Origin of the sequence: Cyclobacterium qasimii M12-11B (genome assembly GCF_000427295.1) — a bacterium.
Classification (GTDB): Bacteria; Bacteroidota; Bacteroidia; order Cytophagales; family Cyclobacteriaceae; genus Cyclobacterium; species Cyclobacterium qasimii.
Genome location: NZ_ATNM01000110.1, coordinates 115343 through 226949, shown reverse-complemented (window position 1 = coordinate 226949; position 111607 = coordinate 115343). Strand labels below are relative to the sequence as shown.

At 39.5% G+C, this 111607-nt stretch carries 98 protein-coding genes, 1 other RNA gene and 3 pseudogenes (1 of these 102 only partly in view); 41 read left to right on the top strand and 61 right to left on the bottom strand.

What is annotated here, in order from left to right:
* From ADICYQ_RS30805 to ADICYQ_RS27730, 8 genes are all read left to right on the top strand, one after another.
* Positions 1 to 567, top strand: a 567-nt coding sequence (locus tag ADICYQ_RS30805) for a type II toxin-antitoxin system HigB family toxin (protein WP_316929304.1), incomplete at its 5' end; no start/stop codon positions are given.
* Positions 568 to 577: 10 nt separating this feature from the next.
* Entirely contained in the window at positions 578 to 943 is a 366-nt protein-coding gene (locus tag ADICYQ_RS13400; RefSeq protein WP_020888997.1) for a helix-turn-helix domain-containing protein, read from the top strand.
* Between the two features lie 1530 nt (positions 944 to 2473).
* Positions 2474 to 3580 carry a YaaC family protein gene (locus ADICYQ_RS26060; protein WP_020888994.1) on the top strand — a complete coding sequence of 369 codons (1107 nt, stop codon included), beginning with the start codon at positions 2474 to 2476 and terminating at the stop codon, positions 3578 to 3580.
* Positions 3581 to 3669: 89 nt separating this feature from the next.
* The gene (locus ADICYQ_RS13390) at positions 3670 to 4371 is read left to right on the top strand and encodes a hypothetical protein (protein ID WP_020888993.1); all 702 of its coding nucleotides are present in this window, start codon (positions 3670 to 3672) and stop codon (positions 4369 to 4371) included.
* Positions 4372 to 4565: 194 nt separating this feature from the next.
* Positions 4566 to 5561 carry a polysaccharide deacetylase family protein gene (locus ADICYQ_RS13385; protein WP_020888992.1) on the top strand — a complete coding sequence of 332 codons (996 nt, stop codon included), beginning with the start codon at positions 4566 to 4568 and terminating at the stop codon, positions 5559 to 5561.
* A gap of 235 nt (positions 5562 to 5796) precedes the next feature.
* Entirely contained in the window at positions 5797 to 8064 is a 2268-nt protein-coding gene (locus tag ADICYQ_RS13380) for a ligand-binding sensor domain-containing protein (protein ID WP_020888991.1), read from the top strand.
* 729 nt (positions 8065 to 8793) lie between these two features.
* Positions 8794 to 9255: a type II toxin-antitoxin system VapC family toxin gene (locus ADICYQ_RS13375; RefSeq protein ID WP_020888989.1), complete on the top strand. Its 462-nt coding sequence runs from the start codon at positions 8794 to 8796 to the stop codon at positions 9253 to 9255.
* Positions 9245 to 9400 carry a hypothetical protein gene (locus ADICYQ_RS27730; RefSeq protein ID WP_020888988.1) on the top strand — a complete coding sequence of 52 codons (156 nt, stop codon included), beginning with the start codon at positions 9245 to 9247 and terminating at the stop codon, positions 9398 to 9400. Before ADICYQ_RS13375 ends, ADICYQ_RS27730 begins: the two co-directional genes overlap by 11 nt.
* 1261 nt (positions 9401 to 10661) lie before the next feature.
* Here ADICYQ_RS27730 and ADICYQ_RS13370 read toward each other — a convergent pair.
* Both ADICYQ_RS13370 and ADICYQ_RS13365 read right to left on the bottom strand, forming a co-directional pair.
* On the bottom strand, positions 10662 to 12185 hold the full coding sequence (locus ADICYQ_RS13370; protein WP_020888986.1) for a sulfatase: 1524 nt from the start codon (positions 12183 to 12185) through the stop codon (positions 10662 to 10664).
* Positions 12186 to 12819: 634 nt separating this feature from the next.
* Positions 12820 to 13125, bottom strand: a complete 306-nt coding sequence (locus ADICYQ_RS13365; protein WP_040416167.1) for a hypothetical protein — start codon at positions 13123 to 13125, stop codon at positions 12820 to 12822.
* Between the two features lie 356 nt (positions 13126 to 13481).
* Here ADICYQ_RS13365 and ADICYQ_RS13360 point away from each other — a divergent pair, with 356 nt between their 5' ends.
* The 6 genes and pseudogenes from ADICYQ_RS13360 to ADICYQ_RS13330 all read left to right on the top strand — a co-directional run.
* Positions 13482 to 13802 carry a type II toxin-antitoxin system RelE/ParE family toxin gene (locus ADICYQ_RS13360; RefSeq protein ID WP_020888983.1) on the top strand — a complete coding sequence of 107 codons (321 nt, stop codon included), beginning with the start codon at positions 13482 to 13484 and terminating at the stop codon, positions 13800 to 13802.
* On the top strand, positions 13799 to 14110 hold the full coding sequence (locus ADICYQ_RS13355; protein ID WP_020888982.1) for a helix-turn-helix domain-containing protein: 312 nt from the start codon (positions 13799 to 13801) through the stop codon (positions 14108 to 14110). The genes ADICYQ_RS13360 and ADICYQ_RS13355 overlap by 4 nt, the downstream gene beginning before the upstream one ends.
* Before the next feature lie 696 nt (positions 14111 to 14806).
* Entirely contained in the window at positions 14807 to 15148 is a 342-nt protein-coding gene (locus ADICYQ_RS13345; RefSeq protein ID WP_040416161.1) for a type II toxin-antitoxin system RelE/ParE family toxin, read from the top strand.
* Positions 15129 to 15434 (top strand): helix-turn-helix domain-containing protein, encoded by a 306-nt coding sequence (locus ADICYQ_RS13340; RefSeq protein ID WP_020888979.1) that lies wholly within the window; start codon positions 15129 to 15131, stop codon positions 15432 to 15434. The genes ADICYQ_RS13345 and ADICYQ_RS13340 overlap by 20 nt, the downstream gene beginning before the upstream one ends.
* A 210-nt stretch (positions 15435 to 15644) precedes the next feature.
* A complete protein-coding gene (locus tag ADICYQ_RS13335; RefSeq protein ID WP_020888978.1) occupies positions 15645 to 15890 on the top strand; it encodes an AbrB/MazE/SpoVT family DNA-binding domain-containing protein in 246 nt (81 codons plus the stop codon).
* Between the two features lie 68 nt (positions 15891 to 15958).
* Positions 15959 to 16189 (top strand): annotated as a pseudogene (locus ADICYQ_RS13330) (type II toxin-antitoxin system PemK/MazF family toxin); the annotation flags it as partial.
* Positions 16190 to 16582: 393 nt separating this feature from the next.
* Here ADICYQ_RS13330 and ADICYQ_RS27415 read toward each other — a convergent pair.
* On the bottom strand, positions 16583 to 16735 hold the full coding sequence (locus tag ADICYQ_RS27415) for a hypothetical protein (protein ID WP_020888976.1): 153 nt from the start codon (positions 16733 to 16735) through the stop codon (positions 16583 to 16585).
* Positions 16736 to 16935: 200 nt separating this feature from the next.
* Here ADICYQ_RS27415 and ADICYQ_RS13325 point away from each other — a divergent pair, with 200 nt between their 5' ends.
* Positions 16936 to 19080 (top strand): right-handed parallel beta-helix repeat-containing protein, encoded by a 2145-nt coding sequence (locus ADICYQ_RS13325; protein WP_020888975.1) that lies wholly within the window; start codon positions 16936 to 16938, stop codon positions 19078 to 19080.
* A 394-nt stretch (positions 19081 to 19474) separates the two neighbouring features.
* Here ADICYQ_RS13325 and ssrA read toward each other — a convergent pair.
* Positions 19475 to 19881, bottom strand: a transfer-messenger RNA (tmRNA) gene (gene ssrA, locus ADICYQ_RS26795).
* A 1133-nt stretch (positions 19882 to 21014) separates the two neighbouring features.
* Between ssrA and ADICYQ_RS13320 the strand changes: the two genes are divergently transcribed.
* The 6 genes from ADICYQ_RS13320 (at position 21015) to ADICYQ_RS13295 (ending at position 29489) form a co-directional block, all read left to right on the top strand.
* Entirely contained in the window at positions 21015 to 22226 is a 1212-nt protein-coding gene (locus ADICYQ_RS13320; protein ID WP_020888972.1) for an SLC13 family permease, read from the top strand.
* 12 nt (positions 22227 to 22238) lie between these two features.
* Positions 22239 to 23123: a serine hydrolase gene (locus ADICYQ_RS13315; RefSeq protein WP_020888971.1), complete on the top strand. Its 885-nt coding sequence runs from the start codon at positions 22239 to 22241 to the stop codon at positions 23121 to 23123.
* Between the two features lie 177 nt (positions 23124 to 23300).
* Positions 23301 to 24851 carry a SulP family inorganic anion transporter gene (locus tag ADICYQ_RS13310; protein WP_020888969.1) on the top strand — a complete coding sequence of 517 codons (1551 nt, stop codon included), beginning with the start codon at positions 23301 to 23303 and terminating at the stop codon, positions 24849 to 24851.
* A 529-nt stretch (positions 24852 to 25380) separates the two neighbouring features.
* Positions 25381 to 25977, top strand: a complete 597-nt coding sequence (locus tag ADICYQ_RS29755; protein WP_020888967.1) for an efflux RND transporter periplasmic adaptor subunit — start codon at positions 25381 to 25383, stop codon at positions 25975 to 25977.
* Between the two features lie 17 nt (positions 25978 to 25994).
* Positions 25995 to 26441, top strand: a complete 447-nt coding sequence (locus ADICYQ_RS29750) for an efflux RND transporter periplasmic adaptor subunit (RefSeq protein WP_020888966.1) — start codon at positions 25995 to 25997, stop codon at positions 26439 to 26441.
* A 3-nt stretch (positions 26442 to 26444) separates the two neighbouring features.
* Complete coding sequence (locus tag ADICYQ_RS13295) at positions 26445 to 29489, top strand: efflux RND transporter permease subunit (RefSeq protein ID WP_040416158.1); 3045 nt, start codon at positions 26445 to 26447, stop codon at positions 29487 to 29489.
* A 121-nt stretch (positions 29490 to 29610) separates the two neighbouring features.
* Here ADICYQ_RS13295 and ADICYQ_RS29745 read toward each other — a convergent pair whose 3' ends face one another.
* The 6 genes from ADICYQ_RS29745 to ADICYQ_RS13270 form a co-directional block, all read right to left on the bottom strand.
* Positions 29611 to 30318, bottom strand: a complete 708-nt coding sequence (locus tag ADICYQ_RS29745; protein ID WP_316929306.1) for a metallophosphoesterase — start codon at positions 30316 to 30318, stop codon at positions 29611 to 29613.
* Entirely contained in the window at positions 30282 to 30854 is a 573-nt protein-coding gene (locus tag ADICYQ_RS29740; protein ID WP_020888963.1) for a hypothetical protein, read from the bottom strand. Before ADICYQ_RS29740 ends, ADICYQ_RS29745 begins: the two co-directional genes overlap by 37 nt.
* Before the next feature lie 163 nt (positions 30855 to 31017).
* Positions 31018 to 31875, bottom strand: coding sequence for a transglutaminase family protein (locus ADICYQ_RS13285; protein ID WP_040416155.1), 858 nt, complete (start codon positions 31873 to 31875; stop codon positions 31018 to 31020).
* Between the two features lie 47 nt (positions 31876 to 31922).
* On the bottom strand, positions 31923 to 32663 hold the full coding sequence (locus ADICYQ_RS13280) for a proteasome-type protease (protein WP_020888961.1): 741 nt from the start codon (positions 32661 to 32663) through the stop codon (positions 31923 to 31925).
* Positions 32660 to 33640: an alpha-E domain-containing protein gene (locus ADICYQ_RS13275; RefSeq protein ID WP_020888960.1), complete on the bottom strand. Its 981-nt coding sequence runs from the start codon at positions 33638 to 33640 to the stop codon at positions 32660 to 32662. Before ADICYQ_RS13275 ends, ADICYQ_RS13280 begins: the two co-directional genes overlap by 4 nt.
* Positions 33641 to 33654: 14 nt before the next feature.
* On the bottom strand, positions 33655 to 35082 hold the full coding sequence (locus ADICYQ_RS13270) for a circularly permuted type 2 ATP-grasp protein (RefSeq protein ID WP_020888959.1): 1428 nt from the start codon (positions 35080 to 35082) through the stop codon (positions 33655 to 33657).
* Between the two features lie 452 nt (positions 35083 to 35534).
* Between ADICYQ_RS13270 and ADICYQ_RS13265 the strand changes: the two genes are divergently transcribed.
* On the top strand, positions 35535 to 36746 hold the full coding sequence (locus ADICYQ_RS13265) for a DUF4221 family protein (RefSeq protein WP_040416152.1): 1212 nt from the start codon (positions 35535 to 35537) through the stop codon (positions 36744 to 36746).
* 321 nt (positions 36747 to 37067) lie between these two features.
* Here the strand turns inward: ADICYQ_RS13265 and ADICYQ_RS13260 are convergent, their stop codons facing one another.
* A complete protein-coding gene (locus ADICYQ_RS13260; protein ID WP_020888957.1) occupies positions 37068 to 39128 on the bottom strand; it encodes a S9 family peptidase in 2061 nt (686 codons plus the stop codon).
* A 125-nt stretch (positions 39129 to 39253) separates the two neighbouring features.
* On the opposite strand from ADICYQ_RS13260, the gene mscL reads away from it, so the two are divergent.
* On the top strand, positions 39254 to 39673 hold the full coding sequence (gene mscL, locus ADICYQ_RS13255) for a large-conductance mechanosensitive channel protein MscL (protein WP_020888956.1): 420 nt from the start codon (positions 39254 to 39256) through the stop codon (positions 39671 to 39673).
* Positions 39674 to 39717: 44 nt separating this feature from the next.
* Here mscL and ADICYQ_RS13250 read toward each other — a convergent pair whose 3' ends face one another.
* From ADICYQ_RS13250 to ADICYQ_RS13240, 4 genes are all read right to left on the bottom strand, one after another.
* Entirely contained in the window at positions 39718 to 41820 is a 2103-nt protein-coding gene (locus tag ADICYQ_RS13250) for a ComEA family DNA-binding protein (protein WP_040416149.1), read from the bottom strand.
* On the bottom strand, positions 41817 to 42116 hold the full coding sequence (locus ADICYQ_RS29735) for a PorV/PorQ family protein (protein ID WP_020888954.1): 300 nt from the start codon (positions 42114 to 42116) through the stop codon (positions 41817 to 41819). Before ADICYQ_RS29735 ends, ADICYQ_RS13250 begins: the two co-directional genes overlap by 4 nt.
* A 26-nt stretch (positions 42117 to 42142) precedes the next feature.
* A complete protein-coding gene (locus ADICYQ_RS29730; RefSeq protein WP_020888953.1) occupies positions 42143 to 42643 on the bottom strand; it encodes a hypothetical protein in 501 nt (166 codons plus the stop codon).
* Positions 42644 to 42720: 77 nt separating this feature from the next.
* Positions 42721 to 43980 (bottom strand): BamA/TamA family outer membrane protein, encoded by a 1260-nt coding sequence (locus ADICYQ_RS13240; RefSeq protein ID WP_235114637.1) that lies wholly within the window; start codon positions 43978 to 43980, stop codon positions 42721 to 42723.
* Between the two features lie 286 nt (positions 43981 to 44266).
* Here ADICYQ_RS13240 and yidD point away from each other — a divergent pair, with 286 nt between their 5' ends.
* Complete coding sequence (gene yidD / locus ADICYQ_RS26790) at positions 44267 to 44476, top strand: membrane protein insertion efficiency factor YidD (protein WP_200861897.1); 210 nt, start codon at positions 44267 to 44269, stop codon at positions 44474 to 44476.
* On the opposite strand, the gene ADICYQ_RS13230 is transcribed toward yidD, so the two are convergent.
* Genes ADICYQ_RS13230 through ADICYQ_RS13210 form a run of 5 tightly spaced genes read right to left on the bottom strand, consistent with a single transcriptional unit; the run spans position 44396 to position 49766 of the window.
* On the bottom strand, positions 44396 to 45583 hold the full coding sequence (locus ADICYQ_RS13230) for a prolipoprotein diacylglyceryl transferase (protein ID WP_020888950.1): 1188 nt from the start codon (positions 45581 to 45583) through the stop codon (positions 44396 to 44398). The genes yidD and ADICYQ_RS13230 overlap by 81 nt on opposite strands.
* Positions 45584 to 45615: 32 nt before the next feature.
* Positions 45616 to 47472, bottom strand: a complete 1857-nt coding sequence (gene nadE, locus ADICYQ_RS13225; protein ID WP_020888949.1) for an NAD(+) synthase — start codon at positions 47470 to 47472, stop codon at positions 45616 to 45618.
* Positions 47473 to 47510: 38 nt separating this feature from the next.
* Entirely contained in the window at positions 47511 to 48254 is a 744-nt protein-coding gene (gene rnc, locus ADICYQ_RS13220) for a ribonuclease III (protein ID WP_040416146.1), read from the bottom strand.
* A 2-nt stretch (positions 48255 to 48256) separates the two neighbouring features.
* Positions 48257 to 49510, bottom strand: coding sequence for a beta-ketoacyl-ACP synthase II (gene fabF / locus ADICYQ_RS13215; RefSeq protein ID WP_020888947.1), 1254 nt, complete (start codon positions 49508 to 49510; stop codon positions 48257 to 48259).
* Positions 49511 to 49529: 19 nt separating this feature from the next.
* On the bottom strand, positions 49530 to 49766 hold the full coding sequence (locus ADICYQ_RS13210; RefSeq protein ID WP_010855324.1) for an acyl carrier protein: 237 nt from the start codon (positions 49764 to 49766) through the stop codon (positions 49530 to 49532).
* Positions 49767 to 49914: 148 nt separating this feature from the next.
* On the opposite strand from ADICYQ_RS13210, the gene ADICYQ_RS13205 reads away from it, so the two are divergent.
* Together ADICYQ_RS13205 and pyk are read left to right on the top strand one after the other, a co-directional pair.
* Positions 49915 to 50343 (top strand): IPExxxVDY family protein, encoded by a 429-nt coding sequence (locus tag ADICYQ_RS13205; RefSeq protein WP_020888946.1) that lies wholly within the window; start codon positions 49915 to 49917, stop codon positions 50341 to 50343.
* An 11-nt stretch (positions 50344 to 50354) separates the two neighbouring features.
* Complete coding sequence (gene pyk, locus ADICYQ_RS13200) at positions 50355 to 51785, top strand: pyruvate kinase (protein WP_020888945.1); 1431 nt, start codon at positions 50355 to 50357, stop codon at positions 51783 to 51785.
* 192 nt (positions 51786 to 51977) lie between these two features.
* Here the strand turns inward: pyk and ADICYQ_RS28615 are convergent, their stop codons facing one another.
* From ADICYQ_RS28615 to ADICYQ_RS13175, 6 genes and pseudogenes are all read right to left on the bottom strand, one after another.
* Positions 51978 to 52340 carry an NFACT RNA binding domain-containing protein gene (locus ADICYQ_RS28615; protein ID WP_020888944.1) on the bottom strand — a complete coding sequence of 121 codons (363 nt, stop codon included), beginning with the start codon at positions 52338 to 52340 and terminating at the stop codon, positions 51978 to 51980.
* A 157-nt stretch (positions 52341 to 52497) separates the two neighbouring features.
* Positions 52498 to 53541 (bottom strand): NFACT family protein, encoded by a 1044-nt coding sequence (locus ADICYQ_RS13195; protein WP_020888943.1) that lies wholly within the window; start codon positions 53539 to 53541, stop codon positions 52498 to 52500.
* 1 nt (position 53542) lies between these two features.
* On the bottom strand, positions 53543 to 54304 hold the full coding sequence (locus ADICYQ_RS13190) for an MBL fold metallo-hydrolase (RefSeq protein ID WP_040416139.1): 762 nt from the start codon (positions 54302 to 54304) through the stop codon (positions 53543 to 53545).
* Positions 54301 to 54578, bottom strand: a pseudogene (locus ADICYQ_RS28610) (hypothetical protein). Before ADICYQ_RS28610 ends, ADICYQ_RS13190 begins: the two are co-directional and overlap by 4 nt.
* A 1-nt stretch (position 54579) precedes the next feature.
* Positions 54580 to 54960: a response regulator gene (locus ADICYQ_RS13180; protein WP_020888939.1), complete on the bottom strand. Its 381-nt coding sequence runs from the start codon at positions 54958 to 54960 to the stop codon at positions 54580 to 54582.
* Positions 54953 to 55693 carry a response regulator gene (locus ADICYQ_RS13175; RefSeq protein WP_020888938.1) on the bottom strand — a complete coding sequence of 247 codons (741 nt, stop codon included), beginning with the start codon at positions 55691 to 55693 and terminating at the stop codon, positions 54953 to 54955. The genes ADICYQ_RS13180 and ADICYQ_RS13175 overlap by 8 nt, the downstream gene beginning before the upstream one ends.
* Positions 55694 to 55756: 63 nt before the next feature.
* Between ADICYQ_RS13175 and miaA the strand changes: the two genes are divergently transcribed.
* The gene (gene miaA, locus ADICYQ_RS13170) at positions 55757 to 56668 is read left to right on the top strand and encodes a tRNA (adenosine(37)-N6)-dimethylallyltransferase MiaA (protein ID WP_020888937.1); all 912 of its coding nucleotides are present in this window, start codon (positions 55757 to 55759) and stop codon (positions 56666 to 56668) included.
* On the opposite strand, the gene ADICYQ_RS13165 is transcribed toward miaA, so the two are convergent.
* The 5 genes from ADICYQ_RS13165 to ADICYQ_RS13145 form a co-directional block, all read right to left on the bottom strand.
* Positions 56656 to 57027 carry a hypothetical protein gene (locus ADICYQ_RS13165; RefSeq protein ID WP_020888936.1) on the bottom strand — a complete coding sequence of 124 codons (372 nt, stop codon included), beginning with the start codon at positions 57025 to 57027 and terminating at the stop codon, positions 56656 to 56658. The two genes, miaA and ADICYQ_RS13165, sit on opposite strands and share 13 nt — an antisense overlap.
* A gap of 3 nt (positions 57028 to 57030) precedes the next feature.
* Positions 57031 to 58005: a 6-phosphofructokinase gene (gene pfkA / locus ADICYQ_RS13160; RefSeq protein ID WP_020888935.1), complete on the bottom strand. Its 975-nt coding sequence runs from the start codon at positions 58003 to 58005 to the stop codon at positions 57031 to 57033.
* 160 nt (positions 58006 to 58165) lie between these two features.
* Positions 58166 to 59974, bottom strand: a complete 1809-nt coding sequence (gene typA, locus ADICYQ_RS13155) for a translational GTPase TypA (protein WP_020888934.1) — start codon at positions 59972 to 59974, stop codon at positions 58166 to 58168.
* A 117-nt stretch (positions 59975 to 60091) separates the two neighbouring features.
* Positions 60092 to 60538, bottom strand: coding sequence for a hypothetical protein (locus ADICYQ_RS13150; protein ID WP_040416136.1), 447 nt, complete (start codon positions 60536 to 60538; stop codon positions 60092 to 60094).
* Between the two features lie 223 nt (positions 60539 to 60761).
* On the bottom strand, positions 60762 to 62927 hold the full coding sequence (locus ADICYQ_RS13145) for a glycoside hydrolase family 31 protein (protein WP_040416205.1): 2166 nt from the start codon (positions 62925 to 62927) through the stop codon (positions 60762 to 60764).
* A 195-nt stretch (positions 62928 to 63122) separates the two neighbouring features.
* Between ADICYQ_RS13145 and ADICYQ_RS13140 the strand changes: the two genes are divergently transcribed.
* The gene (locus ADICYQ_RS13140; RefSeq protein WP_161625601.1) at positions 63123 to 64277 is read left to right on the top strand and encodes a DUF3748 domain-containing protein; all 1155 of its coding nucleotides are present in this window, start codon (positions 63123 to 63125) and stop codon (positions 64275 to 64277) included.
* A 179-nt stretch (positions 64278 to 64456) separates the two neighbouring features.
* Here the strand turns inward: ADICYQ_RS13140 and ADICYQ_RS13135 are convergent, their stop codons facing one another.
* The 4 genes from ADICYQ_RS13135 to ADICYQ_RS13120 form a co-directional block, all read right to left on the bottom strand.
* Positions 64457 to 64909 carry a hypothetical protein gene (locus ADICYQ_RS13135; RefSeq protein WP_020888928.1) on the bottom strand — a complete coding sequence of 151 codons (453 nt, stop codon included), beginning with the start codon at positions 64907 to 64909 and terminating at the stop codon, positions 64457 to 64459.
* 1 nt (position 64910) lies between these two features.
* Positions 64911 to 66146, bottom strand: a complete 1236-nt coding sequence (locus tag ADICYQ_RS13130) for a sulfite oxidase (RefSeq protein ID WP_040416133.1) — start codon at positions 66144 to 66146, stop codon at positions 64911 to 64913.
* A 338-nt stretch (positions 66147 to 66484) separates the two neighbouring features.
* A complete protein-coding gene (locus ADICYQ_RS13125; protein WP_020888924.1) occupies positions 66485 to 67183 on the bottom strand; it encodes an ABC transporter ATP-binding protein in 699 nt (232 codons plus the stop codon).
* On the bottom strand, positions 67180 to 68667 hold the full coding sequence (locus ADICYQ_RS13120) for a DUF5687 family protein (RefSeq protein WP_020888923.1): 1488 nt from the start codon (positions 68665 to 68667) through the stop codon (positions 67180 to 67182). Before ADICYQ_RS13120 ends, ADICYQ_RS13125 begins: the two co-directional genes overlap by 4 nt.
* 125 nt (positions 68668 to 68792) lie before the next feature.
* On the opposite strand from ADICYQ_RS13120, the gene ADICYQ_RS13115 reads away from it, so the two are divergent.
* From ADICYQ_RS13115 to ADICYQ_RS13105, 3 genes are all read left to right on the top strand, one after another.
* Positions 68793 to 69653 (top strand): GNAT family N-acetyltransferase, encoded by an 861-nt coding sequence (locus tag ADICYQ_RS13115; RefSeq protein WP_020888922.1) that lies wholly within the window; start codon positions 68793 to 68795, stop codon positions 69651 to 69653.
* Positions 69654 to 69793: 140 nt separating this feature from the next.
* Positions 69794 to 70945 (top strand): DNA polymerase III subunit gamma/tau, encoded by a 1152-nt coding sequence (locus ADICYQ_RS13110; protein ID WP_040416130.1) that lies wholly within the window; start codon positions 69794 to 69796, stop codon positions 70943 to 70945.
* Positions 70917 to 71519 carry a DUF8493 domain-containing protein gene (locus ADICYQ_RS13105; protein WP_152520487.1) on the top strand — a complete coding sequence of 201 codons (603 nt, stop codon included), beginning with the start codon at positions 70917 to 70919 and terminating at the stop codon, positions 71517 to 71519. Before ADICYQ_RS13110 ends, ADICYQ_RS13105 begins: the two co-directional genes overlap by 29 nt.
* 67 nt (positions 71520 to 71586) lie before the next feature.
* Here ADICYQ_RS13105 and ADICYQ_RS13100 read toward each other — a convergent pair whose 3' ends face one another.
* From ADICYQ_RS13100 to ADICYQ_RS13085, 6 genes are read right to left on the bottom strand one after another with little or no spacing between them, the layout of a single operon-like run.
* Positions 71587 to 72579 carry a DUF3078 domain-containing protein gene (locus ADICYQ_RS13100; protein ID WP_020888918.1) on the bottom strand — a complete coding sequence of 331 codons (993 nt, stop codon included), beginning with the start codon at positions 72577 to 72579 and terminating at the stop codon, positions 71587 to 71589.
* 44 nt (positions 72580 to 72623) lie between these two features.
* Positions 72624 to 73037 (bottom strand): LysM peptidoglycan-binding domain-containing protein, encoded by a 414-nt coding sequence (locus tag ADICYQ_RS28605; protein ID WP_020888917.1) that lies wholly within the window; start codon positions 73035 to 73037, stop codon positions 72624 to 72626.
* Positions 73037 to 74224 carry a lytic transglycosylase domain-containing protein gene (locus ADICYQ_RS13095; protein ID WP_020888916.1) on the bottom strand — a complete coding sequence of 396 codons (1188 nt, stop codon included), beginning with the start codon at positions 74222 to 74224 and terminating at the stop codon, positions 73037 to 73039. The genes ADICYQ_RS28605 and ADICYQ_RS13095 overlap by 1 nt, the downstream gene beginning before the upstream one ends.
* An 11-nt stretch (positions 74225 to 74235) precedes the next feature.
* Positions 74236 to 74331, bottom strand: coding sequence for a hypothetical protein (locus ADICYQ_RS29725; RefSeq protein ID WP_316929305.1), 96 nt, complete (start codon positions 74329 to 74331; stop codon positions 74236 to 74238).
* 17 nt (positions 74332 to 74348) lie between these two features.
* Complete coding sequence (locus tag ADICYQ_RS13090; protein WP_316929303.1) at positions 74349 to 74873, bottom strand: O-methyltransferase; 525 nt, start codon at positions 74871 to 74873, stop codon at positions 74349 to 74351.
* 2 nt (positions 74874 to 74875) lie between these two features.
* Positions 74876 to 76105 carry a M16 family metallopeptidase gene (locus ADICYQ_RS13085; RefSeq protein ID WP_020888914.1) on the bottom strand — a complete coding sequence of 410 codons (1230 nt, stop codon included), beginning with the start codon at positions 76103 to 76105 and terminating at the stop codon, positions 74876 to 74878.
* A gap of 484 nt (positions 76106 to 76589) precedes the next feature.
* Here ADICYQ_RS13085 and ADICYQ_RS13080 point away from each other — a divergent pair, with 484 nt between their 5' ends.
* Complete coding sequence (locus tag ADICYQ_RS13080; RefSeq protein ID WP_020888912.1) at positions 76590 to 76799, top strand: hypothetical protein; 210 nt, start codon at positions 76590 to 76592, stop codon at positions 76797 to 76799.
* A gap of 131 nt (positions 76800 to 76930) precedes the next feature.
* Here ADICYQ_RS13080 and ADICYQ_RS13075 read toward each other — a convergent pair whose 3' ends face one another.
* From ADICYQ_RS13075 to ADICYQ_RS13035, 9 genes are all read right to left on the bottom strand, one after another.
* Complete coding sequence (locus ADICYQ_RS13075) at positions 76931 to 78007, bottom strand: hypothetical protein (protein WP_040416127.1); 1077 nt, start codon at positions 78005 to 78007, stop codon at positions 76931 to 76933.
* 10 nt (positions 78008 to 78017) lie between these two features.
* Complete coding sequence (locus ADICYQ_RS13070; RefSeq protein ID WP_020888909.1) at positions 78018 to 79076, bottom strand: cytochrome-c peroxidase; 1059 nt, start codon at positions 79074 to 79076, stop codon at positions 78018 to 78020.
* A 23-nt stretch (positions 79077 to 79099) separates the two neighbouring features.
* Complete coding sequence (locus ADICYQ_RS13065) at positions 79100 to 79846, bottom strand: MbnP family protein (RefSeq protein WP_235114632.1); 747 nt, start codon at positions 79844 to 79846, stop codon at positions 79100 to 79102.
* Between the two features lie 3 nt (positions 79847 to 79849).
* Entirely contained in the window at positions 79850 to 80977 is a 1128-nt protein-coding gene (locus ADICYQ_RS13060; protein WP_040416124.1) for a cytochrome-c peroxidase, read from the bottom strand.
* A gap of 194 nt (positions 80978 to 81171) precedes the next feature.
* Positions 81172 to 81552: a hypothetical protein gene (locus tag ADICYQ_RS13055; protein ID WP_040416122.1), complete on the bottom strand. Its 381-nt coding sequence runs from the start codon at positions 81550 to 81552 to the stop codon at positions 81172 to 81174.
* 507 nt (positions 81553 to 82059) lie between these two features.
* Entirely contained in the window at positions 82060 to 82773 is a 714-nt protein-coding gene (locus ADICYQ_RS13050; RefSeq protein ID WP_020888903.1) for an RluA family pseudouridine synthase, read from the bottom strand.
* 67 nt (positions 82774 to 82840) lie between these two features.
* Complete coding sequence (locus ADICYQ_RS13045) at positions 82841 to 83914, bottom strand: sensor histidine kinase (RefSeq protein ID WP_020888902.1); 1074 nt, start codon at positions 83912 to 83914, stop codon at positions 82841 to 82843.
* Complete coding sequence (locus ADICYQ_RS13040) at positions 83911 to 84597, bottom strand: response regulator transcription factor (RefSeq protein WP_020888901.1); 687 nt, start codon at positions 84595 to 84597, stop codon at positions 83911 to 83913. The genes ADICYQ_RS13045 and ADICYQ_RS13040 overlap by 4 nt, the downstream gene beginning before the upstream one ends.
* Positions 84598 to 84755: 158 nt before the next feature.
* Positions 84756 to 85550: a DUF3108 domain-containing protein gene (locus ADICYQ_RS13035; RefSeq protein WP_020888900.1), complete on the bottom strand. Its 795-nt coding sequence runs from the start codon at positions 85548 to 85550 to the stop codon at positions 84756 to 84758.
* A 181-nt stretch (positions 85551 to 85731) separates the two neighbouring features.
* On the opposite strand from ADICYQ_RS13035, the gene recA reads away from it, so the two are divergent.
* On the top strand, positions 85732 to 86781 hold the full coding sequence (gene recA, locus ADICYQ_RS13030) for a recombinase RecA (protein ID WP_020888899.1): 1050 nt from the start codon (positions 85732 to 85734) through the stop codon (positions 86779 to 86781).
* Between the two features lie 34 nt (positions 86782 to 86815).
* Here the strand turns inward: recA and ADICYQ_RS13025 are convergent, their stop codons facing one another.
* The gene (locus tag ADICYQ_RS13025) at positions 86816 to 88060 is read right to left on the bottom strand and encodes an ABC transporter permease (RefSeq protein ID WP_020888898.1); all 1245 of its coding nucleotides are present in this window, start codon (positions 88058 to 88060) and stop codon (positions 86816 to 86818) included.
* A gap of 114 nt (positions 88061 to 88174) precedes the next feature.
* On the opposite strand from ADICYQ_RS13025, the gene queA reads away from it, so the two are divergent.
* On the top strand, positions 88175 to 89224 hold the full coding sequence (gene queA / locus ADICYQ_RS13020) for a tRNA preQ1(34) S-adenosylmethionine ribosyltransferase-isomerase QueA (protein WP_020888897.1): 1050 nt from the start codon (positions 88175 to 88177) through the stop codon (positions 89222 to 89224).
* An 82-nt stretch (positions 89225 to 89306) separates the two neighbouring features.
* Here queA and ADICYQ_RS13015 read toward each other — a convergent pair.
* Positions 89307 to 91321, bottom strand: a pseudogene (locus ADICYQ_RS13015) (monovalent cation:proton antiporter family protein).
* A gap of 123 nt (positions 91322 to 91444) precedes the next feature.
* Positions 91445 to 91924 (bottom strand): Mpo1 family 2-hydroxy fatty acid dioxygenase, encoded by a 480-nt coding sequence (locus ADICYQ_RS13010; RefSeq protein ID WP_020888894.1) that lies wholly within the window; start codon positions 91922 to 91924, stop codon positions 91445 to 91447.
* Between the two features lie 286 nt (positions 91925 to 92210).
* On the opposite strand from ADICYQ_RS13010, the gene nhaC reads away from it, so the two are divergent.
* Both nhaC and ADICYQ_RS13000 read left to right on the top strand, forming a co-directional pair.
* A complete protein-coding gene (gene nhaC, locus ADICYQ_RS13005) occupies positions 92211 to 93701 on the top strand; it encodes a Na+/H+ antiporter NhaC (RefSeq protein WP_040416116.1) in 1491 nt (496 codons plus the stop codon).
* Positions 93698 to 94300 carry a 3'-5' exonuclease gene (locus ADICYQ_RS13000; protein WP_020888891.1) on the top strand — a complete coding sequence of 201 codons (603 nt, stop codon included), beginning with the start codon at positions 93698 to 93700 and terminating at the stop codon, positions 94298 to 94300. Before nhaC ends, ADICYQ_RS13000 begins: the two co-directional genes overlap by 4 nt.
* On the opposite strand, the gene ADICYQ_RS12995 is transcribed toward ADICYQ_RS13000, so the two are convergent.
* Positions 94293 to 94889 carry an IMPACT family protein gene (locus ADICYQ_RS12995; RefSeq protein ID WP_020888890.1) on the bottom strand — a complete coding sequence of 199 codons (597 nt, stop codon included), beginning with the start codon at positions 94887 to 94889 and terminating at the stop codon, positions 94293 to 94295. The genes ADICYQ_RS13000 and ADICYQ_RS12995 overlap by 8 nt on opposite strands.
* A 64-nt stretch (positions 94890 to 94953) precedes the next feature.
* On the opposite strand from ADICYQ_RS12995, the gene ADICYQ_RS12990 reads away from it, so the two are divergent.
* Positions 94954 to 95949 carry a glycosyltransferase family 2 protein gene (locus ADICYQ_RS12990; RefSeq protein WP_020888889.1) on the top strand — a complete coding sequence of 332 codons (996 nt, stop codon included), beginning with the start codon at positions 94954 to 94956 and terminating at the stop codon, positions 95947 to 95949.
* A 9-nt stretch (positions 95950 to 95958) separates the two neighbouring features.
* Here ADICYQ_RS12990 and ADICYQ_RS12985 read toward each other — a convergent pair whose 3' ends face one another.
* From ADICYQ_RS12985 to ADICYQ_RS12965, 5 genes are read right to left on the bottom strand one after another with little or no spacing between them, the layout of a single operon-like run.
* On the bottom strand, positions 95959 to 97236 hold the full coding sequence (locus ADICYQ_RS12985) for a M16 family metallopeptidase (RefSeq protein WP_020888888.1): 1278 nt from the start codon (positions 97234 to 97236) through the stop codon (positions 95959 to 95961).
* Positions 97233 to 98405: a type IX secretion system outer membrane channel protein PorV gene (gene porV / locus ADICYQ_RS12980; RefSeq protein WP_040416113.1), complete on the bottom strand. Its 1173-nt coding sequence runs from the start codon at positions 98403 to 98405 to the stop codon at positions 97233 to 97235. The genes ADICYQ_RS12985 and porV overlap by 4 nt, the downstream gene beginning before the upstream one ends.
* 37 nt (positions 98406 to 98442) lie before the next feature.
* The gene (gene porU / locus ADICYQ_RS12975) at positions 98443 to 101703 is read right to left on the bottom strand and encodes a type IX secretion system sortase PorU (RefSeq protein WP_040416109.1); all 3261 of its coding nucleotides are present in this window, start codon (positions 101701 to 101703) and stop codon (positions 98443 to 98445) included.
* Positions 101687 to 102391, bottom strand: coding sequence for a CDP-diacylglycerol--serine O-phosphatidyltransferase (gene pssA, locus ADICYQ_RS12970; RefSeq protein WP_040416106.1), 705 nt, complete (start codon positions 102389 to 102391; stop codon positions 101687 to 101689). Before pssA ends, porU begins: the two co-directional genes overlap by 17 nt.
* Positions 102388 to 103041, bottom strand: a complete 654-nt coding sequence (locus ADICYQ_RS12965) for an MBL fold metallo-hydrolase (protein ID WP_020888884.1) — start codon at positions 103039 to 103041, stop codon at positions 102388 to 102390. The genes pssA and ADICYQ_RS12965 overlap by 4 nt, the downstream gene beginning before the upstream one ends.
* A gap of 11 nt (positions 103042 to 103052) precedes the next feature.
* Between ADICYQ_RS12965 and ADICYQ_RS12960 the strand changes: the two genes are divergently transcribed.
* Genes ADICYQ_RS12960 through ADICYQ_RS29715 form a run of 4 tightly spaced genes read left to right on the top strand, consistent with a single transcriptional unit; the run spans position 103053 to position 108513 of the window.
* A complete protein-coding gene (locus ADICYQ_RS12960; protein ID WP_235114630.1) occupies positions 103053 to 104153 on the top strand; it encodes an NAD(P)/FAD-dependent oxidoreductase in 1101 nt (366 codons plus the stop codon).
* Positions 104154 to 104183: 30 nt separating this feature from the next.
* Positions 104184 to 107618, top strand: a complete 3435-nt coding sequence (locus tag ADICYQ_RS12955) for a PD40 domain-containing protein (RefSeq protein ID WP_040416103.1) — start codon at positions 104184 to 104186, stop codon at positions 107616 to 107618.
* A 17-nt stretch (positions 107619 to 107635) separates the two neighbouring features.
* The gene (locus tag ADICYQ_RS29720; RefSeq protein ID WP_316929302.1) at positions 107636 to 108046 is read left to right on the top strand and encodes a YicC/YloC family endoribonuclease; all 411 of its coding nucleotides are present in this window, start codon (positions 107636 to 107638) and stop codon (positions 108044 to 108046) included.
* Positions 108047 to 108099: 53 nt separating this feature from the next.
* Entirely contained in the window at positions 108100 to 108513 is a 414-nt protein-coding gene (locus ADICYQ_RS29715) for a DUF1732 domain-containing protein (RefSeq protein WP_020888880.1), read from the top strand.
* Between the two features lie 114 nt (positions 108514 to 108627).
* Here the strand turns inward: ADICYQ_RS29715 and ADICYQ_RS12945 are convergent, their stop codons facing one another.
* The gene (locus ADICYQ_RS12945) at positions 108628 to 109860 is read right to left on the bottom strand and encodes an aldehyde dehydrogenase family protein (protein WP_235114643.1); all 1233 of its coding nucleotides are present in this window, start codon (positions 109858 to 109860) and stop codon (positions 108628 to 108630) included.
* 192 nt (positions 109861 to 110052) lie between these two features.
* Positions 110053 to 111607 carry the 3' portion of a DUF5686 and carboxypeptidase-like regulatory domain-containing protein gene (locus ADICYQ_RS12940; RefSeq protein ID WP_020888878.1) on the bottom strand. The gene runs 929 nt beyond the window's last position, so 1555 of the gene's 2484 nt are visible here — the last part of the coding sequence; the start codon falls outside the window, past its right edge — the gene reads right to left on this strand; its stop codon occupies positions 110053 to 110055.

Sequence of the window (111607 nt, the reverse complement as noted above, 5' to 3'; positions counted from 1 at the left end):
TCCACGCCTTACCAAAAACGCACATTAAGTCCAAATACCTACCCCAAGCTCCAACGGAGCGTAATATATCAGCCAAGGGTGTCAGCCCTTGGTAGGGAAGATTATACACATCTTGATTTTGGCGGTATTGTTGCTCTTTTTTGCAACAATACTGACAAAATCTTCTCGATTATATTTATATACTGCCAACTGCCAACCCTACTAAAAAAAGCAGTTAAAAAGTTCCCGAATTGGGAATTTCATATTATTTTTGTCATAGAATGCTATAATATGAAGAGAATATTTGCAAAAAGTACGTTGAGAATATATTGGGAAAAGCATGCTGCCTCAGAACAATATTTAAAGACTTGGTATGATACTGCAATGAATGCTAACTGGAAATCGCCCAATGATGTAAAACAGACTTATGCAAATGCCAGTATTTTAAAAAATGGCCGAATAGACTTCAATATTAAAGGTAATTCTTACAGGCTTATTGTGAAATTCAATTTTGAAAAGCAATGGGCATTTATTCGTTTTATAGGTACTCATTCTGAATACGATAATATTGATGCTGACACGATTTAAAAAAAATGACATGGATATTAAACCAATAAAAACAGAAGTTGATTACCACATGGCGTTAAATCGACTTGAGGAGATTTTTGATGCCCAGGTTGGGACTCCTGAAAGTGATGAAGCAGATATATTAGGCCTAATGATAGATGAATATGAAAATAAATATTATCCGATTGAAGCACCAGACCCAATTGAAGCGATTAAAATTAGAATGGAAGAAATGCAACTCAAGCAGGTTGATCTGGTAAATGAATTCGGGGGAAAAAACCGAGTTTCAGAAATTCTTAATAAACGGAGGAAACTGACGGTTGAAATGATTCGCAAGCTGGAAACACGCTTGAATCTTTCTGCAAGCCTATTAATTAAAGACTACCAAATCAGGTAATAGCACTGAAAAGAGTTGGCCTTGGTAATAATGGGCAATATTCAATTAGTTGCTATCTTACCGAGATTTAGGTGCCTTTAAAGTAACCCTTTTACGGTCACAGATATCTTGCATGAACTGTTAGCCTAAGTGTCCCGCTATTTAATTCTCAAAGACGGATATTCAACTTTTTAAAAAAAGACAAAACCCCACTAGGGCTGATATTTTTGAATCCGATGGCCTCAGCTACTGGTTGAGTGAATAAAACGTCAATTGATTTTAGGGGTATTGTTGCTTTTTTTCACAACAATGCTGACAAAATCAGGACGTACCCATTCTCTATTTAAGGTAATAAATAACCTTTACGAAATCCGAAACCCCGATAGGGGTGAAATGATTATAGCCGGTGGCTTCAGCCACAGGATTAGTGAAATATACACCCATTGATTTTGGCGGTATTGTTGCTTTTTTTTCGCAACAATGCTGACAAAATCTTCTCGGTTGATTTATCGCGAGAGGGCTTTATCTATTTATTTATAGCCAAAACACTAAAGTCTCCCATATTTGCCTAAATCCCCATCAACCAATCCCAACTCACTAAAAAAACCATCCGAAAATAAAAACCACAAGGTTTCATTAAGACCCACTATAGATAAGAAATTAGGCCCGACTTAATATCCCCAAACAGATACTCCCAAACACCACAGGGGCACTTCAAAACTCCCCCTGTGGCCTTATTTACACCAAATTACTGACAGGGAACTGTTTCGGGGCACCGAAAACTTACAAGCTTGAATACTTTTTATGGATCCTTGAAGGTTAAACATTTTATTTTCCACCTCGACATGATCATTTTGACTATAAACAGACATGGATAAATGGCTGATACGGGACAATGAATGAAAATACTGATTCAAAATGGGTAACGACTTGGGTTTTTATGTCAATTGGTACATTTTCCGCAATTTTTGAGTAAAAAAAATAGGGTGCAGTCTGAAAGATTTCAACCGCACCCTTCAATAACTATTGGGTGATTTAAGCAACTTTTAAAATTTCACCTCCTGTTTCTTAAGAAGAGACTGATCTTTAAGTGATTTCTTCACGTAATAGAAGGTCTATTGTATATTCCAGGTTTCTTTTCCTTTAGGTCTTCTTCCGGCTTGTTCAGTTCATTGTGCTCATGACATATAAGTTTTTAAATTATACATAAATGAATACAATGAAAATACTTTTTAATGTTTTAAAATACAAATTTTATTATATAAAATATACTTAAGGATTAATTATGGAACTGTAGAGTTCGTTTTTGGTTTACGAAAGTGTTTGCAGTTGAAATAGATAGTATATGAAATCTTTCTATACTTTAAGGCTGTTTACTACCTAATATAAGGTAGTAAATTTGGTAAATATTGATAATTGCAAAATAAAAGGCTAATATTTTATCTTGTATTCTTTTAAAGTTGGAAATACTTAATTAGTTTTGTAGGTGAGATACGAATGAAGTGTGGGTTACATTTTATCAGTATGTTCTAATCAATTAAAAATAATACGATGAGGTTAGAAGATTTAGGAGAACAAGTCTTAAGGGAATATAAATCTGTAAAATACTTCCCATTTGAAAATGAAGCAGGGGCACCTTTCATTTTAACTTCTGAACCTTTAAGTTATTTAGAGGCGTGGATTGACAACAAATTGACTGCAATACAAAGAGACTCTGGTAGAAGTAGAGATAATTTAAAAAAAGCCCAATATTTCACACAATTATCAAAAGACTTTTATAGCTCATCAAAACTTGCTAAAATGCCTTCTAAAGGCACATTGTTATATTACTCTTTTATAAACCTCATAAAGGTATTTTTAATTTTGAGAGGGTATGATTTAGAAACTAGGATGGAACATCATGGTTTGTCTCTTCCTTCTGATTCAAAGCTGCAATTGAAATTAGCAAACCCTAACGGAGGAGGAATTTCTATTTTTCATGAATTTTCCAAAGTAATAGGTCGAGAAGTGAAAAATGAAGATGGAATTAATATAGATTTCATTGATTTATTAAGAAACTTACCTGAAGTTCATGAAATTGGTTATGCATTAAACTTATTCCCAAAAAGTAAAAGAAAATTTTTACCAGTTGAGATTAAAATACGAACAAATAGGGCGCGAAAAAAACTTTTTTATACAATCAGTTTTGAAAAGAAATTCTGCAAACAAATGAACGTAGAAAAATTTAAAAAAGGTGTGTTTAAGGAAAAGATAACTTCAATTGAAATTGAAAATGATCCATATAGAAACTATTTTAAATCTATATTACATGTTGGATATACAAGGAACTCCGAGAAAAGTTGGAAAATGTGCTATCCCAAGTTAATTAATGACTTGAATGAATTAAATATAGTTCCTATGCTAACGCGGAGTGGTTACAGGTTTTATATAGATTTGGAATCAAATAGACTGCATAGATTGTCTTCTGTGCTTGCATTTGCTTATTATTTAGGTACAGTGGCTAGATATAGGCCTACTCTAAACGAAACTGTACTTAAAGGGAAGTACCAATCGATTATCAATGAAGCTATAACATCCGTTCCAAGTCAGTTTTTCTATTTAATTGTAAGTCATATAACGAAACAAATTTGTGCTATTCCAATGGCGAAAATAGAATAGAAAGAGGCTAGCAAAATCTATAACCAATTGTAGTCATCAGGTGGCGATTGCCTATATTAAATTGTTGTCGTATTTTAGGAAAAAGCAATATGAAGAAAAAAATACCTTTTGTCGTTTTAGAGACCTTAGAGAAATATGTTAATCTTGAAGGGGATCAATTTAATATTTTGCCTTCTAAAAATTTTCTGTTAAAAATCATTGATAATGACTTAGAATCAGATTTTTATTTTAATGTAGAAGAATTTAAAATTGAAAAAGAACTAAAATTATTAATTGACCTAAAACCGCGTAACAAATCAACAACAAATAATAGTAGGACTTGGATTGAAATTAATAAATTAGACTCTGTTTTCTATTCTTGGGTTAATTTACTGAAAGATTATGGAGAAATAAATTCTTTTTATGATGACCCAATTTTAAAATCTTTTGAAGATGATTATTATTCAGAGTTTGAGATAATAGAAGAGGATGCAGATATTAAACCTCTTAAACCAACGCAGATAGTTCTACTTGATAAGTATTTGGAGGATGTGGAGAACTCTATTGAAAATTTTGCGACAGATAATAACATAGTTGAAATACAGGAGATTAAAAAGGATGTCATTAATTTGAGGGAAAATTTAACTTCTAAGCCTAAAGCATGGATTATTAGAAGTCTATCAAAGATTTGGGCAAAATTGACAAAACAAGGAACCAAATTCCTAAAAGAATTTGTATCTGAAACTAGAAAGCAAGCAATAAAACAAGGAGTTAAATTCATGGTAGAACAAGGAACTGACTTGTTAAATTAGAAAATAGCGTCATTTACTATGCGGACTAGTAGTTTAAGTGGGTTGAGTTATAATGCAGGATAGATTTCATGGGAATGCTAATGGCTGATCTACTAAAAAGTTTTTATAATTACGCCTATCTCCAATAATCCCCCAAATTCCAGCTCCCCCAACTAGTCATAAACACCTCTTTTTGAGTAGTAAAAGAAAAAGTCATGCAAATCAAGATATTTTATAGCCTTTTTCTGGCATCGCTATTAATCATAAGTTCCTGTGGGCAAAAAAGTACTTCTGCTGAAGTACAAGAAACCGAAACCAAAACCCCAGCCAATTGGGCCGAAAGACTGGGTTATCCTGAAGGGAAGAAAGTAATTATGCTGCATGCCGATGACATTGGCATGAGCCCTGAAGCCAATACTGCTGCCATAGAAATGCTGATGGCCGGTGATATACAGTCTGCCGCGGCCATGCCCCCTTGCCCTAATTTTGAAGAAATCATTGCCTGGGCCATTGAGCATCCGGAAATAGACCTTGGCTTGCACCTGGCCTTAACCAGTGAATGGAAAACCTGGCGTTGGCCTTCTGTGGCGCCCGCAGCCGAAGTACCTGGACTTATTGACGAGGAAGGGATGTTATGGCGCTCTGTAGAAGAAGTGGTTGCCCATGCCTCTGCGGAGGAAGTGGCCACTGAAGTAAGGGCGCAGATTGAAAAATCACTTGCCTTGGGTTACCGTCCCGACCATATAGATACCCATATGGGAACCTTGTATGGAGATCCTAAATATGCCATTGTTTACCTAAAAATGGCCATGGAATATGGCATTCCAGCCAATGCCATAGACCTTTCAAATCCTGAAGTGGTGGAGATTTTTAGACAAGGAGGTTATCCCATTACCGATGAGGTGGTTGATTTTATGGCTACCTACACCTTGCCTAAACTGGACTTTTTTACCAGTGCTCCCAAGGCAGATACCTATGAAGAAAAAAAGGAAGCCTTTAAAAATTTGATCAGGTCATTGAAACCGGGATTAACAGAAATTATTTTCCACCCTTCCGCAGATACCGAACAGTTGAAAACCATCACCGGCTCCTGGCAACAAAGGATTTGGGAAGCGGAAATGTTTGCTGATCCGGACTTGAAGCAGTTCTTCGAAGAAGAAGGCATCATCTTCACCGACTGGAAAAAAATCATGGAGCGCTTTAATTCCTGATCCCGACCATAGCAAGAGGTTTTGCTAGCTCCTAAAGGAACGCAGATAAATCACATATAAAGCCCCAAATTAGCTGACTTTGCAGTAATCCCATCCTGCAATGGCTATACTATGAACTGATTTTGGTTTTAAATGAAGAAATCCTTCTACCGAAATTGGATCAATACAATAACAAACCAGGATTAGGTAATAGACTACCTATTGCATAGTCCGGGTTAAATTAAATTACCTGGAAATGAAGCCTGCGATAGAAATTTATATCTCTGCACTGGCAATAGCCTTTATGGCCATTGCATGTAGTAAAACCACCGAATCCGTGGATCTCAGCAAGGAGCAGTTGAGCAGCCATACGGACATCCCTTTTTTACAAGAGTACCATGAGGGTTTTGTTGTCCGTGAAGCAATAGTCGCAGCCAATGATGTGAGGGCCATTCATGTGGCTGCCAACCAGAATGTTTGGATCGCTACGGGACGTGGGGCGTATAGAAAGCAAGCGACAGGAACAGAATGGGAACAAATGCTTCCGGAAGACAATATTGGGCCAGTTTATGACCTTGACTCGGAAGCCTCAGGGCGGGTCTGGCTGGCTTCATGGGATGGCGTTTATGCCTGGGAAAACAATTCCCTGGAAAAAGTACCGGGTCTAAAACCTCCTATAGCCAAGGTCCTCAGCAGTCCCGAGGGTGTTTATGCTTTTGGGCCATACGGCATTTGGCTTTACAAAGGCAATCAGTGGGTGGCCAGGGACATTACCAAAGCCAGAAGTATACGTGCCGCTCTTACTGATAAGGATGGCGGTGTATGGCTTGGGACGGATATTGGGCTTTACCAAAGTGCCCAAAAGGAAACAATCCTGTATCAGGAAAACGAAGACCTGATCAGCGTTTATGTAAAAGGGCTAGATTTTGATGAGGAGGGGAACCTTTGGGTTGGTGGACTTGGAGGAGTAACCATCAGAAAAGGTGACAAGGTAATCGGTAAAAAAGAACCAGCCAATGGCATTACCAATGTAAATGTAAATGTGGTGAAGAAAGCCCCTGATGGTAAAATGTGGGTAGGAACTGATTATGGGATTACCAGGTTTCAGCCGGGAAAAGATGACTATTCCGTCCGCTTAAGCAAGCGTTGGCTAAGGGCAGATGAGGTTAGAGACATTGATTTTGATGCACATGGAAATGCCTGGGTAGCGACTTCAGATGGTGTGAGCCTTATTGGAAGAAAGGAAATGACCTTGGCCGAAAAGGCAGATTATTTCTATGATCAGTTGATTACAAGACATGTTCGGGAACCCGGAATTGTCGCAAGGTTTAAGCTGGAAGTGCCTGGTGATACCAGTACCATAGTGCCTGATGATGATGACAATGACGGAGAATATACCGCCATGTACCTGGCCATGGAATCCTTTCGCTTTGCAGTTACCGGCAGTGAGGAAGCCAAAGAAAGGGCCAAGAAGGCCTTTGACTTTTTGCACCTTTTGCGTGAAGTTACCGGTAAGGATGGCTTTTTTGCCCGGACGGTGGTTCCGATAGACTGGGACAGGCCCATGCACGACATGAACAGGACCTATACCGACAGGGAATTGGCAGAAGCAATCGTCAACAATCCAAGGAATAAAGCTGTAGAAGTTCGCTGGCATCCTTCTGAAGACGGCAAATGGTTGTGGAAGGGAGATACCAGCAGCGATGAATTTGCCGGTCATTTTTATGGCTATTACTGGTATTATTTTCTGGTGGCCGATGAAGCCGAAAAACAGCGAGTGGCAGCACATGTGGAGCAAATCATGGATCATCTGTTGCGGAATGATTTTTACCTGGTGGGAGTGGACGGGAAACCCACAAAATGGGGTGTCTGGTCACCCCAAAGTTTGAACGATGACCCGGAATGGTCACCGGAGAAACCCTTGAATTCACTGGAGATACTGTCATTTCTCAAGTTTGCCCATGCCATTACCGGCAAAGCAAGTTACCAGGAAGCTTATATGAAGTTGATCACAGAACATGGTTACCTGGAAAACGCCAAAAAGCTTTACACCACCAACCCGGCATGGGAGACCTATTTTGACATTTACATGGCCCTTTACATTTACCCCGCACTTATCAACCTTGAAGAAGATCCTGACTTGAAGGCCGAGTACCGCAAACATTTGGACCAATGGTTTGCTAAATTCAGAGAGACGCAAAGTCCCATGCTTAATTTTACCTACAACCTATTGACTGAGGGAAGCGATGAACTGGAGGCTTCCATATTCTTCCTACAAGATGCCCCGCTGAGTTTGGTAGATTGGTACATTGACAATGGTAAGAGAGAAGACCTGCATTTGGTGAGGTCCCCCATTCTGGAAGAGGTACAAGTAAATGAATTGAGACCACCCAGTGAATACCGCACCATGCGCTGGGACAATAACCCCTATTTGGCGGTTTCCGGCAATCCCTCAGAGGAAAAAGAACCAGTTTATTGGCTTTTACCCTACTGGATGGGAAGGTATCAGAGACTAATCAAGTAGCCGATTTTGGCTGTATTGTTGCTTTTTATTCGCAACAATGCTGACAAAATCACAACGTCTATTTCTTATCAAAAACGCACATTAAGTTCTTAGACATCACCAAGCCCTAAAGGGGCGCAATATCTCAGCCAAGGGTGACAGCCCTTGGTATAAAATGATCAACCCATCTTGATTTTGGCGGTATTGTTGCCATTTTTTCTGCAACAATGCTGACAAAATCACAACGTTATAGCCCTTTTCTACGCATCAACTTTTATGACAAACCAAAAACCCCGGTAGGGGTGACATGATTATAGCCGGTGGCCTCAGCCACCGGATTATTGAATAAAACGTTTATCGATTTTGGCGGTATTGTTGCCATTTTTCTGCAACAATGCTGACAAAATCTCAACGTCTATTTCTTATCAAAAACGCACATTAAGTTCTTAGACATCACCAAGCCCTAAAGGGGCGCAATATCTCAGCCAAGGGTGACAGCCCTTGGTATAAAATGATCAACCCATCTTGATTTTGGCGGTATTGTTGCTTTTTTTTCGCAACAATGCTGACAAAATCTTATCGGCTAGAATCCACCAAATACTTTTAAGTTCAATAATATAACAATAAGTTTAGGAGGTTTGTGAAAAAATGTAAAAGCATTTTCTGTGTGATACTTTAAAGAAAATATCTAAAATCAAATTGTTTTAACAGGATTTAATTTTGCGTAAGTTTAAGCATCAAATTACATCTATGAAGCAGAGGTTTTATTTGGATACATCGGTTTTTGGAGGAGCGTTCGATAAAGAGTTCGACGAAATCACTTTACAACTCTTTGAGCGAATAAAACTTGGAAAGGTTACTTGTGTCTATTCGGAACTAGTCGAAGCGGAACTTGTTGATTCACCCAGCAAGGTAAAAAATTTCTTTAGGGAATTGCCTAAGCCAAGTCTTGAAAAAGTAGAAATAAATGATGAAATTCTGTCGCTTGCAACCAAGTACGTAGAGGAAAAAGTAGTGGGTGAAACAAGTTTAGATGATTGCATACATATTGCGATCGCAACGTACCATCGAGCAGACATTCTAGTTAGTTGGAATTTTAAGCATATAGTGAACGTTTATAGAATCAGAGGGTACAATTCAATAAATCTGCGAATGAATTATCCATCATTGGAAATACGTTCTCCCAAAGAAATTATCGATTATGAAAGCTAAGGAAGAAAATCAAAAAACAGAGTTTGATACCGTTCAGACTTTTCGTAAAATTAAGGAAAAGATTTCCAAGGATTTGAAAGGAAAAAGTTTTGCGGAGATCAAGGAATACTTGAAAAACCGGAGCTCAAAACTACATACAGAATAAGTCTGACACATACACATCGGTTATCGCTAGGTAGAAAGTTCCTAACTGACCAATTGGAACTGCTACTATTCGGGTGAACGATCCAATGAACGCTTTAACTTTGTTCGATCAAAAGATCATTTTTTTTAAAAATAGGGAGCCTGCTAACCTAAAAACTAAAATTCCCGCCAAACCAATTTCCTCTTGATTTAAAAAAAGCTTGCGAATGCTTGTCTATGGTGCTTCGGGATCAGATTATGTGAATTATGCACCCACCAGTTAATTGTTTTTATCCCTTTATTTAAGGCGTTATCTAGATAATTTTCAAAAACGATGTTTAATGATGAATTTTACGATATCACGTGACCTATAGGTGTGATGTCAAAGCAAAGGATATCATCTCGTGCAAGAGTAATTTAACGTCACAAACACACCTTTCCTATTCGTTTTTGTAAATGAACATTAAGTCTATGACAACCGAAAACCCAGGCAGGGGTGAAATGATTATAGCCAGTGGCGTCAGCCACTGGAATAGATATAAAATGCCAATCGATTTTGGCTGTATTGTTGCTTTTTATTCGCAACAATGCTGACAAAATCACAACGTCTATATTTTACCAAAAAACGCACATAAAATTCTAAGACAACCACAAGCCCTAAAGGGGCGCAATAAATCAGCCAAGGGTGTCAGCCCTTGGAATAAAATGATCCATCCATCTTCCTCATGATCGTTATTTTCTCTTGGTAATGAATTGGTCTTAACACCTAAATTTTACGGAGATGGGGTGATTTTTCTGTATATCCACTGTTCATTTTTGGCTTGACCCAAAAACGAACCAAAAAGGTCAAGGCTGTCAAATCTTATTTCAAATGATGGACAAGGTGTATGGGAAATATTTCATTTACATTACCATCATTTGATTTTTGGAGCTGGACTCCAGGCTAAAAATGAGTGGATCTCCTTGTTGGAGCTAACTCATTTTCTTAACGCCTTCCATCCTGCACCAAAAACCATAATCTTTGAAGGCCGGAAAATGTCTAAAATAACATGCTGTCGTAGATTTCAAGTCTACCAAACCAGCAATTCACTGACTGAACCCTGAAACCATAAATGACCAATTCTTAATCAAAGACGCGCACCAAGTCTTAGGATTACACAAAGCCCTGACGGGGCGCAATATCTCAGCCAAGGGTGACAGCCCTTGGTATAAAATGATCAACCCATCTTGATTTTGGCGGTATTGTTGCCATTTTTTTCTGCAACAATGCTGACAAAATCTCCTTAATGCAGACTAGATACCTGATCAGGATAGGGTACGAATTGTCCGGTAGCGTTTATTGTTGGCATTTGTGCTTTGGTCTCTTTCAATAACTTTGTCATCAATTCAGCCATTTCTTTGGTTTTAATCTTATTGGTCTTGCTTAGCTCGGTGGATTCACCGATATCATCCTTTAAATTGAACAATTCAAATTTTTGATCCACATGGTAGTAGATCAGCTTCCAGTTTCCCTTTCTGACGACACTATAGGGTGGGGTGTAATAGGTATTAGGGAAGTGCCAAAGTAGTGGTCTGTCCACAGAATTAGAACTCACCCCTTTTAAAAGAGGAACAAAGCTTTGGCCATCTATACTTTTATTTGCCAACTTGTTAAGTCCTGCCATTTCTAAAAAGGTTGGAAAGATATCCTCGATGATAATACAATCATCTGTAGTTGTTCCCGGATTGGTCACATCTGGCCACTTGACCAATAGGGGTACCCTGATACCTCCTTCATATGGACTTAATTTATGCCCTCTCAAGGGTAGGTTTTGAGGTACTTGCATTGGGGGGCCGTTGTCAGACATAAAAACAACAATCGTATTGTCATTCACACCGAGTTTTTCCAGGTGATTCAAAATGTCTCCCAAGGATTTGTCAATGCCCTCAATCATTGATGCGTAGGTGGCTTCCAGTTCGTTTAGCCCCTGATCTATGTATTTTTGGTAATAGCGTTCATCCTTTTCCCTAGGGGGGTGATTGGCATAATGTGATAGGTACAGGTAAAAAGGTTTGTTGTCCTTCACTGCCTTTGAAACTGCTTTTAGCCCTTCTCTAGTCAGTGCTTCAGTTAGGTAAATGGCTTCGCCATGATAAGCTTCCAGGCCGGGTAAATCCAATAAAGGGTTGCCCGCACCTTTCCAAGCCGCGCTGAAATTATTGGTGCCTAAATAGCTTCCAGGGCCACCTGCCGCATTTCCACCAATGTTAAGGTCAAAACCCAAGTTTAATGGATTCTCTCCTGGAGTACCTATGGCCCCAAAATGTGCTTTCCCCACATGAATGGTCCTATAATCATTTTGACTCAATAGCAGCGGCAAGTTTTCTGAATGAAAGAAAGTATGAGGAATATTAGGGACAGGGCTCAGGCCGTTTAGGTTCCAATCGGGGGACTTTACCACCTCGTGATCATTATCAGGTGATACATCTTTTTTCAAGGTCCAGTTGGTAACCGTATGTCTGGCAGCATTTATTCCCGTCATTAAACTTATCCTGGAAGGAGTACAGACTGCACTGGCATAAGCTTGTGTGAATTTCATTCCCTCTCGGGCCAATCTCTCCATATTGGGAGTTTGATACCTTTGGTTGAGTGCAGTAATTTCTTTATAAAATGGCACCGAAGTATCTTGCCATCCCATGTCACCTACAAAGAAGAAGACGATATTAGGTTGTTTTTTCTTTTTAGGAATTTCCGATCCATGTACTGCGCCGAAAGACACTACAAATAGAAATCCTAGTAGGATGATTTTTACAGGTAGTTTTATCATTATTCTATATCTATTTGGTTGGCATAATAAGTATACCAAGGTTTTGGCCTTTTCTTATAGGTCTTGAAAGGTGTTGATTTTAGTATGGATACCCATCCCACGCTTATTTACCATCTGAGCCTTTTGAACTGGGCTCGGTTTCGATACTGGATAAAATTAAGATTTCACTGAATTCAAGGGATCCGTCGTACCAATATAGAAAAGTTAACTATCCCAATATAATGTTTTTAAATACATTTTAATATTGAACATTTTCTATTACAAGAATGGAAACAATAAAGGATTCATTTTCCATCTTGCAGGCCAGGCCCAATACCTTTACGATCCCTTTTTTTGATACACAAAAGGCCTTTCCATTTTGTCGGGCTTGAAAGCTTCACCCTGCAGGGTAGGGATGGCTATAGTCATAATCTCAAAATCTTCCGTTTTTTCTCGGTGGATACCATTCGTAGCGCTTAACAAACCTATAAAAATATGGGGCTTTCAGCTACTGCCACATCGGTTCTTTGGTTAGGACGAAGAATACCCATCCTCCAGTTAGGCTGTAATTGCAAATTTACCCCTAGTCGAAGTTCAACTTCCCAAAATTGAAGTAAAGGAAAATTTCACGATATCCGAAGAAGCCTGAAAGGCTTCAACAATAATAACCGGGTGGTGTCAACCCACGGAAACCTGAATAAAACGTCAATCGATTTTGGCGGTATTGTTGCCATTTTTTTTCTGCAACAATGCTGACAAAATCCCAACGTCCATGTCTTACCAAAGATGCGCATAAAATGCTGATCTTACCAAGCCCCAACGGGGCGTAATATCTCAGCCAGGGTGTCAGCCCTTGGTAAGGAAGATTTACATATTTTGATTTTGGCGGCATTGTTGCTTTTTTTTTTGCAACAATGCTGACAAAATCACAACGGTACATTCCTTTTCCGAAACCACACATTAACCTTTACGCCAACCAGAAACCCCGACAGGGGTGAAATGATTGTAGCCAGTGGCGTCAGCCACTGGATTGGTTAAATAAACGTCAATTGATTTTGGCGGTATTGTTGCTTTTTTCTGCAACAATGCTGACAAAATCTTCTCTATAAATGGCAAAGAAAAAGGGTCTCCTCATCGAGAAGCCAAATATGTTGCAGAAAGTTGAACTAGGGGAGATGCCATGACTAGTTCTAGGGTTAATATTCATTATTTCAAGATGTTGGAGAATTAAAGTTTCCTTTCATTGAAACTTTTTCTATCTTTGGTAGGTATTAATTAATGCTGATTTGATGGACAAAAAGTTTGATATCAAATTAATTGGAAGAGGCATTCGGATTTATCAAAAGCCAAAATGATAAAGTTCAGGACAAGATATTTTACAATATCCGAAAGGCACAGCTTCTTAATGATCCGAAACTTTTCAAAAAACTAAATCAAAACATTTGGGAATTACGCACCAAATATGCAGGACTCCAATATCGGATTCTTGCCTTTTGGGAAAAAGAAAATAATGAAATGACACTGGTTTGCGGCACACATGGATTCGTAAAGAAGACAGATAAAGTAAGCCCTAAAGAAATTGAAAAAGCTGAAAAAATCAGAATTGATTATTTTAACCGGAAAAAGAAAGAAAAATGAAAACATATAGTTTAGACGAAGCACAGGATTTAATAATTGGCAAGGTGGGGACAGCTCGCAGAGACCAATTTGAATTTGAGCTTAAACTAGATCTTATTGGTGAAATGATCAAGACTGCCCGAAAGGAACGCCACCTAACTCAGGAACAACTTGGGGCATTAATTGGAGTAAAAAAATCACAAATTTCAAAACTTGAGAACAATGCCAAAAATGTAACCATTGAAACCATTCTAAAAGTATTTGAGGCGCTAAAGGCAAAGGTCAACTTTAAGGTCGAACTTATGAACAACGAACCAAATATCGTTTGACTGTAGGAAACAGGCACTAAAAAACATAGGCAAACCAAATCTTCTGAAAGGTAACCCAAAAAGAGGTTTTGCAATGCATCTAGCAACTGGGGCGCATATTCATTTCGATTCGACGTTATGACCAATTTACACACATGAAAAATAAACGAATTGTAGCAATAACCTTTTCTCTTCTTTTAACCCTAAGCTCATACGCCCAACAAATCACACCAGATGAATTCCGATAAAAGATTGAATTTTGCAACACCAATCTGTCAGATGGCTATTGATATAAAGGCGTAATTACAAATTACACCTAGTCGAAGTTCAACTTCCCAAAATTGATGTAAAGGAAAATTTCACGATATCCGAAGAAGCCTGAAAGGCTTCAATAATAATAACCGTGCGGTGTCAACCCACGGAAACCTGAATAAAATCCCAACGTCCATTCCTTACCAAAATCATACACCAAGTCCTATGATTACACCAAGCCCCAACGGGGTGCAATATATCAGCCAAGGGTGTCAGCCCTTGGTAAGGAAGATTATACACATTTTCATTTTGGCGGTATTGTTGCCTTTTTTTCTGCAACAATGCTGACAAAATCTTCTCTTGGGATTCAAATTTTTATTTCTTTTTGGAGAACTGTAATTATGGGTTTTTTGGGGACATGAGAATAATGTTGCACTAAAGGGCTACTTTCTTTATATTTGAGGCGTGAGTAAGAAGCGTCAAATAGTCTTTTACAAAAGCCACTTTCAAGATTTTTTCATTAAGCAAAATCAGAAAGTAAAGGATAAGATTATTTGGACATTAGGATTGATTGAAGAGCTGGATAGAATACCAGAAACGTATTTAAAATTTATCAAAAATACGAATGGGCTTTACGAAATAAGAGTCCAAAAAGGGAACGATATTTTCAGAATATTTTGTTTTTTCGATGAAGGTAAACTTGTTGTCTTGATGAATGGATTTCAAAAAAAGACTCAAAAAACGCCAAAGAACGAGATAATTAGGGCACTTAGCATAAAGACAGATTATGAAAGCAATAAAAAATGATTTAATGACACTTGAAACGTTTAAGGATGTGCATTATGGTAAAACCGGGACTGAAAAAAGGGATGCTTTTGAAGAGGGGTACAAGTCTTTCAAAATTGGAGCAATGCTTCATCAAGCAAGGATTGATAGGGGAATGACACAGCAAGAATTAGCCGATAAAGTCGGTACTACCAAATCCTATATCTCTAAGATTGAGAATAATTTAAAGGAAGTAAAAATATCCACACTCAAGAGAATTATTGAAAATGGATTGGGTGGAAAGTTGGAGTTATCGGTAAAACTTTAAACCATTCTATACAAAATATTATGCTGGTAGTAATTGGAAAGGGAGTATTGCTGCTTTGATAAAAATAAGAATCGATAACATGGTAATTGTATGATAGTCAATATTGTTTATGAATTAAATAGACAAAATTTCTTTCCCAAGGCTTTTAATTAGAATTTGGAAAAGCAACCCCAATGTGATTACTTTATAATTACATAAACTGCTAGAATTATGGAAATATCAGTGGTTAAAATAGGGAATTTTAAGGGGATTAGACTTAGTAAAACGCTTATAGCACGGTATAACATTAAAGGCACAATTGACTTGATTCTTGAGAAAGAACAAATTGTTCTAAGGCAAAAAGCTACTCCTAGAAAAGGCTGGGAAAAGGCATTTAAAGAAATGAATGAAAATGGAGACGACAGCCTTCTGATTAGTGATGGCTTTGAAGACGACAACCTTGACGAATGGGAATAGAACAATATCAGATCATCTTGGTGAATCTGGATCCTACCATTGGGAGTGAAATATAAAAGACCAGACCTTGTGTTATTGTCCCTCCCAACGAAATGAATAAATACCTCAGGACCCTTGTTATTGCGCCTATGACAACGAGTTCCAAAAACTATCCGACCAGAATTGAGGTAAAACATGACAACAAAATTGGTTGGATTGTTCTTGACCAAATTAGAACAATTGATAAAGGACGATTTGTAAAACCTTTGGGCCGGTTATCAAAACCAGAAATAAAAGAATTGAAAGCCATTATCAAATAGACTTTCGTAGACTAATAGCAAATCAAACCTAACAAAGTTAAAAATGGATAGAACTTCATTTAAGCTTAAAAGTATTTACTTCGTCGCAGTTGGATGCCATATCTGACCTTTGCTATATGCGAATTTCCCGTTGACTAATAGGGTATTGCCAATGCTAACATAAGTAAGATTTTCTTAGATGATTTGTTTTAGGCCATTGCAAATGGCCTTTTAAAATGATTTTTCTAAAGTTTATAGCCATTGATATAAAGGTGTAATTGCAAATTTACCCCTAGTCGAAGTTCAACTTCCCAAAATTGAAGTAAAGGAAAATTTCACGATATCCGAAGAAGCCTGAAAGGCTTCAACAATAATAACCGTGTGGTGTCAACCCACGGAAACCTGAATAAAACGTCAATCGATTTTGGCGGCATTGTTGCCATTTTTCCGCAACAATGCTGACAAAATCACAACGGCATTGTCCTTTGCAGAAACCACACACCATACTTTATGCCAACAGAAAACCCCGGCAGGGGTGATATTTTTATAGCCAGTGGCGTCAGCCACTGGATTGGTGAAATAAACGTCAATCGATTTTGGCGGTATTGTTGCTTTTTTTCTGCAACAATGCTGACAAAATCTCCACCGAAGTTAGCCTAGTAGACACGACTCCTCACCCATATGCCTCCTGAATTCCAATGAAAATCCCCCCTAGATGGAAATATTTGCCCTTTAATTGTAAATTGGCTTACCAAAGAAAAAGGACAATGAATCATATAAAAATTAGTAGTGCTATTGGATTATTATTGGTTTTTCTCATGCATTTTACGCCCATGGCCTTTGCATCAGCAAACCAGGTCAATAAAAACGAGCTCACTATCTATGTGGCTCCAAATGGAGATGATAAGAACGAAGGAAAGATTGACCAACCATTGGCCAGCCTTATAGGCGCTCGTGACATGATCAGGAAGCACAAAAAGAATACTGGGCATTCTGGTCCGATTACCGTGTTAATCCGTGGAGGTGCATACCAGATGTTAGCACCTCTGGAGTTGAATCCAGAGGATGGCGGTTCTCAAGAAGCTCCCGTGGTGTATAAAGCCTATCAGGATGAAAAACCAGTGTTCAGTGGTGGCAAAAAACTATCTGGATTTAAGGTGAATGAACTGGGCATTTGGGAACTGGAACTCCATGAAAGCCAGTATTACAAATGGCGATTTGACCAGTTGTACGTCAATGGAAAAAGGGCAACTTTGGCCCGTACACCCAATGAAGGTTTTATGCACATAGCTGCAGTGAAGCAAAATGATTGGATAAAAGGTACAGGAAGGGCGGTAGAAAAAGCCCAGCATGTGTTTTCTTTTGACGAAGAGAACTTTTCCCATTTAAAAGGTGTCGCCGACGAGGATTTGGATAATATTCGCCTCAGGGCCTACCACAAGTGGAATTTCACCATGCGGTATCTTGATAAATTGGACAAGGACAGTGCACAGGTATATACTTCCGGTGGAGGAATGCCACCCTGGAACCCAATTAAAGAAGGAGGGCGGATTGTATTCGAAAATTTTGCAGCAGCATTGGATGAGGCAGGAGAGTGGTATTTAAATTCGAAAGGAACCCTGTATTATATCCCTCTTCCCGGTGAGCAACCCGAAGATGCGGAAGTAATTGCTCCGGTGTTGGATAACCTTGTGTTGGTCAAAGGGGATGCTGCCAATGGTGAATCGGTTGAACATGTTCGTTTTGAAGGCCTATCTTTTATGCATTGCCATTATGCGGTTCCTCCTTCGGGGTCTGAACCCAGCCAGGCGGCTGCAATGATCAATGCGGCGGTGATGATCGAAGGGGCCAACCATGTTGACTTTGTGAATTGTGAAATTTCTAAAACCGGTCAGCATGCTCTTTGGTATGGCAAAGGCTGTCATTACAGTACGGTCGAGCGCAGTTATTTACATGATCTTGGAGGAGGGGGGATTTACCTTGGAGAGACCAAGGCGCATGAGGGTGCGAATCATACCTCTCACATCAAACTGCACAATAATATCATACAGACCGGAGGTTTGGAGTATCCTACAGCTGTGGGAGTCTGGGTAGGCCATAGTTCTGACAATGAAATCAGCAATAATGATATCGGTAATTTTTATTATACAGGAATTTCTGTTGGATGGGTTTGGGGATATGCCGAAAGCAATGCCAAAAGGAATAAAATAGTTAATAATCATATCCATCACATAGGTTGGACCCTGCTTAGCGATATGGCAGCGGTTTATACCCTGGGTAAATCAGAAGGAACAGTGATCAGTAACAATATTGTCCATCATGTGCATGCCTACTCTTATGGTGGCTGGGGCTTGTATACAGATGAAGGCTCCACCGGTATAGTGATGGAAAATAACCTGGTTTACAGTACCAAAACCGGCGGTTTTCACCAGCATTACGGTGCAAACAATACCATTCGAAATAATATCTTCGCCTATGCCAAAATGTACCAAGCCCAGTGTACAAGGGTAGAAGAGCACAGGTCATTTGATTTCATGAACAATATTATCGTCTTCGATGAAGGTGCGGTGTTACAAGGTGCCTGGGAAAAGATTGACATTGCCATGGATAACAATATGTATTGGAATACGGGAGGAGAGGAGTACGATTTTAACGGAAAAAGCTTTTCAGAATGGCAAAAGTTTGGGCAGGATCAACACAGTAGGATCATGAACCCCCGATTTAAAGATCCTGAAAATTTCAACTTTGAATTCAGTAGCAAAAAAGCCATTAGGCGGATTGGTTTTGAACCATTTGACCTTGATGCAAGTGGAGTTTATGGTAATGAGACATGGATAGAAAAAGCCAAGCTGCCTTCAAGGATATTGGCCGCATTTGATGAACAGGTAAAGTTGAATATGGGTAAGGAATAGGAAAACATTTGATCCCATCAGGAAAGGTGACGTTTATTTGGTCAAGCAGCATCCTCCATTAGATAGCCACAGAAAAAGCAGATAATGAAGATTGACGAGTTCTGTTACTGACTTTAGATTGAATCAGCCCGTTTCAATTCCATCAATTCAGCAATAAAATTTCTTTTGCCGCAACTCCCCTTGAAGGGGGCAAGGGATTTATACGGGAAAGTAATTCTATTTCAACTTGATATTTTATAGTTGTTTGCATCAGAAATCCCTCCCGACTTTGGTCGGGACAAGCTCTCAGTCCCTCTTTTTTGAAGGGGGATTTTGTTAATTCTAATATTGATGAATCGCATTACTAATAAAAAACAAAAGCCCTGACTACTTTTTAAAGTAATCAGGGCTTCTTTTGTGGAGCTGGCGGGAGTCGAACCCGCGTCCAGATAGGGAAACACCGTACCGTCTACATGCTTAGTCAACTATTGAATTGTCGACCGAAAGCCGCTGGTTGACACACCTACTTTCAGCTTATCTGCTTAATTTCGCACCTGATTAGCAGCATCACAAGCACTAGTCCTTCCTTATCGACACCCCAGTATCAACCCCGAAAAGACACAGGGTTGCGGGATGTGGCCGGGGAGCATCTATCGAAACTCAACCCTTTAAGCATTATCTAGTCCCCTAAGGGTAAGATTACGCAGCCATGGCGTAATTAGATTCGCCAATTATGGTTTGTATGAATCGTTCAAGGCAGTACATACTCCAGCCTGCATGCGAGCCCAATCTTCACTCCTACTGTCAAAACCGGTCAGCCCCATTTGAGATGAGTTGACAAAGCTAACACAAATTTGGTTCCAAAACCTAAATATTTTTTAGCAGTTAATAAACCTTGTGGAAGGGAAACCTGGACAATCCTTTCATGGATTTGCCTTATAACCAGCCATCGTGGTATGATCGTTTTATAAAAAAAATACTTAAGCATGACTCCGACTACTTTAGAGGGGCGAGGTAAGGAAGACGTGATATTCTCTTGGCTGGGGATTCCCGCGGCTTTCTTCACTCAATGCCCTCCCTAAGCCTCGGAATGATGATTTTGTGGTGGCACTGAGTCGAAATTAAATTTATAAGGGTAAGGTTTGACTGATTTTAATAATGATAATGAATGCCTTTGGCAAATTGTGCTACACATATTAAAATAAAAAAAGGCCATGGAGTCGTAACCATGGCCTCTGAACTATATAAGCTAAAAAAATCACCTTTCCGAAATACTGTCTGAAAACGGTTTAAAGCATGTTAATACTTTTATCTCAGCTGTTTTGCTATTTATAAAAGCATATACGAACAGTTATCTTTTTTTGGATCGCTAGCGCAGTAAATTATTTTGCTTTCAGTGTTAAATCTCTGTTTAATTGTTTGGTAGTTAATAGGTTGTAGCTACAAAATAAATAATTTTTTTTACCTGAAAGTAACAGTTCTTGCCTGCTTTTAATCAATAAAGGTGCCAAGGAATGCTTTTATTAACCCTACAGCCTGTTTTTTGTTTCAATTTATTTTTTAAATCAGAAACTACCGCCAGCCGAAGTAGCTAAGAAAGACCAGTCTATTTTGATTGGATGAGACGGTATACTTTTCAAAAAAGGGTTAAATTGCCTCAAGGTTGGAAAAGGTCAAAGCTTGCTCCTTCCTATGTCATTTATGATGTGTATTGCTAACCTTATTTTTTATCCTTAAAGCCAACAGTGCATGTTCGACGCCGATTCCAGAAGCGGAGCCAGGATTCTCTACAGGAAACTCAAGTTAAATTGGGTTTTCAGTACCTCTACCTTTATTGGTAATTTCCTGATCGCATTATTAGTGACCTATTTTTTCAGTAAAATAGGCTACGATCCCCCTGTCAATTTCGTTTTTTTATCAGTATACTGGCAATAGGACTCTGGATATCCGAGGCTTTGCCTCCTTTTGCAGTGGGAATTTTCATCATTGCTACCTTATTGCTGGGGTTTAGTACTGATTTCTTTTTTGACAAAACCATGCCGGCCGAGCTCTATATAAGTACCTGGACCAGCAATGTGATATGGCTACTATTGGGAGGCTTTTTTCTGGCAAAAGCCATGAGTTTGGTAGAATTGGATCAGCAACTGTTTCAGTTTACCGTCAAAAAGTTTGGCCAAAAGCCAGAGGGCTTATTGCTGGGATTGATGATGACTACGGCCATTGCGAGCATGATCATGTCCAATACTGCTACCACCGCCATGATGATTTCCTCTATAATCCCCTTGGTAAGATTAATTGGTAAAAACGCACCTTATGGCAAGGCTTTGCTGACGGCTATTCCTGCTTCGGCATCGGTAGGAGGGATAGGTACTATAATCGGGAGCACACCCAATGCGATTGCTGTAGGGGCATTACAGGAAAAGGGCATTAGCATAACCTTTGTGGATTGGATGGTCGTAGGTTTTCCTACCGGATTGCTATTGGTATGGCTGTTTTGGAAATTTCTCTGCAAAACCCAGGATTTCTCTGACGTTAAACTTGATCTTTCCCTTTTACCCAAAGCCACAGGGAATGTAAGTCGATTTGAAAAAAATGCAGTAATTGTCACTTTGTTTATTACCGTGTTGATGTGGCTGACCGAGCCCTTACACGGAATTCCTGTCGCAGCCACTTCCGCAATTCCCATAGTATTACTTACTATGACCCAGGTGATTCATTCGGAGCATGTACGTAGTCTCCCTTGGGATACCCTCATGTTGGTGGCTGGTGGGCTTGCCCTGGGCATTGCCTTGGTGGAGGTGGGTTTGGCGGAAATCGTCATGCAAAAAATCAATGCACTGCCTTTGCCCAAAGTTTTTATAGCCATTATCTTTTGCCTGGTAGCGGTTCTGTTATCCAATGTCATGAGCAATACGGCTGCAGCCTCCATACTGGTTCCGCTGAGTCTTGCCCTACCAGGGATTTATGGCATTGCAGGGCCGGTGATGGTTGCCTTTAGCTGCTCTTGCTCTTTGTTACTTCCCGTTTCTACTCCCGCAAATGCCATTGCCTTTGCAACAGGGATGGTGGAGCAAAAAGATTTCAGGACTGGGGGGCTTTTCTATATTGTTCTTGGTCCAATAGTGGCTTTCTTGGCCGTTATGGCCTGGGTGCTGGTATTATATTAGACAAAATATGCTATGAATTTGTACTTGTTGTTGCCTTTATTTTTGTTGCTTTCCTGTGCCGGTTCAAAGGAAAAACAGGATTTGAACCAATTGGAGAATGGAATTCGAGACCTGATGCAGGGGGTAGAAGGAGATTTTGGCCTTGCCTTTAGGTTATTGGATGATTCTGGTAAGGAATTATTCATAAATGAAAAAGAGGTGTTTCATGCTGCCAGTACCATGAAAACACCTGTCATGATCGAACTTTTTAAACAATCGGCTGCAGGGAAATTTTCCTTGCAAGATTCCATATTGATACGAAATGAGTTTAAGAGCATTCTGGATGGTAGTGCTTACAGCATGGACCTTGGTGTTGACAGTCAGGAAGCCTTGTACAGTCGAATCGGTGAAAAAGGCAGCAGGTACGAATTGATGTACCAGATGATTATTAAAAGTAGTAACCTCGCAACTAATATCCTGATCGAAGAGGTAGGGGCAGAAAATGTAACACAAACCATGCGGGATTTGGGGGCGCTAGACATTCAGGTGCTTCGGGGAGTGGAGGATCTTAAAGCTTTTGAAGCAGGTTTAAGCAATACCACCACTGCCCTGGACATGATGCTTATCATGGAGGCCATTGCCAAAGGTAAGGTGGTTGGTTCCGGCAATATGATGGAAATTCTCTCCGATCAACATTTCAATGGATTGATCCCAAAATATTTACCCAAAACGGCAAAAATAGCACACAAAACCGGATCCATTACGGGGGTACAGCATGATGCTGCTATTGTGGATTTGGTCAATGGTAAACGCTATGTATTGGTCATTCTGAGTAAAAATCTTAAGGATGAAGAAGTAGGTAAAGAAAGCATTGCGAAAATCAGTCAATTGATTTATACCTATGTTGTAGAACAGTAGCATGGACTGCTATTTGGCTTGCCTTCAGTTTATTCCCTTCCTAAAAAACCAAATTATATTTTAATTAAACATTATTTTAATATCTTTGCACCTTATTTATTTGCCAGAAATGGGATAAATGACAATTTTTTAAATTTATCAATGCTTTAATTAAAAATTCACCTATAATTCAAATCCATGACACAGGCCTTTTACAACTTATTCAAACCAAAAGAAGCCAATCTAAAAGATGAAGTTCTTTCAGGTTTAACTGTTGCCTTGGCTTTGGTTCCCGAAGCGGTAGCCTTCTCTCTTATCGCAGGAGTTAGCCCTTTGATAGGATTATATACAGCTTTTATCATTGGATTAATCACTTCTATTTTAGGAGGTAGACCTGGGATGATTTCAGGAGCTACTGGAGCCATAGCGGTAGTAGTGGTAGCATTGGTGATCGATCATGGGGTTGAGTACCTTTTTGCTGCAGTAGTATTAATGGGATTGATTCAAATATTGGTAGGCGTACTGAAACTTGGGAAACTTATTCGATTGGTTCCCCATCCAGTTATGTTTGGGTTTGTCAATGGTTTGGCGATTATTATTTTTACCGCCCAGTTTTCACAATTTAAAACAGTAAATGCCCAGGGCATTGCCGAATGGATGACGGGTTATCCGCTATACCTAATGCTAGGACTAGTGTTGGTAACCATGATTATCATCAAATTTTTGCCCTTGTTGACCAAAGTAGTTCCTTCAGCTTTAGTGGCGATTCTTACCGTTACTTTAATAGTGATTTTCGGAAATTTAGATACGCGAACAGTAGGCGACATGGCCTCTATATCTGGTGGTCTTCCTGAATTTCACATCCCAATGGTATCTTTAACAATGGAGACCTTTTGGATCATTTTACCTTATGCGGCCATTATGGCTGGTGTAGGTTTGATAGAAAGTTTGCTAACACTAACCCTTGTAGACGAGATTACTGAAACACGAGGAAGTGGCAACAAAGAATGTATTGCTCAGGGAGTAGCGAATGTCACTACAGGATTCTTCGGAGGAATGGGTGGATGTGCCATGATCGGCCAGTCACTAATCAACGTGAATGCAGGAGGTAGAAACCGGCTTTCTGGAATAGTAGCTGCCTTGGGTCTACTTACCTTTATTTTGTTCTTCTCCTCTTATATAGAAATGGTGCCAATGGCAGCCTTGGTAGGGTTGATGTTTATGGTAGCGATAGGAACTTTTGAATGGGCTTCCTTTAAGGTTTTTAGAAAAGTGCCTAAATCAGATGTATTGGTAATGATTCTGGTAACCTTGGTCACCGTATTTTTACACAATCTTGCCTTGGCAGTATTGATCGGAGTAATTATAGCCGCATTGGTTTTTGCCTGGAAAAATTCTAAAATGATTCGTGCTAGAAAACGTGTTGATGAAGAAGGGATTAAACATTATGATATTTTTGGCCCCTTGTTTTTTGGTTCAGTAACAGCTTTCGGTGAGAAATTTGATCCATTAAATGATCCTGATGAAATTATTATTGATTTTGAGGAAAGTAGAATTGTGGATCATTCCGGCCTAGAGGCTGTTCATAAAGTGACTGAGCGTTACAGCAAATTGGGAAAAACGGTTTATATCAGACACCTTGATACATCCAGTAGGGCATTGCTACACAAGGCCAGCCCTATAATCCATGTGAATTATAAAGAAGATGATCCTGAATTTATGCATGCTGATGAAAAAGTATTAAAATAAGGTTTCAGATTGAAAGATTACAAATCCGGGTTGAATTATTCAACCCGGATTTTTTTTGTTTATATCCCAAAGCTCAATAATACTGAAATGATCCCTCGGGTTAGGTTTCTATGTCTTAGAATTCGGGCTAAAAAAGCTTGCAAATTTGTGGGAGTAAATTCTATTTTGGGCGATTTCTTGCCTTTTTCACGAAGTCGGTAGGGCTTCAATAAAAGCAGCAGTGGGTTTAACTTACAGAAATCAGATAAATTACCAAATTCAGACAAGTTACCTTCATTGCCTTCCATTTTTCCATGTCTTTAAATCCTTGTTTAAGTGCCCTTTGTTCTTGCCGACTTACTGCAATTGTACTTGTGCCTATAAGGTCTAAAAAATTTCTAATGCCTGATTCTTAGAGGATATGTTTAGGATTTTATTGCTTTTTTAACAAAATTAAGAGTCAATATTTGCATGAGATTTAAATTTTTAGTTAATTATATTCTTTCCATTCTTTCTTCAAAATAATATTAACCCTTAGCTAAACATAGACATGAACAAAACACTCTTATTTTGTTCCTTAATTTTCTTTTTCGCCTGTAGTGAAGAAACCCAAGAGATAGAGGAAATCCCTATGGAGACTTTTCGCGATGAAGTTAAAGCTACCCCTGTGAAGGTCGGTGTTTCTCAAAAAAAGTCCTTTGATTACCTGATCAATGCTTCGGGGAAAATAGAAGCAGAAAATGAAGTCATGTCCATTGTAGAACGTAGCGGTTATCTTATTGATCTCAAAGTTGAAGAAGGGCAGCAAGTGAAAGAGGGGCAGATTATCGCATTGCTTGACAGGACAGACAGCCAGCTGGAATGGGACAAAGCTCAAGTGGGCCTTCGAACTGCAAGTGCAGAGTATCGGAGCCTAAAAATAGTTTCCACGGTAGAAACCACCTTTTCGGAAGACCTGGACAGAAATGCCAGGGATGAATTCTGGAAGGCTTCTAGTGGGTTATTAGCAGCAGAAATTGCTGTAAGAGAGGCTGAAAATAACCTTAATAAAACTGAAGTTAAAGCACCCATCACAGGTGCAATAGCAGACTTGAAACTTAAAAAGGAAGTCTTGTCAATGCAGGTGATGAGATCTGTTTGGTATTAAGCACTGGTTTATTAGAAATGAAAGTAAAAGTTTTGGAGTCGGATATTGGCTATGTGAAAAAAGGGCATAAAGCAGAAATTTATCCCGTAACAGGAGCAAGTGAAAGTATTTCCGGAACGGTAATAAGCATTAACCCTAAGGTGGATGAAAACGGACTGGTTCAGGTTACTCTGAAGCTCAGCAAAGGTGGAAGCCTATTGCCGGGAATGAATGCCAGAGCTGTAATCAGGGCGCCACAAAACAATAACCTCGTTGTCCCAAAAGAAGCGGTGGTTTATCGATCTGGTCGGCCTGTAGTCTTTACGATAGATAATAATGAAGCCATATGGAATTATATAGAGGTAGGGAAGGACAATGGAAGAGAAATTGAAGTATTGGATGGGCTTGAAGCTGATCAAACAGTTATTGTGAGCAATAACGTGCAGCTAGGACATCAGGCGTCAGTGGAGATAACAACAGAATAAGCTATGGTTAGATTTTTACTCTCAAGACCGATAGCTGTTGGAATGACCTTTCTGGCCTTCCTTATTTTTAGTGTGATTTTGTTTCGAACATTGCCAATTTCATTGCTGCCTCCTATAGATGTGCCTCAGATTGTCATTAAAGTAAACTATCCCAACTCTTCCCCTGAGTCCATAGAACAGAATGTGCTGGAACCTATCAGGGAAGGCATGGTTACTTTAAATGGCCTGCAAGATTTAGAAAGCAAGGCAGGTTCTGAAGTCGGGGATGTTCGGTTGACCTTTGATTTCCAGACAAGGATGGAGCTGGCTTATATTGAAGTCAATGAAAAAATTGACAGGCTTACCAACAGCCTTCCGAATGACATGCCCCGGCCACAAGTGGTTCGAATCAATTCCAATGATATCCCAATTGTTCGGTTACAAATAATTCCAAAAGAAGGTGTTGATTTCGCTGAAGTTTCGATGCTCACAGAGAATGTGATCAAAAAGAGGTTGGAACAACTGGAAGGCGTGGCGCTGGTAGACATCAATGGCCGGCAGGAAAAGGTGATTACCGTCACGCCAAACAAACCTGTGATGACTGGTTTAGGCCTTAAAGAAGCAGACTTAATCAGTGCCATCAAGGACGGAAACAGTGAACTGCCAGGCATAAGTGTGGAGGATGGACAATTCAGGTATTATTTACGTTTGGCTTCCAGACTTGAAACGGCTGAAGACGTTGGCAACCTCCCCATCAGGGGGCCATCAGGAAATACCGTAACCCTATCAAAAGTAGCTGATGTTAACCATTCCCTTGCCAAACCAACAGGTTTTCATTTGTTTCAAGGCAAAGAAGGACTTGTAGTGACGGTGCACAAACAAACTTCAGCTAAAATGAATGAAACCATGCCGCTGATTCATGAGGCAGTGGAATTGTTTAAAGCCGATTACGAGCAGGTAGATTTTGAATTGACCCAAGACCAGTCCTCTTTGTTAAATGCTGGGATCAATAACCTGCAAACCAGTTTGCTCTTCGGAGGTTTGTTTGCATTCGCTATTCTGTTCGTTTTCATGGGCAATTACCGAACACCAATCATTATAGGGATAAGCCTACCGGCCTCTCTTGTGATCAGCTTCATGGTATTTTATTTTTTCGACATCTCCATAAATGTGATCTCTTTGAGTGGTCTGGCCCTGGGGCTGGGGATGCTAATTGACAATGCCATTATCGTTTTGGACAATATCAATCGAAAGCGTGAGGAAGGATTGCCGCTGTTTGAGGCTTGTGTAAGTGGTGTAAATGAAGTTCAGTCCGCCCTTATCAGTTCTGTGCTTACGACATTGGCTGTGTTTGTTCCATTGGTCTTTTTAAGTGGTGTGGCAGGAGCCTTGTTTTATGATCAGGCAGTATCTGTGGCTGCCATACTTTGTGTCTCTTTATTGGTAGCTTTTATTTTACTTCCCTTATTGTATTTCTTGTTGTTCAAAAATAAAACGAAAAGTACGATCAAAGAAGACAGTCGTCTTTTCAAGGGAATGCTAAGAGGGTATAAAATAATTTACCAGAAGTTGTTTTCTCGTCCCGGCTTGTCTTTGCTGGTTTTGTTTCTGATGATTCCATTGCTGTTGGCCACTGTCAAATTCTTGAAAGTAGAAGGTTTGCCACCAATAGAGAAGTTTGACGTTTTGATTTCTTTGGATTGGAACGAATCTATCGACGCAAGCCAAAATAGAGACCGGATTCAAAATCTACTTGGCCAATTGGAGGGTAAGTTTACTGTGGCTGAGAGTGATTTAGGGTTAAGGCAATTCATTTTGTATGAAGGTGAAAATGCCATTCAACAAGCCGACCTTTACCTGATGTTTGCCAATAATAATGACAAAGAAAATGTCAGCAATCAACTTCGGGATTTTTTCCGCCAAAATTTCCCAAAAGCCAGCTTAGAAATAAAAGATGCTCCCAATGCCTTCGACCAACTGTTCAATTCAAACAAACCTTATTTTGAGGTGCGCTTAAAGCAGTTAGAATCTCAAAAGCCGATTAGCCCGAGCCAAATGAATTTATGGATGGAAGAATTCCCATTAGCAGGCGTGTCCAAGGGGCCAGGTCTGCAAGAAGGATCCTCTGTGATTTTCAAAACCGATCTTGAGAAGTTGGCTTTATATGGTCTGGGAGTAGACGATTTGATCACCACAATAGAACAACTATTTGGCAATTACCTGATTACTGATATTCGTCAATTCGGCGAAATTATACCCATTCAGTTAAGGAATGATCAATTGGATTTTCAGACGCTATTGAAGCGCAATTATATCTATGGAGAAGAAGGGGTTGCCTACGCTTTGGATGAATTCATTGCGTTTTCTTATGATTCCCATTATAAATTTGTAACCTCAGACAGGGCGGGCATTTATCAATCCCTAAACCTCGATGTGTCCGAGCCGGAAAGTCATGAGGCAGACATTCTGTCTTGGGGTGTCGAAAGAAACCTCGCGGTTGGTTTTGCAGGTCAGTATTTTCAGGACCAGGAAACCATCAAGCAGTTGATGGGGATTTTGATGATCTCCATTCTGTTGCTTTATTTTATTCTGGCGGCTCAGTTTGAGAGTTTTCTACAACCGCTTATTGTTGTATTCACACTTCCTCTAGGAGTGGGAGGGGCCTTTTTGGTGCTATGGCTTTCAGGTACTTCCTTAAATGTAATGTCGGCTATAGGCTTGGTAGTGATGTTGGGGATCATGGTCAATGATGCTATCCTAAAGATCGACACCATAAACCGGCTAAAAGTGACTTACCAGACGAAAGAGGGATTACTTGCAAGAGAAGCCCTGGTCAAAGCATTGTATCATGCTGGTGAAATAAGGCTGAAGCCAATTGTGATGACATCAGTCACCACCATTCTGGCATTGAGCCCTGTAGTATTTGGTGCTGGTTTGGGAGCAGATTTGCAAAGGCCGCTGGTTTTTTCTGTTATAGGAGGACTGACGATAGGTACTTTTACTGCTTTGTATTTTGTACCACTCGCCTATTGGTTTCTATCAGGTCAGCGAGGGTCAGTTAAATTTTAATCCGTTTTCGAAGATATTAAGTTTCGCTAGTTAGCTAACACAAAATCATGTCTCATGCATTTATCTAATCCATGGGTTAGAACCCAATGCTATTGATTATAGCATTGTTTTGGTTTGTGGTTTATCCCTTTTTCAATTCTATTACAGTAATCTCAGGCCAGATTCCCACTCTACCGGCAAAGGCATGGAAACCAAAACCTCGGTTCACGTATAGGTATTTCCCTGCCTGCTCAGCTATCCCTGCCCAGTTGGTATAGCGATATTGCGCAGGGCTCCAACGTACAAAAGGCGTTTCTATGCCTATTTGCATACCATGGGTATGCCCACTAAGTGTCAGGTGTATGTCTTTGGGGTGATTTTTTACTTGCTCGTCCCAATGGGTAGGGTCATGTGAGAGTAAAACTTTAAAGGCATCGTCAGGAACGTTTCGAAGGGATTTTTCAAGATCCCCCTTAGACTGAAAGCCCAAGCCCCAGTTTTCTACTCCCAATAAACTTATTTTTTGTCCATCTTTCTCTATTACCCTGTTCTCGTCAAGTAAAAGGTCAAAGCCCATTATTTTGTGTTTTTCTTTCAACGATTGAAGATTTTTCACTTTAGCTTCTGGACTAGGCCAGGAAGTATAATCTCCATAATCATGGTTTCCCAAGATAGAAAATTGCCCAAAGGGTGCTTTTATTTTCGAGAAAATATCAATCATTGGATCAATTTCATCTGCTTTGTGATTGACCAGGTCGCCAGTAAATACAAAAAGATCAGACTGCTGGGCAGCTGCCATGTCAGCCCCTTTTTTTACCGCATCATAATCGGTGAAACTACCAGCATGAATGTCTGAGATCTGCGTGATGGTAAATCCGTCAAAGGCCTCTGGAAGGTCTTTAAAATAAAGTGTTTTTTGATGGTTCTGAAATCATATTTACCCTTAATGATTCCATAGATAAATCCTGTCATAGGAATAGCCGCCACTGCAAAAGCTATTTGGCTTATAAACTTTCTTCTGGAAGCCATCAGCGATCCATCTTCATTTGTAGCTCCTGTCGCATAGCCATATACAGAGCCAATCCCCCTGACAATGTCTTCTCCAAAAAGAAAAACAATGACGGTTAGCTGGGTGACAAGAATGACCAAAAACAAGTTAAGGGATTGCTGGGAAGCAGTTGATATCTTGCCTTCCTGCATAATGGTGTAAAAGGTGAAACCTAACCAAATAGCCACTGCCCCAGCTATGGTCCAATATATTATTTTACCCTGCGTCAAATAGTCTGCGGGTAAAATTGCTTTAATTCCTTGAAAAACGTACCAATCTAAAAAAATAATAATTGATAGTAATGTGATGATAAATAAGGTGCCTCCCACTTTTCTCATGATAGTTTATGTTATCCTATTTAACTGGAAATCACGTGAGAAGGTTAATAAAATTTCGTTTCTATCGTTTCATTTTAAGAAAACAGGGTGTTTCTTTTAAATCCGTAGCAGGCTTTGTCTTTCTTTATCCTTTAGTAATGAGGTGGTTAGTCTGTTCCTTGTTTTAAAGTTGTTGAATGCTAACGGATGTGTGTAGGGTAGAAGGTTTGAGATTTTCTCCACCAAAAGAACCATGGACAGGGAGGGTATTTTCTGGAAGAAAGCTGGCAGCAAGAGGGATATAATGTTCATCTGCCATTAGCCCAAGACTTGGATCCAATCCTACCCATCCTGCACCAGGCAGGTAGGTTTCTACCCATGCATGAAGTTCATGGCCTTCCTCCAATTCCGGATTGAAAGCATAGCCACTGACAAACCTTGCAGCCAAGCCTACATGTCTTAACATTTCTATTAACATAAAGGATAGGTCCCTGCAGGAGCCTTTCCCCGCAGCAAAGGTTCTGGCTGCTGACCAAAGATTTTCTTCTTCTCGAATGATATGGTGCCAGTCTGCATGAATGGCAGCATTCAATTGTGTCAAGAATTGGATAGGGTCGTTGGTCTTCAGCTTTTCAAGCGCATAGCTCTTTAATAAATTGTTATTGCTATGAAGGAGGTAAGCATTTAAGATTGGTAAATTTTTTTGCTGGTAAGCAAAAGGAGTGTCATTTTCAGGGTTGAAGTTTTGCAAAAACCACTGATCCATTAGAAAGAGGAAGGGGTTAAAGTGACTGGTGTTTACCTGAAAATCTACTTGGATCACCATGTTTTCCGTCTCGCCTGTAAACCAGGCTTGAAAATAGGGGTTTCCTTCAATGCTGTACCTTTCATTCATGCCCTCTGGTTTGGGATTTATATCCAGCGAATAGGCACTGATTTCCAGGTGATTTCTTTGAAGTGGTTTAAGGTAAAAGTGATGAGGGTTCAACCTCACCAGCTTTTGATATTCATAAGTAGTGGTATGTTGTATTTTCAGACGCATAATTGCTGTTGATTTAATTTAGAAAAGACAACATAATTCAAATTCACTCATTCACTTTTCACAAACTCTTTTCGAGAGAATGCCTTTTCCAGGACTTCTGCCGGAAGGTTATGGATGGCTTCTTTTAGTGATTCGTTCCAAATCTCAGATAAATGATTTAATTCATGCTGTTCAAATCGGTTTTCAACTATATTGTAACTGTCGTTTTCTAAAACCACGGTGTCTATTGGATAGTCAACATCATTTGAGCTGATTCTAGTCGCATCGAAAGCCAGAAAGGCACTTTTTAGTGCGAGTAAAAGCGGTTCATCATACTTGAGAGATCTCCTTAAAACAGGGTTACCAAATCCAGTGTTGCCAATAATGACGAATGGTGTTCCTTGTCTGATTTCTATCCAATTTCCTTGGGGATAAAGTAAATAGAGCTTTGGTTCCTTGTCCTCTTCAAGTTGTCCACCGATGATGGAAAACAAATTGAAGGAAAACCCAGAACTTTCCAGTGAAGCCATGTCCTCTTCAGCCACACGTTTCACCTGATCTGCAAAACCATTGACGGCTTTATAAAGCTTGTCATAAGAAGAATCATTTTTTTCAATTAATTCTCCAAAATAGGTAATCGCCTTGTCTCTTACAGAGCGAAGACCAGAGGTCATAATAAAGAAAGAGTGTTTTCTTCTATTTACGGTATATACTTTCTTCGAAGTGGTAGTGTCATTTCCTGAAGTGATTCGGGTATCTGATAAACCTACAATTCCGTCCTTTGTCTTTATTCCAATACAAAATGTCATTCTTGTCCCATCGTTTGGGAGGCAAAGTTATCTTTTATTTGGAAATAATTGTCGTTTATTTTATTTGATATATTATTAATTTTGATTTGTAAGTGTTCGATGTATTCATGTAAACCACTGGAAATAATATCATTAACATCATCGAATTCCAGCTTAGAACGCAATTCTCCCATTGCTTTTTCAGCACTATTAGTATACCCATCACCATTGGCTCCCGAGATCTTATAGAGGCATTGTTCTGCTTCTTTCAAGCAAAAGAAAACAGACCTGGGGAAGTATTTATTCAGCAATAAAAATTCCACAACTCCTGAAGGAGAGATATTGCCATAGAGCCTTCTGTAAGTATTGAAAGCGGTTACAGATTTTAGCAAAGCCATCCAATGAAGAAAATCTAAAGGGGAACCCACTTCATCTGCGGAAGGGAGTAAGATATGGTATTTTACATCCAGGATACGTGAGGTTTTGTCCGCTCTCTCCAGGTACTGACCCAACTGCCTAAAATACCAGCCTTCTGTGCGCGCCACCGTGTTGTCTGCCAATCCGTAGAGAAGCAGGATTTGGGATTTTACCTCCTCAAAAAAATCTCTGGGATCTTCCTTTTTCCAGACTTTTTCATTCGAGGCTTTATTCACAAAATGATAGGTTTCATTTAATTTTTCCCAGGTTTCCTTGGTGAGGTTCTCTCTAATCATTCTAGCATTCTCTCTGGCTTTGGAGATTGAAGAAATAATGGAATTTGGGTTAGATTGATCAAAGGCCAGGAAGTAAATGACTTCCTGCATATTATAACTTAGGTTTCGGGATTTATAAAGCTCATGATCTCCTGTGGCCATAATTAAAGGCTCCCATTGTTCTTTTAAGTCAGGGGGTAAGTCCAACATTAGGTTGAAATTAACATTGATAAATCGGGCATAATTTTCAGTCCGCTCCATGTATCTCCCCAGCCAGTAAATTGAATTTGCAACTCTACTTAACATATCGTTTGTTTAATTTAATACAATACCCAGGTGTCTTTGCTTCCACCACCTTGAGAACTATTGACTACAAGAGAACCTTTTTTTAACGCTACCCGAGTAAGGGCACCGGGAATTACTTCTACTTCACTTCCGTACAAGATATAAGGCCTTAAATCTACATGCCTCCCCTCTATGGTCTTATTGTCTACAATGGACGGTACCGTGGAAAGTGAAAGTGTAGGTTGGGCTATATAATTATTAGGATTTGACTTGACCAATTGTCTGAATTTCTCATGTTCTTCAGCATCAGCTTTAGGCCCTATCATCATGCCATAACCTCCGGCGGCATTGGTTTCTTTTACCACCAGGTCAGCAATGTTTTCTAATACATGGTTTCTATCTTTTTCCTCTCTACAAAGAAATGTAGGTACATTATGGAGTATTGGATCCTGATCAAGGTAGTATTTTATTATTTTGGGCACATAGGCATATACCGCCTTGTCATCTGCCACACCTGTTCCAGGAGCATTGGCAAGAGCAATGTTGCCAGCCTTATAAGCTTCAAAAAGACCAGGAACACCTAACATTGAGTCTGGATTGAAAGCTTGTGGGTCGAGAAAAGTATCATCTATCCTTCTGTAAAGCACATCTATTTGCTCCAAACCCTTGGTGGTCTGCATGTAAACTTTTTTGTCTTTAACCATTAAATCCAGGCCGGAAACCAATTCCACCCCCATCTGCTGGGCCAGGTAAGAATGTTCAAAATAGGCGGAATTATAAACACCCGGTGTCAATACACCTATTTTGGGTTTTGGTTTGTCAGACAAAAACTGCAACATCTCTAGCAGTTTTGCAGGATAATCTGACACGGGCCTTACACCTAGTTTATTGAATAAATCTGGGTAGGCACGCTTAATGATTTCCCGGCTCTCCAACATATAGGAGACACCTGAAGGACAGCGCAAATTGTCTTCTAAAATATAAAACTCTCCGTTATTGTCCCTGACCAGGTCTGTGCCTGTAATGTGACACCAGATGCCTTTTGGTGGAGTCAAGCCCATACATGGTTTCAGAAAATCTTTGCTCCCCAAAATTAAATCTGAAGGAACTACTTTGTCTTTCAGAATCTTTTGGTCATTGTAGATGTCTTGTAGAAAGAGATTTAATGCTGTAATCCTTTGCTTGAGACCTTCGTTTATCTTATGCCAGTCGTTTCCTGGAATAATTCGGGGAATGATGTCCAAATGCAGAATTTTTTCTGAACCCTCTTTGTCATGATAGACATTGAAGGTCATTCCCATGGCCATCTGGGCCTTGTCTGCTGAGTATTGTAATTGGTTAAGCTTTTTGGCCGAAGTGTTTTCAATAAACGCTCCGAAACTAGAGTAGTGATCACGTAATGTCTGATGTTCATCATACATTTCATCATAAAAGGAATGTTGGTGTTCGTGGTTTACCTTCATTTTGCCTAATTAAAACAGTTGGATTAATGACTTATGAATTATAGAAGTTATAAAAATTAGGCATAATATTTTAATTATGCAAATAATTGAAGGTGGGCATTGATGTTTTAGAAAATTGTTCTGTGGTTTTGTGTTTCTACCGGATAAACATTCTGTTTTCTGATCGGTCATAAGCCTGAGTCCTGTTTCAGGATAACCTTGTTCCTTCTCGGTAAGCGGCTCTATTACCAAATAGAAAATCTACTTAATTTATAAATTAAATATTTAGGTATAATTGTGAATTCAAGTGATATGTACTAAATTATCAGTTATATAAATTAGTCAATGCAAATTATAAGGACTGCGTTTTATGATTTCTTTGTATTTAAAATTAGCGCATCTAAGAAAGTAATCTGAATAGATAATTAGTCACAATATAAAAGGCGAAACTTGAAAGTAGCACCATCAAATTCATGAAAAGCACCAAAATGAGCAGCAGACAAAATACATTGGGTGAAAATATCCTTTACAGAATCTCCGGATTCATCCTGTTTTTAGCAATGGTTTCTGCTTGTAATAAGACTGAAAACCTGGGCAAAGCAGATGCGTCTGTGGTATCAAAAGAATTAGTTAAATCTTCAAAATCTTTAATAATACCTATTGATTCATTAACGGTAAATAGAAGTACACAACTGGTCCATTACCAAGATTCTAAGGATTGGTTGTTTAACCTTAATAGGAGTTCCAACGAGATACAGATGTATGATTTGAAAGACAAATCCCTTCATAAAAGATTAAAATTCCCAGTTGAAGGGAACAAGGGCGTTGGTCGGATTTTTTCATTTCATATTCACAATCTGGACAGTATATTTCTCTTTCAGCAGTTTAGTACTGATATATATTTAACCGACACAAGTCAGTCGATCAAGAATAAAATTACAGTTCAGGTACCAGAAATGCATACCCCTCCATTTGTACACTCCACTTACTTTTCATCTCCAGTAGTGGTTATAGCTGACGCGTTAGTGGTGAAAACACGTCCTGCTGATGATTATAAAGAAATAACAAATGAGGTGCTGTCTAAAAGACATCTGACTTATAGCATCAACCTAAACAATGGTGAGACGAAACTCTTGAATCATAAATACCCCAATGACTATTTGGAAGATGGGTATAAACTTTTTGATTTCAGTTTTGCAAAAGGCATAGACAGATGGGTTTATTCTTTTCATTCTGACCATAAGTTGTACTCTTCAGATTCCATGCAGGTCGGGTTAACAGCAGCACTTTCAAAAAGTAAATACATCAATGGCTTCCAAAACTTTGACGTGTTTGGTTCGCGAGAGCAACATTACAAATACTATGCAAGTGCGGCGAATTATAAAAGTATTCTTTACGATAAATTCAAAAACGTCTATTATAGGTTTTGTTATCCGGAAATTGAGGTGACGAGTGAGGAGGAAATAATGAAGTATAGATTTATGCCTAAACTTTTCTCCATATTAATTTTGGACAGTGAGTTGAATGTTATTGGAGAAACCTTATTTAGTAAGGATAAATTTTTATCAGACAATGCTTTTATAACCGAAGAGGGAATATACCTATCCAAAAACCATCCGGATAATCCTGAACTCAAAGAAGACTACCTGTCTTTTGCCTTATTCGAGCTAATGGACATTGATTAAACTGCAATTTGGGGATTTGCAGGATTGAAAAATAAGTAGGCTGTTGATTTCGACAACAGGCCACTTAAACACAAAATTTGTAAGAAAACTATTTCGCGATGAAATTCAGTCATTCCATCTAACTCTTTTAGCCAAAACGGTAATCCTCATTAAGTAATGGGATTTCAAGCCTTTCGAATTCCCCAGCCCCAATGGGGCGAAATAACATAGCCAAGGGTGTCAGCCCTTGGTAAATATATTAAGAGCAGATCCAGATTTTGGCGGCATTGTTGCTTTTTTCTGCAACAATGCTGACAAAATCTCAAGCTATACTTTTAGCGTTTAATTCTCTGCCAGTAATAAAATAAAGGCATATTCCATTGCCAATTCTTTTAAAGCACTAAATCGACCAGAAGCCCCGCCATGTCCCGCTTCCATATTGGTATGCAATAGTAAAAGGTTTTGGTTGGAGCGCAAAGCCCTTAATTTTGCTACCCATTTGGTAGGCTCCCAGTATTGCACCTGACTGTCGTGTAAGCCGGAAGTTACCAGGAGGTGAGGGTAGTCCTGCGCTTTCACATTGTCATATGGAGAGTAGGATAGCATATAGTCATAATAGGGCTTTTCCTTAGGGTTGCCCCATTCGTTAAACTCACCGGTAGTTAAAGGAATACTTTCGTCCAACATAGTTGTCACCACATCCACAAAAGGAACGGCTGCGACTACACCATGAAATAGATCTGGTCGCTGGTTGATCACAGCACCTACCAAGAGTCCGCCAGCACTTCCTCCAATTGCAAAAAGCTTTTTTGGATGGGAATATTTTTCCTGAATTAAATATTCACCGCAGGCTATGAAATCTTCAAAAGTATTCTTCTTCTTTAACATTTTGCCATCTTCATACCAGTGTCGGCCCATTTCCTGACCTCCTCTAATATGCGCAATGGCAAATACAAATCCTCGGTCAAGTAAGCTTAATCTACTGGAGCTAAAATAGGGATCGGAGCTTAGCCCATAAGAACCATAGCCATTTAGCAATACAGGATTTTGACCATCATGATGGAACAAGTCCTTTTTATATACCAGAGAAATGGGTATTTCTGTTCCGTCCTTAGAGGTAGCCCATACCCGTTCAGATTGGTAGTCTTCTGGTGTGTGACCACCTACTACTTCTTGTCGCTTCATTAGCGTTTTATCCCTGGATTCCATGTTGTAATCGTATACCGTGGCAGGGGTTGTCAATGAATTATAACCATACCTGAGCACATCGGTATAGAATTCAGGGTTATTGCCGATCCAAACAGTATATGCCGGATCCTCCATTCGAATGGTGTGTTTTTTATCACCATCCCAGGACCTGATTTCAAGTCGCTGCAGCCCATTGAAGCGATTGGCAATGACTAAGTGATGCTTGAAAACTTCAAATTCTTCTAAAAAAACATTTTCCCTGGCAGGGATGATGTCTTCCCAATTTTCTTTTTCAGGTTTGTCAATAGGTGTTTTTACCAATTTAAAATTGGTGGCCTTGTCTGCATTGGTGAGAATTATAAAATGTTGCTCATAATGGTCGACTTCGTATTCCAAATCATCCTGTCTTTCTTGGATCACTTTCCAGTTTTCCTCGGGCTGATCTACTGGGAGGAAACGGTATTCTGAGGAAATTGTACTGTGACTGGCAATGAATAAAAATTTTCTAGACTTCGATTTTTTTAATCCAACAGTAAAGGTTTCATCGGTTTCCTCATAGATCAATTCATCTGATTCTTGAGGCTGGCCTAAGACATGTCGGAAAATTTTATTTGGCCTTAGGGTCATTGAGTCCTGCTGGGTATAAAAAACGGTCGCATTGTCCGCCGCCCATGCCAGGTTCCCTGTGACGGATTTCAATTGATCCTCCAATACCTCTCCGCTTATTAAATCCTTAAAATGGATTGTGTATATACGTCTCCCAACATTGTCAAACGAATAAGCAAGCAGTTGATTGTTTTCTGCTACTGCCAGCGCATTTACATTCATGTATTCATGCCCCTCTGCCAGGGTATTAATATTCAAAAGCGTTTTTTCATCAGCATCGAGATTCCCTTCTTTTCTGCAATAAATGGGGTATTCTTTTCCCTTTTCAAAACGATTATAATAGAAGTAACCATTTTTAAAATAAGGGACACTGGCATCATCTTCTTTAATACGTCCTTTCATTTCCTCGAAGAGGACTTTCTGTAAGGGCTCGGTTTTCTTTAGGCAGTGACTTTTATATTCATTTTCCTTTTCCAAATATTTCACCACATCAGGATTTTCTCTTTCATTCATCCAGAAATAATCGTCGTTTCTGGTTGAATCTTGATTTTGGAGTGTTTTAGTTATAATTTTTGCTATTGGTTGAGCTATATTTTTTGTCTTGGTCATCCCTATTCAGTATATGTAAAGTTTGGAATATAATTATTTTGTAATAGTCATAGAATTTTTCTTATATTGACAGGCTTATCAAGTTTATTTATAAAATCAATTAAAAACCATTAACCAACAAAAGTATGGGTTTGATTAAAGAATTCAAGGATTTCGCCGTAAAAGGTAATGTAGTCGATTTAGCTGTAGCGGTCATCATTGGCGCAGCATTTGGGAAGGTCGTTTCTTCTCTTGTAAAAGACATTATCATGCCTCCTATTGGCCTATTGGTCGGAGGAGTTGATTTTACAGATTTAGTAGTTGTTCTCAAGGACGCCTATATTGACCCCGCTGGAGAAGAAATAGCGGCTGTTACCATTAACTATGGTACTTTTATTCAATTTACTGTTGATTTTGCCATCGTTGCCTTTGCCGTCTTTATGATCGTTAAAGTGATCAATAACTTAAAAAAGAAGGAAGAAGCAGCGCCAACACCACCACCACCTACTGTTAATAAAACAGAAGTATTATTGGAACAAATCAGGGACTTGCTTAAAACCAAGTAAATCTGATTAAGAACAATTGGCCGGTAAGGAGCTAGTAAAGATCCTTACCGGTTAAATTGATACCTTAACTGAAACGTTGTTTCTACCAATTCGTTGCCTTGAATTTCCTGCAAGCCTGAACCAATACTTTCTCTGTTGGTATAAGTCGTTTTCGCCCACCTGCCCCAAAATGTAAGCCTTCGATTGAGTTTGTACTGGGCTAAAAAATAGAGGCGTATTCCCTGATCATAGAAATTCGGTATAGAAAAGGCCCAAAGCACATTTTTTTCATACAAGTACTGCCTGTTTTCATAATCGTCCGTGTCAAAGAGGGAAACCCTTCCTGATAGTTTCCAGGCACCTACCTCCCCTGATAAATCCTGAGAGATCGCATAACCTTTAGATTTATGCCCACTGATGCGGTAAAAACTTTGCTGTACACGCGTTTTAGCCTGCCACCAGCGACTGGGTTGATAAGTTAGGTTCCATACTATGTTTTGCCTTTTTCCCTGCGCTAGCAGGTATTGGCTGCTGGTTTGATCTTCTGAAACTACGTTTCTACTTTTTACCTCTTCCCGAAACTGGAAAAACAGCATCAATTGTTTGTTTGGCTGAAATTTTATCCTGCTGAGCCATTCGTGTCCCGTTGAAGGTGCATACATTCTAAAACGCATCCAGGGAAATTTGAAATAGTCATAATAAGCTGACCAGCTAATTTTTCTGCTGGGTTTGAAGTGAATACCCAGGTACAAGCCCTCTTCATTAATCGGTCGAGTGCCTTCTGAAAAGGCATTCCCATACTGAGAATGAAAGTTACGATCATATTTTCTCCAAATCATGGAGAAATCAACTTTGCTATTCAAGCTACTCATAATCCCTGCCACGTGCCCCATACCGCCACTTTTGGATATTGCAGACTCTCCAAATAAATAGTGGTTTCGATAATTATAGGTGAAATATAGACTGTTGGTGACATTGTTCTTCCCTTGGAATTCGAATTGATTGTATATTCTTTCCAATGGAATAAGCGGTTGACTGTATTGCGTGTAAAGGAGGTTTGAACCTAGTCGGAAAGATTTATTAGGATGGCGGTAATTAAGGTTCAATCCTATATTTTGTTCAATAGCCTGCGCTTTTTTCTGTATTTCGCTTATTGTCCGGTGGAGGCCTGATAAAACCAGTGAGGATAAATAGGAGGATTCATTGGCAAGGCTGTCTTGAATGTATTGTAAATTGGCATCTCTTGAAGTTCGGGAAAGCATGACAGTCCATTCTATATTCCCTGATGAGTAAGTCCCTGCCAGCCCTCTGAAAAACCCTGCTTCCATTACGGAAGTATAAGGTCTTAAGCCAGTCGAACTCCTTTTTACGGTGGTGATGGTCTCAGCACCCTTCCCTACAGAAAATCCCGATCCGAAAACCAAGCCTTGGCCGAATTGCAATTGGTAATCTCCCAGAGAAAGCGCTTTTAGTTTGCCCTTGTTATAGAGGGTGTAATGAAACGAAAGATAATTGAATCCATAGCGTTTACTTTTGGGATCCCAAGTGAATTTTTCTCCTGAATCTTTATCCAAAGTCAAGCCAAGGCTGAAATCCGCCGGTTGTTGTAATCGGAACCTCATGTATAAGTCATTGGGGTCTCCAACATACCGGTTACTCAGGTCGCCATTGCTTAACGTGTCAGGGGCAGTGAAGCCTTTCCTTGTTTGCCATATCCTTCTTTGGCGAAAGAGTAAATAAGCATTTTCAGCTTTAAGGATACGTTTCAGCCCCGGGTTGCTTTGATTAGGATGTGTCGAATTGATTACCACAAATGGCAAAATATTTTGAATGGTTTCTAAAGTCCATTCAGGGATTGCCTGTAGCTCGTAAATGGAAGAAAACTTACCAAATTGATTCCTGTATTTAATAAAAGACTGGATTTGTAGGGGGCTGAGTAAGTACAAGGATTGAAGCTCAGTGCTGGTAGCAACCTGCAAGTCCAATGGCTGAAAATAGCGCTGGAGAAGACTTTCATACAGGTCTTCATAAGGGATGTCTTCTTCCTGCATGGCAAACCGCTCTTCTACGAAGGCTTCTATATCAAGTTCCTTTTGTGAAGCCTGTTGTGCAAAAAGAGCAAAAGGCAGCATGTATAGGACAAGGCCGATGACAGATCGGCGATTCAAGGTGCTTTAAGGTTATAATTTAAAGAAAAATGATGCGTAAAGCCCAACAGGTAATTGCGACTCATGGCATAATCTACCTGGAATCTTCTGGGTCTAAAACCTATCCCAAAATACAAATTATTGGGTTGGCTGGTGATACCTGTTCGTGCCCAGAATTTCTCTTCAAAGCTATAAGCGATACCAGCTTTGAATTGGGGGGGAGAAAACAATTCTTTCTCCGTTTCTATATTCACCATTAGGTTTTTAGCGGGGCGGTAGGATATACCAGCTTTAACAATCGTGGGTAGATAATCCAAACTCGCTTTGCTTATGGCTGCTCGGGTTATATTGAATACATGCGCACCAAAAACAAACCGGGAATAAGTTCGGCTGTTCCACCAAGCTCAAGCACTGGTCTGGCGCTTCTTCCATAGCCTTCAATATTGGTCTGGAAATAATTGATTTTTATACCCAAACTTGCCAAGCCAAGTTGCTTGGCCAGGCCCAATCCGATCTGTTGTTGGTTAAATAGCTCTCCTCCGTAATTGGAAATGCCAATTCCTATTGTTCCTATTTTTTCGGTAGGCAATGTTATGCCTGCTGCAAGAGTGGTCAGTTCATTTAGTCCAAGTCTGTGATCGTATCCCGCTATGGCATGGGCTTCAGATGGTGCTTTGCCTAGGGCACCTATATTGTTGAAAATAGCCCAAGGGTCGCTTAAGGTTACACTTGCATTCCCAATTCCTATGCTTTGAGCCCCTTTTGGGAAATGATCCATGCTGTTTTGAGCCCAGCCTATCCTGGAAAAAAGCAAAAATATACCAAGTAGCACCCATTTCTCCATAATCAAAAAATAAGGGAAAAAAGAAAGTATTACTTGAATATACTATAAAAAAACGTAATGATGAAACAGAAAACGAATTATAATGGAGCTTTCACATTGATAAAGAAGCCTCGGGTTCCCATATTATTAACCGAATACTCAAACCTGAAAACGGCGTCGTACATTCCAATAAGGTCCAGGCCCATGCCATAACCGCTCAGGTATTTGTTGGTGAGTGCTGCATTCTGGGGCAATCGATTGGCATCTCTTACGTACCCATGGTCAAAATTGGCACTGAGGTATAGCTTAAGGGGGAATACAGAAAATTCATCTATAGGCATAAAATCAGAAATGTCGTAAGCCACGTCAAACAACTCATAGCGCAAACTGTTTTTATGGACGATCAATTGCTGGCCTTCGATAACATTGAGCTCATAGCCCCTAATGAAATCCGGTTTATAGCCAATACCGCGGACAAGGGTGTAGGGTTGGTTGTCACTAAAGAATGCAGAACCGGAAATCCCGGTAGCAAAGTGAGATTTATCTCCCAGCCTTTTGTACGTGCTGGCCATGATACTAAATTCCAGCTCATTTATATCATCCTTCCCAAACAGCCCGTATTTGGTTAAGCTAGCATCCAATAATGTTCCTTGGGTAGCATAGGCCACATTATCACGATTGTCATGTCGGTAGCGATAGGAAGCCAAGAAATACTGTAGTTTTTTACCATCATGGGTGAAGTAATCGGGGTTTTCAATGATTACATCCTCATGGATTTGGGTATTGTGATAGCCTGCAGTAAAATAATGAAAGTTATAAAAGCTCCCTCTAAAACTATAAGTTAGCGAGGCATTGAGAGTTTTTCGCAATATGTCTTCATCTGGATTCCTGAAGAAATATTGCTTGTTGCCTATAGACCTTACGGGTATGTTTTTATTGGTGTAAAAATTAAATTTTGCAGCCAACCCATGGAGCTGGTTTTTATCGAAATAAGGGATGGTATAATTCAGGAGGATGGCTTGAGTAAAACCTATCTGGCCAATTACCCTGAGTTTTTCGTTTCTTCCTCCAATATTATTGTGGTCTAATTTTACGCCATAATTTACCCTGGAAAAATCTCTGTTTTGATTGGAATACCATTCAGAGAAGTTCCTGTCAGCAAGATTAAAGATTATGCTTGGTAGTATGTACCATCTTTCCTTAAGAGAAACCAAAAGTTCAACCTGCTCATCACCTACAAAAAGAGGTGTTACTGTTGCGGTTGTGAAAAGTTGAAGATTATATATTTTTTTTTGGTCGGCGGCGACTAGCGCCACAAATTCCTCCCAATTATAGGTCATGTTTTCCTCAATATCCATTTCCCGCAAGATGATATTTTACGGGTTTTTTCGTTTCCAACAATGAAAATATTATTTACCGTAACCTGTTTAGGAGTAGTAACTTTTTCCGAATTGATGTTCAAAGAGTCACTGTTTTGGGCAAACAGAATTTTACCACCACCTGTTTCCAGAATGAATATAAGGAGGAGAAGCCAGTAAAATAGCGGTTTTAGGTTCAATTGAATCTTAATTTTGATTTTAGAAACAGAACTTTATTTTTAAAAATAGACTTGTTTAGTGTAAATACGAAAAAGTGAAGAGAATAGTGAAAAATATTGCAGTATTTCCCATTTTGATTTATCAATATGCTATTTCTCCTTTGATTCCCAGGTCTTGCAGGTATTACCCTACCTGCAGTCAATATGCCAAAGAGGCCATTATGAAACATGGCGTTTTAAAAGGTGGATGGATGGGAATCAAGAGAATAGGGAGATGTCACCCTTGGGGAGGACAGGGCCATGACCCTGTCCCTTGATTTAGTTCTGGATGGTTTTTTTCTTTTATTCGTTAAAGAATAAACAACAAAACCCAGGCCGATAACGACCAATGGAATACTTAGCGTTTGTCCCATGTTAAGGGTGAGGTTGTCTTCAAAGTCCACTTGGTTTTCTTTGAAAAACTCCCAAAAGAACCGCATTCCGAAAACGGATATGAGAAATAATCCCAGGTATAAGCCTTCGGGTATTCTAGACTTGTATTTGGTCCACCCAATAAATAGCAAGATGAAAATCAATAAATAAGTGAGGGACTCATAAATTTGAGTGGGGTATTTGGCTTGACCAAATGTTTTCACCACTGCCAGATAATGATCCCCTTGATCTTTTATCTCCAAATTCAAAGGTGTTTCGGGGTCTTCTGCCATGTATTTTTTTGAGCTATTGAACCGAGTCAATGCATACTTGACATCTCTCTCAAGCACAGCTCTTAGATTTGCTTCATCAAAACCTCCTTTATCAATTTCAATGTCAAAGTTAACGGGAACACGTCCTGTTCCAGAAAGCTCACTTTGTCGGTCTGCTGGCTTATAGGCTTTGATAGAAGATATTGGGAGTTTCATTGTGTGCAGAATTTCTTCTGTATCTCGAGCAAAGACAAATCCACTGTCCGTACCAGTGGGCATACCACCTATTTCTGAATTCATCAGGTTGCCGAAACGAATCAAAGCTCCAGTCAAGGCTATTACGATAACAACCCTGTCTACAACCCATAAATAAGATTGACCGGGGGTTCTTCTGACATATAGCCATATAGCAATAGGGATAACGATGGCTGCACCATGACTTGCCAGGCCACCTTCCCAGACCTTCAAGATGTCTATGGGATTGCTCAGGTAGCGCTCCGGCTCATAAAATAAAACGTGGCCAAGTCTGGCGCCAATGATGGTAGCCAATACCATGTAAATTGTCAATTTATCCACCAGGTTTTCATCATGCCCTTCTTTTTTAAAGAAATGGATCATGAACTGTTGGGAGATAATAAAGCCTAATGCAAAAAGCAGGCTGTACCAGCGTAACCTGTCAAATCCTGAAAAAATCGAAGGATTTGGACTCCATACGACGTAATACAAAATACTATTGATCATGGGTTATTATGTTTTTGATGTTTGTCGTTGATTTATTCTTCAAGGGTTTCCATTAGTGCCAGCTCCTCCCGGTACCCTCCGGAAAGTACAGGGAAACGATACCAGGTCTTAGGGTCTACATTAAATTCATCCAAATGAAAGGAAACCGCTAGACGTTCTCTTTTCCATTGATTGATTGACCAAAGCCTAAAGAATTTGGCAATGTAAGCTTTTAAAAGAGATGGTTCAAGAGAAATTTCTTCTTTCAAAATCAGGTATACATCCATTGGAGACCTCCTGTCTCTTATGGCTAATTTTTCAATGGCAGAGATGATAGGGTAGGGCATAAGGTCTTCTTCATCAGTCTGACTCTGCTCCTGAGGCCTTAATTCTGCGGTGGGTTGGAGGGCATTGACTTCCTTTAAACCATCATAGCCCTTTTCCTTTTCAGCCCATTGTAACCACTGTAAAATAAAGTCTTTGCTCACTGCCGCTATAGGTGATATACTGCCGCTGGTGTCACCATCCATTGTGGCATAGCCTAAATCACCTTCACTTCGATTAGAGGTGCTCAGAAGTAGGTAGTTTTTAATATTGGCTATCATCCATATGATGGGTGAACGTGCCCTTGCCTGGATGTTTTGAAGGGCGATGTCATCTTGTTCCCATGTTAGTTCCCTGCCCAAAGCTTTTTCAATTTTCCTGGTGTAAGAGTTCACTTCCTCATCGATGGTCCAATGGTGAAAGGTTGCACCCAAACTCTTCGCTAGGTTGCGGGCACTATTTAGAGTAGCATCGGAGGAGTTTTTTGTTCCTTGGTAGGCTGTGGTAAAAAGTTTTCCTGTGATCTCCTGAATACTGCTTTCTGGGTCAATGTCAGAAGTACGATTGATTTTTTTCAAGAACATGGCTTTTCCAAGATCCTTCACTCCCCTTTTTACCATGTCGGCCACAAGTATGGCTATGGAGGATGAATCTGCTCCACCGCTAAGTGAAAGGACAAAACCCCTGCTTCTGCTTTTTCTAAGGTAGTCAAACAGCGCTAAAGTGGAGGCTGCCATGAATTCCTCATTTTTGGTATGTAAACTGTGTTCTAGTTTTAATGGCTTTGGCTCTTGAGCAGGGTAGGTTACTGTTGCCAATTGATAAGATTGATAAGAGAGCAACTTGTTTTTTACCAAACACTGACCTTGTTCGGAATAAAGTATTTCCCCATCAAATATCATTCGCCCACTTTCATTGCCAAGCAAATTAACATAAAGGTAAGCCACTCCCAGGTCCCTTGAGCTTTCTGTAACTAATATTTCTCTTTGCTCACTTTTGCCCATGGCAAAGTGGCTGGCACTAGGGTTGAAAATAATGTCAACACCACGTTCTTTGAGGCGGTATCCGGGCCTGTTACTGCTTCTCCATGCGTCTTCACAGATTTCAAAGCCATATTTGTGGCCGTTTTTTTCAAAAATGAGATCCCCAAAAGGGTATTGGGAATCAAAGCATTCTAAGGAGATTTCTTCTCCAGCTTTCCAGGGAGTAAACCACCTGGCTTCATAATGAACACCGTCTATTGCTAAAAATTGCTTGGGTACAAAGCCCAGGATCTCTTGGTTTTCCAAGACAGCCATGCAATTGTAGACATGGCTGTTTATCCTGATTGGGAGGCCTACAAATACAGTAATACCTTCTGTATGTGGAAGGATTTTTTTAATTTTTTCGAGTGCTTTCTTTGGGTACCAATAGCTTAAAAATAAATCCTCACTTCCGTAACCAGTAATACATAGTTCCGGAAAACACAAAAGGTCAACTTTTTTTTCTTTTGCCAGGGAAATTGCCTGAAAGATGTTTTCCAGGTTTCCTTCCCAATCCAGTGGAGTTTGATTGAGTGTGGCGCCAGCCAGAAGTAATGGAGACATGATATTTTATTTTGAGACCGAAATGAGAATGCTTGGATTTAGGGGATTATTTGGAGTTTTTCGCAGGCTATTCTAGCGGCTTCTTGTTCAGCTTTTTTCTTTGTTGCACCTTTTCCTTCAGAGAAAGGCTCACTATTGATGTTCAATTCTACTTTAAACTCTTTAAACCGTTGGCTTCCTTCCACAGATTTAAGGTTAAAGTCAATTTCTTTGTTTTCTTTTTGTGCCCACTCAATGATTTTACTTTTAAAATTGGTGGTAGTAGCAATGATATTGTCCAAATCAAAAAATGGATTGATCAGTCTACTGTTTATGAATTTTCTACAAAAGTAATATCCTCTATCGAGGTATATGGCACCGATGAGGGCTTCAAGGGTGTCGCCGTAAAGAGATTTGAAGCTGTAAGGGACTTTACTGCCCATCTCGGATTCTACGATTTTAGGCAATCCTATCTTTTGTCCCACTTGGTTCAAAGCTTCCCTATTTACAATTCTAGATCTTGTTTCGGTCAAGAAACCTTCATCACGATAGGGGAATTTTTGAAAAAGGTATTCGGCCACAATTGTGCCCAATACCGCATCACCCAGGTATTCCAGGCGTTCATTACTGATTTTTACACCGGCTTTTATTTCCTTCGATGCAGAAACGTGTCTGAACGCAAGTCTATAGAGAGATAAATTTAAAGGCTTGCTACCCACTATGTTTTTAATAGCGAAAGCAAGCCTTTTATCTTTCTTATTGTAAGTTAGCTCCTGAATTCTGAGCAACCGAAGTAATTTCAAATTTATTCTGCTATTTTTCTGAAGATGATGGAGCAGTTATGCCCTCCAAATCCAAAAGTGTTACTCAATACTACATTGACTTCTTTTTTCTGGGCCTTATTAAAGGTGAGGTTCAATTTTTCATCCACCTCTTCATCATCAGTAAAGTGATTGATGGTAGGAGGAATAAGACTGTTTCTCATAGCCAAAATCGACGCTATGGCTTCTACAGCACCGGCAGCTCCCAGAAGGTGACCTGTCATGGATTTTGTACTACTGATATTAATTTTATACGCGTGATCGCCAAAGATTTTTTTAATTGCTTTCACTTCACTTAGATCTCCAAGAGGAGTAGAAGTACCATGCACATTTATATAATCAATAGCTTCAGGTTCTAAACCGGCGTCTTCCAGAGCGAATTTCATCACGTTGGCAGCTCCTCGTCCTTCCGGGTGAGGTGCAGTAATGTGGTAAGCATCACCTGTCATTCCACCGCCGATCAATTCAGCATAAATTTTGGCTCCACGTGCTTTCGCATGTTCGTACTCTTCCAAAATTAATGCACCGGCTCCTTCCCCAAGAACGAAACCATCCCTGTCCTTATCAAAAGGCCTGGAGGCAGTTTTTGGGTCATCATTTCTTTGAGACAGTGCCTTCAAAGCATTAAACCCTCCTACACCTGCTTCAGTTACTGCAGCTTCCGATCCTCCAGAAATGAAGACGTTGGCTTTTCCCAGTCGGATGTAATTGAATGCATCCAGTAGGGCGTTAGTAGCTGAGGCACAAGCAGAAACGGTAGCAAAATTTGGCCCCTGAAATCCATATTTAATGGAAATAAACCCTGCAGCGATATCAGCTATCATTTTAGGGATGAAAAAGGGGTTAAATCTTGGTGTACCATCTCCGCCGGCAAAATCAGTGACTTCATCTTGGAAAGTTTTTAATCCACCAATACCAGATCCCCAGATTACTCCGGCTCTAGTAAGGTCAATTTTTTCAAGGTCAAGTCCGGAGTCCTCCATGGCTTCCGCTACGGCTACCATTGCATATTGTGCATAAGGATCAATTTTTCTGGACTCTTTCCTGTCCATAAATTGAAGGACATCCAAGTTTTTGACTTCGCAGGCAAATTGGGTTTTGAATTTTGAGGCATCAAAACGGGTAATAGGCGCAGCGCCGCTTACACCATTCGTTAAACCGTCCCAGAATTCTGGAACGGTATTACCGATTGGTGTAAGAGCACCTAAACCTGTTACTACAACTCTTCTTAAATTCATAAATGATTTTAAGTAGTGGTTATTTTACGTTAGCTTCCAAATAACTAACAGCCTGACCAACCGTACCGATCTGTTCAGCCTGGTCATCCGGAATAGAAATGTTGAATTCTTTTTCGAATTCCATGATAAGTTCTACAGTATCTAAAGAATCAGCCCCAAGGTCATTGGTAAAGCTCGCTTCGGGAGTAACTTCAGATTCTTCGACGCCTAACTTATCAACGATAATGGCTTTTACTTTTTGTGCAATTTCAGACATTTTGTGATCAGTTTAGTTTAAACACTCCGCAAAGAAAATTATTATATACCTTAATGTCAAAAAAAATGACAAACTAAATTAAGAACTTTCACTGAAAGGTTGAAGTTGGAATAAAATTTTTACCTTTGAGCTTTTAAATTCTTCCTGAATGAAGAAAAGCAAACTTCTTTTTGAAACCACCTTTGATTTTGATCTTTTAGGCCTTGTAGCCCCTTTAAAGGACTATAAATTGGCTTGGCTGATCAATGGTGCTTTGGGAATTAATCTAAAAAAAGCAGAAGATTACCATATGGAATTCTTAAATCAGCCCGATTTAATTATTTCTCAATTTATTATTAAAAAAGAGCATGGATTCATCCAGTTGTTGAAAAATAAGTCCTATCCGGTAGGTGGCCACTCAAGATACTTGATACCTGAACTCCAAAGTATGGATTACTTTTTACTCTGCCAGGACTTTACAGATGAAGTGGATTTAAATACGTATATTGACGGCCTTTCTATAGTAAAGGGTATTCATAGCATAGTGAAAATTGATACTATAAAGTTAAAATCAAAAGAAAACCTGTTAACATATTAAATAAATAGAAAATGAGAGTACCTATTTTTAATAAAACCAAAATTTTAGCCACTATTGGACCTGCCAGTAATAATAAGGAAACCATTACAGAGCTTGTGATGGCAGGGGCTGATATTTTCAGGTTGAACTTTTCCCATGGCGATCATAGTATTCACGCAGCGGTTATCAAAACCATTCGTGAAATGAACGATAGCATGAATATTAGTTCTGGTATTTTGCAAGATCTTCAAGGTCCAAAAATTAGAGTGGGGGAGATTGAAAATAATGAGGTGCTAATTAAACCAGGAGATCCTATAACCATAACTAATGATCCTGTGGTAGGGACGGCTAGATTGGTAAGTACCGTTTATCAAAACTTGCCAAACGATGTTGAAAAGGGAGACAGAATCCTGATTGATGATGGGAATTTAGAGTTAGTCGTACTTAGTACGGATGGTAAAAATGTGGATTGTACAGTAGTACATGGCGGAATGTTGAAATCCAGAAAAGGAATCAACCTACCGAATACCAAAATTAGTGCACCATCACTTACAGAGAAAGACCTTATTGACCTTGAGTTTGGCTTGGAAAATGAAGTCGATTGGATCGCCTTGTCTTTTGTACGTACTGCAGAAGATATTCTTGACCTCAGAGAAAGAATTAAAAAAGCTGGGAAATCCTGTAAAATTGTAGCCAAAATTGAAAAACCTGAAGCGCTTGAAAACATTGATGAAATCATAAATGCAACAGATGCAATAATGGTAGCTCGAGGTGACCTGGGAGTTGAAGTTCCTATGGAGATCGTTCCTTTGTGGCAGAAGAGAATGGTGGAAAAATGTAAGATCGCTTGTAAGCCTGTAATCATAGCTACCCAAATGATGGAAAGCATGATTGTAAACCCTAGGCCGACCAGAGCAGAAACCAATGATGTGGCAACAGCTGTATTGGACGGTGCAGATGCAGTAATGCTTTCTGCAGAAACTGCTTCAGGTAAATTCCCTATTGCCGCTGTTAAAGCAATGAGCAGTATCATTGATCACATTGAAGTCAATGCGGATATCTACCATAACCTTTATAAGATACCTGAAGATACAGATAGCTATTTGAGCAATAATTTATTGCTTATGGCAAGTAGGTTGTCTAGAAATGTAAAAGCTAAGGCAATCGTGGGGATTACGGCTTCTGGTTTTACGGCGCTTCGAATTTCCTCACACCGCCCTTCTGCAGATATTTTTATCTTTACTCGAAATAAAAAGTTACTTACCCAACTTAGTTTGGTTTGGGGTGTAAGGGCTTATTACTACGATAGCCAGGTTTCAACAGATGGTACCTTCCAGGATATTCAAGAAAGATTAAAAACCGAAAAACATGTTGCTGCAGGTGACATCGTCATTAATACTGCAAGTATGCCACTCAAAGCGAAGGGCAGAACCAATATGTTGAAAATTCACGTTGTGGATTAATAGACGTCTTCAAAAAATTGGAATGTATTTTCATTTCAATTGAAGAAATGAAATTTAAAAAATGGCTGCCTGATTTGTTGGGCAGCCATTTCTTGTTTTAATCCCCCAGGAAAGGGGAGTCAATTTTAAGTTGTTACTTGTTCTTATTTAAGGCCATTAAGAGCTTTAGCGTATTTCCGGTAGGGTAATGGGTTAAATGTCCTCCGGGCCTTCTGGCTTCACTAAAATCACCTTCTCCCGGTCTACTTTGACGGCTCCTGGAAGAGAGCCCTTGACTTTACGTACATACTTGCAAGGAGTATACATGACTGCTGCAAGCGAGGCGGTTTTGTTTTTTGAATAGTGTGCTGCCAGTGCTGCCGCTCGTTCCAAAACCAACTTGGTGGGTACCATCCCTGATTGGGTTTTGATGATCACGTGAGACCCTGCCACATCTTTAGCATGAAGCCAGATGTCTTCCTTCCAGGTATACCTTCTTAGCAATTCATCATTGGCTTTCGCTGATTTACCTACCCAAATTTCAAACCCTTCTGTTTCAAATCGTTTATAGGGCAACTGTATCTGCGGTTGAACTTTTGAAAATCTATCTCCTGTTTTAATTAAGGACTTAATCGATCTGAAGTCCTCAGAATCATGTAAGAATTCTTCTTCTGCAGCTATTTCTTCAAGGTCTTTTTCCTTTTGTGCCAGGTTTTTACGCAGTTGCTCAAATTCAATTTTTTTGTTTTACTTTTTTGTATAGCTGTTCGGCAAATTTTTGTGGACTCACTCCTCTTTTTAAGGCTATTTCTCTTGTTTCATTGGCATAAAAATCGAAAAGGCTCACCTTCTCTGTTCCCACCGGGATCTGGTGAAGATTTGCCATGATTATATCAGCCGTTTGACTAGGAGGGGGTTCATTTTCCATCCCTTCCAGTTTCTGGCTCGTTTTACTTATATAATTTACTGTTTTCTTACGTTTCTCCGTAAGGGTGCGGAGCAATTGATTTTTAACGTTTTCAAAGTTCTTTTTGACTACGGCTTTTTGAAAGTAGATATTGCAAGCTTCTAGCGGATCTGCAGTGCTTGCAATAGGAGATACGCAAGGTAAGAGGGTGAGGTAATAATTGTCGTTTTCGTTGAAAACAGTGAACAATGGACTTTCGAGCATGTCCATCACCTCACACATCAGTGAAAACCTTGTTTCCATATCTGCCTCCAGGTAACCCGCCTCTTTGAGCCAAGCCCTTGGGCGCTTACCTAATGTGGGTAAAAATTGAGAAGCATTTCCCTCCAGTTCCAAAAACCTATCCTTCGTTAATTCCAGGGATTTTTCAAGTTCGGGTATTGTCAAAGCCATGTCTTCTTTAAGCTCCTTTCTAAAGATGGTAAAAGGTGTTGTTCCCAGGTCTTTGAAATACAATAGGTTTGACCTGCTCCCATGCATTTTGAATAATAATGCCTGGGTGTCGTCTAAAGTAAGGTGAAATGCCCTTTCAAAATTTAATAATTTGATGTCAGTAATTCTTTTACCGATTATTTCAGGGAACAGATCAACATTGTTTTTTTTGCTCCTTTTAAAATCCTTGGGAAAACTTATACTTGTATTCGAAGGCAGTAACAAAGCCCTGATAAAAAAAGGGCTTCCATCAAGTTTGCTTATCTCAATGATGAGCTCTTCTTTGTTTTGAGAAAAACAGGCGGAAATTGTGCCTCCTGAAATTTCATCTTTTAAGGCAGGGCATAAAAATTTAAAGAAGTGGTAATTAAGATGCATGTTAAAGGTGCAATTTCAGGCCATCATAGGATATGGCTACGTTTGGAGGTAATGTTGCCGTTACTTCCTGATGTGTCCCCATCTGATGGCTAATATGCGTTAGGTATGCCTTTTCAGGTGCGATTAGTTTGATGAAATCTAAAGCTTCTGAAAGGGTGAAATGGGAAATATGTGGTTTTATTTGTAAAGCATTTACAACCAGAATCTTACTTCCTTTAATTTTTTCAATTTCTTCTGGTGAAATGTAATTAGCATCAGTGATATAAGTAAAGTCTCCAATTCTGTATCCGAAAACTGGCAGTTTGTGGTGCATCACTTGTATCGGAGTGATTCGAATGCCTTGAATTTCAAATGGTGAATTGGAAATTTCATTGAGAATTACCCTTGGCACTCCTGGGTATTTGGTTTCGGCAAAGATATAAGAGAACTCACCTTTTATTTGTTCCAGGACTTGATTTGTTCCATACAATGGAATGTCCATTTGCTGCTTAAAATTAAACGGGCGAATATCGTCAAGTCCTGCAGTATGGTCTTTATGCTCGTGGGTGTAAATAACCGCATCTAGCCGTGATACAGCCTCTGTAAGCATCTGTGTTCGGAAATCCGGGCCAGTGTCTATCACAAGGCTTAGCCCATCTATTTCAAGGTGTATAGAAGACCTGAGCCGTTTGTTTCGAAAATCCAAAGAGGAGCAGACCTTACAATTACAACCAATTACCGGGACACCCTGAGAGGTGCCAGTTCCTAAAAATGTGATGTTCAAAGCTTCAATTCTGTTTGTTTAAGTTCATTAAGGAAATCCTGCTGCTTTTGATTTTCAAAGGATTGTGGGTTGAAATCAAGCGTTTTAAGGAGGTCCAGCAAAGCATTGATTTTGCCTTCCAGCGTAAAGTATTTATTTACAATAACAATCTTAGTTCTTTTAAAATACAATATCCAGATTTAAAATTACCCTTCTCATATCGCAAATGATACTCTGATGAAGCAAAGATATTCTCTAGTTTATCCAAAAAGTTTTTGGTGTATTTTACTGCCATTTTATTTGTAAATATGTTTTTTTACGGTGGACAACAACAAATCATAATCTAGCGGTTTCTGAATGTAATCATCTAAGCCCGCCTTTTTGAAATCATCTAAGGTGAAATTTTTATAATTTCCTGTAATGGCAATAATAGGGATCTTCGATTTTACTGGGTCAGAAAGATTCCTTACGGCTTTGGTGCATACTATGCCATCCATTACCGGCATATTAATGTCCATAAGAATTAAATCAAAATCCTCTTTTTCGAGTAGGTCTAAAACCTGCTTGCCATTTTTAACGGCAGTCATTGAAAAATTCTCGAAGGAAAGTACATTTCTTGTTAAATTGATAATAACTGAACTGTCTTCAGCTACCAATACTTTTTTTGCATCACTCATATTTTATAAAAATTTTATCGTTTTCAACCAACTGTTTGAATTTACTTAGGCTGGACTTCAATTGTTCAATATCATCATTTAATTCTTCGGTAGTCGAATTTTTGATTTTTTTCTCAAACAAAGCAGTTACCTTATACATCATGTTAACACCAAGTGTACCTGAATTGCCTTTCAATATGTGAAGTTTTTCTCCAATTTCTTCAAATTTATTGAATTCTGCCAATATTTTTATTTCTTCCGTGAGGTTTTCAGCCTCTTCTAAAAAATCTTTATAAACGGATTTGATATTATCCAAACTATGGTATTTCAGTAATTGTTGGATTACAGATTCATTTATATCAACATCAATCTCTTTTTCCTTTTCTGGAATGTTTATTCTTGTTTTATTTTGATTTAAGTGGAAATGGATAGCCTCTAACAGGTCTTTAGGTTTTACTGGCTTGGCAATAAAATCATCAAATCCTGTCGATAAAAAATATTCACGGTCTCCCTGATTCGAATAAGCAGAAATAGCTATGACAGGTATATCTGTTATTTCTTCCTCCTTGATTATTTTAAGACAACTTATTCCATCTAATTTAGGCATCTGTATGTCCATCAATATGATGTCATATTCGTTGCTTTTTAATAATTCTATCGCTTCTAGTCCATCAGACGCAGATTCAAAAAAATAATTGTGTCCGATTACATTTTCAAATACCTTCCGATTTAGGGCATTGTCGTCTACTATCAAGACTTTTTGTTTTTCATGGGCGAATTTGCTTAAATTCGAAGCTTTAAAATAGCTAATTGAATCTTGACTCCATTAAATAAAATAATCCTGGTGATTGCAGGTCCAACAGCTGTTGGAAAAACTGATTTGTGCATAAATTTAGCCAAAAAATTTAATACCGTCATAATTTCTTCCGATAGTAGACAATTTTTTCAAGAAATTAATATAGGTACCGCAAAACCTTCTGAAAAAGAATTGGCAATGGTGCCCCATTATTTCATTGGTAATAAATCTATTCACGATCCGTATGATGTTAAAAGGTACGAATCTGAAGCGCTGGGCTGCATTAATTCCTTGTTTAAGGAAAAAGACTTGTTGATTTTAACCGGTGGGTCTGGTATGTACACTGATGCTATAGTTGAAGGGCTGGATCAAATGCCGAAAATAGCGTCAGGAATCCGCGAAGAGTTAAATGCCGTCTATGCGAAGGAAGGGATCACCCACCTCCAGGAAATGTTAATTAAATTAGATCCTGATTATTTCGCAGTTGTGGATAAACAAAACCCTCAACGCTTGATTCGGGCTTTGGAGGTTTGCTTAGGGACTGGTCTTCCTTTTAGCAGCTATAGGGTTAAAAAGAAGGTTGTAAGACCTTTCAAGACTGTCAAAATTGCGCTGAACAGGGATAGAGAAGAACTGTATGAAAGGATAGACAGGAGAATGGATAATATGATCCAAGAGGGGCTTTTTGAAGAAGCAAGCGAGATGTATCCCTATAGAGACCTGAATGCACTTAACACAGTAGGGTATAAGGAGATTTTCGCCTATTTAGATGGCGCTTATGACAAAGAAGAAGCCATAAGATTGCTGAAAAGAAATTCTCGAAGATATGCTAAAAGGCAGGTGACCTGGCTAAATAAAGATAAAACATATCATTGGTTTCATCCAGATGAAATCAATGATATGCTCGATCTAATAAATGCTCAAATAGAATGATCCCTCATAACCGTCGCCACAAAACTGTAAGGTTTTGTTTCGATTAGTTTGTTGTAGTTGTAGCGAAGCATTTTAACTTCGCCCAATTTTTGCCGGAGGGCATTAGTTTCGTTTTGAGCCTCAACTGTTTTTTCTTCCTTATTCAAGGATTGCAATAACCTTTCTACTTCCTTGATATTGTTTCCCTTCGAAAAGGGTAAAGCTGCATTACTTGATTTGGATAGGCGACTAATTGAAGCGGTAAGGTCTTTTAATTCGCTCTCAAAGAGGTGTTTTTTTTGTTTGAAATTTTGATGGACCACCATCATGAATAGAAAAACAAAACCTCCAAGGGTTAAGAAAATTGGAATAAAGCCCATGTTTTAAATACTTAAGATTTCCTGAAGCTTAAGATAGTCTTTGTTCAGGGGTTTGCTTTTGTTGATACAATCATCGAATGGAGTGTACACTACCTGGTCGTTTATAATCCCAGCCATGCAGTTGTATTGACCATTTAGCAAGCCTTCTACGGCAGCCAACCCACTTCTGCTACCCAACAACCTGTCTTTGGCTGTAGGGCTTCCCCCGCGCTGAATGTGCCCCAAAGTAGTTACTTTGAATTTTTTTTCATCACCAATGAATTCAGTCTTTACTTTCTCCATTATGGTATTCGCTCCACCTTCTTCATCACCTTCTGCTACTACTACGATACTGGAAGTTTTTGTTTTCCTCAAATTCTTCAGGTAATCAGAAACCTCACTAATGGTTGTGGTGGTTTCAGGGACCATCACCATTTCAGCACCTCCGCCTATAGCGCATTCTATAGCGATGTAGCCACTGTCTCTTCCCATTACTTCTACAAAAAACACACGGTCGTGCGCTGCTGCAGTATCCCTTATCTTGTCTATAGCTTCTAATGCAGTGTTAACTGCTGTGTCAAAGCCAATCGTGTAATCTGTTCCGTAAATGTCATTGTCTATGGTGCCAGGGCAGCCTACTACAGGGATGCCATATTCCTCATAGAAAACCTTAGCCCCTGTAAAGGTACCATCTCCGCCAATGGCTACTAGGCCTTCTATTCCATGCTTGGTTAGTTGCTCATAAGCCTTTTGACGCCCCTCTTTGGTGCGGAACTCATTGCTTCTGGCAGATTTTAAGATCGTGCCACCTCTTTGAAGAATATTGCTTACAGAATGGGATTGCATTTTCTTAATGTTGCCATTAATAATGCCATCATATCCGTATTTGATGCCATAAACTTCCAGGTTATAATAAATCCCTGTTCTTACTACTGCTCTAATACAAGCATTCATTCCGGGAGAATCCCCACCAGAGGTATATACTGCAATTTTTTTCATAACTGTTTTTCATTAATGAGCAATCCTCAGTATTCCGGTAAAATGGGCTACCTGTCAAATTCCGAGTAGATCTGAAATGTAAAATTAACCAATTAACAGTAGACACTTAATATTTGGGCAAAAAAAAAGGATGGAAATTTAATTCCATCCTTTAAGTTAATTAAGCGTTCTGCGATTTGGCAGCTCTGTTTCTTTCGTTTTCTTCCAAATGAACTTTTCTCATCCGTATACTTTTTGGAGTAATTTCGAGATACTCATCCTTTTGGATATATTCCATAGATTCTTCTAGTGAGAATTTTTTGGCTGGAGCAATTTTTGCGTTGTTATCCGATCCTGATGCACGCATATTGGTAAGTTGTTTACCTTTTTGTACGTTTACCACGATATCGTTGTCTCTTGAGTGCTCGCCAATAACCATACCAGTGTAAAGGTCATCTCCTGGATCTACAAAAAAGTTTCCTCTATCTTGTAATTTATCAATGGCATAAGCCGTGCACTGACCTGAGTCCATTGAGATCAATGAACCGTTGATTCTTCCTGGGATAGGGCCTTTAAATGGCTCGTATGCAGAAAAACGGTGATTCATGATCGCTTCACCTTGTGTAGCAGTCAATACATTGTTTCTCAATCCAATTAATCCTCTGGAAGGAATGCTAAACTCAAGGTGTTGTAAATCTCCTTTAGGTTCCATTACCAAAAGCTCTCCTTTTCTCTGAGTCGCTAGTTCGATTACTTTTCCTGCAGATGTTTCAGGTACATCTACTACTAAGGTCTCAATAGGCTCATTCTTAACACCGTCTATTGTTTTAAAGATAACCTGAGGCTGCCCTACTTGTAATTCGTAACCTTCTCTTCGCATTGTTTCGATAAGTACTGACAAATGGAGAATACCTCTACCATATACCAAGAATTTATCTTCACTATCCGTAGGATCTACTCTTAGTGCAAGGTTTTTCTCTGTTTCCTTCATCAACCTTTCTCTCAAATGGCGAGAAGTAACAAATTTGCCTTCTCTACCAAAGAAAGGTGAGTTGTTGATGGTGAAAAGCATATTCATAGTAGGCTCATCAATTGAGATCCTTTCTAATGCTTCTGGGTTTTCAAGATCTGCAACAGTATCTCCAATGTCAAAACCTTCTATACCAGTGATGGCACAAATGTCTCCAGCTTGAACTTCGGTTACTTTATTTTTACCTAATCCTTCGAAAACGTGAAGTTCTTTGACTTTAACTCTCTTTATAACGCCGTCTTCTTTGCAAAGTGCGTATTGTTGTCCTTCTTTGATACTTCCTCTTTTTATCCTTCCAATGGCTATACGGCCAACGAAATTTGAATAATCTAAAGAAGTGATTTGCATTTGAGTAGTACCTTCTTCAATCTTAGGTTCTGGTATGTATTTAACTACCGCATCTAAAAGAGGGAAAATGGTGTCATTAGGATTTTTCCAATCTTCACCCATCCAGTTGTTTTTGGCTGAACCGTACAAGGTGTGAAATTCCAACTGCTCTTCAGTTGCATCCAGGTTGAACATTAGATCAAAAACTGCTTCATGAACTTCATCAGGACGACAGTTCTCTTTATCCACTTTGTTGATCACTACTATAGGTGTAAGACCAAGCTCAAGTGCTTTGCCCAATACAAATCGTGTTTGGGGCATAGGTCCTTCAAAAGCGTCAACCAAAAGAATAACACCATCTGCCATTTTCAAAACCCTTTCAACTTCTCCGCCGAAATCAGCGTGACCAGGGGTGTCTATTATGTTAATTTTGGTATCTTTATACCTAATAGAAACATTTTTTGAAAGAATGGTAATACCTCTTTCCCTCTCTAGATCATTACTGTCCAGTATTAGGTCATCAAATTGCTGATTTTCCCTAAAAAGTTTTGAGGCGTGTATTATCTTATCTACCAAGGTTGTTTTTCCGTGGTCAACGTGTGCAATAATTGCAATATTTCGAATACTCTGCATGTGTAATATTATTAAGACGCAAAAGTAAGAATTAAATTTCGGAAAAGTATTTAAATCTCTTATTGATAATTATAAAATAATATATTTTATCAAATAAGATAGCCTTTGTTCCAAATGTTATTTTACTTTAAAGGGTTTACTTTTTAACACTACGTTAGATCCTGGGTACGTTATATCCATGCTATTTTCTGCCGTAATCAAAATCATGGTAGGCTTGTACATGGTCTCCGCTTCAAAGGATGCTTTGCCTTTATTACTGAAAACACCTCGGTTGTTTGAGATCTCTCCAAGTTTAGTTATTCCCTGACCTGAAGCCTCTATCCATACCATATAGTGCTTTTTTGGAGGAGACAGTCGTTCTGGCAGTGCCAAATTATTAATGTTAATTTTTACTTCATAAGCACCCTCTTTGTTTTTGTTGATGCTAGCGGTAGGTTCTGCTGCCGGTACAATATTGGAAACAGGGAAAGTAACTTTAGTAGAACAAGCTGAAAAAGCTAAGGCCACTGCAAACACAGTGAAATAGGCAAAACAGCTTTTTTTAGTAAGTAGGTATTTTTTCATCGTTTTTTTGTTTTCGGGTTGTGTATTATTTTAAATAATTTCTGCTTTTAACTTAAAACACCTTAAAATGTTCCTCTTTTTGTTGAGAATAAATGTTTTATTCTCAAAAGAGATCGTTGCAAAATTAATTGATTTTACGCTATGTTTTTGGTGAAAGTTTGGATAGAGTTCTGATTTTACGAGCTAAATTTAAACCCTTAAGGGGAGGTCTAAATTCTTTCGTTTACTTTAATGGATTTTGGCCCTCTTTCTCAGACATGAATACCCAAGTCACTTTCCCAACATTGTTTGGCTTTTGAGCACCAACAGTTGAAATGGTGCCTTTCCATTTTCCATTGGATTCTTTTATTACATTTATATCTCTCCAAGAATAGTGCCCATTTTCATAATCATATGATATTCCATCATCGTCATACAAAGGGAATTGGCCTGGTGATTCCCCATAATGAAGTATTTTCAAATCGTAAAGTTGGTTTTTACCAGGTGCATGGAGCATGGGTTCCATTAATGGGACAATCCCACCGTCTTTGACAAAGACTGGTATTTGGTCTAAGCGAGCGTTTATTGTAATGACTTCACCATCTCCGACATATTTTCCCGTGTAAAAATCATACCATTTTCCTTTTGGTAATACCACTTTTCTTACCTCTTCCCCTGCAAAGATTGGGGCAACCAATAAAGATGGACCAGCCATGTATTGGTCATTTATTTCTTTTTTTATGGCCTCATTGTAGGGGTTTTCTTCCAAGGTTGAAGTGGCATTGGTTTGCTTCTCAGTTTTTATAGAAAATCCCTTTTCAAGTTGCATGGCCCTAAAAGGCGGAATTCCCTTAAAATGATAAAGAGCAAAACTGCTGTACCAATAAGGCATCATTTTCATCCTCAATAGCGCCATTTCCTTAATTTCTTCGGCTACCTCAGGGTAGGACCAAGGCTTTGTGCCGCTGGCCCAGGCATTGATCATTGCCATAGGAGAAAAAACAACGGTCTGGAATCTTCTCAGCCATTCTTCCGCAGTTTTTGATGCCCTGGCTTCAGGTGTCCATAAAAGACCCGAAAACCCACTGTTAATTAATGCCGTTATGAAGTCTTTATGGTCATAGTAATCATTGTAAATGACATAAGGAAAAGAAACACCCCCACCGTTAGAAGCCCTAACAAGTCCATAAGTCCTTCGGTTTTGTTCCCGGAAAAGTTCACTTGATTGCTTTTGTACCAGCAAGCCATAAGTTTGACGAAGTTGTTCAGCAGCGAGTCCAGATGGGAATTGAGCCACATCGGGCCACAGCCAACGATCGTATCCATCGACTTCATCAATCTTATATCCTCCAACGCCGGGGAGAACATGGTCTTTTCTGAATGTTTCCCAATAAATTTTTTGTGCTTCGGGAATGCTTAGGTCTGGGACTGCTCCAGCCCATACAGTATGGCTTCCATAATAGGGCTTGAGTTTTTCATAGAAGCTCGCTTCCGGAGAAACATATGGATTGATCCAAAGATTTAAACTGATGTGTTTTTCTTTAAGTTTTTGAATTAGCTTTTCTGGATCTGGAAAACGACTTTCATCCCAGGCAAAAGTATTGGGGTAGGATTTGCTCTGCCAACCCGGTTCCAGTCCTATGAAATCCAATGGGTAACCCTTTTCTTCAAATTCATTTACTTCTGCCAATACCTGGTCCTGATCAAAAAGACGATGTACCCTTTGCGTAAAACCTAGGCCCCACCTGGGTGGAATAGGCCCTCCTCCATTAAATAAATTAAACCGCTGAACGGCTTCCAGCATGGAAGGGCCAGCAAAAACGTAAACCTCAACTCCTTTGGCTGGCACTAGAATCTCAACTGCATCGGAATAAGGGGAAGCAGTCCAGTCTGGGTTGGTATTTCTGTCCATGGCTTCTGCAGGATTTTCACTGTCTAACCTGGATCCAGAACCTGCATAAACGTCCAAATACCTTGAAGAATTAATGAAAACGCCGTAACCATTACTTGTTACATAGAATGGGACCGGTGCATGTGTCCTTCCATTGTCCTGTCCTCCATAATGATCTACATGAAGACGCATGATCCTGCCCCTTTGATGAATGGTTTTAAAGTTTAACCCAAATCCAAAAACTTGTTCCTCCCTCTCAAGTGGAAATTGTAGATACGTTTTACCGTCCAATAATTTGGCCTTGATCTCTGTTTTTTCAACAGGGAAAGGGGCTTGTCCCAAGCGAGAAATGGCAGGTAAATTAGGTTTGGCAGCTGCGGCAGTGAGTAGGTTGTATTCCTCTGCTTCTCCTACGGTTCCTTTCCAAACCCCTGGAGCTATATTTTCCCAAATCATTTGCTGGGCGTCAATTTGGTGAGCAGTGCAGATAAGAAAACAAAATAAGAACAGATATTTCATGGCTTTAAAATTATTACCTTTCAATTAGAAGTATTAATAAAGTATGTAAGATTAAAAAGAATCTTGGACGGTACCTTGTGTAAAACATTGGTACTATTTAATCATTCCAGCGTATATTTGAAATATAAATTTGAACACTTGATGCAAATGACCCACAATAAACTAAAAAATTGGCTTTTACCAGTATTATTAATCATGAGTACTTCAACTCTTTTCTCACAGGGATTATGGCAGATTAGGCAAGTGACCAATCAAGCCCAGAACCATGCAATGGACAATAATCAAAATTTCTCTCCTGATGATGCATGGATAGTTTATGATACAAGACCTGACGAAGGAGGGATTGGAGAAAATGCCGTCATAGAAAAAGTAAACGTTGCAACTGGCAAAACCAAGGTAATCTACAAGACCAAGAATGCCGATAAATTCGGCCCTGGAGTAGGAGCCGTAAGTTATCATCCAACAGAAAATGAAGTCGTTTTTATTCATGGCCTGCCACCAACCAGTCAGGAGAACCCATATGCCATGCACAGGAGGCTGGGTAAAATCGTTAATGAATCTACCAAAAAATCCTATTGGATGGATAGCAGGGATGTCTCGGCGCCGTTTACTGCCGGAGCTTTGCGTGGTGGTACCCATAGACATCAATGGAGCGGAGATGGAGATTGGCTAGGCTATACTTATAATGATGCCCTAATGTTTGACCTGGAAGAAAAGACAGGAAATACTTATAATTTAAGGACTGTAGGGGTTTCTGCCAGGAATATTAAAAGTCCTAAAGTTTCAGCTTCAACAGGTGAAAATTTTCAAGGAGAATGGTATTCTGTACTTGTGGTGAAAGTGGTGCCTAACCCACAGCCTGGAAGTGAGGAAATCAGCAAAGCCTATAGTGATTGGTGGGTAGGACAAAATGGCTATCAAAAACCAAATGGGAGTTGGCAAAGAGCAAGGGCATTTTTGGGAGACCTTGTGACCAGCAAAGGAGAGAAACTTACGGAAGTATTTGTGGTAGATGTGCCAGAGGATATCACTGTTGAGGGCACTGAAGGGCCTTTAGCGGGGACTTCAACGACCATGCCCATGCCTCCAGCAGGAGCTACCGTCAGAAGACTTACTTTTACCGAAGGGGATAAGTATCCAGGGGTCACTACTGAATTTAGACATTGGGTAACGTCTTCCATGGATGGGGCCTTTTTAAGTTATTTAGCTAAGGATAAAAACGGAATCGATCAGGTATTTATCATTCCCGTCAATGGAGGTGCACCTAAACAGGTTTCATTTCATTCTACACCAGTGCAGAGTACTGTTAGGTGGCATCCTAAAAACCAGAGAGTTTGCCTATGTCTGTAATGACCAGATATTTGTCAATACTATAGATGAGAAAATGAATCCTGGAAAAGCCAATGCAATAAGCCCGGAATTTGGAAAGCGAACTTACGCAATAAATTATTCCAACGATGGCAAAAAAATAGCTTTCAACCAAGAGGTTGAAAGCCATGTGCAAATTTTTGTCGCTGAAAGACCCTGAGTTAGTTTTTCAGTTCATACCATTCGATGTTCATCAACGGCGCCCTACGGCCCGAATTACTTTGGCTGGCGTTTGCTGGAGCGTAGTTTTTCGATAGATAATCAAGAATCAGGTCTTCCTGAGTGCCGAGCTCCCAAAGATTTTGGGAGCTTTGCATCCATCTTATCATTTTTTCCCAGCCAGCGCGATCTGCATGATTCTGCGTTACCAGTTTGGCAGAGTGACAGGCGGTGCAATTCGCAATGATAAGGTTTAGCCCTTCATCTGCGATTAAACCTGTAGGCGTATGAATACCATTTTCTATTTCAGAGTCTAAAGGATTTGCCTCAATAGGTGCATCAGCATTTATAAATTCCCCATCAGCTAAGGGTGTTTCTTTTGTTGACCAAAGGTAACCACCGACTGCTATAAGGACGATTAGTGTGGTGATTATGATGATTTTTAATTTTCCCATACTAGGCTACTTTTATGGCGATTCTATGACAAGCATTGTTGAGGTATCCTTTTGGATTCCATCCAGGAGTAACCATTGGCTGACTAACGCCTTTGTTGTCCGTGGCTTTGGCCCACACTTCGTAATATCCTTTTTCAGGAAAATTTATATTGGCTTTAAAATGTTGCCAAGCATAGCGATTGGCAGCTTTCTGAAGGTTACATGAATGCCATGTCGATCCAAAATCAATGGAATATTCTACTTTACTTATGCTCTCGGCACCTGTCCAGGCATGCCCTCTTATCTCAAGGGCTTGGTTTGATTTAATCATTGCACCCGACTTAGGATAGGAAACCAACGATTTCACAGGCATGCTTTCAATGATTTTCATGTCCTCATTCTTTACCTCAGCACCAGGCTCAACGGTGAACTTGGGAACTGAATAGGAAGGAGCTGCCATTTTTTCACCATCGTGGACTTTGTCGCGAATGGATAAACTTTTCAGCCACTTTCCTGAAACTGATGCAGGAAAGCCAGAAGCGATCAAACGCAAAGGATGCCCGTGGGCAATAGGAATGTCTTCCCCGTTCATTGCAAAGGCCACTATAGTGTACTCGTCCATGGCTTTTGCAATGGGAATCCCTCTTGATATGGGTTCTTTGTTAGGGTCTCGGCTGATGTGTTTGTCTGCACCATGGTAGCCGACGTAAACTGCATTGTCTTTTATACCAGCATCTTTCAACAAATCCTTTAAGCGTATGCCTGTCCACTTGGCACAAGATACAGCGCCCAACGACCATTGGTTGCCTTTTGCAGGGGGGTAATATTCTTTTCTCCCATTTCCACCACATTCCAATACAAGTTGGTATGTATGAACAGGGAATTTTGTTTTTAAGTCTTTTAATGTGTACGTTTTTTCTTCACCAATGGCCTCTCCTTTGATGGTCAATGTCCAATTTTCAACATCTATATCATCTGGAATCAATCCATTGTTCCTAATGAACATTTTATCCGAAGGTGTAACTGCATCATCCAATAAATGGGCATTGGATTCTACATTCCAAGGCTTGTTATTTAGCACAATCATTTCCTTATGCTTGCCGAAAAGTGTAAAGGGATCACTGTCCTGTTCCAGTGCTACAGGAATGTAATTTTCAGGAAGAGCAAAGACTACATTAGTGCCTAATAAGGCTGCCATTGAGCTTAATGCTGTTTTTTTTATAAAGTTTCTCCTATTTGGATTTTCTGTTAATGCCATAGGTATTCTGGTTTCAAATGAAATTGTAAATTAAGCCAATTTAACCAGAAAAAAACAAAGGAAATCCTATATTATCGCCTATCTACATGAGAGGTCTTTTCTGTCCGTAGAGGCGGAATGGTAGTTTGGAATGGTTTATTAAAACCACCTTTAAAGGCTTGAGGCAGGATTGCTGGGTCATGTTTTTGCACCTGGGTAATTCCGATTAAGCTTAATAAAAATCGGGTTTGCTCTCTGCTGAAAGCCGTAAAGTAATAGAAGTGAAATTATGGCAACAATCTCTATATCAACAGAGTAATTTAATTTTTTTTATAGATTGGACTGTTTGATCACTTTATTTAAATGACATTAAAGTAATTGTTTAACTCTTCGGTCATGTGGCTTTTATCATCCAGGTCTTTAATAATTACACCTTTCTCAAGTAGAACGATCCTTTCGCATATTTCTGCCACATGGTTGAGGTCATGGCTTGAAATTAAAAAGGTGACCTGGTTTTCTTCTTTTTCTTTTAGAATTAATTTTTTCAACCTGATTTGTGAGCTGGGGTCAAGGTTTTCAAAAGGCTCATCAAGCAATACCGCCTCAGGCTTTCCGAGTAGCGCTGCTGCGATCCCAACTTTTTTGATGTTTCCTTTAGAGAGGTCTCTGATGTATTTTTTGGATTCTAATATTTCACCATTAAAAAAATCGTGGAATTTTTCCAGATGCAATTGAAGGTCCTCTTCAGACAAGCGATAAATCTTTCTCAGGGCAGTGAAATACTCTTCGGGGCTAAGGTAGGAAAGTAGCATGTTTTCATCCAGGTAGGCCCCCACTTTTGTTTTCCATTGTTCACCCTTGCTTACTTCTTCCTCATCTACGGTTACAGCGCCCTCTGTAGCCCTGACAAGGTCCAGCATGACACGAAAAAGGGTGGTTTTGCCTGCTCCATTGTTGCCTACCAAGCCGAGGCATTGACTCTTGGGGATGGTAAGGGCTGGAATATCCAATACAGTTGTGGTACCGTATATTTTTTTTAAAGCGTCTATTTTAATCATAACTCTTGACGAAATGCTGCTGAAATTTCATATTTTCTATCTACTACAGCATCAGCCATTTTAGTAGAGATCATTGGGAAAATGAGTAAACCAAACCCGCCTATAATGCTTAATGCAAGTAATCCGGAATAATCTCCAAACCAATAAGCAATAGGAAGAAAAACCGCATAAGGTACAGCTACCAGCGGGATGATCATCAGGAACTGAGAGAGTCCCATGCCTTCATAATTAAATACAGAGCCCTTGTGTAAGTTCATCGGCTTAGGTTTCCATAGTGCCATGTATATTACAAGGTGTATGGTTACCCCCATGTTAAACAAAAATGTAGCAAGGTGGATAAGCAATATATTCCACCCAAAATACACATAGGGTACAGACAGAATGAAGCATAAAAAGGAAATACCGATAAACAAAAGGTATTTTCCCTTCACCAATGCCCTTAAGCCATTTTTTTGATGCACATAGAAGTCAAAGGTAGGAGAGTTCCAACTAAGGAATAGTTGTCCGTATTGAAGCATAAATATGCCTGTGATAAAGGTGCCAACAAATATGAATAGATAGCTGAATCCGCTTTCTTTCACATAAGCAGGATTGTTATAAAATATCAGTCCGTATAGGAGAAATAGTAAACATAAGGTAAGATAGGTACGGCTTTTTTTATGTCTGATGATTAATTTCCATTCCAAATTTGCCAACTCCCCGGCAAGCCCAAATTTGGATAAAAATCCTAAATCATGGTTGGCAAATTGCAAATGGTCCCCTTCAGACAGTTCCTCCAAATAGGCATTTTGCCTGTAGAAAGCGAAACATAGGAAATAACTTAAAATAAAAACCGCTGCCAAAAGGAAAACAGGAACAGGGTTTTCGAGGGCAAAAGTGAAAACAGGCTCGAAAAAACCTCCTAGATCATACAGACCAAAATAGCTGGAGCCTATACTTATCAATAAGGCACTAAAAACGACCAAAGTACCAATAAGGCTGTCCTCAAATCGCTGTTTAAACCAAAGGACAAACCAATGCATGGACCAGCTGGTGAGCAATACTGCACCCAGCCAGGCAAAAGCTGGCGCTGCGCCATAAGTTGCATTTAGTTCTATAAAAGCAAAAGGCCCAAATATTAACAAAGCGATGATGTTCAGTGGGGAAAGGAAGCTACAGACCAAAAGGAAATGAATGATCCCTGATTTGGCTATGGGTAAATGCAGGTAATTTTCTAAATTGATTACAGGAAGCTGCTGGATGAAATACCGATATATCAACTCTAGAAAGAAGAAATACAGTAGGTTACTATTGATGAAATAAATAGCATCAGGTTTTTCTAAAACTTCCGTTATCAGCTTATTGAGGAACAGACCAAAAAGGAGTAAGTAGCCCAGTAATAAAACACCTATGAATAGTATAAATATGCCAATGGTTAGGCTTCTGGCAAAAGAAGTGCTTCGTAACCTTTTTAATAATTCTAATCTTATCAGGGTTTTCACCATATAAATAGCTGGGTTATTGTTGGGTTGTGAGGGTTTGAATTTCTAAAATATGAAAAAATTCCCCAAATGCAGTTAATTATTCCAGTTTACTGGTTTATATTTCATTTTAAGATGTCTTTACAAATATGGATTCGGAATTATTTATAAGAGAAATGCAGGCAGAAGACCTGGATGCAGCCATGAAGCTGAAATCTGAGGAAGGGTGGAACCAAACAAGAGCAGATTGGGAGTTGTTTTTAGTAAATAACCCTGGTTTATGCCTTGTCGTGGTGGCTGAAGAAAAAGTGGTAGGAACGGTTTGTGCCTTTTCCTATAAAGGGAAATTGGCCTGGATTGGAATGATGCTGGTGGACAGGAGGTACAGGAGAAAAGGCATAAGTAAAAAGCTTATGAGTGAAGTCATCCAGCGAATAGGTGAAAATCAAACCATAAAACTAGATGCAACGCCTGCAGGTCAAAAGGTATATGAACAAATAGGTTTTGTCAAAGAGTACTCCCTTTTTAGATGGGTTCGGCCTAAGGGAGTATCCCAATCGTTGGAATCCCCTGCCTATGAAGTGGTAAAAGTTTCTGAGGAGGATTTTGCCGAGATTCTGTCCTATGACAAAAAAGTTTTCGGGGAAGAAAGGGGAGAGGTTTTACTGCATTTATTTAAAAACTTTCCTCAGGGAGCTTTTTTAGTTAAACGTGAGAAGGAATTAATAGGCTTTGTTTTGTGTAGACCGGGGAGCAAATTCTTGCAACTTGGACCATTGATTGCATCAAATGATGCCATAGTCCAAGCGCTTATTTCTAAAGTTTTAGAGGGTTTTCATGAAAGAGATCTTGTTTTAGATCTGGGAGAGCATCATTCGAAGTTAAATCCATGGCTTGAAAAATGCGGCTTTGCCAAGCAGCGTGAGTTGATTAGAATGTTTATTCCTCCCCAATCTACAAAAAGTGATATTGATAGTTATTACTTGATAACTGGACCGGAGTTAGGCTAAGTCCGGAAAGTGGCATTGGCTATTCTTTCAACTTTCAAATAATATTTAAATTAGCATGTTCCCAGCCTGTTAGCGAAAGTGGGTGGCTAAAAAGGAAGGTCAGAACGTTTTAAGTTCGATTAATTTTATAAATTGCAGTGATGGAAAATTTTGTTGTTTCTGCCAGAAAATACAGACCCTCGGACTTTAAGAGTGTGGTGGGGCAAAGCCATATTACCACTACTCTAAAGAATGCGATCAAAAATGATCACTTGGCGCAGGCTTTTTTGTTTTGTGGACCAAGAGGTGTTGGGAAGACAACTTGTGCCAGAATCCTTGCCAAGACCATAAACTGTGAAAACAGACAGGACAATGGGGAAGCGTGTAATGAATGCAGTTCATGCGCGGCTTTCAATTCCAATAGTTCCTTTAATGTTCACGAATTGGATGCGGCATCTAATAACTCCGTGGATGATATGCGGAGCCTTGTAGACCAGGTAAGGTATGTGCCGCAAAAAGGCAAGTACAAAGTCTATATTATTGATGAGGTTCACATGCTTACCACCCAGGCTTTCAATGCTTTTTTGAAAACATTGGAAGAGCCTCCCAAACATGCTATTTTTATTCTCGCCACTACAGAGAAGCATAAAATTATACCTACGATCCTTTCCCGTTGTCAGATTTTTGATTTTAACAGGATTCAGATTCAGGATATCAGCCAGCATTTAGAATATATTTCTAAAGAAGAGGGCGTAGATTATGAAACTGAGGCCTTAAGATTGATCGCTACCAAAGCGGATGGGGCGCTTAGAGATGCACTTTCCATATATGATTTGATCGTTACTTTCTCGGCAGGTAAAAAAGTTACTTACCAGGAAACGATCAATAACCTACATGTTCTGGATTATGATTACTATTTTAAAGTAACGGATTCATTGCTTAAGGAGAGCATTTCAAAAGCATTGTTGATTTTTGACGAGATTCTTAAAAAGGGTTTTGATGGACATAATTTTCTTGTAGGCCTTAGTGAACACCTTAGGGATTTAATGGTTTGCAAGGATGCTGATACGGTGGTATTACTTCAGGTTTCTGACACTGCCAAAGCAAGGTATGTAGAGCAGGCTGCAGAGAGTCCTTTTTCATTCTTATTGTCTGCTTTGAATATTTGCAATCAGGCAGACCTGTCATATAAAACCAGCAAAAACCAAAGATTACATGTGGAGTTGGTTTTAATGAAATTAGCGAAGTTGCCTCATGCCATTTCACTTGCTGCTGTGGCTAGCGATGATGCAAAAAAAAAGCTTAACAAATGAACCGGAAATAAAGGCAGAAAGTACAGGCTTTTCAAATTCAGCCAGCCAAGCTAGTCCCATTCCTCAGGTCAAAAAAAAGAGCTTTACCATTCCCTCCAATCTTGAAGCTGTTGAAAAACAAATTAAAGATAGGCCCTTAGAAATTCAAGCTAAAAAAGAAATTGTAAAAGAGGAAGTCGCTGAGTTGGAGGAGAATCTCCCAAGACAACCACTCAATTCGGATACAGTCAAAACTGCTTTTGAAGAAGTATTGGTTGAGTTCAAACAGGACCATAAAAACATGGAAATGGCCTTGCTCAGTCAACCCTTTGAGCTAAGGGGACAAGAGGTTGTCTTTATGCTTAGTTCGGGCTTACATGAAGACTTATTCCCTAAACTAAAACCAGAGCTTACAGGGATATTAAGAAGGAAGTTAAGGCATCCAGATGTGGAGGTAACATTTGAAATTACCAAAGAGGCAAAAAACCCTTTGAAAAACCTCTATACTTCCAGAGAGAAATTAACGTATCTGATGGAGAAGTCTCCCGCGCTTAAAGAATTGAAAAAACGCTTTGGCTTAGACGCTGATTTTTAAAGCTGAAAAAAGTTGTGTTTCAACCCTTTAAGCTAAAATCCTTACACCGCAATTTTTGAAAAAGCATTTAAAAGTCTAAGGCAATCCCGAAATTTAGCAGGTTTTGGAGCTGAATGGCTCGTGTGGCTGGTCCCTCATCTTGCGAGATATAGACACTTTCATCGTAGATCATAATGGTAGCAATTCTTGTGGTGATGTATTTATTCACCTTTAAGCTAATCACTGAATTGAAGTTGACGACTGTATTCCCCAATTTTTCATAATTGGTAAAGAGATTCAGGTCCATTTTCCAACTAATGTTTTCCATAACTTTAAAGTCGGCAGAAGAACTTAAGGAGATACCCGCCTCAGGCTTCACTTTTTCACCAGGGATTACACCAAATGCTCCTGCCGTGCTCAGAGAGTCATCCAGGACGACAGTAAACCTGCCAGTGAATGGGGAAAGTATGGTGGAGAATTTGTTGCCATTTTTAGCGGTAACCTGATAATTCAAACCTGTTGAGGACTGTACGTATCCTGGGCTTAGAAAGTCTGAAAGCCGACTCCTACTGTCTCTTTCAGCGCCAGATTCCCTATAATAGCGATATCCTTCCATTAATTGAGTCCGTGCATCAATTTGGGTTGAGAGGTATATTTTTTTACTTAGTTGACGCCCATATTTACTGATGAAAATAAAGTTGTCATTTGATTTCCGTGTCGGGAAAGCCCTTCCTGTTTGCCTGTTTATCCCGTAATTGAGGGTAAGATTGGTGTCCCAGATAATATTGTCTTTTGCATAATTGGCGAACAACACTAATCCGGTATTTAAAGCAAAAGAACTTGCTCCACCAGCAGCCCAGTTACTAAGACTAACTTGTTGCAAGCTGAAATTGAAATTGCCACCATTTTTCCAATAAATAGGTTCTACCTCTGTGGTGAAAATCAAAGAATCTCCAAGCATTACCAGTGTATCACCTCCGATGATTACCGTATCTGCCTTAGACAATGCGTCCTGAGCCTGTACAAAGCTGATTTTTGTAGCAAATAGTAAAAATAAAATTATAACAATCCTTGTGTGCATGGCGAATAAACGGTGGAATACAAATATACAGTCAATTATTTTATTTATTTTCGAATTTCCAGTTTTTGTCCAACAGAGAGGATATTATCTTCACTTATGTTGTTCCAATTTCTTAGTTCCGATACTGTAACACCATAATTTCTGGAAATGGAATAGAGTGTGTCACCCGGTTTTACCTGGTGTTCCCTATAGCTAGTCTTTGTTTCTGTAGGTATTTGGGTTTTAGGAGTATTTGCTGGTTTTTTATCAGGTACAGGTACCGCAACAGGTGTGGGACTTTCCACAGGAGCAGTCCTTTGAGGTTGCTTTTGCTGGGTTGCCGTTCGTGCTGGTGCTATTACAGGTGAAGGCGTTAAGTTAACCCTTGCAATTGCCTCATTCTTCTTGTAATATTTTCTTAAGCGCAATACCATGCCTGGAAGAAGTTGTTCGTCCTTGTAAACCCTGTTTTTTGCCATCAAGGAGTGTTTACGGATTCCATACAATTGAGAGATTCCCCAAAGGGTTTCCCCTGGTTGAACAATGTGTTCAGGTGTTTTTGCTTTGCTTTTTTGTTTTTGATATAATAATAGCCTCCTGGCTGTATGGGATCAGAAGCTTTTAAATCATTTACCCTTCTTAATTTACCCTCACTTATTCCCGCTTGAATGGCAAGTTGACTTTGGTTGTTAGAAATCGCTACAACTCCCTTAATTCCGTTAATTTTAATTTGATTGGGTTTTTTCGCATTCTCTGTGATTTTTGGGAACCCCAAGGCATTTGATTTTACAGGAAGCAGGCCGTTATCGTTTGTTGAGGGTGGATTACTGGCAAGTAAAGGCCTCTCCGGAACTATCCCCTTTAAAATATAGGTGACGGTATAGGTCCTGTCGTTTGGAATGCTGCCTTTTAAGCTCCATTTGTTGTACTCTTGTAAATGATTTTCGCTCACTCCAAGTGATTTGGCTACAGATTTAAGGGTGGAAGGACCCTGAATTGGGTATTCATGCAAGTAACTGCCATTGCTTACCATTTTCCCTAATTGACCTTGATAGGCGATTTTGTGTGCCAGAAATTTTTTGAGGTACCAATAAGTGTTCCTATCAATGTCCATACTTCGGTGTCCCTTGTATTTGTCTTTATAATAACCTCTAGCACCACCCAAACCCATTTGGTAGGAAACGAGGGTCGTCGCCCAGTTGTCCATGTACCTTTGGTGTTTCTTTAAGTATGTTGCAGCCCCTCGTGTGGAAGAAACAATGCTTTTGCGTTCATCTACTTCATTGTCTACCCTTAAGAAAACTTCTTCTGCAGTGCCTTTTTTAAATTGCCAAAAACCGACAGCATTGGATGTTGATACGGCATCGGAAATCAAACTACTTTCCTGAATGGCTAAAAATTTGAAATCATCAGGCACACCTTCCTCCCTGAGCACTCTTTCTATAATAGGCATGTAAAGATTTACCCGATCTAGCTTTGCTTGAAAATGGGAGGCACTTCTGTACTGTGCATCTACATCTGCTTGAATGTCCTTTCTCGCTGCATCGTTTAGTTTTAATGTTAGTCCTGCAAAGTCAATGACTTGTGGCACTTGTGGTGCCTGGCCAAAAACAGGCAGGTAAAAGTTTAGAAAAAATAATATGCTTACAATTACTGTTCTTTTCATTCTTATTCCGGTTAAAGCTTTCTGACAAGCATGATGCCATCTCTTATCGGTAAAATTACATTCTCTACACGTGGATCAGCATTGACTTGCTCGTTAAAAGCTAAAATAGTTGCGGTGTCCTTGTCTACTTTTTACGGTTTTTGGACAGGACTTTTCCTGACCACAAAATATTATCGGCCAATATTAAGCCTCCCGGCTTTATCTTATCAACGATAAGATTGTAATAATTGACATAGTTGCGTTTGTCAGCATCAATAAAAATAAAATCAAATGGCCATGACAAGGTCGGGATAATCTCAAGAGCATCTCCTATCCTATAATCGATTTTGTCTTCTAAGCCCGATTGATTGAAAAAACCTTGCACCATTTCTTCCAATTCTTCATTGATATCAATCGTTGTCAATTTCCCTGTAGCGGGCAATCCACGGGCAAGAAATATGGAAGCATAGCCAGTATACGTTCCGATTTCCAGAATATTTTGAGCCCCGCTCATTTTTACCAGGATTTCCAATATTTTGCCCTGCAAGTGTCCAGATAACATTCTTGGTTTTAGCACCTTCAGATTGGTTTGCCTACGGATCAATTGAAGCAGCTCGTCTTCACTGCCGCTATTTTGTGCACAATAGTTTAATAGGTCTTGGTCAATCATAATTATTTTGGCAGATAGGTTAAAAAACTAAATTTATCTACATCATATACTTCATTGGCCAGTTCCATAAGCTCTTCGGCTGTTGCTGAGCGAATGCTTGAAAAAATATCTTCAAGCCGTTCAATTTTCCCTTTGTCAAGAAGTGTTTTGCCATAAACCAACATCAGCCCGGCATAGTTTTCCTCAGCCATGGCCATTTGTCCAATGGCTTGTTCCTTGCCCATGTGCAGTTGCATGCTACCAAGTTTCTTGGTGCAAATGCGTTGAATTTCTTTTAAGACGATTTTACGGGCTTTTTCGGCAGCCTTTTCTTCTGTCCCATAATAGATGCCAATGAAACCTGTATCAGTAAATGCCTGGTAAACCGATTCAATACTGTAAACCAATCCGTGTTTTTCCCGCAAAGCCATGTTCAGCCTGGAATTCATGCTGGGACCTCCCAATATATTGTTTAACAAATGAAGTTTAAACCTTCTTGGGTCATCTATCGAAAATGCAGGTTTGCCCAAGGCGCAATTGGCCTGTGTGATTTCTTTATGGAAAGCACTGGATTGTGGTTTATAAGTCAAGGAAGGTGTCCTCCTTAGCGAACTTCTGCTTGCAGGAATATTACTTAATAAGGGGGCCAACCTGTTGAGCGCTTTCTTAAAACTGATATTGCCCACTACGGAGACCACGATTCGAGAGGTATCCATGTGTTGGGCAATGAAATTAATGAAATCTTCTTGCGTAAAACTTTTGACAGAATCTTCAGTGCCGAGGATATTGTAACCAAGGGAATGGTTGGGAAATAGCAAACTGTCAAATTCATCCTGAAGGGCATCGTCGGGTGAATCTCGGTACATGGCCATTTCCTCCAGTATTACCTGTCGTTCTTTTTCTATTTGTTTGGGAGGGAAGGTACTGTTGAAGGTGATGTCGCAAAGTAAATCAGCAGCTTTGTTCCAGTGCTGTTGAAGTACAGTAGCGTAGAAACATATTTTTTCTTTGGTAGTATAGGCATTTAACTCACCACCGACAGAGTCAAGTCTGTTAAGGATGTGAAATGCCTTTCTTTTTTGGGTGCCCTTAAAAGCCATGTGTTCCCAGAAATGCGCCAATCCCACCTGCTCTTCAGTTTCATCCCTGCTGCCGATATCAAGAATAAATCCACAATGGACCAGTCGGGTACTGGTTACTTCCTGGTGTACAACTCTGATTCCGTTTTCAAACGCCTTGATTTGATATGTCATGCCTCTTTTTCCAAAGTACAAAAATAGCATCAATTATCGGGAAAGAAACCAGGTAGTGAAAAAATTGGGGGACTAAAACAGATTTTAACATGAATTAATCAATAGGATTAGTAATAGGTAATTCAACACCTAATGGAATGATTGTTATGTCATTCGAGAAGGATCATCCTTAAAACAAAAGTCTTCGCTGCAAGAGAAATTGTAGCGGTTTTAAGCAGAAATGACAGGTGGATGGAGCTAGCAGAAAAATAAATCAATTTTTTTTCAAAAAGTTTTTCTGAGGTGAAATGCAATTAAAGTAAAACGATTTGCAATTAAGGTTTTTCGTAATGATAAAAAGTGTAAAACATTGATCTTCAAAGGTCTTAAGTGCTATTTGGAGATTTGTTATTACGAAATAAATGCCTCAGATTTGTCATGTAGTCAAGTGTAAATAACTGCACTGATCATTTTTAATAGCTCTAATAAAGTAAATTTTAAGATTATGAAAAGTCAAAAAAAATTAATGATGGCCCATCTTTTTGCCCTGGTATCTCTGGTGGTTCTCTTGGCTGTCGCGAATCTTTTTAAATTGAATATTTCTCTTAGCGGAGGGGTAACTTTTCTACATGTTTTATTGGTTGTAGTGCCCCAGTTAGGTTTCGGGTATTTGTTTTGGAACAATGTAAAGACAACAAAGAAAGTGTTGAGTTGATTTTTTGATAAAAGATTCCAGCCGAGTGGTTTATACGCTGGAATCTTTTAATTTTTTTATAACATTTTTTGAAGCTTAAAAAGTACCTGATTTTTTTATTTATTTTTTAATTTTTTTACTTCAAATCCTTACTACAATTTAAAGGATTTAATTATACCGAAACTTATCCTGTTCTGGTGCTGAATTTGGTTTCCATTGAGTGTTTGGGACAATGGCGTTTGCCATACAAAACTCAATGTCCAGTCCTTGTAGTTTAGGTCAGTTCCTGCTTGAGCGAAAACAACATCACCGCCAGTTAGGTCTTGTGTCTCACCTTGCCAGGTATCGTTGGCAGAGTGTTCGAAATACCCGCCAAGGTTAGGTACTAAAATCCAATCGCTGTCTAATGTAAATTGATGGAAGCCTATGGCAGAACCATTAAAACTATTGCCAAACTGATAGCTTTGACTTCCTTCAGTAGCGGTTTTATAACTAAAAGAAAGGTTTGCTCCTGTTTTTGTATAAAACAGCTGGTAATTCATTCTTCCTATTAAACTCCAGGAGCCTGTGCCGGGCTGAATAATTGGGTCGAAAAGCTGCTCGCTGTCAGAAATTCTTCTTGACTGACCAGTAGGAGCGGAGATGGCTAAACCTGGACGAAAGGTATGTCTCGCTTTAGTGTTATAGATATAATGAATGTAATCGGCCGCCAAAGTAAGGTCTCCCCACCCCTTTACACTAATGGTGGTGTCTTGAACTGGGTTGGGAAGATCCAGCAATTTTTCATAATACACCATATTGGACTCATAAGGCAGGAGAAAAGTAAAGTTCCAATTGCTTTTCAACATGAAGTTTCCTCTTAGCTCCACCGTTTCGTAGGTTTCCCAATCCATCCTTGTTTTGTTGACATACAAACCAGTGCCTTCCGGCTCGTGCATGATCACCTGATCAGGAGTAGTAGCGGTTAACATCCGTGCATTGGAAGTATAGCTGTTTGCAACACTGTTCTCAAAAACAGCATTTGAAAAACCAGCTGTGGTGACTTGTGTGGATGTATTTCCATATTGGTTATACTCGCTAAAACCACGGTGTCTGTAAAACAGACCAAAATAGCTCCTGTTTTGTAACAGGCTGTATTCAAAAAAGTTACAGCTATCACATGCTTTGGCCTCTTTAGGTAAAAAGGATAATGTCAACAGGGTGATAGCTAAAATAGTAAGTCTTTTCATAGTCGTGAACCTATTTTTGGTAGGCTGGATTTGTAATAAAATTATTATCGTTCAGGCTGTTAAGGAAAGCCAGTAGTTGTGTTCTTTCAGCGGCACTTAATACAATGCCATTTTCAAGTTGTGGGGCCAAAGTTTCATTGGTCTTTATGCCACTTTCATAATGATCCAATACCTCATCAAGACTAGAAAACCTACCGTCATGCATGTAGGGAGCCGTAAAGGAAAGGTTTCTCAATGAAGCTGTTTTATAAGTGCCCATGTCCTCGTCTTTGAAGGTGATCCTGTACCTGCCTTGGTACAGCCCTTCCAATTCAGGTGGGTCAGGATAGCTGCTGTCTAGTCCATTGTTATGGTAACTTAAATCAGTAAACAGGCCTTCTTTGTGGCAGCTACTGCAATTTTCCTTGTATACTTCGTAGCCTTTCAATTCTTCTGAACTGAGTGCGGTTTCCTCCCTTATCCATTGGTCATATTTACTACCATCGGATATTAAAGTCCGCATAAATTGAGCTAAGGATCTGGCGATGGCTGCACTCGTAATGCTATCTGAGGGAAAGGCTTCCTTGAATAACAGGGGATAAGTGTCATGCGTATTGATGTACTGAAGGGCCTCAGTAAGGTCCGCTGCCATTTCGTCGGGATGTGTCAAGGGACCGAAAACCATTGATTCCAGGTCATTGGCTCCACCTTCCCAAAAGAGCCCATCATGCCAAGCCAGGTTAAATAAGGCAGGAGAATTTCTATGCAAAGCCAAGCCCGATACGCCAATGTTGGTCAATGCGAGCCCATCGCTGAAAGCTTTTTCAGGCAAGTGACAACCTGCACATGAAATTTTTCCGTTAGCAGATAATTCTGGGTCAAAAAACAATATTTTGCCCAATTCCACCCCTTCTTTACTAAGATAATTTCTTTCCGGTTGGGGAAAGTCCTCCTGCTGAAGACTGGAAGAATACACCGGAACATAATATTCCGGTGTAATTTTTCCTATCTCTTCATTTACAGGCAAGCAGGCGTTTAAAAAGCCTGCTGCTAGCAAAATAAATGACAAACTGATTTTGTAGCAATCCATTAATATGAAGGGATGACAATGGTTTATTTGATAGAGAAAAGACTTTTCTGGTAATTGTTGGCTACAGTAATGGCCAATGGTCCTCCCATGATACTTGTACTTTCAAGTTCATGAACGATAATATCACTATCGCCAGTAAATAGACTGCTTATTTCTGCTTCCAGGTCAAGCGCTACCATGGCCTTATTTCCCAAAGACATGCCAACTGAGGATAGGTCAAATGAGAATTTTTTGAAATTGATTTCCGATTCAGGATCGTTATTGCCAATGTGCATGACCAAACCTCGTCTTTCAGAATTCTCGTATTCCCATTCCCCTTCTAAAACCAAAAACTTGTAACCAGTTTTCCAGCTCCAAACCATGTCGTTGCTAGGATCTAAGTCACCTACCTGATCTGTAGAAAGATTTCTCGCCTGGTCAATGCCTACGTAATAAGACAATTTGTCGTAGGTAGCTGTTGGCACTTCTATTGTAATTTCTTTTTTTCCTGCTTCATCAATTAGATAATAACCATCTGCTACAGTGTAAGTATCACCATTTTGGCTGTTTTCAAAGGTGAGATTGGAAATGTAGTATTTGAATTTACTAGGTGTAAAGCTTTCTCCTGAGGGTAGGGTGTAGGCTTTTCCATTCAATTCCAATGCTTCTCCATCAAGAACATGAGAGAATTCAAGGTTAACTTGGATTTCAGCAGGCATTTCTTCCATGTCATCTTTACAAGAAGTAAAGCCTAAAACGACTAATAGTATAATAGCTAAATTTTTCATCATATTTTAATTAAAAGGATCCGAAAATGAGGGATCTGTTATGAATGTTTCGTCTGTTAATGTGTGTAAAAAGGCAACTATGGCCTCCTTTTCCTGATTGTTAAGGTGTAGTTTTACAGGCTGCCCTGGTTCTACGATTTCATTGCTTGCTTCCAGGATAAGAATGTCCAGTGTAGCATTGCTTTCCACATGCTCATTGTAATGGTCTAGCACTTCTTCCAAAGTGCTAAATCTGCCATCATGCATGTATGGCGCTGTCAGTGCAATGTTTCTAAGCGTTGGGACTTTGAATTTCCCCTTGTCTTCCGATTTTCCCGTAACTGCTTCTAAGCCCGAATCTAAATTTTTATCTGAATCAAGTCCATTGTTATGAAAGCCCAACAAATCGTTTCTGTCCCCCGAGGTTAAAAAACCCAAGTGGCAGTCACCACAGTTGCCACCACGCAATTCTATTGAGGCCTCTGGGTGCGTAAAGAAAAGCTCCATTCCCAATTGTTCAATATCGGTAAGGACGATTTCTTCTTTGATCCATTGGTCAAACCTGGAGTTTCCGGAGACAAGCGTCCGCATAAACTGGGCAATTGCTTTACTGACCAGATCTGCACTTATTTGATCTGTTCCAAAAGCTACTTTAAAGCGTGCTGGATAATCCGAATCATTTTGCAATCGCACGACCGCTTCCTCAATGGGTAAGTTCATTTCAGTAGGATCCGAAATAGGCTGAAGGGCCTGATCTTCCAGGGATTCAGCTCGTCCGTCCCAAAAGAACCTGGATGTCCAATGTAAATTGGACAATGACATGGCGTTTTTCACTCCAATGGTGCCGTTTACACCAAGACTGAATTGCTCACCATCGGTGAAGGCCTTGGCCTGTTGATGACAAGTAGCGCATGAGATAGAGCCATCCAGTGACAGTTGTTTTTCATAGAAGAGCATGCGACCCAATTCAACCCCTTTCTCAGTGAGTGGATTGTCGCTTGGGGAAGCAATATTGTTAGGGAAATAATCAGGATGTTGTAATTCAATTTCGGTGTTTTGTGGAAGAGGTTCTTCAACCAATTCTTCCTTACAAGCCCAAATTGACGTACAAACCATGATTATCCCAATAGAATACGTGATTGGGTATCGTGACATAACCTATACCGGCGAATGTAAAATAAAAGAAGATGTGAAAGGTTGCCCAAAAGAAATCCTGATTGCAATTTCAGTTCAGAAGGCTACAAGGTCGCTAAGTTGCAAACCTAAAGTACCTTTCAAGTCTTTAAACCCAAATGTACCTTAGATGTTCTATCCGTAGTTCGGGTTAAATGGACCTCTGTTAAAGAATGTTAGGCCATTGCCTTGGGTGGGTGAAAAATATCCACGAATTGCGAAACCCTGTAACCTTCCTTATAGGTAGCTCCATGGTTTAGGATGGTGGATGAAAAGTTTGTCAATGAAATAGAGGCTTCTTGTATAATGAAAATACCAAAGTCTCTGTTAAGTTCAATGCCTCCTGCTTGGTTTTCTTTTTGATCCTGGGCTTTTTTTAATTTATTTGCCAGGAAACATTGCCCATCGCAATGCAGCATTGGTTTGTCCTTATTCACACAAAAATTCTCGATAATATAGGCGCGGTTAATGGTGAAATCCATCTGGATGACAGAAAAGACCAAGCCGTTGAGCAAGATCATCAAGGAGAGCGATATGTGAATTATAGCCTTCGCCATTTGAATACAAAAGTAGGTATTTATTTGTTTAAATGCACCTTGTTTGCAAAACTATGATTATTGCTTTGCTTATGATTTTGATCATAATATCAGCGCTTAAATTTACCTAATTGTATTAAAGTAACAGTATTCCTTGTGAGAGGGTTCAGTGAGGTGAAGAGGATAAGCGTTTTATCAGGCCATTCTAAGTGTTAAGGTAAAAATTTGGTCCCTGTTCAACCCTTCCATGGTTGTAGTGTTTCAGTTAGGTTTCCAACCCAGGTTGCCACCCACGGCTATTATTATTCAGGCCCTCCAGGCCTGTCTGATACTACAACAGATGACTGAAAGACGGCTTACTGAAACTTACTAATCTATCAATACCGGGTATCCTCAGGCGACTGTGGTTGCTTAGGTTGCTGTCGTTGCTAATGTGGCTCCAGTTGCTCCGGTGGCTGCGGTGGCTGAGCCTGTCGAAGCCAGCCTGTCGAAGTCGCCGAAGCCACCGGTAGCCGAAGCCCGGCATTACTATTTACTGGTTTTTTCCAGTTGCTTGATCATTACCGCGAAATCCTTAGGATAAGGTGCTTCTGCACTTATTTTTTCTCCGGAAAGATCTGTAAAGGAAATGGCAAAAGCATGTAGCGCTACCCGCTGCATGATGGGACGCTCTTCTGTGTCTTTTTTCAGGTTAAACTTGCGTTTAAGACTGGACAGGAACAGTGGCTTGCCACCATAAAGCTCGTCACCACAAATGGGAGCACCCAGGTAAGCCAGGTGAATTCGGATTTGATGAAGTCTACCGGTAATAGGTTTACAAGCGATAAGGGTATGTGAAAAATAAGTTCTGACGGTTTTAAAAATGGTTTGCGCAGATTTTCCATTGACCACGATGCGTGCGATTCCATTATTGCTGGCCGTAAGGTTTCTGTCTACCATTAGGCCATCAAAGTCATGGATGCCCTCAGCCACAGCGTGGTATACTTTTTCCACCTTTCTGTCCTCAAACTGCATCGCTATATTTCGATAAGCTTCAGGATTTTTGGCAAAAACCAGGCAACCAGACGTTTCCTTGTCCAGCCGGTGACATACTTGAATATCCGAGAATTCCTGCTTGGCAAGGGCAAGCATGTTTTGCGCCTCATGCCTGTCTTCCAGTGTAGAAAAGTAAGGAGGCTTGTTGACTATAAGGTAATCATCGGTTTCTTTAACTACCAATGATTTAAAATCGATCTTTTTCATACCGTTGTGTTTCGATACAAAGTTCCGAAATTAGCCAATAAAAAAAGCCTTATTGAAAACACTTGGTTTATTTTTTTGATTTGGCTCCCTGCACCTCTAATACTTTAGATGCATGAGGTAGCTCAAAACTAAAAACAGAGCCTTTCCCTGGGGTAGAACTTACCGCTATTTTGGACTGATGCCCTTCTAAAATATGCTTGACTATGGCCAGGCCAAGACCGGTACCTCCATTTTCCCTGGACCTGCTTTTTTCTACCCTATAAAAACGCTCAAAAATTCGCTTCAGGTCTTCTGGTTGTATTCCGATTCCCTGGTCTTTTACTTTTACCGTCAGGTGATTTTTATGCGCATTTAATTGGATGGTAACAGAACCGGCCTCTTTGTTGTATTTAATGGCATTGGAAACGAGGTTTTGTAAAACCCTGAATATTTTATCCTTGTCTGCGTACGATTGGTAGCTTGCTTCTTTTTCGTATCGGAAGGTCATGCTGATGCCCTTCTTCTGGGCCTTGCCTTCCAATTGCTCCATGACCTCAAGGATGGATTCTTTAAGATCAAAATTGATCGGATGAAACCTGATGAACCCACTTTCTATCTGGTTAAGAGTGATCAAATCCTGCACTAAATCCTCCAGGTTATTAAGACTCTTGGCCGCTCGATTTAAGAATTTGTCCCTTACTGCATGGTCTTCTACTGCACCATCCATTAAGGTGTGAATATAACCCTGAGCAGCGAAAATGGGGGTTTTCAACTCATGGGATATGTCCGCTATGAACTCTCTACGGAAGGTTTCGTTCTTCTGTAGGGTTTCAATTTCCCTGTTTTTAGCGGCGGCATAGTCATGAATATTTGCCTGAATGCTCTTTAAGGGTGGGAGAGAGGCTTTTATTTTATTGGAGGCATTAAAAGTGGTGTCCTTTTTTTGGATTTTCTCCAGTACACTATAAATATTTCCAATTTCCCTGAAAATCAGGTATTCAAGACTGAGGTGGATCAAAAGATAGGAAATGGAAAAGGTCAAGGTACCCGCAGCCAAAAGTATTATGGAATTGGAGGCCTCTAAGAGAGATAAAAAGGCTACCAATAGTAAGGCTATAGAAATGGCAAGCCCAAATGCAATACCTTTGGAGGTGTTAATCATGAATTGAATTTATAGCCCACTCCTTTTACGGTGAAGATATAATCGTCACCTATTTTTTCCCTTATTTTACGAATGTGTACGTCCACAGTTCTTGCCAAAACAAACACATCGGTTCCCCAGATATTTTTCAACAATTCATCCCGACTAAATACCGTATTGGGATTTTTTGCCAGAAAGTGAATCAATTCAAATTCTTTTTTGGGAAGCACGATCAATTCCCCATCCTTTAGCAAGGTGAAACTTGTTCGGTCTATTATTAAATCTTTAATGGTGATTTTAGTTGAGTCGCCTTCTTTTTTAATTTCACGACGAAACAAAGCTGCAATACGACTTACCAAAGCCCGTGGTTTGATAGGTTTGTGTATATAATCATCCGCCCCCACATCAAAGGCTGCCACTTCAGAGTATTCCTCTGACCTGGCAGTCAGGAAAATGATAAAAGTATTTTTAAGATCAGGATTTTCTCGTAGTTGCCTGCAGGTTTCGACCCCATCTTGGTTGGGCATCATGATATCCAAAAGGATAATGTCAGGTTTGAATATAGCTGCTTTTTTTACGGCGTTAATTCCGTCCCCTGCTGAGTTAACCTCATAGCCTTCTTTTTCCAGGTTATAAGTAAGGATTTCAATGATATCTTCTTCATCATCTACTACCAATACCCTTTGCTTCTGATTGTTACCCATTGCTTGATTTCCTAAAAAAACAATTTATTTTTAATTAAGCCACAAAGATAAGGATTATAAAAAACAATTATGCGTTTGACAGCTGAACTGCCCAAATAGCCAACAGCAGCGGGAATAAAACAGCATTCAATGTGAAATTAGTTTTAACTTAATGTTAATTATTTGTTTCGAAGCCCTTCAGCAGAGACAATCTCCATATTAATAGAACCTACCACCATGCTGGCCTTTATTTTTACAGGAATACGATTCTCATCATCAGTAATCCATATTTTAATGGGTTTTTTGCCTCTGAAGAGTTTATTGCTTGGCATTTCTGGGCTAAAAATATGGGTGTCAAAATCACCGATATCTGTGGAAATATCATCCTTTCCCTCGTATGTTAACTTTAAGTTATAATTTTTCTCGTCAAAAAATCCTTTGATGTTTATTTTATCACCTTTTTTTAATCCTTTGAAATCCATTGTCCTCAATAAATAATAGCCACTGACAATGTCTTGTACCTGGTAAGGGATGTCATAGGTATTTCTTTCCTTGATTTTCTCATTTTCCCTGTCGAACAGTTTTCTACTGGCCACTTGGTCCTGATGATTAAAATCAATTATTTCATGCTTTCTATAATTGCCTTCCTCGATATGTCTATATGATCGGTAAGGGATTATTTGGGCCGTATCGATATAACTCCCCCAATTGTCTTTTACATAAAACAACTTGAAAATATTCAATGTTTTCCCGTAAACATCGACTTTGTAGGTAGGTTTTCCATTGATATAATGGATGTTGTCATCAATCACCATTTTGGCTTCTGCAGCATTAAAGAGGAAGTAACTCACATTAAATGTGAGCGTTTCTCCTTTGGTAAACGCTTCATTGTTTTTGACAGGAGACTGACTTGTTGAAGCTGTTTGAAAAAGCAACAACAACACTAATACAAGGGATTGAAGGTACATGATCATTCCTTTTTAATTGGTTTACTTCAAAGTTCATACCATTGTGGATTTCAAGCATTGATGTTTGGTTATCCAAATGTACTACAATGTATTGCCCTAACAATGGTTATTTAATAGTTGTTAATACCCTTCCTAATGTTTACTTTCACATTAGGAATGAACATTAGCGAATATCTGACGAGAGAATATGAGTGTAAATACTGAAAAATTAAAAGCCTTACAGCTTACCCTGGATAAGTTGGAGAAAACTTACGGCAAAGGGACTGTAATGAAATTAAGCGATAATGTGGTGCTTGATGTGCCTGCTATTTCTACAGGGTCCTTAGGTTTGGACATGGCGCTAGGCATTGGGGGAGTACCCAGAGGTAGAGTAATAGAGATATATGGACCGGAATCTTCCGGAAAAACCACCTTGTCTATGCACTGCATAGCTGAGGCGCAAAAAGCAGGAGGTTTGGCGGCTTTTATAGATGCAGAACATGCATTTGACAAGGCTTATGCTGAAAAACTAGGGATAGATACAGAGAATTTGCTGATCTCCCAACCAGATAGTGGAGAGCAGGCACTAGAAATAACGGAACACCTTATCAGGTCCGGAGCCATTGACATTATTGTCATAGATTCCGTAGCTGCATTGGTTCCAAGAGGAGAGCTTGAAGGTGAAATGGGGGATTCCAAAATGGGACTCCAGGCAAGGTTGATGTCTCAGGCGCTAAGAAAGCTTACTGGAGCCATCAATAAAACAGGTTGTGCTTGTATCTTTATCAATCAACTGAGAGAGAAGATCGGTGTGATGTTTGGTAATCCTGAAACCACTACCGGTGGTAATGCCCTTAAATTTTATGCTTCTGTGCGACTTGATATTCGTAGAATAGGTCAAATAAAAGATGGTCCAGACAATATCCTTGGTAATAGGACCAAAGTGAAAGTGGTAAAGAACAAAGTGTCACCTCCATTTAAAGTGGTAGAATTTGACATCATGTATGGTGAAGGTATTTCCAAAGTAGGAGAAATTATAGACCTGGGTGTGGAGTTTGAAATTGTTAAGAAAGCAGGCTCATGGTTTTCCTATGAAGGGAATAAACTAGGGCAGGGAAGAGATGCGGTAAAAAACCTTCTTCTAGACAATCCGGAGCTTATGGATGAAATAGAACTTAAGATCAAAGAAAAGGCTGGGATACTTAAATTGGACAAGGAGAAAGCAAAGTCCGGTAAAAAGCCAAAGGCTGAAAAATAAGATTATTTAGCATTAAAAAATCTGGTAGTTGTACTCACATTCTGATTGCAACTACCGGATCCATTTTTGCGGCCAAAGAGGCAGGTATAATACCAGAAATAATTCCAATAGCAGAAGACAATACCAGTCCAAGGACAATATTTTTAAAGGTGAGTATAATCTCCAAGTTGCCCAAAGAGATAAAAGTGGCGGCATAAACGATTAAAAGCCCTGCCAAACCTCCGATAAGACTTAAGACTGTGGCTTCGAATAGAAACTGAAGCAAAATAAAATAATTTTTAGCGCCAAGAGACTTTTGGATCCCAATAATTCCCGTGCGTTCTTTTACCGAAACAAACATGATATTGGCAATTCCAAAGCCGCCGATAAGGATTGAGAACCCACCGATTACCCCTCCTGCAATCGATATGACAGCAAAGATAGAGCCTACGGCATCTTGAATAAACTCAGATTTATTTAAAGCGAAATTGTTTTCAGTTGTGGGCTTCAGGCCTCTTTTTGCTCTCAAGAGTCCGGCCATTTCATTTTCCAACATCACCAGCCCAGGGTCATCGTCCATCCCTTTGGCAGCAATTATAGGTTCACGCCCATTTTTCCCAACATAGAATAGCTTGGTAAAAGCCCCATAAGGAACCAATAAAGCTTCATCTTTAGAGGGCGTGTCAAATAGCCCTTCTCCTTCTTCAACGAAAAGACCGACAACTGTGAATTTCAAGCCTTTGATTTTAAAAGATTTCCCTAAAGGATTCTCTCCAGGAAATAAGGCTTCTCCTATTTTAACACCAATGATAGCAACATTTCTAGCTGCATTAATTTCCATTTCAGTGAAGAACCTACCTTTGTCAATAGGGACGTCGTAGACATCCTTGTGGTTAAATACGACCCCATCTAAATTGGCCATCTCGAAAGAATTGCTGTTTGCTTTTACGGTAGTTCTAGTGTTGGCGGAGATGGTAACCGCTGCAGCGCTTTTTAATCGCTCTTCTAAGAACGTGAATTCAGCATAGGTTCCTGGAGGTCTTCTGAAATATCGCCACCAGGGGTAATCCCTGCCTCCCGCTGCAAAAGGGAATCGATCGACTCGAACCACATTACTTCCCAGAAAAGTAAGACTGTCTTTGATGTTCTTTTCTAGTGAATCCACCAGCGTAAAAACAGCAATGATAGCAAAGATGCCAACAGTAACGCCTAATAAAGAAAGGATAGTCCTTGTCAAATTAGACTTCAATGCATCCATTGCAAAGCGAAAGCTTTCCCAAATAAGTCTAAATACGATCAAATTATAATATTATTTAAAACAATTTGACAATATAAATAGAATCTGGCTTAATTCTTATTAACTTTGCATTTTTTACGATAATTACGTTTAATAGGTATTTCCTTATATACATATATGAAGTTATCAGATTTCAAGTTTGAAATTCCAAAAAAACTTATTGCCCTTCATCCCCCAGAAAACAGGGATGAGTCCAGATTGATGGTCATTCATAAGGATACAGGTAAAATAGAACATAAAGTTTTCAAAGATGTCATCGATTATTTTGATACAGGAGATGTATTTGTAACCAACAATACAAAAGTATTTCCAGCCAGGCTTTATGGAAATAAAGAGAAAACTGGAGCGAAGATCGAGGTCTTTTTGTTAAGGGAACTCAATCAGGATCTAAGGCTATGGGATGTATTGGTGGATCCAGCTAGAAAAATCAGGGTAGGGAACAAACTTTATTTTGGGGACAGTGACTTGGTAGCAGAAGTAATTGACAATACTACTTCCAGAGGCCGAACTATTCGCTTTCTGTTTGATGGAACGGATGAAGAGTTTTACAAGACCATTGATACGCTTGGTGAGACACCAATATTGAAGGATTTTATTGAGCGGGATGTAGTTGATGCAGACAGAGAAAGATACCAAACTATCTTTGCAAAGCATGTTGGCGCTGTAGCGGCTCCTACTGCCGGTCTTCATTTCACCCCTCACTTGATGAAACGCCTTGAAATAAAAGGTATTGAGGTTAGTCCTATTACCTTGCACATTGGGTTGGGAACTTTCAGACAAGTGGATGTGGAAGACCTTACGAAGCACAAGATGGATTCGGAGAACTATGACATTCCTCAAGAAACTGTTGACCTTGTCAATAGAGCCCTTGACCAAAAGAAAAGGGTAGTTTCTGTAGGGACCACTCCTTTGAAAACCATTGAGTCTTCTGTTACAGCCAACGGTCGTTTAAAGTCTAGCAGCGGATGGACAGACAAGTTTATTATTCCTCCCTACGAATTTAAAATTGCCAATGCAATGATCACTAATTTTCATTTGCCTGAGTCAACTTTATTGATGACCGCATCGGCATTTGGTGGATATGATCTTATCATGAAGGCTTACCAAGAAGGGATTAAAGAGAACTACAAATTCTTCAGTTATGGAGATGCTATGTTGATTATATAGCAGTAACTGTTGCAATTTATAAATGTAAAAGCCCTGTCAATTTAATTGACAGGGCTTTTTTGATGGTAGTCATCATTGGGGGTTAATTGATCCCAACTTCTTCTTCGAAATGTTCTAAGGCTTCTGGTTTCCCGACCACATAGACGATGTCTCCCAGCTTGATTTTGGTGTTGCCTGTAATTTCTGTTACTGTTTTGCCATCTCGTTTGATTGCTACCAAATTGATTCCGGTATTCTCCCTTAAATTACTTTCCTTAATTGACTTGCCAATAAATGGCCCATGGTCTTTATCAATTTTAATTCCGGAAAAGTTAATTTCAGGGATGTCCAATGTTGGAACTGTTCTTTCATTAGAAGGGGTACGGAATACCTCATAATTATGGTACCTAACGTCTTCTGTAAATTCATCAATTTCGCCTTTTGGAACGAGGTATTTGTACAAGACTCTTGTGAAGATTTCAATAGAGGTTTCAAATTCTTCAGGAATGACCTCGTCCGCCCCTTGGTTGAGCATGGATTCGATTTCATTGACATATCTTGTTCTCACAATAATAAAGACGCTTTGTGACGCCATCCTGATGTTTTCAATGATGCCACTTGTGGCCGGTTGATTGGAGATGGCAATTACAGCTACCCTGGCCTTGTGAATTTGAACATGCTCAAGGACTACGCCGTTGGCCGCGTCACCATAGATAATAGGTTCGCCTTTTGCCGCCTCTACTTTTACCGTTTCGGGGTTCATTTCAATAATTACATAAGGAATTTTTGCTCTTTTTGCAGCCCTTGATAGATTCCTGCCATTCAGTCCATAACCTATAATGACCAAATGATCATTCAACAAATCTTTCTCAAGATCCAATTCAGGTACTTTTGTTTGTTTTTCAAGTTTATCTTTAAATTTTTGAGGCATTGGAATGTTCAGTACCCTGCAAGCAAGGCTTTCCCGCTGCTTAAGTACAAAGGGGGTAATGATCATGGTCAAAATAGAGATTGCTAGGAAAAACTGATAAGTAGTATTGTCCAATAATTCATATTTCAGCCCTTCTTTGGCCAGCAAAAGTGAGAATTCACCGACTTGAAAGATGGAGAAGGCCACAATAAAAGATTCTTTATAACTAGTGCCTAATGACTTTACAGCGATAGAAGTAACTATAAATTTCACAATAAAAGTAAGCGCTACCAATGCCAGAATGAGTAAAAAATGTTCTGCCAGGAAGCTAATGTCAAAAAGCATTCCTACCGAAACGAAAAGAAACTTAGAAAGATTTCCCTAAAAGGAAGAATCTTACCTGTAGCATGGTGACTGTACTCTGATTCACTGATAATCAAGCCTGCCAGGAAGGCTCCCAAACCTAAGGAAAGTCCAAGCAATGAGGTGACATAAGCAACCGCAAAACAAGTAACAATAATGCTTAATAGGAAGAGCTCCTCATTTTTAGTTTTTGCGACCCTGTACAATAACTGAGGGATCAGGTACTTTGCACTGATGATTGTGAGTACAATTACCAAGGCTCCCTTTAAGGCAAGATAGAAGAGTGAAAGGAGTATATTGTCCGACTCTCCAGCCAGCATAGGTGTGAAAAGCACCAATGGCACAATTATTATGTCCTGAAAGATCAATATGGCCAATGTGGTTCGTCCGGAAATAGTATTGACTTGTCCTGATTCCTGCAATAATTTCAAAACAATGGCGGTACTACTCAAAGCGAATAGAAAGCCAAAGAATACCGCTATGTTCCAGCTGAAGCCAAACAAATAACTGATCAATGCGGTGACACCAATGGTAAGGATCACCTGCAAACTTCCACCAATAAATACGGCCTTTTTAATCGCCATTAAGCTTTTTAGCGAAAACTCCAAGCCAATCACAAATAGCAATAATATTACCCCTATTTCGGATAGAACTTCCACAGCAGTAGAGGCATAAACAAGCGAGAGCCCATAAGGGCCAGCAATGGCGCCAGTGAGTAAGTACCCGATAATGGTGGGTAGCTTAAGTCGCATAAAAAGCAGAATCACCAAAGTGGCTAGCCCAAAGATTACTACGATGTCGGATAATAAGGGTAATTCTGCTACTGCTAATATAAAAGGATTCATAGTTGGGGTAATTGAAAAGGAATGGGTTAGAAAGATACTATATTAAATAGAATTCTAAGCTAAGTTGGAGAATCGAAAATAGTTGACGCTTTAACGCGTGGTTCTAGGCGGGATTTTGTTCGTTTAATAAATTAATCCCAATCGCTTATAAATGAAATGCATCAACCAGGCCGGGCCAATTAATAAGAATTGAACATCTTTTAAAAAAGATGGTTTTTTGCCTTCAACTTTATGGCCGTAAAACTGAAACACCCAAGCCACAATAAAAAGGATTGTGCAAAAAAGCCATAGTGGAAAAGGTAAATAGAAGGTCAATAAATTGGCTAGGGCCAGGCATATGGCTGAAAATAAAAACATCCCCAAGGCCAAAGGAGGTGAAAGGGTGTAATAATAAAACAAGACCACTATCAGTGTAATTGTTGCCCAGTTGGTGAAGTTGCTTAATAGAAAACCCAGGGAATCTAATGGGCCTGGGGGAATGCTGTAGATCAATCCTACAATGCTAAAAAAGATAGCAGGAACACAAAACCAGTGAATGGCTTTATTGGTGGGGTTTTGGTGACTGATGCCGTATTCCTCTAAAAGGCCGTCTATTTTCCTCATTATAGTATGTTTGGTGGATAAAGTCTCTATAAGTTAAAGATAAATCGGTAAAATTCATAAATTTTTACCTAGTGAAATTTTATCCTTGGGGATATGATTCAGCATTAATTTTCAAAGTGAATCTGGACTTGAAGACGAAAACACATAAATTTTTATAACTTTAAACTGTATTAGGTGCTGAGCTTAATTGAAATTGTTGAAAACAAACTTAAATGCTTTCTGTTGCAGGTTGTGTACCTTGTGCTTAATTTGAGTTTCACTTTTATGATGAACATACAGAACATACATGGGTAAACCCTCAAAAAGACCTTCCATTTTGGAGGCATTATTTCCTATAATTTTCTTGATGGTTCTCCTGATAATCAATATCAAGGTATTTGGTACGGAGGGTTTGTCAGGATCAAATCAATTGGTGCTGATTGTTTCAGCTGCAGTTGCTGGTCTCATTGCTGCTTTCAGGTTGAACGTAAAGTGGGATGTGATCCAGGATGGGATGATCAATAGTATTTCTTCTGCCATGTCATCAATCCTTATTTTATTGTTGATAGGTGCACTGGCAGGAACCTGGATGTTGAGTGGGATTGTTCCGGCAATGATTTATTACGGACTGAAAGTCCTAAATCCCACGGTGTTTTTGGTGGCTGCATGTATCGTATGTGGTGTAGTATCTATCGCCACAGGAAGTAGTTGGACTACAGTGGCTACGGTTGGTGTTGCTTTACTGGGAATAGGTAAAGCATTAGGGTTTAGTGAGGGATTGATAGGAGGGGCCATCATTTCCGGAGCTTATTTTGGGGATAAAATGTCGCCCCTTTCGGACACCACTAACCTTGCTCCAGCGATGGCAGGGACAGATTTGTTTACCCATATCAAGCACATGATGAAAACCACTATTCCTTCGATCGCCATCACCTTAATAATTTTTGCTGTGATAGGTTTGGTGGGAAATCCTGAGGGAACGATAGGGCAGGTGGAAGAAATATCTACGGTGATTTCCGATACATTTACCATCAATGGTTGGTTGTTTATTGTTCCAGTGGCTATAATTTTGCTCATTGTAAAAAAAGTACCCGCTATTCCCGTTCTGTTATCCGGGGCCATACTTGGTGCCGTTTTCGCCTTGATTTTCCAACAGGAAGTGATCCGTAACCTCGCAACGATTTTGAATATAGAAGGGGGGATATCTCTGCAATCTTTCAAAATTGTGATGATGGCTCTGTATGGAGAAACGTCTATTGTTACCTCCAATGAAATCGTGAATGAATTGCTGATTACAGGTGGAATGTCTGGCATGCTTTATACCGTGTGGTTGATTTTATGTGCGATGGCTTTTGGTGGAATTATGGAAGTTAGTGGCATGCTGAAGGTAATTGCGGAGGCAGTTATCAGTAAGGTAAATTCTGTAGGGTCTCTAATTGCAGCTACTGCAGGTACAGGCTTGTTCTTCAATATCACCACTTCAGATCAATACCTGGCCATTTTGGTTCCAGGCAGAATGTATGCGGACATTTATCGCAAACGTGGGCTGAAAGGTGAAAACCTGAGCAGGACATTGGAGGACAGTGCAACAGTTACCTCTGTATTGATACCATGGAATACCTGTGGTGCAACACAGGCCTCGGTCCTTGGAGTGGCCACGCTGACTTATGCTCCTTATTGTTTTTTCAATATAATTAGTCCAATAATGACGATATTGTTTGGCTACATGAATTGGGGAATCAATTACTACTCTAAAAAGGAAATGAAATTAATCAACGAAGAAGAAATTGTGGCATGATTCCATTAAAAATAAGTAAAGAAGAAGTGAATGCATTGGACCTGGGGGCTTTTCCAGGTAATATAATATTGATTGAAGATGAAACAGGGCTTCGTGAAATGGAACAAGATTTGAAGGGCAGTTCGATCATTGGATTTGACACCGAAACCAGACCGGCATTCAGAAAAGGAGTAAGTTATGAGGTAGCGTTACTTCAACTTTCTACGACGGAGAATGCTTACCTAATTAGGCTTAATCATACAGGTTTTCCTCCTGGTGCTAAAGCAATATTGGAAGATCCGAACATTGTCAAAGTAGGGGCAGCGGTGCGGGATGACCTAAAAGCATTGAAAAAAATTGCGCCCAATTTTGAGCCAGATTCCTTTTTTGATTTGAATGAAGAATTAAAGAGGGTAGGCTTTTTGAATGTAGGTGTAAGAAACCTTAGCGCCATGGTGTTGGGTATTAGGATTTCGAAATCAGAACAGGTATCCAACTGGGAAGCACCTGTGTTGACGGCCAAGCAAATGCTCTATGCGGCAACTGATGCCTGGGCTTGCCTGGAGATTTTCCTTAAATTACAAGAAGAGGGGCATTTGGATGAGATTTTTTCTACTTAAGGTGATTGGCTGTAGGGATATCCGATAGCACGGCAAGGACTTCTTCCACCAGGCTTTCCCTACATTCCAGTTTTATGAGGCAATTATTGTCAAATTCTTGCGCGATTATCTTTAGGTCGTACCGTTTTATGGTCCTCATTATTTCATCCATAGATAGGTATTCAAAAGTAAACGAAAGAGGGATTGTAACGATTTTTGTAATGGTGTCTGCGGACAATAATGCCTCAGCAGCAGCTGTTTTGTAAGCGCGTATCAGGCCGCCAACGCCTAATTTGGTGCCGCCAAAATACCTAACCACCACCACCAGTACTTGGGACAATTCCTGAGACCTGATTTGACCCAATATAGGATCCCCGGCACTATGGTTGGGCTCACCATCATCATTTGCCCGGTAGGTCTCCATGTCCTTGCCTAGTATATAAGCATAGCAATGGTGACGGGCATCATAATATTGCTTTTTGAGCTGTTGAATTAACTCTTGTATTTCTTCTTCATCCTCTACCGGGTAGGCAAATGATAAAAACTTACTTCCCTTTTCCTTATAAATACCTGTCGATGGTTTGTCAATACTGCGATAAGTATCCTCCATTATTATTGCCTTTGTTTAATAATCTCCATTTTCATTTGCTAATTTAGTCATTAGAATTAATCTGATGAAGGAATTAAGCCAATGGTCTGCTATGCGGGAAGAAGTAAAGCCTCTAGTGTCTGTGATCTGCACCTGTTACAATCAAGGAGATTATGTTGCTCAGGCATTGGATAGCGTCCTGTCCCAGGCATATAGGCCCATATCACTTACTATTATTGATAATGGTAGTAGTGACCATTCAAAGCGCGAAATTAATTTGTGGTTGGATAGAAATGGGCATAAAATCCCTGTAAAATCAATTTTTCATGAAACCCCCATAAACTATTGTAAATCCTTTAATCAGGCCTTTGCCAATTCAAATGGGGATTTCCTGGTGGATTTAGCAGCTGATGATTTTTTTAATGAAAGGCATTTAGAGTTAGCAGTAAAGTACTTACTCCAAAGTGAGGCGAAAGTTTATTTTTGCAATGCGTTAGAGCATTTGCCAAATGGGGAAACGCAACCTTTTTATTCCACAGACAATACTGGAAAAGCCAAGGTGCCAATTGTGGAAGGGGATGTTTTTGCTGAGGTGATCAAGAGGTACGTCATTTCTTCCCCTACATTGGTCATGGACGCAAAGGCATTTAGAGAGGTCGGCTGTTATGATGAGCATCTGAGTTATGAAGACTTTGATATTCTGGTAAGAATGGCTGCCAGGTATCCTTTTGTTTATGGGGATTTTTTAGGTGTAAATAAGAGAATCCTTAAAGAATCTCTGTCCCAGCAGCAGTATAAATCAAAAAAATCGCATTTACTGCCATCCACTTTTATTGTTTGTGAAAAGATAGCAGAGATGGTCAGTACAGATCAGGAAAAGGAAGCGCTTCGACTTAGATTACTCCATGAAATTAAGCATGCGACTGTTTCTGCTAATTTTGATGTTGCATTGAAGATGCTAAAACTTTATAGAAAGCATTATGCTGCGAATTTTACCTTCCTGCTGTTTTATGTGTGGGCTAAAGCGAAATGTGACCTTTCTCCATTGTATGAAAAATGGCGAAAAAGGACATTTAATTAAGGTCGTTTGTTATCCTGCACCAACGATGACTTCAAGCATGTCCTTCTGATCAAAATACTTATTCGCCATGGTCATTATGTCCGTCCCGTCGAAATGTGTGATGTATTCAAGAAGACGTGTGTAGTAATCAAAATTCAGTCCCTGAAAATGTACCTGTTGGAAATGATTCATTTGGTCAAAAGGGCTGCTGAAATTTGACAATAGACTTCCTGCCAAATAATTCTTGATAATTTCGAGTTCACCTGCAGCTACCGGTTCAGTTTTTAGGCGTTCGATTTCTTTGTAAACTTCTTGAATTACAGCTTCACCATAGCCACCCTTTACGTCAGCAACAGTCATCCAGTATTCATTTCCATTCAATTCCCCCAGAAAGCTATTGATACCATAAGTGTAGCCTTTTTCTTCTCTTATATTTTTAATAAGCCTACTGCCAAAATAGCCACCAAGAAGGGTGTTAAGAACGTACAATGCAGTGTAATCTGGATGAGATTTAGGTACCATCCATTTGGCGATTCTAATGCTGGATTGTAAGGCCTCGGCTTTGTTTTCTATTTGTTTTGAGGAAGGGATTTCACCAGTAGGTAAGTATATAGGTAGTTCAGTGGATAAGGGTAAATCACTGAATGAACTTTCAATTTGATCCAACTCCTCCGTAGTGAGATGACCGGTTAAGAAAATTTGGGGAGCGATTAAAAATTCCTTATGGTAATAGTTGCTAAGGTCTTCTTTATTGATAGCATCCACATCTTTCTCAGTAACCTGAGAGCCGAAGGGATGGTCTTTGTGGAAAAGGCTTCCCCGAATTAACTGATTGGCACGAGCAGAGGTTTGTTCATTTTTAATGCTGATGCTTAATTTTTTTTGTGACTTTCGCTTGTTAAGCTCTTTTTCCGGAAAGGTAGCATCAGTGAATAATGACCTAAAAACAGGCAATACTTCTAGAAGGTGTTTCTTGGTAGTTAGAAGGCTCAATCCCTGCTTTTCATAGCCTGATATAATGTCAACTTCAGAGGCATGAAAATCAAAAAAATCATCTAGTTTTTCAGAGCTCATTGAATTTGTACCTTCCAACAGCATGTGCAGCATAAAGAAAGGTAACAAATGCTTATATGGCTGACTTTTGGTGTTTTTAAGCGATAAAACGATCTCAATCTTAACCGCATCTATATTTGGAAATGGAATATAATACAGTGGTGCCCCATTGGCCAAAACCCTTGCTTTTGGAGGGGTGAGGTGAATTTTTTCAGGAAAACTATATGGAGGGGCTTGACTTCGGTCTATACTCATTTCTGAACGTTGTATTGCAGGCTAAATCTAAGCGTTTCTGCCAAAGGATGATTTTGAACCTGAGGAACGAGGTAAGAAAAATCAAATCCAAGACGGTTGTATTTAAAGCCTACACCCATGGTAAAGTACCTTCGGCCTCCTTTACTTGGGTTTTCGTAAAAGTAACCAGCCCTAAGTGCAAATTTATCATCATAGGAATATTCAGTACCAAATGAAATCATCACTTCTTGTAATTCCTCACTGAATCCATCTGGAGCATCAACAAAGGAACCGAACATGCCACTAATTAAAGGCCTTGAAGGGTCTTTACCAGCTTCAATTTCAGCGTTTCCAGTGTTTGGATCGATGACCAATTGTCCATTTTCATCTACTTTATAAATGGGAGGACTTGGTACCATTAATTTGTTTAGATCAAGGGCAAAAGTGATTTTGTTCATTTCATCCATCGGAATGGTTAGGGCTGTTCCAATTCTGAAATTTGTAGGGAGGTAATCCAAATCATCTGCACTATTATAGGTGATCTTTGGACCGATATTGGAGAGGTTGATTCCCCATGAAAGGGTCCCTTCTTTATCGGAAATCAATATTTCTGAAGTATGGTAAATCCCTACATCTGTACCTACTGAAACTCCAGGCCTTCCTTCGTTGCCTCCTGATGAACTAATATTTCCCGAAAGGTTGGAATGTATAAATCTTGCACTAATCCCTAAAGATAGGTTTTGAGAGAGTTTTCTGGAATAAGTACCGCCTATTGCAATGTCTCTAGGGCTAAATGCTCCCAGAGAATTTCCTCGACCATCCGTTAATTCAATATCGCCCATATTAAAATACCTGAGATCAATACCGAAAGCCGAAACATCATCAATTTTCTTGTATCCCGTAAGGTAGTTTAAAGACATGTCTGGAACCAATCTGCCCAGCCATGGAGAATAGGACAAGGAAAATCCCATGTCATCTTCTATGAACGCTAGCTTAGCTGCATTCCACTGAGCTGAATTGGCATCAGGCGAAGTAGCTACACCAACATCACCCATTGCTGAATGCCTACTGTCAGGTGCGAAATTCAAAAATGGGACCGCCGTAATTAGGACCCTTCGGTTATCGTCTTGTCCGGAGAGTACGACAGAATTTTGAGCTTTGGTAGCGACCTGAAAGGAGCCGAATACCAATAAAAAGTAAAAATTGGGAGACTGTTTTTAATTGCTTTCATTGAATAATGATTTTACCTGCTAGTATATCCGAAGTTGCATCCTCTTCAGAATATAGATTTAAATTGTAAAGATAAGTTCCTTTTATTAGATTTTTGGACTTACTGTTCAAAAATATCCATTGGATATCTAATATTGACCGTTCAGCTTTTGGAAAACGTCCTTGGTAAGAAAATATTTCAGTTCCTTGCAAAGAAAATATTCTTAAGTTTAGATTTAAGGTTTCTCCCGGACGATTGTGGGATATTTTAAAGTTGACCTGATCACTTGTAGGGTTCGGGTATACCAGGAGGTTTTCTATTTTGAGGTGGTTACTGCCTATTACTTCCACAGTTTCAGTGTGATGGGTGATATTCCCCATTTGATCAGTAGCAGAGAAAACAAGTTTATTTGTTCCTTCTTTTAAGCCATTTACCCAGGCTTTAATTCTCCCTGTTTTATAACTCCCATTTATGGCTGTGTAATCACCGGTTAGGGACATGGTTGTGGCATCATTTACCTGAAGTGATAGGTCCATGGGATACTGTATGCTTATGCCTGAATCATCAGATAATTCCACCCAAATAGGAGTATTTTTAAACGAGATGATTTGCTTACTTACCAGGCTATCCGCAATCCAAACTTCTATCCCAGGTCCAATATCTTCCAGTAAAATGTCAGATGGTTTAGGATTGGCAGCAATTTTAGTAGCTCCAAATGCTTCCATGTTTAAGTTTTGATGCTTTGCAAATAGACTTACCCGAAGTTCACCATCAGAATAACCTGTTAATTCAGGTAGTAAAACTTCTCCAGAAAAGAGCCCTTTATCTACCGTTCCTGTTCCGTGAAACAAGGGCTGGTTATAATCGGTATAGCTGGTTTTGGGACTTTCGTCACCAAGGGTTTCTTTTTGCTGTGGAGGGGCACTTATGGTTATTTCGTAGGTGCCATCAAATTGAGTGATATTGGCGCCAGTCAAAGGATCTTCTACCTTGCCTGTATACTCAAGTCGATTGAGACCAGTAATGCTATCGGTTTTGATTTGTGTGTCCAGCTCCATCCATTCCTTTGCGGTTGCTTCATATAGTGGGATGTCCAACTTCAAAGAAGGGTCACCAAGTAAGGAGAAATTTCTATTCAATGGTCCATTGAGACTATTGTTCTTTGTCTCTTTGAAGATTTCTCCCAAAGACAATGTCTCTCCCTGTTTGAAAGCTACTTCTACAAAGGCTTTGTTTAACGCATAATTAATGCTGCTGAAAACAGGTCGTCCGGTAGTCAACATCGCTATAACCCCTTTTTGTTCGGCAAGTAGAAGCTCTTCGGCACCCGAACGAATAAATGGACTATCATGCCTGCCAAATTCACAAGTAGCAGTAACCATCACCGGGTATCGGTTGGTAATCGGCCAGTCTTCAATGTCACTTACACTAAACAGCCCTTCAGCAGTTAGGTTAAGTTCATTGCCATGGCCAATATAATTAAGGAGCAAAAGCCCCTCTTTTATTTCAGCGTTTAATGCTTCTTTGGCTTTAAGGGCTGTTTGTAGGTTATCTGTTAGTTCCTGAGGAAAATCGTCGAGGTATAGTTTTTTCAGTTTAAATTCAGGAGATTGGTCGTGAAGGTAGGCAGTGTGTTTTTCTGAGTCATTCAGGTGAATATTATTGTCGCCATCATCAGCCACGAATAATAGATTTCTCTTCCAATTCCCTTCATTTCCCGTCTGGTAAGTGATGATTTTATCTACTGCTATTTTTGCTTCCCTGGTATTAATGGCGGGGATTCGCCCAATGCCAATTTGCAGCATATGATCTCCTTCAGGACTTTCCAGCCATTCACCATCTCCCATTTCTAAAAAACCAAAATAATCGTCTGAACCATAAGTGGTCAGTGGATTTAGACTAACTCTGGAGCTGTAGGTGGGTACTAAGTTAGGTCTTCCTCCTAATTTATGCTTGTAATCAAAACTGCCTTTCCCAAAGAACAAAACATTTTTTAAACTCCTGCTTGTTTGCCAGTAGTTTGCCAGGAAATTTCTAATGCTGGTGATGTCTGGATTTCCATAACCATAACTGTCATAAATATCATTGGTTAAAACCACTTCAGTAGACAAGCCCATGGCATTTTTAAAGTCAGAAAGTCTTTTTGCTTGTCCGTAAAGAAGTTCAGAAGTGATAATAATGAATTCGGGTTGCCCTGACAATAGTTCATCTCTACCTTTTACCATCTCGGGACTTGCAATTTCAGAGGTGTTTTCAGGGTTGAATACTACTAGTTTTTGCGAATCGCTTACTTGAGAATTACTTGTTTTTAAATCCTTTACATGATAAAAATTGCTAACATCCCACAAACCAGAAAAGGTAGTTTCCAATGGATAGGGTTTGTCGTCAGGATTGTAATAAACGCCCTCAGGAAGCAGGGAGGAAGAAAAAGGGTATCCCAGGAGAATGTTTTTCACATAGCCGGTACCATTGGGGTGGTCGGAAGAATAAGTGAGGACTATATCCTGGGGGTTATTGCCTTGAGGTTTAGGGAAATTGGCATCAAAACTTACTTCTCTTCCTTTGATGGCATACCTGCTATCAGGGATGGAAGGTATACTGGCTTCACCGAGGACCTGGTTATTAGCGGCGAAGGTGAATTTGCTTTCTGAAAAGGATTGAGCCATCAATTGAGCCCAAATAGTTACAGGTCCTTCAGCGTTTGGTGAGGGTTGGTTGATGGAGATAATTTGGCTGCCACTGTTAAACGTCCGGTAACCGTACCATTCCCGGCCTGAGCTCAAAATATTGTCCTCTTCCATTTTATGGCTCGAAATCTGAAAAAGCTGCTTTGATGAATATTGGTTTTCCTCAATTATTATTGGATCCGTATTCTCTAAAACCTTATTTGTAGAAGGGTTTCCAACTTGAAGTAAGTAATGAAGGGTGTCAGTATAATGGTGCCCATTTATTTTGGCTTTGCCATCTTCAAAGGAGATTTGATCAGGTCCTTCGAGAAAAAAATACAATTTATCACCTATTTTTTTCTGTGGAATTTCCTCTTGAAAAAAAAGACTACTGTCAATTTTTTGATCCAGCATACCCGGCTGTCCAAAAATCCTGATTTGATCTAGATTTCCCAGTCCCCAGTCAGTGGCCTGACCTTGACTTAGGTGATAGACGCCTTCATGCAAAATCGGGAATTTGTAAATTTGTTGTCCTTGTAGTGGATTGAGGTAGTACGTACTACCTAAAATCCCTAACAAGAATTTGAAAACAAATTTACAGCTTATTTTCATGACCGACCATCCAGTTATTGACCAAAGATAGGCAAATATAAGAAAGAACGGCGACTGGAATTCCCGCTAAGCCCAATATCAGGATACTAAGCCCTGAAATGATAAGCACAAGGTAACGCCATTGATTTCCTTTCCAGTTGAAGTGTTTGAATTTCAATGCCAATAGTGGCAATTCGGCAGTAAGAAGATAGGAGAAGAGTAGGGTTACACCAGCCAGTACCCAAGGGTTTTCAAGTCCATTTCCAATCCAAAGCACCGATGATCCCAATAGGGGCAAAGTGGAGAAAAACAAGGCATTTGCGGGAGTGGGTACACCAATAAAGCTATCTGCCTGCCTTTCATCAATATTGAACTTAGCCAGCCTAAGGGCAGATTGAATACCTATCGCAAACCCAATATAGGGAAGCCAGTCAGATGTGCTGACAGACTCCAAAAGCAAAAAAACGATAAACGAAGGCAAGACTCCGAAAGTGACAAGGTCTGCCAATGAATCCAGTTCCTTGCCAATGGGACTTTGAACTTTTAGCATTCTGGCAGCAAAGCCATCAAAGAAATCAAAGATGGCTGCTGCTATAATAAAATAGAAACCATAAAAGGGACCATTTACCATGACGAAATGGATTCCAATCATGCCTGAAAGTAAATTCAAGCTGGTTATGGCGTTTGGGATATGTTTTTTTATGGTCAATTTACTGCATTTTTTCCCACAAAGGGATTGTTCAACTTTTCATAACCAATCGTCGTAGAGGGACCATGTCCTGGATATATGACCACATCATCTGGAAGATTGAAAAGTTTTTCCTTAATGGCGTTGATAAGCGTTTCATGGTCACCACCAGGAAGATCTGTTCTACCAATACTTCCCTGAAACAAAGTATCACCTGCTATGCAAGTTTTTGAAGCTTGATGATAGAATACCAGATGCCCCGGAGAATGGCCAGGTACCCAGAGCGGCATCAACTCCGTATTTCCGAATTTCACTATTTCTCCTTCTTGTAAGAAGTGATCCACACTGCTTTCCTGGTATTGGGCAAATCCGTAATTGGAAGAATAGGAACTCACAGCCTTTAATATAGGCTCTTCCTCAGCGTGAAACCACAGGGGTATATTGTACGTTTTTTTGATAAACGCATTCCCTAAAACGTGGTCTATATGACAATGGGTATTGATGATTTTCACAGGTTTTAACTGTTCTTTGGTTATAAAATCATACAATATTCCTTTTTCTTGTTTTTCATAACAACCAGGATCAATGATCACCGCTTCCTTGGTTTCATCAAATAAGACATAGGTATTTTCCGAGAAAGGGTTGAAAGTAAATGATTTAATCTGCAGCATTTTAAAATGATTTGAATTCCTGCATCAAAATAACAAAGAATGATTTAATTTTAGGCATGGAAGTGGATTTTTTACTTATTGGTCAGGGATTAGCAGGTACGGTTTTGTCTCATCGACTTATTCAAAAAGGGCATAGTGTTCATTTGATAGATGATGGTGATCCTAACAGCAGTTCGAAGATCGCTGCGGGACTTTATAACCCGGTGACGGGTAGAAATTTGGTGAAAACCTGGCAAGCTGATGCTCTTTTTAAAGAAATAGAAGTGTTTTATCGTGAAATGGAGGTCCTACTTAATAAAAAGTTCGTACATCCAGTTGGGATATACCGCCCTTTTGTTTCTTATGAAGAACAAAATGAATGGGTGGCTAAAAGTGCTGACCCTCAGTTTAATGATTATATTGATCAGGTCTTTTCTCAACCACGGAATCAAGGGGTAAAGGACCCATTTGGGGGATTATTGCTCAAGTCTACTGGCTATATTGATACCCGAGAATTGGTCAATGGCTTTAGCGAATGGATAAAAGAACGAAACCTGCTGACTACCTGTGTGATGTCAGAAAAGGATTTGGTGCAAACTCAGGAGGGACATTGGCAATTTAAGGATATCCTTGCCAAGAAGATTGTGTTTGCTAACGGTATCCAAGCGAGGAACAATTCTTTTTTTGACTGGATACCTTTTATTCCAGTGAAAGGAGAAATACTTACCGTGAAACAGGATTTCTTTTCTTCTGAGATAATCAATAGAGGCGTGTTTAGAATAGATATGGGCCAAGGTGTTGGAAAAGTTGGGTCTACCTACAATAATTCTGAAGTCAATTTATCTCCTACTGATGCAGGAAAAATAGAAATTCTTGATAAATTAGGACAGTTAATTGATAGGGAAGTGATAGAAATCCTGGACCACCAAGTAGGAATCAGGCCTGGGATAAGAGATAGATTACCAGTTCTTGGAAAACATCCTAGCAAAGATAACGTTTACTTGTTCGGTGGCTTTGGAGCAAAGGGAGTATCGTTTATGCCTTATTTGAGTGATCAGATGGTAAAACTTATGGTTTGGGGTGAGGAACCTCATAAAGAAGTGAACATAAATAGATTTTTTAAGTATATTTAAAACATTGGCTAATAATTCTAAGGCACGTAAATGAGACTTAAATATTTATTATTAATATGGATCCTTTCCTCTTGCTTCACTAGCGGTGAGTTAATGGCGCAGTTCAATAAGGAGAAATTTGGAAAGAACAGGGTTCAGCATAAAAATAAAGAATGGTATTTTTTTACATCCAATAATTTTGAGGTGTACTATTATGATGGTGGACAAACAAACGCACGGAGGGCTATAGAATTTTTAGAAAGTGAATTTGATAATTTAACCCAGTCCATAGGTTATGTAGCTTATACCAAGCCCAAGGTTTTTATCTACAACTCCAAACAAGAGTTGCTTGAAAGTAATCTAAACCTCAATTCCAATAATTTCACCGTAGATGGGCAAACGTTTTTCAGTAAACTTCTTGCCGAAGCCGCTTATTCGGGATCTTGGGAGTCATTTAAGAAAGAATTACTGTACAAAACATCAAAAATAATTATTGAGGAGATGCTTTATGGGTCAAGCATTTCTGATGCTTTCCAAGCCAACCTTGTGAATAATTTCCCGGATTGGTTTATTGATGGCGCAGCCAAATACCTGGCTTATGGATGGAGTCGAGAAATGGATGATTTTGTCCGTCACTACCTGCGGGACAATGAAAACCCAAAATTATTTAAGCTTCAAGATGAAGAAGCTGGTTTAGTAGGACAGTCTATCTGGAATTATGTTGTTGAAAAATATGGGAGAAGGTATATTTCCAGCATTCTAAACCTGAGTAGGATTAATCGTAACGAAGGGACCAGCATAGCAAATACCCTCGGGCGTCGTTTCAAAGATTTCTCAACAGAGTGGAGTAAATTTTACAAAGATATCAATACAGGCGTATTTGAGAATTTCAAAGATATCAATGAACAAAATGTCATCAACGTTACTTCTAAGAATCGGTTTGGTGAGATTACGGGCATTAAATTTAGCCCTGATGGTAAGAACCTTGCCTATGTAGAGAATGTTGAGGGGAAATTCAAAGTGAAAATCAGGGAAGTGTCTTCCGGCAGAGAAAAGGTGATTTACAAAGGAGGTTATGTTTCTTTTGAGCAGGAGGCAGATTACAGTACCCCTACTATTGCATGGAGAGATACCCTGAATTTAGTGATAGGAACATTCAAAAGAGGGGTAACCACCCTTAGAATGAGAGCGATCGATGGGAGTAGCCAGGATAAAATATTTCTAAGAAACATCACTCAGATTTTAGACCTTGATTTTTCTCCCGATGGCCGTACCATGATCTTGTCCGCTATCAACAATGGCAATACAGATGTTTATACCTTAAACATGAAAGGTCAGGGGAGGAGAATCACTAATGATGTATTTGACAATAGAACTCCTATTTACCTGAATGATTCTACGATAATTTATGCGTCCAATAAAGTGGATCTGGCAGATAGCTTGTTAAGCGGAGTCATAGATGTTAAAAATTTTCCTGACTATTATAATATATTTCAAATGGATTTGGGGGATTCGGTTACAGAAACCAGGTTAACCAATGTAAATCACATCAATCTACATCCAAAGAAACTCAATAATTCTACCATTTTATTCCTTAGTGAACAGAGCGGAATTACGAATTTGATGCGTTTAGCACTTGGGAACAGTGTTTCAAGTCAAGTGTCTGCATTTAACAAGAGCATAGAGTCCTTTGATTATGACTTGGAAAATAACAAATGGGCTTATTCCGTCAAGGATGGGAGTCAGAGTAAATTAGTTTTGGAAAGCTTTCCAAATATGGATCAGTTTACCCCAAGCACTCCTCGGATCCAATTGGAACAGGCTAAAATTGTAAACGAAAGGATTTCCAACAGAAGAATTCAAAGGCAAGAAGAAGAAAAATCGGATGACAATTCGACTGATACGCCAGTACTCAGTACGGAAGAGGATGGCGAAGAAGTACGATTAACTCCTGCAGACACTAGTGTGTCTGGCGTTGATCTGGAAGGGCTTTTATCAGGAGGCGATCCTGAACTTGCAGGTGCTAACCTGCCTGACAGAAAGAGAACCACTACTGATAGTATCCCTTCTCAAAATCAACCTATGACCGCTGCTATTAATGTGGACAGGTTAAGGTTTGAGACAGAGGGTGGTCTTGATACTGACAATTACAGTTTCGATACTATACCAAAGCTCTATGGACAAGAATCCTCGAAAGCTTTGGAAGATCCTTCAGGTCTTGCAGATAGAAGGAGCAATATACTGGATGCCTTTAGAAAGCAAAATATGGTAAAGAAGGTACAGGGTCCGAGAGATTATGTGCCGCAATTTATAACAAGCAGTCTCAATACCTCCTTTGTGGTTGATCCATTGAGAGGTTTTGGATTAAATATCAGTGGTCAAATGACTGATATGCTAGACAATCATGCCATTAAAGGAGGCGTTTTAACCGCTTTGGATTTCAAGTCAGGAAGCGACCTTTATTTTGAATACGAATATAGAAAATACAAACTGGATTTCAGTGGGCGATTTGATCGCCGTTCTATATTGAGAAATGAAGGTGACCTTACCTTTCAAAAGTATATCCTCAGCAAAACTGAAATTGGAGTTTCATACCCATTGTCTACTGGAGCCAGGGTGAGTTTAGCTCCTTTTATTGCCAAAACTCAATATTTTAACCTAAACCCAGATTCAATTATCAGAGGCACTGACCCATCCCAAAATCAGTTGGATGTTAATTATGCCGGAGGAAGAGCTGAATTGGTAATAGACAAAACCAGGCTATTGGGCTTGTACATGGAGCAAGGCTTTAAAGGTAAAATAGGTATGCTTCACTACCAAGGGCTAAACCGAAGTGAAAGATCCTTTAGTAATGTCTACCTGGATTTCAGGAATTATCAGAAAATTCACAAAAACATTACACTGGCCACCAGGCTGTATGCAGGTGGGTACTTTGGTCGCAATCCTCAACAATATTTAGTTGGAGGGATGCAGAACTGGTTATTTAATAAGTTTTACCAACCGCCTACCAATAGACCAGAGGTTTCTCCTATCAGAAATGAAGACGGAGTAGAAAATTCTAACCTGCTCTTTGCCGAGTTTGTAGATCTACGTGGTTTTGATTACGATGAAATCAGAGGCAATAATGTCATTACCTTTAGTTCAGAGTTAAGGATACCATTGTTTTCTTATTTATCTAGAGGTAATATCACCTCCAATTTCATCAGAAATTTTCAGTTGGTTGGTTTTTATGACGCAGGTTCTTCATGGTCAAATTCAGCTCCTTGGGAGCGTGTAAATGATCAAAATACAGAAGTAATCAACACAGAAGGCTCACCATTTGTCATTACGCTTAATAATTTTAACAACCCATGGCTACAAAGTTATGGTGCAGGCGTAAGGACGGTATTGTTAAATTATTACGTGAAGTTTGATGCTGCAAGACCAATAAGGAATTATACGGTTGAGAAAACGAGATTTTATGTAACTTTGGGTTATAATTTTTAGATACAAAATCTTTTGAAATGATAAAATCAATGACAGGCTTTGGCCTGGCAGTATATGAGGACGCTAATTTTACGGTTCAAATAGAAGTTAAGACCCTAAATTCTAAGTTTTTAGACCTGAATTTCAGGGCTCCTAAGCAGTTTTCAGAAAAGGAAACAGAAGTAAAAAGCATTGTTTCTGGCATTCTTGAAAGAGGGAAAGTTAATGTTTCCATTGATTTCAGTGCCAAAAAAGAAGATGACCTTCCAATAGTAATACAAGAGGAACTCTTCCAAAGGTATTATGAAAAATATGCGGGAATGGCTGAAATGGTCAACGGTTCGACGGTAGATGTATTTAAACTGGCGCTACAGTCTCCAGGAGTGAGCACTATAAATGTAGAGAAGTCTGATTATAATGAAGCCTGGAAAATTATTTACCGGTTTTAGAAGAAGCTTTAAAGGACTGCGACCAATTTAGAATCAAGGAGGGCGCTGTGTTGATGGAGAAATTTCAAGAGAGCCTGTCTGTTATTACAGAAAGCCTAAACAGTATTAATACATTGGTTCCTGTTCGTAAAAACAGGCTTATTGAAAAGATTAGAGATAATTTTTCTGAATGGGTGAAGGATCAGGATTTTGATAAGAACCGATTTGAACAAGAACTTATTTACTATTTTGAGAAGTTAGACATCACCGAAGAGGTTGTCAGGTTAGAAGCTCATTTGAATCTTTTTGCAGAGGTGTTGCGGTCAAATAAATCTGAAGGAAAAAAGATGGGTTTTGTAAGCCAGGAAATGGGCAGAGAAATCAATACCATAGGATCCAAGGCAAACGATTCATCCATTCAACACCATGTTATCAACATGAAAGATGAATTGGAGAAAATTAAAGAACAAGCGCTGAATATCATTTAAACGCTTATCCCATAACAATCACTTAATTTACCTAGCCTGGTCCTGATTTTTCTTCAGGGGAAGAGCATTCATGGATTAATAAGGGTTATTGGGCTTTTCGAGATTACTGTCGATCTATTCAAAAAGCCACTTAATGATAGCCTTCTTTTTCTTCGTGTAAGGAGCATATTTGATATTCCCTTCAAACCAAAAGGGTTTATCCAATATGCTTTTGTAATGGGTGAAGGAGTCAAACCCGGCTTTGCCATGGTAACTCCCAATGCCACTTGATCCAATCCCTCCAAATGGAAGGTTGGTATTCGACAGGTGCATGACACTGTCATTTACTGCTCCGCCACCGAAAGAGAGTTCAGTCAATAATTTATCAATCGTTTTTCTGTTTTTCGAGTAGATATAGCAGGAAAGTGGTTTTGGCCTTTCCTTCACAGTCTTTATCACCTCTTCAAGGTTGGTGAAAGATAAAACAGGAAGAATAGGTCCAAAAATTTCCTCTTTCATTACTTCATCCTTGAAAGAAACATTTTGTAAAATTGTTGGTCCAATAAATCTTTTGGCTCGATTTAAATCAGCTCCAAAATAAACCTGTCCTGTTTCAATCAATTTACTGAGGCGGTCAAAATTTTTGTTGTCAATAATTCTCAAATAGTTTTCCTCAATATCCCCCTTGTTTTTATAGTTGGCTTCAATTTCATCTTTTAGCGCTTTTAGAAAAAGTGCTTCTATGGATTGATCTACTAAAATATAGTCAGGAGCAATACAGGTCTGCCCTGCATTTAGGAATTTTGACCAAACAATTCGTTTAGCGGTCATCTCAATATCCGCATCAGCAAGTACAAAAGTTGGACTTTTCCCTCCAAGTTCTAGCGTGACGGGAGTTAAATGTTTTGCTGCAGCTTGATAAATAATTTTACCAACGGGTATACTTCCCGTGAAAAATATTTTATCAAATCGATTTTCTAATAATTCAGTAGTTTCTTTTACTCCTCCTTCGATGACATGAAAATAGTTGCTTGGGAAATTATCATTGATGATTCTTGCCATTACTTTAGAAGTCCTGGAAGGAAGCTCACTAGGTTTTAGAATAACCGTATTTCCAGCTGCAAGTGAGGTGATGGCGGGTAGAAGCGAAAGTTGGTAAGGGTAATTCCAAGCACCAATAATCAGAGTGACTCCCATTGGTTCTGGGATAATGTAGCTTTTTGCTGGGAAATTGGCTATTCCAGTACTTACCTTTTTTCGTTTACTCCACTTTTTCACGTTTTTTATTAAGCCATTGACCTCGTGATAAAGCAATGATAATTCAGTCAGGTAAGTTTCAAATTCAGACTTTCCAAAATCCTCATAGATTGCTTCATAAAGTAACCCTTCATTCTCTTTTAGAATGTCTTTAAATTTTTTAATTGTTCAATTCTAAAACTTACATTTTTGGTTTTGTTTGAATTGAAAAAGTCACTTTGCTGGTTAAAAAGGTCTCTTATCTCCATCTCTGTGTGATTTTATTATTTTCACTAATTCACCTTTATCCTTCAATCTAAGTCGTTAGAAAATTATTTGGGCACTGACTTTTACAGCAAATGGTTTAGTTTCCGGGTCATCCAAATAAGTCATTCTGTGAAAGAAATCCACTCTGAAAAATTTAAAGATATTTTCTACCCCATAGCCCAGTTCCAGGTAGGGCTTTGTAGAGTCAAGGCTCCCAAAAGGCTGCAATGCAAAGCCTTCAGGATCAATTAAAGGTGCGTGAGACTTGTTTGCCTCACTTGCTGAGCCAAAAAGCACATTGGCATTGGCCACAGCCCTCCATTTTAATTTTCTAATCAATGGGATTTTATTCAATAGAAAACCTTCAAAAAAGTGTCTGTACCGGATGCTAAAGTATTGATCAGAAGCAAATTCATTGAAATTCATCGTGTTGAATGCTGCCGAAGTATAAAATAGCGTTTCATTTCCCAAGTGGTTTTCCAATATAGGGTAGGGTACCTCACCAAAGACTTTTCCTGCTTCTGCCTCATATCTCGAAATACCCAACATGCCCATGTTTAGTTTTTGAGAGATCGAAAGGTTTAACTTGGAATAATTGTATTCACCTTTCAGCCATTTAAAACCCTGAGCATAATTAAGTGCGAAAATCGGCCATCGGGAAGGTCCTAAAGAAATTCTTTCGTTGTCATTAATGATAAAGGTTTCGTCTCGACCATATCGTAGCCCTACTTTAGCTTCCGTGGTTCTGAATTCTGTTTTAAGTTCAGAATCCCCCTCATTATCCCTATGATAGTAATTGTACAAGGGATCAAAATGGTTTGATTTCAAGCCCCCATACAAGGTCAAACCTTTAAATAATTCTCTTTTAAGATCCAATCGATGGTTGGTAGAGATAAAAGGTCTTCGCAGGGTGCCAAATCTACTGGCAGCCATGAAAATACTATTTCCCTCCAAATTTTCCATTTCCAGTCCTACCTGGTCTATTTCTTTTTGCGTAGAAAGCTTGATGGTTGTCCACCTATTTCTGTCCAAAATCCTGGTTATTCCTCCTTCATATTTCCAGCGTTGGTCTAGAAAGCCATAAGCGGCATAGCCCATAAGTGTCCATTTTTTACTGAACTTCGAATTGGTCCGTAACCCAGCCCCCAACCTTATGCCTTCTACATTATTGTAGTTAAAAAAACCTGGCCATGGTCCCAGATCAAGCTTGCCTATAGGTAAATAACCAGAAGCAAGAAATTTTAATCCCTCTGAATAAAACCGAACTACTGGGATTTTTTTTAAAGTGTCTACCATCTGTAGAACGGCTAATTCTTCGTTGCTAAGTGGGTCTTTTCTGTTTTGATTCCAGAAATCCTCTCCTACAATATCAAAATCAGGTTTAAGAACAACAGCTTGATTGAAAAAGGAAGTAGGTTTTGGGTCTCCAGTGCTAATACTGTCAACGGCCGTGTAAAATTTCGCTAACAAACCGGCAGTCTTTGGCGTTATCTGACCGATTTTAACTTGCACACGTGTTTTTGATGGGATAAGTGCTCCTTGCTGGGTAGGTGTTAATTCCTGTTGGATCTTAATTCTTTCGATAAAGTTAAGATTGGCCTCCTTTGGTATC

Bases quoted from the DNA above. Each gene is read 5' to 3' on its own strand.
- ADICYQ_RS13295 (WP_040416158.1), top strand. From the start codon at position 26,445: ATGGTTAGATTTTTACTCTCAAGACCGATAGCTGTTGGAATGACCTTT.
- ADICYQ_RS13400 (WP_020888997.1), top strand. From the start codon at position 578: ATGGATATTAAACCAATAAAAACAGAAGTTGATTACCACATGGCGTTA.
- ADICYQ_RS13120 (WP_020888923.1), bottom strand. From the start codon at position 68,667: ATGGTGAAAACCCTGATAAGATTAGAATTATTAAAAAGGTTACGAAGC.
- ADICYQ_RS13205 (WP_020888946.1), top strand. From the start codon at position 49,915: ATGAAGAAAAGCAAACTTCTTTTTGAAACCACCTTTGATTTTGATCTT.
- ADICYQ_RS13125 (WP_020888924.1), bottom strand. From the start codon at position 67,183: ATGATTAAAATAGACGCTTTAAAAAAAATATACGGTACCACAACTGTA.
- ADICYQ_RS13055 (WP_040416122.1), bottom strand. From the start codon at position 81,552: ATGGCGAAGGCTATAATTCACATATCGCTCTCCTTGATGATCTTGCTC.
- ADICYQ_RS13315 (WP_020888971.1), top strand. From the start codon at position 22,239: ATGAATTTGTACTTGTTGTTGCCTTTATTTTTGTTGCTTTCCTGTGCC.
- recA (WP_020888899.1), top strand. From the start codon at position 85,732: ATGAGTGTAAATACTGAAAAATTAAAAGCCTTACAGCTTACCCTGGAT.
- ADICYQ_RS13260 (WP_020888957.1), bottom strand. From the start codon at position 39,128: ATGACCAAGACAAAAAATATAGCTCAACCAATAGCAAAAATTATAACT.
- ADICYQ_RS13065 (WP_235114632.1), bottom strand. From the start codon at position 79,846: ATGATGAAAAATTTAGCTATTATACTATTAGTCGTTTTAGGCTTTACT.
- ADICYQ_RS13270 (WP_020888959.1), bottom strand. From the start codon at position 35,082: ATGAAGGTAAACCACGAACACCAACATTCCTTTTATGATGAAATGTAT.
- ADICYQ_RS13135 (WP_020888928.1), bottom strand. From the start codon at position 64,909: ATGGGAAAATTAAAAATCATCATAATCACCACACTAATCGTCCTTATA.
- ADICYQ_RS13335 (WP_020888978.1), top strand. From the start codon at position 15,645: ATGGAAATATCAGTGGTTAAAATAGGGAATTTTAAGGGGATTAGACTT.
- ADICYQ_RS13280 (WP_020888961.1), bottom strand. From the start codon at position 32,663: ATGACATTTTGTATTGGAATAAAGACAAAGGACGGAATTGTAGGTTTA.
- ADICYQ_RS13195 (WP_020888943.1), bottom strand. From the start codon at position 53,541: ATGCATCTTAATTACCACTTCTTTAAATTTTTATGCCCTGCCTTAAAA.
- ADICYQ_RS13045 (WP_020888902.1), bottom strand. From the start codon at position 83,914: ATGATTAACACCTCCAAAGGTATTGCATTTGGGCTTGCCATTTCTATA.
- ADICYQ_RS13110 (WP_040416130.1), top strand. From the start codon at position 69,794: ATGGAAAATTTTGTTGTTTCTGCCAGAAAATACAGACCCTCGGACTTT.
- ADICYQ_RS13390 (WP_020888993.1), top strand. From the start codon at position 3,670: ATGAAGAAAAAAATACCTTTTGTCGTTTTAGAGACCTTAGAGAAATAT.
- ADICYQ_RS13230 (WP_020888950.1), bottom strand. From the start codon at position 45,583: ATGATCAATAGTATTTTGTATTACGTCGTATGGAGTCCAAATCCTTCG.
- mscL (WP_020888956.1), top strand. From the start codon at position 39,254: ATGGGTTTGATTAAAGAATTCAAGGATTTCGCCGTAAAAGGTAATGTA.
- ADICYQ_RS13275 (WP_020888960.1), bottom strand. From the start codon at position 33,640: ATGTTAAGTAGAGTTGCAAATTCAATTTACTGGCTGGGGAGATACATG.
- nhaC (WP_040416116.1), top strand. From the start codon at position 92,211: ATGGGTAAACCCTCAAAAAGACCTTCCATTTTGGAGGCATTATTTCCT.
- ADICYQ_RS13340 (WP_020888979.1), top strand. From the start codon at position 15,129: ATGAAAGCAATAAAAAATGATTTAATGACACTTGAAACGTTTAAGGAT.
- ADICYQ_RS13105 (WP_152520487.1), top strand. From the start codon at position 70,917: ATGATGCAAAAAAAAAGCTTAACAAATGAACCGGAAATAAAGGCAGAA.
- ADICYQ_RS29720 (WP_316929302.1), top strand. From the start codon at position 107,636: ATGATAAAATCAATGACAGGCTTTGGCCTGGCAGTATATGAGGACGCT.
- ADICYQ_RS13240 (WP_235114637.1), bottom strand. From the start codon at position 43,980: ATGGATATTGAGGAAAACATGACCTATAATTGGGAGGAATTTGTGGCG.
- ADICYQ_RS29715 (WP_020888880.1), top strand. From the start codon at position 108,100: ATGGAGAAATTTCAAGAGAGCCTGTCTGTTATTACAGAAAGCCTAAAC.
- ADICYQ_RS13370 (WP_020888986.1), bottom strand. From the start codon at position 12,185: ATGATAAAACTACCTGTAAAAATCATCCTACTAGGATTTCTATTTGTA.
- ADICYQ_RS13385 (WP_020888992.1), top strand. From the start codon at position 4,566: ATGCAAATCAAGATATTTTATAGCCTTTTTCTGGCATCGCTATTAATC.
- ADICYQ_RS13265 (WP_040416152.1), top strand. From the start codon at position 35,535: ATGAAAAGCACCAAAATGAGCAGCAGACAAAATACATTGGGTGAAAAT.
- ADICYQ_RS13080 (WP_020888912.1), top strand. From the start codon at position 76,590: ATGAAAAGTCAAAAAAAATTAATGATGGCCCATCTTTTTGCCCTGGTA.
- pyk (WP_020888945.1), top strand. From the start codon at position 50,355: ATGAGAGTACCTATTTTTAATAAAACCAAAATTTTAGCCACTATTGGA.
- ADICYQ_RS12995 (WP_020888890.1), bottom strand. From the start codon at position 94,889: ATGGAGGATACTTATCGCAGTATTGACAAACCATCGACAGGTATTTAT.
- pfkA (WP_020888935.1), bottom strand. From the start codon at position 58,005: ATGAAAAAAATTGCAGTATATACCTCTGGTGGGGATTCTCCCGGAATG.
- ADICYQ_RS13095 (WP_020888916.1), bottom strand. From the start codon at position 74,224: ATGAAAAGAACAGTAATTGTAAGCATATTATTTTTTCTAAACTTTTAC.
- ADICYQ_RS13380 (WP_020888991.1), top strand. From the start codon at position 5,797: ATGAAGCCTGCGATAGAAATTTATATCTCTGCACTGGCAATAGCCTTT.
- ADICYQ_RS28605 (WP_020888917.1), bottom strand. From the start codon at position 73,037: ATGGCAAAAAACAGGGTTTACAAGGACGAACAACTTCTTCCAGGCATG.
- ADICYQ_RS13085 (WP_020888914.1), bottom strand. From the start codon at position 76,105: ATGACATATCAAATCAAGGCGTTTGAAAACGGAATCAGAGTTGTACAC.
- ADICYQ_RS13325 (WP_020888975.1), top strand. From the start codon at position 16,936: ATGAATCATATAAAAATTAGTAGTGCTATTGGATTATTATTGGTTTTT.
- fabF (WP_020888947.1), bottom strand. From the start codon at position 49,510: ATGAATTTAAGAAGAGTTGTAGTAACAGGTTTAGGTGCTCTTACACCA.
- ADICYQ_RS29755 (WP_020888967.1), top strand. From the start codon at position 25,381: ATGAACAAAACACTCTTATTTTGTTCCTTAATTTTCTTTTTCGCCTGT.
- ADICYQ_RS13010 (WP_020888894.1), bottom strand. From the start codon at position 91,924: ATGAGGAAAATAGACGGCCTTTTAGAGGAATACGGCATCAGTCACCAA.
- ADICYQ_RS13035 (WP_020888900.1), bottom strand. From the start codon at position 85,550: ATGATCATGTACCTTCAATCCCTTGTATTAGTGTTGTTGTTGCTTTTT.
- ADICYQ_RS13070 (WP_020888909.1), bottom strand. From the start codon at position 79,076: ATGGATTGCTACAAAATCAGTTTGTCATTTATTTTGCTAGCAGCAGGC.
- ADICYQ_RS13210 (WP_010855324.1), bottom strand. From the start codon at position 49,766: ATGTCTGAAATTGCACAAAAAGTAAAAGCCATTATCGTTGATAAGTTA.
- ADICYQ_RS12955 (WP_040416103.1), top strand. From the start codon at position 104,184: ATGAGACTTAAATATTTATTATTAATATGGATCCTTTCCTCTTGCTTC.
- ADICYQ_RS29750 (WP_020888966.1), top strand. From the start codon at position 25,995: ATGAAAGTAAAAGTTTTGGAGTCGGATATTGGCTATGTGAAAAAAGGG.
- ADICYQ_RS13075 (WP_040416127.1), bottom strand. From the start codon at position 78,007: ATGAAAAGACTTACTATTTTAGCTATCACCCTGTTGACATTATCCTTT.
- typA (WP_020888934.1), bottom strand. From the start codon at position 59,974: ATGCAGAGTATTCGAAATATTGCAATTATTGCACACGTTGACCACGGA.
- ADICYQ_RS13180 (WP_020888939.1), bottom strand. From the start codon at position 54,960: ATGAGTGATGCAAAAAAAGTATTGGTAGCTGAAGACAGTTCAGTTATT.
- ADICYQ_RS13285 (WP_040416155.1), bottom strand. From the start codon at position 31,875: ATGCGTCTGAAAATACAACATACCACTACTTATGAATATCAAAAGCTG.
- ADICYQ_RS13040 (WP_020888901.1), bottom strand. From the start codon at position 84,597: ATGGGTAACAATCAGAAGCAAAGGGTATTGGTAGTAGATGATGAAGAA.
- ADICYQ_RS13150 (WP_040416136.1), bottom strand. From the start codon at position 60,538: ATGAAAAAATACCTACTTACTAAAAAAAGCTGTTTTGCCTATTTCACT.
- nadE (WP_020888949.1), bottom strand. From the start codon at position 47,472: ATGTCTCCATTACTTCTGGCTGGCGCCACACTCAATCAAACTCCACTG.
- ADICYQ_RS13115 (WP_020888922.1), top strand. From the start codon at position 68,793: ATGGATTCGGAATTATTTATAAGAGAAATGCAGGCAGAAGACCTGGAT.
- ADICYQ_RS12965 (WP_020888884.1), bottom strand. From the start codon at position 103,041: ATGCTGCAGATTAAATCATTTACTTTCAACCCTTTCTCGGAAAATACC.
- ADICYQ_RS12990 (WP_020888889.1), top strand. From the start codon at position 94,954: ATGAAGGAATTAAGCCAATGGTCTGCTATGCGGGAAGAAGTAAAGCCT.
- ADICYQ_RS27730 (WP_020888988.1), top strand. From the start codon at position 9,245: ATGAAAGCTAAGGAAGAAAATCAAAAAACAGAGTTTGATACCGTTCAG.
- ADICYQ_RS13145 (WP_040416205.1), bottom strand. From the start codon at position 62,927: ATGAAATATCTGTTCTTATTTTGTTTTCTTATCTGCACTGCTCACCAA.
- ADICYQ_RS13140 (WP_161625601.1), top strand. From the start codon at position 63,123: ATGAGTACTTCAACTCTTTTCTCACAGGGATTATGGCAGATTAGGCAA.
- ADICYQ_RS29730 (WP_020888953.1), bottom strand. From the start codon at position 42,643: ATGGAGAAATGGGTGCTACTTGGTATATTTTTGCTTTTTTCCAGGATA.
- ADICYQ_RS29740 (WP_020888963.1), bottom strand. From the start codon at position 30,854: ATGAGAAAAGTGGGAGGCACCTTATTTATCATCACATTACTATCAATT.
- ADICYQ_RS13375 (WP_020888989.1), top strand. From the start codon at position 8,794: ATGAAGCAGAGGTTTTATTTGGATACATCGGTTTTTGGAGGAGCGTTC.
- ADICYQ_RS13165 (WP_020888936.1), bottom strand. From the start codon at position 57,027: ATGGGCTTTATTCCAATTTTCTTAACCCTTGGAGGTTTTGTTTTTCTA.
- ADICYQ_RS13060 (WP_040416124.1), bottom strand. From the start codon at position 80,977: ATGTCACGATACCCAATCACGTATTCTATTGGGATAATCATGGTTTGT.
- ADICYQ_RS13310 (WP_020888969.1), top strand. From the start codon at position 23,301: ATGACACAGGCCTTTTACAACTTATTCAAACCAAAAGAAGCCAATCTA.
- ADICYQ_RS13355 (WP_020888982.1), top strand. From the start codon at position 13,799: ATGAAAACATATAGTTTAGACGAAGCACAGGATTTAATAATTGGCAAG.
- ADICYQ_RS13090 (WP_316929303.1), bottom strand. From the start codon at position 74,873: ATGATTGACCAAGACCTATTAAACTATTGTGCACAAAATAGCGGCAGT.
- porU (WP_040416109.1), bottom strand. From the start codon at position 101,703: ATGAAAATAAGCTGTAAATTTGTTTTCAAATTCTTGTTAGGGATTTTA.
- ADICYQ_RS13000 (WP_020888891.1), top strand. From the start codon at position 93,698: ATGATTCCATTAAAAATAAGTAAAGAAGAAGTGAATGCATTGGACCTG.
- ADICYQ_RS26060 (WP_020888994.1), top strand. From the start codon at position 2,474: ATGAGGTTAGAAGATTTAGGAGAACAAGTCTTAAGGGAATATAAATCT.
- ADICYQ_RS13365 (WP_040416167.1), bottom strand. From the start codon at position 13,125: ATGTGTGGTTTCGGAAAAGGAATGTACCGTTGTGATTTTGTCAGCATT.
- ADICYQ_RS13130 (WP_040416133.1), bottom strand. From the start codon at position 66,146: ATGGCATTAACAGAAAATCCAAATAGGAGAAACTTTATAAAAAAAACA.
- ADICYQ_RS13050 (WP_020888903.1), bottom strand. From the start codon at position 82,773: ATGAAAAAGATCGATTTTAAATCATTGGTAGTTAAAGAAACCGATGAT.
- queA (WP_020888897.1), top strand. From the start codon at position 88,175: ATGAAGTTATCAGATTTCAAGTTTGAAATTCCAAAAAAACTTATTGCC.
- ADICYQ_RS13100 (WP_020888918.1), bottom strand. From the start codon at position 72,579: ATGCACACAAGGATTGTTATAATTTTATTTTTACTATTTGCTACAAAA.
- ADICYQ_RS12985 (WP_020888888.1), bottom strand. From the start codon at position 97,236: ATGAGTATAGACCGAAGTCAAGCCCCTCCATATAGTTTTCCTGAAAAA.